The following is a 105131-nucleotide window of genomic DNA, read 5'->3' on the forward strand; positions in this document are numbered from 1 at the left end:
AGGGCCGGCCTGAGCGGCCCGAGCGGCCCAGAGCGGCCACCATCCACACATCCGGGGGGATCCACCGTGCGATCGCGCACACCACTGGCCACCGTCCTGGCGGCCAACGCCATCTCCATCAGCGGCAATTCACTCACCCTCATCGGCGTCCCCTGGTTCGCCCTGGAGACCACGGGCAGCCCCGGCAAGGCCGGTGTGGTCGCGTTCTTCGCCGCCGTCCCGGTCGTCGTCTCGGCGATCTGCGGCGGACCCGTCATCGACCGGATCGGGCGCCGCCGGGTCTCCATCGCCTCGGACCTCGTCTGCGCCCTGGCACTCGCCGCGATCCCGCTGCTCAACCGGGCCGGAATGCTGGAGTTCTGGATGCTGTGCGCCCTGATGGGCGTCACCGGCCTCTTCCACGCGCCCGGCGAGACCGCCCGCCACGTCCTCATCCCCGACCTCGCCCGCCACGCCGGCACCCCGCTGACCCGGGCGGCCAGCCTCTACGAGGCCGTCTCCCGCGGCGCCCGCATGACCGGCGCCGCCCTCGCCGGGCTGCTCGTCGCCTTCATCGGCGCGGACACCGTCCTGTACGTGGACGCCGCCACCTTCGGCCTCTCGGCCCTGCTCGTCGTCGCCGGACTCCGCGGCATACCCTCCGCCGAACCGCTCCGCGAGGCACCGCCGCTCTCCCTCGCCGCGTACCGCTCCGACCTGCGCGCGGGCTACTCGTTCCTGCTGCGCACCCCGCTGCTGCTCGGCATCAACCTGATGGTGATGGTCACCAACGGCCTGGGCCAGAGCTGGAACGCGGTCCTGCTCCCCGTCCACGCCCGCCAGGAGCTGGGCGGTTCGGCGGCCATCGGCCTGCTCGTCGCCGTCTTCGGCGGCTGCGCCCTGCTCGGCGCGCTGCTGTACGGGGCGGTGGGCCACCGCTTCCCGCGCCGCCCCGTCCTCGCCGTCGGCTTCCTGCTCGCCGGGGCCCCCTCGTACCTGGTCGCGGCCCTCACGGACACCACCCCGCCGCTGCTCGTGACGATGGCGCTCGGCGGACTCGGCGCCGGGGTGCTCAACCCGATCCTCTCCACGGTCTTCTACGAGACCGTCCCCGAGGAGCTGCGCTCCCGCGTCGGCGGCGCGAGCACGGCCGGCGTGCTGCTCACCACCCCGCTCGGCGGCCTCGCGGCCGGCTACCTGATCGAGCGGACCGGCATCACCACGGCCCTGCTCACCTTCGGCACGCTCTACTTCCTGGCCACGCTGTCGCCGCTGGTCTTCCCGTCCTGGCGGGCGATGGACCGCCCGGCCGGAAAAGCGGAGGTCAGCAGCTCGGAACCTTCGACTCCTGCCCCTGCTCAAGGGCCCGCAGGGACGACACCGCGTCGCTGAGCGCGGTCACCGGCACCAGGCGCAGGCCCTTCGGCAGCTCGGCCTTCGCCTGGGAGCACTCGTCCTTCGGCACGAGGAAGACGGTGGCCCCGTCGCGCGCGGCGGCCTGCGTCTTCAGCGAGACCCCGCCGACCGCGCCGACCTTGCCGTCAGGCGTGATCGTGCCCGTACCGGCGACGGTCCGGCCGCCGGTGAGGTCGCCGCCGTCGCCGTCGCCATCGATCTTGTCGACGATGCCGAGGGAGAACAGCAGCCCGGCGCTGGGCCCGCCGATGTCGGCGAGGTGCAGGTCGACCTTCACCTTCTTCGGGTCCAGCTTCAGGTAGCCGAGGGCGGCGAGGGAGGCCGCGTCCTGCGACTCCTTCATCTGCCCGAGGTTGCGCTCCTCGATCTCCTTGTCGGACTTGCCCGACGGGTAGACCGACTCGCGCGGCAGCACCGCCCGGTCCGTACGGAACCAGGCGTCGGCGACCTCCCCGAGGTCGATGTCCTCCGAGGGACCGGTCGCCAGGATCGTCGTCATCCGCAACTGCCCGTCGGTCGCGCGGACCGGGACACCGCTGACGGTGATCACCTCGCGCCCCTTGTCCTTGCCGAGGACATCGGCGGTCGTCCCGGGCTGCGCGATGGAGAACGGCAGCGGCGCGAGCCCGGCGACGGCGAAGAGCGCGACGACAGGAACGGCACAGAGCGCGAGCGCACGACGACGCGAGAGACTGGAGAACACGCCCCCAATCTACTGGGCCCGGTTACGGGCGGGCACGGCCCCGCGCCCCCGGCCCGTCACCGCAGCGCGTCGGCGACCTCCCGGGCCGCGTCCACGACACGCGGCCCCACCCGCTCCGGCACGGCGTCCGACAGCATCACGACGCCGACACTTCCCTCGATGCCGGTGACCCCCACGAGCGGCGCGGCAGCCCCGCTGGCCCCGGCCTCCAGCTCGCCGTGGGTGAGGGTGAAGCCCGGTTCGATGAGCTCGCCCAGCCGCGCGGCGAGGATGGCACGCCCGGCCGCCCCGCGGTCCAGCGGATGACGGAAGCCCGCCCGGTAGGCGACGTGGTAGTCGGTCCAGGTCGGTTCGACGACGGCGACGGCGAGCGCTTCGGCCCCGTCGACGAGCGTCAGGTGGGCCGTCGCGCCTATGTCCTCAGCGAGCGAGCGCAGCGCGGGCAGCGCGGCCTCCCGCACCAGCGGATGCACCTGGCGGCCGAGCCGGAGCACGCCGAGCCCGACCCGGGCGCGGCCACCCAGGTCACGGCGGACGAGGGCGTGCTGTTCGAGCGTGGCGAGCAGACGGTAGACGACGGTCCGGTTGACACCGAGTCGGTTGGACAACTCGGTGACGGTCAGGCCGTGGTCCGTGTCGGCAAGCAGTTTGAGGACTCTGAGTCCCCGGTCGAGCGTCTGGGAGGTCTCCGCGGTCACGACGCCCTCTCCTTCGGAGTGAGTGACAGCGGACTCGTACGAGAGCTGCGACACCGGTCCCACGGCGACGCACGTCAGAGGCCGCCGGCAGGACGGGGCACACCGGCTGCGCTCCGCGGCGGCGCTGCCACGGGGCGTTTGCTTGAGCCGGGACAGTAGCGACCTGCTCCGCTCAGCGGAAGACCTCGTCCAGAATCCGGGCGCGTGCGACCGGATACGGGCGGTTCGGGACCTAAGTCGGCCGAACTGGGGACTTTGGAGGACAAGGACGCCCAGGTGACGCTCGTAGCGTGGAGGTGCGCGGGGTCCGACCGTGGGGGCCGGTCCTCGCCGCCCCGTCCCGTTCCCCCGGGACGCCCGAGAGGCCCGTACACAGCCTGTGTACGGGCCTCTCGGCCTTGCGGGGCACCACGCGAAGGGCACGGCGCGCGAAGGACGGCGTCACCGCATGCGGGTGGCCCACTCCTGCACCTTCTTGATCCGCTCGCGGATCTGCCCGGCGGTGGCCTCGGCGCTCGGCGGCCCGCCGCACACCCGGCGCAGCTCGGTGTGGATCACGCCGTGCGGCTTGCCGGTCTGGTGAACGTACGCACCGACCATCGTGTTGAGCTGTTTCCTCAGCTCGAGCAGCTCCTTGTGGGAAACCACGGGCCGCCGCTCGGCGGGCAGCTCCAGCAGGTCGGCCTCGGTGTCCGGCTTCTTGCGGCTGTGCGCGATCTGCCGGGCCTGCCGCTTCTGCAGGAGCAGCTGCACCTGGTCCGGCTCGAGCAGCCCGGGGATGCCGAGGTAGTCCTGCTCCTCCTCGCTGCCCGGGTGGGCCTGCATGCCGAACTCGGCGGCGTTGTAGAGCACCCGGTCGAAGACGGCGTCGGACTCGAGCGCCTCGAACGGCAGCATGTCCTGCTCGCCGGTGTCCTCGTCCTGCTGCTTCTCGGCCTCGGCGAGCTCCTTCTCGGACTCGGCGTACGGGTCCTCCTCGCCCTCCTTCTTGGGCCGGTCGAGGACGTGGTCGCGCTCGACCTCCATCTCGGTGGCGAAGCCGAGGAGGCTGGGGATGGTGGGAAGGAACACGGACGCGGTCTCGCCGCGCCTGCGGGATCGCACGAAACGCCCGACGGCCTGCGCGAAGAACAGCGGCGTCGAGATGGTCGTCGCGTACACGCCGACGGCGAGCCGCGGCACGTCGACGCCCTCGGACACCATCCGGACGGCGACCATCCACCGGGAGGTGTTCTCGCTGTACTCGTCGATGCGGCCGGAGGCGCCGGCGTCGTCCGAGAGCACGACGGTCGCCTTGGTCCCGGTGATCTCCCGGATCAGCTTGGCGTAGGAGCGCGCCGAGTCCTGGTCGCTCGCGATGACCAGCCCACCGGCGTCCGGAATGGACTTCCGGACCTCGGTGAGCCGCTGGTCGGCGGCGCGCAGCACGTTGGGCATCCAGTCGCCGCGCGGGTCGAGGGCGGTACGCCAGGCCTGGGAGACGGCGTCCTTGGTCATCGGCTCGCCGAGCCGCGCGGCGACCTCGTCACCGGCCTTGGTGCGCCAGCGCATGTTGCCGCTGTAGCTGAGGAAGATGACCGGCCGCACGACCCCGTCGCCGAGGGCGTTCCCGTAGCCGTACGTGTAGTCGGCCGAGGACCGCCGGATCCCGTCGTTCCCCTCCTCGTACGTGACGAAGGGGATCGGGTTCGTGTCGGACCGGAAGGGCGTACCGGTCAGGGCGAGCCGCCGGGTGGCGGGCTCGAAGGCCTCCAGGCAGGCCTCGCCCCAGGACTTGGAGTCACCGGCGTGGTGGATCTCGTCGAGGATGACGAGGGTCTTGCGCTGTTCGCAGCGGTTGCGGTGCAGCATGGGCCGCACACCGACACCGGCGTAGGTGATGGCGACCCCGTCGTACTCCTTGCTGAGCGGCCCGGCACTGTAGTCCGGGTCCAGCTTGATCCCTATCCGCGCGGCGGCGGCGGCCCACTGCTTCTTCAGGTGCTCGGTGGGCGCGACGACGGTGATCTGCTGCACCACGTGGTGGTGCAGCAGCCAGGACGCGAGGGTCAGGGCGAAGGTGGTCTTGCCGGCGCCCGGCGTGGCGACCGCGAGGAAGTCACGGGGCTGCTCCTGGATGTACTTCTCCATCGCGCCCTGCTGCCAGGCTCGCAGCTTGCCGGCGGTACCCCAGGGGGCACGGCCGGGGAAGGCGGGAGAAAGGTGATGGGAGGAGGAGGCGGTAGTAGTCACGGTCTCCGGTTCGACGCTCGTCCAGATATGACAACCGGGCCACCCTACCGGTGCACCCCCCGGAGACCCACCCCGAAAAGCCCCGCGCCGCCCCCCTTGAGACAGTCCTCACAACCCCCTGGACCACTCCACAACTGCTCGACGATCAACCACCACATGGGTCAACTGCCCCCCAGCGACACCCATGACCAGGGCATACACCGAACCAAGATCACCCCCTCCGAGATCGGCACCCGACGACGGCGGGGAGGGGGCCGGATCCGGAGCGGGGGTAGGGGGTGTCCGGACGTGGCGGTGCCCGCAACGAGCGAAGCGAAGTGAAGGTCGCAGTCCGGACACCCCCTACCCCCGCGGAGGTTCCGGCCCCCGCGAACCCACGGGTTTAGGGGCGAAGCCCCGAAACTCGGCCGGCGGAGCCCAGGCACCGGCACCACCCACGGGTCTAGGGCCGAAGCCCCCGCACAGCGGCGGACCGCACCCCCAGCCGCGTAGCAACCCACGCCCCCACCGCCGCGACCACGGCCATCGGCAGGAACACCACGACGAAGGCGCCAGGATGCGACCCGCCACCCCCACCGGAAGCCGCGTGCCCCACCGCCCCACCACCGAGCGCGGCGAACGCCGCCCCGCCCGCCGCGAGCAGCAGCACGTTGGAGAGCCCGTCGGAGATCTGGAGGGCCGCGGAGTTCGCGCCGGCCTCCTCCGGGGCGGACAGCTTGAGCAGCATCACGCTGGTCAGCGCGATCACGATGCCCATGCCGAAGCACCCGAAGGCCCAGGCCACCGCGACCACCCACGCCGGCACGGCCGGAATCAGCACGCTGGGCGCCGCGGCGATGGCGAGCGCCACCAGCACCATGCCGCCGACCATGAGCCGCTCGCGGTACGGCTCCGTCCACGGCCGCGACTGGACGTAGGAGCCGAGCGCCCAGGTCAGCCCGCCGACGGCGAGCGAGAGCCCGGCGAGCGTGGGGCTCAGCCCGCGCTCGGTGACGAGCATCAGCGGCACGAAGGACTCGGCCGCGATGAACGCACCCGCGGCGATGCCGCGCAGCAGCACCACGGAGGGCAGCCCGCGGGCCGCCCGGTACGTGCCGGGCGGCAGCAGTCCGCGCACGGCGGGCACGAGCAGCGCGGCGCCGAGGACGGCGGGGATCAGGGAGAGCCAGCGCAGCTCCTGCCCGGCGTACTGGAGCAGCGCCGCGCCGAGGGAGATCCCGAGGGCGAGCCGGATCCGCCGCCGGTCGTACGGCGGGAGCGGGGCGTGCGGGTCGGCGGGCCCGGAGGCGGTCCGGCGTATCGCGGGAAGCGCGAGGGCGAGCGGGAAGACGACGAGAGCGGGTATCCCGACGAAGACCCACCGCCACCCCAGGTGCTCGGTGATCGTCCCGGAGGCGAGCGGCCCGACGACGGAGGGCACGACCCACCCTGCGGCGAAGGCGGCCATGATCGCGGGCTGGAGGTGCTCCGCGTAGGCCCGGCTGATCACGACGTACAGGGCGACGATCACGAGCCCGCCGCCGAGCCCCTGGACGGCCCGTCCGAGGATGAACAGCCACATCGTCCCGGCCGTGCCGGAGAGCAGCAGTCCGGCGGCGAAGGCGCTCATGCCGGCGGTGAGCGGCGCGAGCGGCCCGCTGCGGTCGGACCACTGCCCGGAGAGGACCATGGCGAAGAGGCTGGTGGTGAAGTACGCGGAGAAGGCGAAGGCGTACAGCGAGACCCCGCCGAGCTCGCGGGCGGCGACCGGCATCGCGGTGCCGACGGCGGTGGCCTCGAAGGCGATGAGCAGGACCACGGACACGATGCCGATGCTGAGCGCCCGGTGGTCGCGGTCGAGCACGCCGCCGCCGCCGGTGGGAGGTGCTGCGGCGGCGGGAGGCGCGGCTGTGTCGCTGGGTTCGAGGACGCTCATCCCCCCAGAGTAAGGGCCATCTCCGCAGGTGACCCCTGTCGCAAGTCGGTTACGGAGTGGTCCCTTCGCCCTAGGCCCATGAACGCTCTGTGGCCCCCGTATGGCAGTCGTGTTGCAGGCCCCACGGAACCGTTGAGCCCGCCCCGCCCCCCGCCTAACGTCGTACTCGTCGCCACCACGACCGTGTGCCCGAGTGGTTGAGGGGCTCGCCTGCAAAGCGAGTTACGTCGGTTCGATTCCGATCACGGTCTCCGAGGAAGGGGCGCCCCGTACAGGGGCGCCCCTTCTCCCCGTTCCGGCCCGCCCCGCTCCCCCGAGTAGGCTCTCCCTCGCTCAGGGGGATTTCAGGGGGGATTCGCAAGTGGAACGGCCGTACCGCCTCATCACGCGTCTGGACCCGCCCCAGGACCGCCCCGCCCCGCACCCTTCCCCGCCGCCGGTCCCGTGCCGCCGCTTCATCGCCCGCAGCGCGACGACCGACCGTACGGTGCTCCTCACGGCCCCGCTCCCCGGCGCAGACCCGGGGCTTTTCCGGGCGGAGGCGCAGGCGGCACAGCGTCTGGCGCCGCCGTGGACGTTCCCGGTGACGGAGATCGACGGAGCCGTACCCGGCCCGGACGCCTGGTTCACGACCCCGTACGTCCCGGCGCTCCCGCTCCCCGTGGCGCTGGCCGTGCACGGCGGCCCGTTGCCGGAGGAAACGGTACGGGTGATCGGCGCGGCCCTCGCGGAGACGCTGGCCGCGCTGCACGCGCAGGGGGTGGCGCACGCGGGCGTGGCCCCGGCGGCGGTGCTGCTGACGGCGGACGGCCCGCGGCTCACGTGCTTCGGCGCGGCCCGCACCACGGACCGGGTGGACCGGGCGGCGCAGGCCCCCGAGCAGGCGACGGGCGGGCTGCCGCGCCCACCGGGTGACGTGTACGGGCTGGGCGCGGTCCTCGCGTACACCGCCACCGGCCACACCGTCCCCGAGCGCGCGGAACTCCCGCCCGCGCTGGCCGGGACGGTCACCGCCTGCCTCACCCGCGACCCGGCGAACCGCCCGTCCGCCGCGGCCCTGCTGCCCGCCCTGTCCCCGCCCACCCCGCACGGCACCGTCCTCGGCTCGGCCACGACCCTGCTCACCCCCGGCTGGCTCCCGCCCCGCGTGGTGGCGGCCCTGGCCCACCAGTCCGCGACCCTGCTGACCGCCGAGCTGCCGGACGTTCCTGGGACCGGCAACGGGATCGGGAGCGGGAACAGCGACGACAACGGAACCGGGTACGGGCACGGAAACGGGATCGGAAACTGACGATGCTCTCCCCCCTGACCCACGACGACCCGTCCGCCATCGCCGCGTACCGCCTGCTGGCCCGCCTGGGCTCCGGCGGCATGGGCACGGTGTACCTGGCGCGTTCGCCGGGCGGCCGTACGGTCGCGCTGAAGACGGTGCACGCGCGCCTGGCGGCCGACCCGGCGTTCCGTACCCGGTTCCGGCTGGAGGCGGACGCGGCCCGCATCATCGGGGACCGCCACGGCGCGGCCGTCGTCGACGCGGATCCGCTCGCCGAGACGCCGTGGCTGGCCACGGAGTACGTCCTGGGACCGCCGCTGGACGACGCGGTCGCCCTGGCGGGCCCGCTGCCGGAGCCGACCGTCCGCGCCGTGGGTGCCGCTCTCGCGGGGGCGCTGCGGCAGCTGCACTCGTCGGACGTGGTGCACCGCGATCTGAAGCCGTCGAACATCCTGGTCACCGCGCACGGCCCGAAGGTGATCGACTTCGGCATCGCGCGGGCGGCCGGCGACGCCCGGCTCACGTCGACGGGCGCGGCGGCCGGCACCCCGGCGTACATGTCGCCGGAGCAGGCCTCGGGCGAGGAACACACCCCGGCGGGCGATGTGTTCGCGCTCGCGGGCGTGCTGGTCTTCGCGGCGACGGGCCAGGCGCCGTTCGGCTCGGGCGCCCCGGCGGACCTCCTCTACCGCGTCCGCTACGCCGACCCGGACCTGTCGGCCGTGCCGCCGTCCCTCCGCCCGCTCCTGGCCGTCTGCCTGGCGAAGGACCCGTCCGCCCGCCCGGCCCCGGCCACCCTGATCGCCGAACTGCACGACGGCCGGGGCGAGTTCGCGGACCACCTGCCGCCGCCGCTGCTCGCCGCGATCGCCCGCCGCGCGACGGACGTGTGGCACCCGCACCCGCCCCGCCTCCCGGCACCGGCGGAGGACCCGTACACGACGGCGGTACCGGCCCCGGCCCCGCCGCGCCGCCTCTCCCGCCGCGGGCTGCTCGCCCTGGGCGGCGGCACGGCCCTCGCGGCGGCGGGCGCGGGCGTGGGCCTCTGGGCGTGGCGCGGCAAGGAGCCGCAGCCGACGGGCGGACCGAGGACGCCGGCCGGCGGTGGCACCGGCGCGGCCCCGTCGTCGCTGTGGAGCACGGAGATGGCGACGCCGGAGAAGGACGAGCGCACGTTCCCGATGGTCGTGGGCGACCAGGTCGCCCTGGTCGCGGGGATGGGGGTGGTGTTCAGCGAGGTCGCGACCGGCAGGACCGCCGGCGTGTGCACCGCCGACACCACGCCGTGGACGGCCGTCGCCGACGAGGCGGGCGTCGTCCACGCCGTGCAGCGGAAGACGGACACCGAGCACTTCGACCTGGTGGTGCGGACGGTGGACGCGAAGAAGTACGCGCTGCGCCCGTCCGGCATCATGGTGAAGGGCCTGAACGCCAACATGGACGCGACCCAGCTGCTGTGTGCGGCGGGCGGCGTCCTGTACCTCGCGGGCGCGACGGGCGTCCCGGACGCGCTGCGCTCCCACCACCTGGTGGCGGTGAACACCCGTACGGGAAGGGAGTTGTGGCGCACGCCCCTGGGGGACGCGCCCGCGAACTCCGGCTCCGACAGCACGGACCGCCGCTACGTGATGGCGACGGCGGTAGCCGGAGACCGCCTCATCACGTTCGAGAGCTACAACGAGTTCGACGACACGACCCGGGTCGTCGCGCGCGACACCCGCACGGGCGCCGTGCGCTGGCGCAAGGACATCGACGTGCCGCGGGACACGGCGGCCCTCACCCAGCCCTGCCTGGACGGAACCCACCTCTACACGGGCGGTACGAACTTCTCGGCGCTCCGGCTGAGCGACGGCGGCACGGCCTGGCAGGAGCGGATCTCGGCGACGGTCCCGTTCTCCGGGCCCGTACGGGGGGACGGCGCCGTCTACGCGGTGGCGGAGGGCGGCGCGTACGCCGTCGACCCGGCCACGGGCACGAAGCTGTGGCAGGAGAAGGCCACCACCGACAACCCGGCCCTGCCCGACAAGGACCAGTCCCTCGCGGTGGGCGACCGCTACCTCTACTACCGCTCCGAGCGGGGCCTGGCGGCGGTGGACCTGAGGACCCGGCGCAGGGCGTGGGTGTACGCGACGGACGCGGACCATGTGGTGGCGCACCGCGAGGAGGGCCGGATGTACGCGGTGGGCGACCGCTTCATGATCGCCCTGCCCCTGAAGTAACCCCGCCGACGCACCCCCAGCTGAGCCGCCCCCTCCCCTCCCCCGCCCCTCCCCCGCCCTTCCCCCTCCCCTTCCCCCTTCCCTCCCTGGACAGGACGTGACGCCCCGATGAACCCCCTAGGCTTCGGCGACCCGCTGCGCCTCGGCCCGTACCGGCTGCTCGGTGTGCTGGGCGAGGGCGGCATGGGCAAGGTGTACCTGGCGGCGGGGGCCGACGGCCGCCCCGCCGCGGTGAAGGTGCTGCGCCCCGAACTCGCCCACGACCAGCACCTGGCCCAGCGTTTCGTCCGCGAGGCGCACACGGCGCAGGCGGTCAGGAGCGGCGGGGTGGCGCGGGTGCTCGACGCGCAGATGGACGGCGGGCGCCCGTGGATCGCGACGGAGTTCCTGGCCGGGCCGACGCTGGACGAGGCGGTGGCGCGGTACGGCCCGTTCGACGAGCCGACGGTACGGGCGCTGGCGGCGGCGCTGGGCGAGACGCTGCGGGACATCCACGCCGCCGGACTGATCCACCGCGACATCAAGCCGCCGAACATCGTGCTGACGTCCGACGGCCCTCGGGTCATCGACTTCGGCATCGCCCGCCCCGAGCACGGCCTCACGCTGACGACGACCGGCCAGATCCCGGTCACGCCCGGCTACGGGGCGCCCGAGCAGGTCCTCGGGCGGCGGGTGACCGGGGCGGCGGACGTGTTCTCGCTGGGCGCGGTGCTCGTGTACGCGGCGACGGGGCGGCGGGCGTACGACGGGCCGCATGTGGCGGCCGTGCAGTACGCGGTGGTGCACGAGCAGCCGGACCTGGGCGCCCTGCCGCCCGCGCTGCACCAGCTGATCGCGCCGTGCCTGGCCCGCGAACCCGAGCTGCGGCCGACGCCGGAGCAGGTGGCGCAGGCCTTCGTACCGGACCGGCGGAAGGTCCGAGACGTCTGGCGGCGGGGTGCGCTGCACGAGGAGGTGAAGCGCAGGGAGACCGAGGTCCGGCGCCAGTCCAAGGCGGCGGCCGCGACCGTCGTGGCGGGCAGCACGCCCGCCCCGAGCAGGCGCCGTGTGCTCGCGGCGTGGGGCGGGGGCGGCGCCGTCCTGCTGGCCGGCGGCGGAGGCACGGCGTGGTGGCTCGGCAGCCGCGGGGAGAACGCCCTGCCGCCCGAGGGCGACGCTCCGGAGGCCCCGCTCCTGGACCAGGCGAACGCGGGCATCCGCCCGACGCCCCTGTGGGGCCCGGTCGACGTGGCGGCGACGGGCCCGCTCGCCCCGCCGGTGGCCCTGCGCGACGTGGTGGTCTTCCCGGACCGGAACGGCGGCCTGACGGCGCTGAAGGTGGTGGACGGCACGACGAAATGGACACTGCCGAACATCTCAAAGACGGCCCGCCAACTCCCCCTGACCCTGACCGAGTTCGTAGCGACGAACCCCGAAGGCCACCTCCTCGTCCACAACGCGTCGACAAGCAGACAGAACTGGACCCTCCCGTCGGCGGAAGCGGCCCTCCTCCTGGCCGCGACCCCCGACACCGTCTACGTCCTCACCACGAAGGGCGCCCTGCGGGCCGTGGACGTCGCCGGCCGCACGATCCGCTGGACGATCGCGTCCACGGAACGCGCCACGGACACCAAGGGCCCGTGGGCCGCCGCCGACACCGACCACCTGGTCGTCTCCGGCTCGGACGGCACCGTCACCGCGTACGCCCAGGCGACGGGCCGCCAAGCCTGGCAGATCCGCGGCCAGTCCTCGGAGTCCCTGCGGCCCGCCGTCGACGACGGCACGGTCTACCTGGGCGGCCGCACCCTGACCGCCGTCACCCTCGCCACCGGCAAGCACCTCTGGTCCGTCGACCCGAGCCCCGGGCGCACCTGGGGCCCGCCGGCGGTCGACGCCAACGGCGTCACCGCCACCCAGGGCCGCGCCGTCCGCCGCTACGCCAAGGACGGCACCACCCCCGACTTCTGGTACGCCGACCTGAACGGCGACTTCCCCGACCCGCAGCCCCCCGTGGTCCAGGGCGACTGCGTCTGGACCGTGGAAAGCGCCAACGGCGACTCCGGCGTCTCGGGCATCTCCCTCCCGGAGGGCAAACGCGTCTGGACCTACGAACGCGACAACACGGGCCCCTGGGCCATGACGGCCAAGGCCAACCGCGTCTTCCTGATCAGCAAGGGCAAGGTGGCGGCTCTGCCTACGTTCTGAACGGGTTGGCCTTGCAGCGCTGCCCGGATCATTTCCGCACGGGTTGAGGCACCCTCGCGTCGTCGGCACAGCCCCACGCCACGGTCGCCCGGTGAGTGACGTCCTGGAGTGCCGTCACATAGGCGTCAGCGGCGTCCGATCGCGGGACGGGGGCCAGTTCGAGCGCGGCCCGCACGATGCCGATCTCCCCGCAACGGAAGTAGATGTCCGCGCCCCCCGCCGAGGACCGGGAGGCACCGAGCCCCAACGGCACGGTGTGGACCCCGGACGCCTTGCCGATGTCGTCCGGCCCCTTGGGCACGCGCTCCACGGTGAAATACCACGGTCCGCTGACTTCGCCGGCCTTGCCCACGGGCCGGATGACACAGACATCCTGGGGATGGGACCACAGCGTCGGATCACCGCTCAGCGACGCCAGGTCGACGCCACGCTCCTCCACGAACCGCTCGGCACCCGAGCCGTTCCCGAGGGCCCGTGCTCCCGCGTCCGTGAACCCGCCGCACACCTCAGCAGCCGGCCGACCGTCGTCCGCCTTGCTGGCATCGTCCGCCGGGCCGCCACATCCAGCGACCAACAAGACGCCCACGAGAAGGCCGCCTGCCCTCACACGTCGGCTCATCTACTTGATGCCATCCGTTCGGTCGCTCGAGTTGGCACCCCGGTCGTAAGCGTTGAGCACTTCCTGCATGTACGTCGTACGCCGTTCCAATGGAACGTCGTGCAGCTCCATGTAGTTCAGCAACGAGGCCTGCGACCGGCGTTTGCTCAGTTCCTCGAACCCTTCGGCATCGAGGCTTGCTTTCGCCGAGAAGTCCGCCTCGTTCTTGAGGGCGTCATCACTGAACCCGTTACCCCAGTAGGTCTCCAAGGCTGCGCTCCCCGTGTCCACGAGCATCGGCACCGCGGTCGCCGCCGCGACTCCGGCCGCTGGGCCGAGGAAAGGAGTCACCGCGACTCCGGCACCCACGCTCAGGGCCGAGCTCAGGCCGAACTCCTTCCACGCCGCGCTCTTGGCGTACTCCAGGTTGGCCTTGTCCTCGGCTTCCTTGTAGGACTCGTTGATATCGGTGAGCCGCCCCTCGGTGAGGATCCCGAACGACTGGGCGCCCGTGTTCGCCGCCATCCGCACCTTCTCCACGTCGTCCGGGTAGGCGACCATCGCACTGTCCGTGAAAACCTGCTGTGCCGTGGACAGCACCTGATAGTTCCCGTCGTACTGGCCGACGATCCGGAGGAATTTCCGCGCCTGCCACACGTCCGTCGAGGCGTGATCGGCCCCTTCGTGCTGAAAGACATCGTGGCGACTTGCCGATCCGGTGGCCAGCCCCTCCCCCGCGAGCGCCCAGTTCAGGTCGTCGATATACCCCGCCCCCATGCGGGCGAGGCTCGCCCCGACACCGGGTCGATCCTTCACGAAGTCGGTGTCCGCGGAAACGGTGTGCAGGACCTGCTCCATGACGTTGGCGCCGGACGCGTCCCTGTGCACCACGGAGGAGGGGTCGTCGTACGTCACGCCCAGGGTGGCAGCCTCCAAGGCATGTCCCAATTCGTCGTATCCCGCACCGAGATCACGGTCCTGCCCTGGGACGACATCAATGGGCCACTGACGTTCGGTGAGCAGATACTTGAGATCGGGATCCAACTGGCTTTCCGACCTGTCCCCGGCGTCCGACTCGGCCCAGACCTCGGAGTGGAAGAGGGCCTTTGCCGCCTCAGGGTTGTGCGCCAGGGCTTCCATGTAGCCGGCCACGGGATCCTGGCCGAAGTCGGCGCCTCCGTAGTTCAGTCGATACGCGGCCCCGTCAGGGCGCCAGAGATCGCCGGCCTTCCCCTTGTGGCCCTGCTCGAAGGCGAGCAGCTCCTTTCCGTAGTCGTTGAGGAATTCCGTGTCGTATTCGCCGTATCGAAGCAACGCACTCATGACCTGGAACGAGTACGGGCCCTCCGTCTGGATGCCGGCACGGTAGTCGATGTCCTTGATGCGCTCCGGTCCGATCCCCACCATGCCGCTCTTCCAGCCCTCCATCGCGGCACTGTCCACATGCGTGGCCGTGGCAAGAGTGTGGCCCAGCGTTTTCTGCAACTCGGCCAGAGCCTCGGCGGTCTTGCCGTCAGGGTTCCGCCTGTCGGCAACGGCCTGCCAGAAGTTGACGGTTCCTCTGGGTCCGAGGGCAACCGCGAATCTTTCGGAGAAGTACGGATCGCCTTCATGGGCGCCCATGAGGCGGTTGAGGTCACGGAGCTGCGCCGAGGTCAGATCTTTGCCCCCGATGGCCGCCAGGGCGAGCTCTGTGGCGGCGTCCGCGTCCTTGGCCGCCTCCCGGCGCTGCTTCATCGCCGTGTCCAGGCTGTTGGCCGTGTCCGAGTCGAACCCTCGCTCCCGCCCGTTACGGTCCTGCGAGAGAGCGAAATGAAGGGCCACGTCGGCTTCTTCCGCATCGGCCAACGCCTGCTTCACCGCATCGTTGTAGGAGTGGATCGTCTCGTTGTACGACTTCTGCAGCACCGCAGACCGATCCGCGTCTTCAGGTGGGACGACCAAATGGACGGCACCCTCGGCCGTGATCCTCAAGTAGCGGTCACCCGTCACTGCGGACTCGACATCTCGAACGCGCTTCTGCGCGGCGCTGAACCGGGCGTGCGCGTTGCTCAGCAGCGAGTGGATGTCGCGAGCCTCTTCAGTCGCGCTGTACATCTCCCGCTCCACCACGGAAAAGGTGCCAAAGGCAGCCCGGGCCGCTTCACCCGCCCAGTCCGAGTCACGCAGATGACTCGTCACTGTCGAACCGAAGGTTCGCTGGATCTCCGAGAACGCCTCAGGCAAATTCCTCCACTGAGTGACAGCCTCCGAGAGCGGCGTGAGATCGGCTCGCTTGACCTGCTCGTACGTCAGCGCCACACCATTCACCCCTCGGCCGAGGACTTGGACGACGCGTCTCCGCTGCCGGCACCCACCCGCTTCACGGCGGCCGCTCGCGCGGCTTCCTCGGTCCGGAAGTCGGAGGCGGCGCCACGCAGGGCACCAGCGACCTGTTCGCTCAGCAAGCCCCGCACGTACCGCATCTGGGACTCCCAGCGCTTCTGAAACGTGCCGAACGCGCCCGCGGACCTGAAGCCCTTCAGTCCCGCACCAACTTGACCGGTTTCCTTCGCCGCCTTGTCATCCGCTTCGACGAAGCTGCGCAGCACCTTGTCCGCTGCTTTGGCTCGGCCGTCAAGGACATCGGCATCCACATGTAGCCGCGTTCCGGGGCCGCCTCGCCCGCCGTTCCCGTCATCCACCCCGTTCAGGCGCATGGACACGTCGGCCGCTGCTTGTTGCCGCGCGGACAGCCACTCTTCGTCGAACGACATCCTTCTCCCCGAGTCCGCGAACACGCGAGACGCACGCGATTCGCACATGCGTGTGTCGGCGCAGCATTCGAAACCGTGCGACTGGCGCTCTGCAACTGCGGGAAAGCTATCGAATGCCTAGCCGGAGTACGCAACCGCAAGGGCAAACAGCACCGATTCCACGCCACTCGCGACGCACCCCAACCGAGGGAAGGAAGGGAAAGGAAGGGGAACGAGTCTGCCCTCGCTCCCACCCCTCAGCGGCGCACGCTTCACGGCGCCGCCACTGCTGGTACCCGAGAGCGGCCCAGTCAGCCGAGCTGACCAGGACCGGGCGGCTGGTGCTGCGGGTACGCGTCGCCCTGCGGGCCCCCGTACGGCGCGTACGGCGGCGCGGCGGGAGCCGTCGGCGGCATGGGCGGCACGGCGCCGCGCCGGCGGGAACGGAGGGCGACGGCCGTCACCGCTCCGCCGACCAGGACAGCCGCACCGACACCAAGCGCGATCCACAGGCCGGTGTTGCCGCCGCCCTCGGACGGGGCGGCGGCGGGCGGCGGGGTGCTGCCGGCCTTCGACGGCGCGGGAGCGGCGGAGGGGCTCGCCGAGGCGGACGGCGCCGCGGATGCTTCGGCGGCGGCGAGGTCGGGCAGCGGGTAGACGTCGGCGGGGCCGGGGTCGCCGGGGGTGGTCAGCGCTCGGAGGGGGCGGATGGTGCCGTAACCGAGGTAGTCGGTGCGCTCCTTGCCGCTCTTCGGCTTGCCAGCGGTGTTGAGCATGACGCGCAGGACCTGGTTGTTGGTCCAGTCGGGGTGCTTGGACCAGATCAGGGCGGCGGAGGCGGAGGCGAGGGCGGTGGCGCCACTGGTACCGCTGCCGGAGCAGAGCTCTGTGCCCTTGGAGCAGGCGTTCACCAGGTTCTCGGCCGGGGCGGCGAGATCGACCTGAGGGCCGGTCTGGGACTTGTCCCACCAGGCGGCCTTCTTGTCGAGGCCGCCCACGCCGACCACGCCGGGCGTCGCCGCGGGGTACTCGGCCTTGTTGTCCGCGTCGGCGCTGTTGCCGACGGCCGCGAAGATCAGCTTGTTCTTGGAGAGCGCGTACCGGACGGCCTGTTCCAGTTCGGGTCCGATGCGGTCCGTGCTGGAGCCGACGGAGATGTTGATGACCTTGGCCTCGGAGTCGGCGGCGAACCGAATGGCCTTCGCCATCCCCGCCGAGAAGGGGTCCACGCGGTCCTTCTCGTACAACCGCTCCTGGTTGTAGACGAGCCGGATCGGAAGGATCTTGGCTTTGGGTGCGAGCCCGAACGACCCTTCGACGCTGCCGCGTGCTCCGGTCGCGGCGATCAGGCTCGCCATCCCGGTGCCGTGGTTGTCGACGTCGTTGTTCTCGTCGCCCGAGAGACGGGAGTAGTCCTTGCCGGGAAGGACCTGTCCCCGGAGGTCGGCGATGGTGTCGTCGACGCCGGAGTCGATGACGGCGACGACGACGCCCTCGCCTTCGCTGACCTTCCACATCTTGTCCGCGCCCATGGCCTTCAGGTGCCATTGCTGGTCACGTACGGACTCGGCGTGGGCCGGCGTCGCACCGATGCCCAGCAGTGTCAGGGCCGTCACGGCCGCCGTCAGGGAGCCGGACCCCATGGCCCGTCCACTGCTGGTTCGCATCTGTTTCTCCGTGCCCTTCTGCCTACGGGGTCAGTCGACGACCGGGGGGACGATCGGGCGCTTGCCCTGCTGCCAGGTCTCCTCGTCCTCGACGAGGTAGTCGGGACGCTCGCCACCGCGCTCTTCGTGACGGTCGTCGCCCGTACGAGCGCCGGCACCGTGCATCCCGGCGCCGCGTCCCGTGGCCGGTCCGGTCCCGGAGCCTGCCTGACCACCGCGTACAAGCCCGGTGCCGCCAGGGGTGAACGGGCGGGAGCCGGCCTGGCCGGTCTTCTGGGCCCTGCCGCCGACCACACCGCCCTGCTCCATGGCCAGCCGGCGACCGGCCGCGGTGCCACCGCCACCGCCACCGCCACCGGCGTGCGGGCCCATGGCGCCGCCCGTTCCGCCGCGGCCGTGGACCTGCTCGTTGCCGATCACCGTGCTGCGCGGGATGCCCGTCGCGGGCCGCCCGTTCGTCGGCGTCACTTGCCGCCCACCGACGATGCCGGTCTCGCGCGGCGGGCGCGCCGAGGCCGTTCCGCCGGGGCCGAAGGGGCCCGGGCGCAGACCGGACCCGCCGCCCTTCACCGTTCCGCCGCCGGTCGGCAGCTGCCCCGGCCCACCGGGGCCGGTGATGAACGGAGGCGGGGTCGTCTGAGTGCCACCCGGGTAGGTCGGCGTCTCGGGCTTCACCAGGCCCGGACCCGGCGGCGTGGTGGGAGCGGGCCGTGTGTCGGGGGGAGTCGTCACGGAGTCGATCCCCAGGTCGACGGGAACCTCGGGCACGACGTGTGTGGGACCGGGGCGGACCGTGCCGCCGGGGTCAGTCGTTCCCCCGTCCGTGGTGTGCACGACAGCGCGTTCGGTGGAGCCTTCCGTACGGCCACTGATCTGCCGGTTCTGCGTGGTCCCGGTCGTGGAGGACGTGCTGGTCCGGGACGTGCGGCCCGGTACCTGGATGTGGCTTTCCGGCGCCTTCCACTTGTCGCCCAGATACCCCGCCGGCGGCGGGAACTCCGGCCGCGTCGCCGCGTTCACCCGCTGGCCGGTGAACGTGTACGTCTGCCCCAGCGAGCGCAGCTTCATCAGCGCCTCGATGCGGGCCTTCTCCCGTGCGCTCGCCGCCGCGTTCATGTCGTCGGTCGCCGTCTTGACCTCGGTCTTGCCGGCGCCGGGGTCGTGACGGGCCGCGTTCAGGGTGCGCTGGGCGGTCGTGTAGTCCGTCTTCGCCGAGGCGCTCGTCTTCGCCAGCTCCTCGACTCCGCTCTTGGCCTGGGCCATGGCCTGGGCGGACTCCGCCAGGCACTCGCCGGCCAGCTGGGTGTAGTTGGCGAGGTAGAACGTGGCGCTCGCCGTGGCGGCGGTCCACTCGACGAACGACTCCGCCGCCATGCCCTTCCAGCTGAGACCGCCGGTGGCGCGGGCGCGCAGGTACTCGGCGATCTTGGTGATCTCGTCCGCCGCGCCCTTGAGCTTGCCCGAGAGGGCCTCGGCGCGAGCGTGCTGGATGGGAGTCAGCATCGCCAGCAGCTGCTCGTTCGACATGCCTTCCAGCGACGTCGACTTCGCTTCCGGCGTTTTGGGCCCCTTACCCATGCGACTCTTCCCCCGTTTCCGTCCAGTGGTTCACTGATAGTCGCCCTGCGCGTCGCCGCCGCCCGCGGGCGCGTCGGTCCGCGGGGTCTCCGCGGAGGCGCCGCTCACGGTGTGCTGGGCGTTCTTCTTCTCGCCGGTGTCCTGCAGGTCGGTGATCTGCGTGTTGAGCGCCCGCATCCGCCTGCGGATGTCGTCGTCGATGTTCTCGTACCCGCTCTTGGAGAGGTCGATCGCGATCTTCATGCTCTCCATCTGGAGCCCCAGCACCTTGGAGAACTTGAGCAGTTCGGCCCGGACGACGTCGAAGCTGGAGAAGAGGAAGCCCGCCTCGTGGAAGCCGGGGCCCGCCAGGGTGGCCTCTTCCAGCCAGTCCTCGCCGATCTTTCCCGGGCCCGCGTTCGACCCCTCGAAGCCCGTGAGCAGGGCGTCCACGCGGTCCTTCAGGTGTGCCAGCTCGTTGACCTCGACGGCCAAACTGGCGGCCGCCCCGGCCACCGCACCGACGCCGCCCATCAGGGGCATCAGGGAGAGTGCCGTGTTCACGGCTCCCCCGCTGTCCGTCGCCTCCGCCATAGCGCCTCCCCGTTCGACAAGTCAGGAGTTCATGGTAGTCAAGACGACGGACAGAGCGCACCTCCGGGTTGCACAAGCAACGCGGCTCACATGGTTACGAATTGGGTACGACGACCGCCGCCTGCGGCCTGATCGGCAGGCGGTTGACGGGGCGTCCGGTGGCTGCGCGGACTGCTGAGGCCACTGCTGCCGGGGAGGTGACGACCGGGACGGCGCTGGCGGGTTTGGCGCCGAAGGGGGCTACGACGTCGCGTTCCTCGACGAGTTTCACGATGCGAATGTCGGGGGCGTCGAGCGAGGTCGGGAGGGGGTAGCCGGTCAGGTCGGGGTGGCGGACCAGGCCGCGGGAGGTGCGGAGGTTCTCGGTGAGGGCCGCGCCGACGCCCTGGGTGATGCCGGCCTCGATACGGGTGGCCAGCTGGGCGGGGTTGAGGATGCGGCCGACGTCCTGGGCGACGGCCATCTCGACCACCCGGACCGTACCGATCTCCACGTCGACGTCCACGACCGCGCGGATCGCGCAGAAGGCGAGGCCGACGAAGGCGTCGCCCTGGCCCGCCTCGTCGAGGGGTTCGGTGGGGTGGGGGCGGCACTGGGCGGTGGCCCAGAGTTCCTTGCCGTCCATGGCCTCGGTGACCGTGGTGGACAGCACGCCGTCGTACGAGGTGATCTTGCCGTCGGTGATCTGGAGCAGTTCGGTCGACATGCCGAACTTGTGCGCCAGGGGCTGGAGGAGCTGGGTGCGGACCATCTTGGCGGCGCGTTCGACCGCGCCGCCCGAGACCCAGGTGTGGCGGCCGTGGGTCGCGGGGCCCGCCGGGGGCTGGTCGGTGTCGACGGGGGCCACGTGGACCTCGTCGATGCCCAGGGTCTCCTGGACGATCTGGCGGGCCAGGGTCGTGAAGCCGGAGCCCGTGTCCACGGCCGCGCAGATGACGGTGGCCACCCCGTCGTGGACCCGGACCGTGGCCGTCGAGACCTCGTCCGTGCCCTCCGCGCCCAGCATGTGCACCATGCCGAGCGCGTAGCCGACGCCCCGCCGTACCGCGCCGGGCTCCCCCGCGCCGTCCGGGCCGCCGGGCAGCAGCCAGTCCTCCTCCGGGGAGTCCATGGGGAGGGGCGGGAGGGGGAAGTCGCGTACGGCGGAGAGGAGTTCGGCCACCGGGGCCGGGCAGGTGACGGTCTGGCCGGTGGGCAGGATGTCGCCCGTGGCCAGCACGTTGCGCATCCGGATCTCCGCGCCGTCGACGCCGACCCGCGCCGCCAGCTTGTCCATCTGCGCCTCGTACGCCGCGCACACCTGCATGGCGCCCTCGCCCCGCACATGGCCCGACGGCGGGTTGTTGGTGCGCACCGCCCAGCCCTCGACGAAGGCGTGCGGCACGACGTACGGGCCGCAGGCGAACGACACGGCCGCCGCCAGCGACTCGGACGACGAGTCGGCGTAGGCGCCCGCGTCCAGCAGGATCTGCGCCTCCACCTTCACCAGCCGGCCGTCCGCGTCCGCGTGGTGGCGGTAGCGCAGCAGGGTGGGGTGGCGGTGGGCGTGGCCGAGGAAGGACTCCTCGCGGGTCGCGGTGAGCTTGACCGGGCAGCCGGTGCGCAGGGCGAGCAGGCCCAGCGGGATCTGGAAGCCGGGGTCCTCGCGGTCGCCGGTGGCGCCCGGGACGCCCGTCACGACCAGCTTGACCTGCTCCGGCGGCAGCCCGAAGCAGGCGGCGGCCAGGTCGCGGTCGGTGTGCGGGTCGGTCGAGGCGGTGTACAGCTCGACGCCCCCGTCGGGGCGCGGCACGGCGAGCGCGGCCTCGGCGCCGATCGGCGCGGTGTCCTGCCGGCCGATCCGGTACAGGCCCTCGACGACGATCTCGCCGGTCGCCTCCTGCTCGCCGAAGCTGAGCGGGATGTGCCGGATCAGGTTGCCGTCGGGGTGCAGCGGCGGCGCCGCGAACGCCTTCTCCGGGTCCGTGACCGGCTCCAGGACCTCGTACTCGACCGCGATGGCCGCGGCCGCGAGCCGGGCCGTGTCCGGGTGGTCTGCGGCCACCGCGGCGATCGCCTCGCCGTGGTGCCGTACGAGTTCGGCGGCGAACACCGGCCGGTCGGCCACCGTGCGGCCGTACGTGACCGCGCCCGGCACGTCGGCGTGGGTCACCACCGCCCGGACCCCGGGCATCTCGGCCGCGGCCGTCGTGTCGATCGACACGATCCGGGCGTGCGGGTGCGGCGAGCGCAGGATCGCCGCCCACAGCAGGCCCTCGGCCCACAGGTCGGAGGCGTACGGGAAGGTGCCCTCGGTCTTCGCCCGCGCGTCGGCCTGCGGGAGCGAGACGCCGATGCCGATGCCGGGCCCGGGGCCCGCCGGCTCCGTGGTCGTTTCGCTGCTCACGCCGTGCCTCCGTCGAACGCGTGGGGAATCTGGTGCGGGATGCGGGCCTCCTCGCCCGCCTCCGCCTCGGCCGCCGCCTCACGGCCGCTGACGACCTCCCGTACGGCGTCGAGCACCCCGCGGTAGCCCGAGCAGCGGCACAGGTTGCCGCAGAGCGCCTGCCGGGTCTCCAGCTCGTTCGGGGCGTGGTTGCCCTCGAGCAGGTCGTGCACGGTCATCGCCATGCCCGGGATGCAGAAGCCGCACTGCACCCCGCACTTCGCGAGCGCCCGCTGCACGTCGGACGGCTCCCCGTCCACGGCCAGGCCCTCGACCGTCCGCACCTCGCACCCCGCGGCCGTGGCCGCCGGCACCAGGCAGGACGCGACCAGACGCCCGTCCACCTGCACGTTGCACGCGCCGCACTCGCCCTGCGAGCAGCCGTCCTTCGCCCCGGCGAGGCCGAGGCGCTCACGCAGCACGTACAGCAGTGACTCGCCGATCCACGAGTCCGTGACCGGGCGGTCGGCGCCGTTGACGCGGAGCGTGTACGAGGTGGTGGGGTGCTCGTCGCTGTCGGTCGACATGTCGACGGGCGGCGGGGCGGGGGCGGGGGCAGGGGCGAGGGTGTCCGGAGCCTGTTCCGGAGCATGTTCCAGGGCCTGTTCCGAGGCCTGTTCCGGGGCCTGTTCCGGTGCCGGTTCCACGACCTGCTCCGGAGCCTGCTCCAGGGGCTGCTCCGGCGCCTGCTCCCGTACCGGCTCCGATACGAGTCCCGGCTCAGCCGACACCCCAGCCGGCGCCTCAGGCGCCTCGACCGGCGCCCCGGGCTGCGCCTCGCCGGCCGCCTGCTCCTCCACCGCCCACGGCGCCGCCGCGCCGCCGGGCAGCGTGGCCGGTGCGCCGGTCGCGTACCGCGCGAGCCGTGCCGCCGTGTACTCGCCCGAGTCGTCCAGGACGTCCGGACCGTCCTCGATCGTCGGGATCGTCCACGACGCCGTCTGCTCCTGCGGGTAGTCCTGGAGCTCCCGGAACTCCCGGAAGTCCTGCGCGACCGGCGGGACCTGCGAAGCCTGCGGGGCCTGCGGGAACTGCGAGGCGTGCGGCACGTGCGGGGCCTGGGGGTACTGCGAGGCGTGCGGGGCGTGCGGGGCCCGCGGCTCCTCCCGCGCGGGCTCCTCCGGCGTCTGCGCCATCCACGTCCCCGTGGCCGCCGGGTCCGTCGCCGCCAGTGGTACCAGCGGGGTGATCATCGGCGGTACGTAGCCGTGGCCCGGCGCCTCCAGCGGGACGCCCTCCAGCATGAACTCGGGCGGCAGCTGCACGAAGGCCGTGGCGTCGCCGTCGTACCCCTCGCTCTGCGGGATCGGCTGCCAGCCGCCCGTACCGCGGTTCTCCGGTGTCTCGTCGCTCACGACAGCGCCCTCCCCAGTGCCCGTCGGGCCAGCGCGGCGACGGTGCGCCGCAGATGCAGTACGGCCGGGGGCAACTGCTCGTCGCCCTGCGGGTCCGGGATGCACGCGGCGGCCACGTAGTCGCCGAACGCCGCCAGCGCCTCCGGGGCCAGGCCCCGCTCCCCGTCCCAGTCCACCAGCGAGGCGATCCACTGCTCCGCCTCCAGCGGGCGCAGCGGCATCGGCGCGACGGCGCCGACCGCGCAGCGCACCCCGCGGCGCGCCGGGTCGAGGACGACGGCGACGGAGGCGTTGGCGCGGGCCGGGCCGGTGCGGCCGGTGGCCTTCAGGAAGACCTGGGGGGCGTGCAGCAGCGGTACGCGCACGAAGGCGACCAGCTCGCCGGGGGCCAGCAGGTCCCGGCCGGCCAGCAGGTGACTGACGGGCAGCTCGCGGCTGCCGAGCGGGCCGACGACGACCAGCTCGGCCTCCAGGGCGGCCAGCACCGGCAGCGAGTCGCCGGTGGGCGCCGCGGTCACGATGTTGCCGCCGAGCGTGCCGGCGTTACGGATCTGGGGCGGGCCCGCGACGCGCGAGGCGGCGGCCAGGGCGGGGATGAGGGCCGCGAAGTCGGGGCGGCCCATCCGGGCGTGGGTGAGGCCGGCGCCGAGCAGGGCGTGGCCGTCCTGGTACTGCCAGCCGCGGATCTCGTTGATGCGGCTGAGTCCGACCAGGCCCGCGGGGCGCAGCCGGCCGCGGTTGACGGCGGCCATCAGATCGGTGCCGCCGGCCACGGGGACGGCGGCCGGCATGGCGGTGAGCGCCGCCACGGCCTCGTCCAGCGAGACGGGCAGCGTCACGGAGCGCGCCGCCCGTGATGCCGTCTGTGGTGCGTGCGTGGTCAACCCGCTGCCCCTTCCCGGTGTCCCGGTGGTCCCCGGCCGTTCCCGGCCGTCACGCCTGTGTGGCCGTACCGTACGTGCTCACAGCCTGGACGTGGCAACTCTGGCACATCTTCCGAGCCGTACGTCGCGAGGGTCCGCGAAGGACGGTTCCGTCCAGGACGTGCGGGGACCTCCCTGAGCGACGGTAACTTCCGTTTTGCCGCTCTTGGGTGACGTCGAGGGGATAGGTGCCTCACACGTTCGGGGGTGCCCCCTCGATGGGGCGGCCCTGGACGCCGGGGCGGCGCTGCCAGGGGTGCGGTCCGGCGGGCGGGCGGTAGTCCACGCCGAGGGCGTCGAGGCGCCGGTAGTGGGCGCCCATCCGGCGCTCGAAGTCGGCGTGATCGCGCGCCTCGGGGGCGGGCAGGCGGGACCAGGCGACCTCGGCGAAGGCGGCGAGGCGCGGGTAGGTCTGGTAGTCGACGCGGGCCCGGTTCTCCATCACCTCGGTCCACACGTTGGCCTGGGTTCCCAGGATGTGGGCGGCGGCCTCGGGGGCGAGGCCCGGCGGGACGGGCTCGAAGCGGTAGACGTCCGCCAGGGTCCGTACGTACCCGATGGGCATCGGCTCGTCCTCGCCCGGCGCCTGACGGTGGTCCAGGTACACCTGCTGCTCGGGGCACATCACCACGTCGTGGCCGGTCTCGGCGGCGGTGATCCCGCCCGCGTAGCCGCGCCAGGAGGAGACGGCCGCGCCGGAGGCGAGGCCGCCCTCCAGGATCTCGTCCCAGCCGATGAGGCGGCGGCCGCGGTCGGCGAGCCAGCGGTCGAAGTGGCGGACGAACCAGGACTGGAGGCCGTCCTCGTCGCCGACGCCGAGCTCCTTGATGCGGCCCTGCGCGGTGGCCGAGGCCTTCCACTGGTCCTTGGGGCACTCGTCGCCGCCGATGTGCACGAACGGCGAGACGTCGGCCGGGAAGAGGTCGAGCAGCTCCTCGAAGACGCCCTCGTAGAAGCGCAGGACGTTGTCAGTGGGGGCGAGTACGTTCGGACTGACTCCCCAGGTGTCCCAGACGGAGAGGGTGGTGGTGTCGATGACGTCGGTGTTGCCCAGTTCCGGGTACGCGGCGATGGCGGCCTGCGAGTGGCCGGGCACGTCGATCTCGGGGACGACCGAGATATGCCGGGCGGCGGCGTAGGCGACGATCTCGCGGAGGTCGTCCTGGGTGTAGAAGCCGCCGTGCGGGGTCTCGTTCCACAGCGGCGAGGCCCGGTGGCCCCACTTGCTGCGGGCCCGCCAGGAGCCCGTCTCGGTGAGGCGCGGGTGCCGCTTGATCTCGATGCGCCAGCCCTGGTCGTCGGTGAGGTGCAGGTGGAGGACGTTCAGCTTGTGGGCGGCCATCAGGTCCAGCTGCCGCAGCACGTCGTCCTTCGGCATGAAGTGGCGGGCGACGTCGAGCATCAGGCCGCGCCAGGCGAAGCGCGGGCCGTCGGCGATGTCGGTGCCGGGCACGGTCCAGCGCCGGGTGCGGTCGAGGGGCGCCCTGCGGTGCGCGTCGGGGCCGAGGAGCTGGCGGAGCGTCTGGAGCCCCCAGAACACCCCGGCGGCCGACCCGCCGCGCACGGAGACGCCGTCCGCGTCCACCGTCAGGCGGTAGCCCTCGGGGCCCAGGTCGCCGACGGCGTCGGGGTCGATCCGGAGGCGGACGGTCCCGCCGTCACCCTCCCCTGCCCCCGCGCCGGGCGTGCCCGGAGTTCCCGGCCTGCTCGGAGTTCCCAGCGTGCCCGGCGCGAGGTCAAGGCCGGTCGCCGCCCCGACCGTGGCGCGCAGCCACCGGGCGGCGCCCTCGGTGCCGGGTCCGGCGTCCAGGACGGTCGCCGGGCCCAGGACGAAGCCACCGCCGGTGCCGGTCACCTCCCGCTCCAGCACCGTCACCGGCGCGGGAACGAGCTCGTGGGCGCGCCCCCGGCCCTCGTTCGTCAGGTTCTCGTCGGTCAGGTTCTCGTCGGTCATCGCGTCGGTCCCTAGTCCTTCACCGCCCCGCCCAGTCCCGAGACCAGGCGGCGCTGTACGAGTACGAAGAAGACGAGCACCGGGAGGGTCATCACGGTCGACCCGGCCATGATCCCTCCCCAGTCGTTCTCGTCGGGCTTGAAGAAGACGAGCAGCGCCATCGGGAGGGTCGACTGCGAGGTGTCGCTGATGAGGAAGGACTTCGCGAAGAGGAAGTCGTTCCAGGTCGAGATGAACGAGAAGACGCTCGTGGCGACGAGCCCGGGGAAGACCAGCGGGAACAGGATCTGCCACAGGAAGCGGGTGCGGCTCGCTCCGTCGATCATCGCCTGCTCCTCCAGCGCCTGGGGCACGGCCTTGACGAAGCCGCGGAGCATCCAGATCGCGAACGGCAGCGAGAAGGCGAGGTGCGGCAGGATCAGCGAGCCCAGGGTGTTGAGCTGCCCGAAGTCCCGCATGAGGAAGAACAGCGGGATCGTCAGCGCCTCGATCGGGACCATCTGCGCGACCAGGAACATGATCAGCAGGGTGGTGCGGAAGCGGAACCGGAACCGGGTGACGGCGGTCGCCGCGAGGAAGGCGATGACGGCGGAGGCGAGCACGACCGTGCCGGCGACGATCAGCGAGTTGAGGAAGTAGCGCCCGAACTCCTGTTGTTCGAAGACGCGCCGGAAGGAGTCCAGGGACGGGGAGAGCGTCCACGGCCGGGGGGCGGTGGACTGGATCTCGCCCGCCGGCTTGAAGGCGGACAGGACCATCCAGTACAGCGGGAAGGCCACGGCGGCGGCGACCAGCAGCGCGGCGGCCTCGGCGGCGAGCCGCCCGGGCCGGCGGACGCGGAACCCGGTGCGTCCACCCGTACGTACGCCCGTACGGACACCGGGACGGAAACGGATACGGAACCCGGAGGCACTCACAGTTCTTCCCCCTGTCGGCGCAGCAGGCGCAGGTAGACCAGGGTCACGGTCAGCAGGATGAGCAGCATGACCACGCCGATGGCGGAGCCCAGGCTGTACTGGGAGGAGGCGAAGGCCTTCTGGTAGGCGTACACGTTGAGGACGAGGTTCTGCCCGGCGATGCCGCCGCCGCCCGTCATCACGTAGATCTGGGTGAAGACCTTGAAGTCCCAGATGATCGACTGGATCGTGACGACGACGAGGATGGGCCGCAGCATCGGCGCCGTGACGGAGCGCCAGATGCGCCACTGCGAGGCGCCGTCGAGGGCGGCGGCCTCCAGGACCTCGGACGGGATGGCCTTGATGCCGGCGTAGACGGTGACCATCACGAAGGGGAACGAGCACCAGACGACCTCGAAGAGCACGAGGGCGAAGGCGCTGTACCGCCCGTAGGTCCAGGAGAGGTCGCCGAGTCCGAGGACCCGGTTGACGGGCCCGTAGTCGGGGTCGAAGAGGAAGACCCAGACGGTGGAGCCGGTGACGGCGGGGGTGGCCCAGGCGCCGAGCGCGGCCAGCATCAGGGCGAGCCGGGGCAGGGCGCGGATCCGGGTGAGCAGGACGGCGAGGGCGCAGCCGACGGCGAGGGTGGCGACGACGCAGGCGGCGGCGAACAGGACGGTGGCGAGCAGGACCTGCCGGAACTGGGGGTCGGAGAAGAGCGTGCCGTAGTTGCCGAGGCCCTGGAATGTGGTGGGTTCGCCGCCGCTGACCTGGGCCTGGGTGTACTCCAGGAAGGAGATCAGGCCGAGCTGGTAGATCGGGTAGACGAGCAGCCCGCCGAGGACGACGAGTGCGGGGAGCAGATAGAGCCAGGGGGTCCAGGCGGAGCCGTGGCGGCGGGGGTTCCGCCGGGGCGTGCGCGGGGCGCGGGGTCCGGGAAGCCGCACGCCGGCGCGGTCGGGCGCGGGCGCGGCTTCCTCGGTGCGGGGTGCCGTGGTCATGGTGCGGGTCCCGGCCCTCAGCCCGCCGCCGCGAAGGCCGCGTCCATCTTCTTCGCGGCGTCGTCGGAGGCGGCGTCGATGTCCTTCCGCCCGCTGACGACCTCCTGGAACAGGGTGGGGAGCACCAGGGAGGCGTCGATCTGGCCCCAGCCCGCCGAGGCGGGGACGAACTTGGCGCCGGCGCCGAGGGAGTCGATGAAGGGCTTCACGAAGGGTTCCCTGGCCGCCGCCTGCTGCCGGACGTCGGTGTACGTGGGCAGGAAGCCCATGGCGTCGAAGAGGCGGCTCTGGGTCTCCTTGCCGGTGAGCGACTTCATGAGGTCGACGGCGAGGGTGCGGTGGGAGGTGCTCTTGAGGACGCCGATGTTGTTGCCGCCGGCGAAGGCGGGGGCGATCGAGCCGGGGGTGGTGCCGGGCAGCGGGACGACGGCGTACTTGCCCTTGACGGTGCCGGCCTCGACGGCGGCGTGGCTGAAGTCGCCGCCGATGGCCATGGCGGCCTTGCCGGAGGCGAAGGCGGTGACGGTGGCGTTGCCGCCCATCTGGGCGCACTTGGCGGCGGGGCAGTTGTCGTCGCCGAAGAGGGAGGCGTAGGAGGCGATGCCCTTGCGGGCGGCCTCGCTGTTGACGGCGGACTTGTACGGGTCGCCCGAGGTGCCGGTGCCGGTGGCGAGTTCGCCGCCGTTGGCCCAGATGAAGGGCATGGCGCCGTAGGTGTAGGCGCCGCCGACGGCCATGCCGTAGAGCTCGGGCCGGGCCTTGCGGATCTTCTTGGCGGTGGCGATGAGTTCGGCCTGGGTCTTGGGGGCGCTCAGGCCGAGTCCCGTGAAGACGTCGGTCCGGTAGTAGAGCGCGCGGACGCCGACGAAGAGCGGGGCGCCGTAGACCTTTCCGCCGACGGTGACGGAGGACCTGGCGGTGGGGTCGGTGTCCTTGGCCTCGTCCCAGGCGCCGAACTCGGCGGTGATGTCGGCGAGTCCGCCGTCCTTCACGTAGCCGGCGGTGTCGGTGTTGCCGTACTCGATGAGGTCGGGCGCGGACTTGGGGTCGTTGAAGGCGGCCTTGACGCGCTGGGCGCGGCTTTCGACGGGGATGTACTCGACCTCGACCCTGGCGCCCTTGTGGCGCTTCTCGAAGGCGGCGACGGCCTGGTCGACGACCTGTTCCTTGGGCTTGTTGGCGACTTCCTGGAAGAGCCAGACGCGCAGGGTGCCGCTCTGGTCGTCGGTGCCCGCCGCGCCGCCCGAGGTCTGCGGGGCGCAGGCGGCCAGGGCCAGGAGAGCGATGGGTACGGCGATTCGGGCAGGAGTCTTCACGGTGGTCCCCTCCACACACTCGTTGCACCATATGCAACGGACGTTTCGCACTGCACAACACTGCACAACAGGCGTGAGGTTAGGGGCGGACCCAGACCACGACAAGAGGTCTCCACCACTCTGTGACCACCCGAAGCACCCTGCGCAACGCGAACGGCCCCCGGCGCGCGCACCGAGGTGCGCGCGCCGGGGGCCGTCCCCGACTGCCGGCGGTCCGGACTACTTGTCCTTGCCGCCCTTGTCCTTGTCCTTGTCCCCGCCGGAGCCCATGGACTCGTAGATCTCCTTGCACATCGGGCAGACCGGGTACTTCTTGGGGTCGCGCCCCGGTACCCAGACCTTGCCGCACAGTGCCACCACGGGAGTGCCGTCGAGGGCACTCGCCATGATCTTGTCCTTCTGGACGTAGTGCGCGTAGCGCTCGTGGTCGCCGTCACCGTGGGACACCTGCGGCGTCGGCTCCACGAGGGTTCCCGTACCTGCCCCGCGCTCGGGCTCGAGAGTGCTCATGGGATCCAAGGGTACTGAAAGAAGACCCCCGGGCCGAGCGCCCTCCGGGCGACCTCAGTTCAGCGACGGATCGTCCGGATACGTCGCCACCATCGCGAGCTCGCCGCGCTGGCGGCGCAGGACCTGGCGCCAGAGGGTCTCGGGGCGCGGCGAGGAGACGTCGCCGGGTTCGGACTCCACCACGTACCAGGCGCCGTCGCCGAGCTCGGTCTCCAGCTGGCCGGGGCCCCAGCCCGCGTAACCGGCGAAGATCCGCAGGGCGCCGATGGCCGGGCCGAGCAGCTCGGGCGGGGTCTCCAGGTCGACCAGGCCGATCGCCCCGTACACCCGCCGCCAGCCGAGCGGGCCCTCGTCGCCGGGGATCACCGCGATGCCGAGGGCCGCGTCGAGGGAGACCGGGCCGCCCTGGAAGACGACGCCCGGCTCGCCGGCCAGCGCGGCCCAGGGTGCGAGGATGTCTCCGACCGTGATCGGGGTGGGCCGGTTGAGGACCACGCCGAGGGAACCCTCGTCGTCGTGGTCGAGCAGCAGGACCACCGCGCGGTCGAAGTTCGGATCCGCCAGCGCGGGGGTGGCCACGAGCAGCCGTCCTGTGAGCGAGGACACCTCGGTCATGCGACACATGATCTCGCATCTTCGGCGTTCCGGGGGGTTGTCCGGGGCGATCCGGGGCAGGCGGGCGGCACCGCAGGTCAGCCGGGCCCGCGGGAGGCCCGACCGGGCCGCCGCCGGACCAAGCGGACGGTAACACTCCGCAAGATCACGGGGACGGAGGGTGTTGTGCCGAATTCATTACATTCGCGGGGCCCCCTCAGCCACACACCTGGGGTCCCATGGCCCCTTACCCTTTTCTCTGGCCACCCGACCGACGACCCGGAACGCGAGATTCATGACCGGCACAGACAGCCATGACGTACTGCTTGTCCATGGTGGCACCCCGCTGGAGGGCGAGATCCGCGTCCGTGGCGCGAAGAACCTCGTGCCCAAGGCGATGGTCGCCGCCCTGCTCGGCAGCGAGCCGAGCCGACTGCGCAACGTGCCCGACATCCGTGACGTCCGCGTGGTCCGCGGACTGCTCCAGCTGCACGGTGTGACGGTCCGCCCCGGCGAGGAGCCGGGTGAGCTGATCATGGACCCGACGCACGTGGAGTCCGCCAACGTGGCCGACATCGACGCGCACGCCGGTTCCTCGCGGATCCCGATCCTCTTCTGCGGCCCGCTGCTGCACCGCCTCGGCCACGCCTTCATCCCGGGCCTGGGCGGCTGCGACATCGGCGGCCGGCCGATCGACTTCCACTTCGACGTGCTCCGCAAGTTCGGCGCGACCATCGAGAAGCGGGCGGACGGCCAGTACCTGGAGGCCCCGCAGCGGCTGCGCGGCACCAAGATCGCCCTGCCCTACCCCTCGGTCGGCGCGACCGAGCAGGTGCTGCTGACCGCGGTCCTCGCGGAGGGCGTCACCGAGCTGTCCAACGCGGCCGTGGAGCCGGAGATCGAGGACCTCATCTGCGTGCTGCAGAAGATGGGCGCGATCATCGCCATGGACACCGACCGGACCATCCGGATCACCGGTGTCGACAAGCTGGGCGGCTACAACCACCACGCCCTCTCGGACCGCCTGGAGGCGGCCTCCTGGGCGTCGGCGGCGCTGGCGACCGAGGGCGACATCTACGTGCGCGGCGCGCAGCAGCGCTCGATGATGACCTTCCTCAACACGTACCGGAAGGTCGGCGGCGCCTTCGAGATCGACGACGAGGGCATCCGCTTCTGGCACCCGGGCGGCTCGCTCAACGCGATCGCCCTGGAGACCGACGTCCACCCCGGTTTCCAGACCGACTGGCAGCAGCCGCTGGTCGTCGCCCTGACCCAGGCCTCGGGCCTGTCCATCGTCCACGAGACGGTGTACGAGTCGCGGCTCGGCTTCACCTCGGCGCTGAACCAGATGGGCGCGCACATCCAGCTGTACCGCGAGTGCCTGGGCGGCTCGGACTGCCGCTTCGGCCAGCGCAACTTCCTGCACTCGGCGGTCGTCAGCGGCCCGACCAAGCTGCAGGGCGCCGACCTGGTCATCCCCGACCTGCGCGGCGGCTTCTCGTACCTGATCGCGGCCCTCGCCGCCCAGGGCACCTCGCGGGTGCACGGCATCGAGCTGATCAACCGCGGCTACGAGAACTTCATGGAGAAGCTGGTCGAGCTCGGCGCCAAGGTCGAGCTGCCGGGCAGCGCGCTCGTCTAGGTCGTTCGCGGGCGCCCGTAAGCGCCTGCAACGCCTTCTGAAGGGCAAACGAGAGGGCGGCCACCCCCTGACAGGGTGGCCGCCCTTTTCGCTGCCTCAGGCCGCTTCAGCGGCCTGGGACCAAGCTGCCCGGAGGCCGCTTGCCTTACTTGCCCTTGGCGGCTTCCTTGAGCTTCGAGCCCGCGGAGACCTTCACGCTGTAGCCGGCCGGGATGTTGATCGGGTCGCCGGTCTGCGGGTTACGAGCGGTGCGAGCGGCACGGTGGGTGCGCTCGAAGGTCAGGAAGCCGGGGATGGTGACCTTCTCGTCACCCTTGGCGACGACCTCGCCGACGGTCTCGGCGAGCGCGGCCAGAACGGCGTCGGCGTCCTTGCGGGTCACCTCGGCACGGTCGGCCAGGGCGGCCACCAGCTCACTGCGGTTCATGTTGTTACTCCCGTGTCTTTCTTGCCTGTGAGGCGTGAGATCGAAGCCGATGCTGCCAGGGCCCTCGGACAGTCCCCGGACCCGGGTCTGCTGACAGACCCTCGCGCCCAAACACGCATCCTGCCCCCACCAGCGGCGGGAACGCCAATCCGGCACCCCTCCGGCACCCTCATGGGTCACACGAAAGACGCCGGAGTTCCCTGGTGGTGACGTAACGTCGACTCCGCGCGGACCGTGCGGAGCCGAACTACCACCCTAAAGGCGGGTTTGGGGAGCGGCGACCGCGACACGCAGCGGCCGCTCCCGAGGGGCTCAGGCGCCCGCGCCCGCCGCCTTCGCCGCGTTGCGCACCGCGCCGGCCACCGCGCCGGCGACCTTGTCGTTGAAGACCGACGGGATGATGTAGTTCGGGTTCAGCTCGTCCTCGGTGACGACGTCCGCGAGGGCGCTGGCGGCGGCCAGCATCATCTCGGTGTTGACCGTCCGGGACTGGGCGTCCAGGAGACCGCGGAAGACGCCCGGGAAGACCAGCACGTTGTTGATCTGGTTGGGGAAGTCCGAGCGGCCGGTGGCCACGACGGCGGCGGTCTGACGGGCGATCGCCGGGTCCACCTCGGGGTCCGGGTTCGCGAGCGCGAACACGATCGCGTCCTCCGCCATGGCGGCCACGTCGGCCGCGCCGAGCACGTTGGGGGCCGAGACGCCGATGAAGACGTCCGCGCCGACGACGGCCTCCTTGAGGGTGCCGGTGACGCCCTCCGGGTTGGTGTTGTCGGCGATCCAGCGCAGCGGCGAGTCCGGCTCGGCGTCCACCAGGTCCTCGCGGCCCGCGTGCACGACGCCGTGGATGTCGGCGACGACCGCGTGCTTCACGCCGGCCGCGATGAGCAGCTTGAGGATGGCCGTACCGGCCGCGCCCGCACCGGACATGACGACCCGTACGTCACCGATGCCCTTGCCCACCACGCGCAGGGCGTTGGTCAGCGAGGCGAGCACGACGATCGCGGTGCCGTGCTGGTCGTCGTGGAAGACCGGGATGTCCAGGGCCTCGCGCAGCCGGGCCTCGATCTCGAAGCAGCGCGGCGCCGAGATGTCCTCCAGGTTGATGCCCGCGAAGCCGGGGGCGATGGCCTTGACGATCTCCACGATGGCGTCGGTGTCCTGGGTGTCCAGGCAGAGCGGCCAGGCGTCGATGCCCGCGAAGCGCTTGAAGAGGGCGGCCTTGCCCTCCATGACGGGCAGGGCGGCCTTGGGGCCGATGTTGCCGAGGCCGAGGACGGCGGAGCCGTCCGTCACGACTGCGACGGAGTTGCGCTTGATGGTGAGGCGGCGGGCGTCCTCGGGGTTCTCGGCGATCGCCATGCACACGCGGGCGACGCCCGGGGTGTAGATCATCGAGAGGTCGTCGCGGTTGCGGATGGGGTGCTTGGACGCCATCTCGATCTTGCCGCCGAGGTGCATCAGGAACGTACGGTCGGAGACCTTGCCGAGCACGACGCCCTCGATGCCGCGCAGCTGCTGGACGATCTCGTCGGCGTGCGCGGTGGAGGTGGCGGCGATGGTGACGTCGATCCGCAGCTTCTCGTGGCCGGAGGCGGTCACGTCGAGGCCGGTCACCGAACCGCCGTGGGTCTCGACGGCCGTCGTGAGCTGGGAGACCGCGGTGCCGCTCGCGGGCACCTCGAGCCGGACCGTCATCGAGTACGAGACGCTGGGCGCCGTTGCCATGTCCGTGTTCCTCTGCTTTCCCTGGCTTCTTTGCTACGCCGCACCGGCTGGTTCGCCCGGCGACGCCCTCCGATCGTCGCACCTACCTGCGGGTAGCAGGTAATACGGTCGTTTCGTTTTCGGAAAGTACTTTCCACCATACGAGAGACGCACCGGAAACAGAAGAGAACCGCGGAAACGGAAGAGGTCCCCGTCACCCGAAGGCGACGAGGACCTCTACAAGTAAGCGGCACCGACCCGCCATGCTCGCCTCGCGGCAAGTGGTCCCTCTGAGGGACGAAGGTTGGGCCCGGGGGCTTGGATCGAGCCGGTGCCACGACAAGGCTAACAAACCACCCTGGCAAGTGATTCCTGCGGCACGAGTTGACCGGAAATGAGCCCCGACCGGCCCTGCGGGCCCGCCCCCGGCCTCAGTCCCGCAGCAGGTCCGGCACCCCGTCCTCGTCCGGCAGGTCACGGGCGCCCGAGACCACCGTGAGCGCCTGCGTGGAGCGGGTGAGCGCCACGTAGAGCACCCGCAGGCCGGCCGGCGACTCGTCCGCGATCTCCGCGGGCGAGACCACCACCGTGGCGTCGTACTCCAGGCCCTTCGCCTCCAGGGAGCCGAGCGCCACCACCCGGTCGCCGAGCCCGGCGAGCCAGCGGGCTGCCTCCGCGCGCCGGTTCATCGCGACGACCACGCCGACCGTTCCGTCCACCTGTGCGAGGAGTCGTTCGGCCTCCGACCGTACGGTTTCGGCCAGAGCGCCCTTCTCGGGCTTCTCGGCGGCCTGGGGGACCGGTACGAAGCGGGGCTCGATGCCCGTGGAGCGCACCGCGCGCGGGGACTCCTTGCCGGGCATGGCGAGCGCGAGCACCTTCGCGGCGAGCTCGGCGATCTCCGCCGGGTTGCGGTAGTTCACGGTGAGCTCGAAACGGCGCCGCGGCCGGCTGCCGAGGGCCTCGTCGCGGGCCGCGGCCGCCTCGTCCGGGTCGGACCAGGAGGACTGCGCCGGGTCGCCGACGACCGTCCAGGTGGCGTGCCGGCCGCGGCGGCCGACCATCCGCCACTGCATGGGCGTGAGGTCCTGCGCCTCGTCGACGATGACGTGCGCGTACTCGGTCCGCTCGGCCGCGAGGCGCTCGGCCCGCTCCCGCTGGGTCTCCTCCCGTACGGGCATCAGCTCCTCCAGACCGGTGAGCTGGTCCAGCGGGTCGTACTCCCGCTTCCTGCGCGGCCGGGCCGGCGCCCCGAGGAGCGTGGACAGCTCGTCGAGCAGGGCCACGTCGTGCACCGAGAGCCCCGGGCGGCGCAGCGAGCGGGCGAGGCGGCGCACCTCGCCCGGGTTGAGGATCCGGCGGGCCCAGCGGCCGAGCCGCCGCTCGTCGCTCATGGCGTCGAGGACCCCGCGCGGGGTGAGCTCGGGCCACCAGGCGTCGAGGAAGCCGAGGAACGAGTCCTCCGTCGACACGTCCTCGTCGAAGGAGGAGCGCAGCTCGGCGGCGAGTTCGGGGTCGCTGTGCCGGCCGACCGCGCCGGACCTGGCGTACAGGGCGTCGAGCAGCAGCCGGCGGGCCCGGGGGCGCAGCAGGTTGACGGGGGCGGTGCCGCCGAGGACGTTGTGGCGGATGCGCTTGAGGTCCTCGGGGCCGAGCTCCAGGCGCCGGCCGAAGGCGACGACCCGCAGCAGGGTGGGCGTACCGGCCACGACACCGGGACCGGCCTCGTCGGCGTCGTCCTCGTCGAGGTCGGGGTCCGGGTCCCCGAAGGCGAGCTGGGCCCGCGGCGCCGGGTTCTCCAGGGCGCCGCGCGCGGCCTTGCGCAGCACGGCGAGCATCCGGGAGGAGCCCTTGATCCGGGCGACGGAGGGCTCGTCGTAGGCGTCGGCCTCGACGCCGTCGACCAGGGAGCCGAGGGCGCGGATGGCGACCTGCCCCTCCTCGCCCAGCGAGGGCAGCACGCCCTCGGTGTACGAGACGAGCAGCGGGGTCGGCGAGACGATGAGGATGCCGCCCGAGTAGCGGCGCCGGTCCTGGTAGAGCAGGTAGGCGGCGCGGTGCAGGGCCACGGCGGTCTTGCCGGTGCCGGGGCCGCCCTCGACGTACGTGACGGAGGCGGCGGGCGCGCGGATGACCAGGTCCTGCTCGGCCTGGATGGAGGCGACGATGTCCCGCATGGTGTGGCTGCGGGCCTGCCCGAGGGCGGCCATGAGCGCGCCGTCGCCGATGACGGGGAGCTCGTGCCCGTCGAGGGTGGCGGTCAGCTCGGGGCGCATGAGGTCGTCCTCGACGCCGAGGACCTGGCGGCCCTTGGAGCGGATGACCCGGCGCCGTACCACCCGGCCCGGGTCCACCGGGGTCGAGCGGTAGAACGGGGCGGCGGCGGGCGCCCGCCAGTCGATGACGAGCGGGGAGTAGTCGGCGTCGAGGACGCCGATCCGGCCGATGTGGAGGGTCTCCCCGATGTCGGCGACCTGGCGGCCGTCCTCGGTCCGTACGGCGTCCTCCGCGGGCTCGACGGAGGTGTAGGCGCCGTCGGGCCCCTTCTTCCCGTCCTTGCCGAAGAGGAGATCGATCCGGCCGAAGAGGAAGTCCTCGAACTCGTTGTTGAGCCGGTTGAGGTGGATGCCGGCCCGGAACACCTGGGCGTCGCGCTCGGCGAGCGCGCCGGGCGTACCGACCTGGCCCCGCTGGGCGGCGTCGTTCATCAGGAACTCGGCCTCGTGGATCTTCTCCTCAAGGCGGCGGTAGACCTGATCCAGATGTTCCTGTTCGACACCGATCTCACGGTCTCTGACCGTGTCGACGGCTTCCTGCGCGGCCACCGGGGCCCCCTTCTGACGTGCACTGGGCAGCCGTCGAGCGTACGCCACCGAGGGGCCATGTGTCAGGCCTGACGTCCCGGGGGCCCGGCCGAGTGCCAGACGGTCCCGAAGGGGGCCGGCCCGGGCGTACGGGGGAGCCGCCCGGGCCGGCCGGGACCGGCGCGGCGCGGGGGAAGCACCGTCCGGTCGTCCGAAGGCGTCCTCGCAGGTCAGCGCGGACGCCCCCACAGCATCAATGTTCAACTGTTTATTATCTACGGAGCGTTTTTCCTAGGAAATGAAGCACTGACCTTTTCAGGGGGCGCGTGAACAGGACCGGGCTCCGGGCCCTCCTCCGCGAACGCCGCGAGCTGATCGCGCCCGAGGCCCACGGCCTCTCCCGGCCCACCGGCCGCGGCCGGCGTGCCCGCGGCCTCTCCCAGCAGCAGGTCGACGAGCTGACCTGCCGCGCGGTCGACACGTACAACCGGCTGGAGACCGGCCGCTACCTCCACCCGCCGGCCGACTACCTGCGCCAGATCGCCCGGCTCTTCGGCCTCAACGAGCAGGAGTGGGTGTCGCTCTGCCGGTACGCGGGCATCGGCGACCCGCCCGGCCCGCTGCACCCGTCCTCCGGCCTGGAGGTCCCCGGCGTGTGGCAGGAGGCCGTGGACGGCATCGGGCACATGGCGTACATCACCGACGCCTCCTGGAACCTCCTCGCCCACAACCGGCACTTCGCCGAGATGTACCCGGGCGGCCTGGCCCCCGCCAACACGATGCGCTGGATGCTCCTGGACCGGTCGGCCCGCGACACCACCCTGCTCGACTGGCGGACCGTGTGGGCGCCGCTGATCCTGCCCCAGCTGCGGGCCGCGCTCGCCGTCCGCCCCGAGGACGCCACGCTGCGCCGGATCGAGACCGAGCTCCGCGCCGACCCCGACCTCGGCCCGCTGTGGGAGGCGGGCGGGGCCCACATCCACCCGGACGGCGACGAGCGCCCCCTCCACCACGCCCTGCTGGGCCCCGGCCACGTCACGATCTGCGCCGCCCAGCCGCTCACGGCCCCGGGCTCCCGGCTGATCATCATGCTGTTCCGCCCGGGCCGCCAGAAGGCCCACGAGCGGACGCCGATGCTGAGGGCGGCTCCGTAGGGGGTGCGGCGGGGTCTTCCGTACGAAGGCCCCCGCTCCGTGGCGGGCACGGCGGGGTCCCCCGTACGAAGGACCCCGCTACGCCTCGTACTTCGTGTCCGCCACCGGATCGAGCGCCAGCCGGTACCCGCGCTTCACCACCGTCTGGATCAGCTTCGGCGCGCCGAGGGCCGTCCGCAGCCGGGCCATCGCCGTCTCGACGGCGTGCTCGTCGCGCCCCGCCCCGGGCAGCGCCCGCAGCAGCTCCGCCCGGCCGACCACCCAGCCGGGGCGGCGGGCCAGCAGGCCGAGCAGCGCCATCCCGGCCGGCGGCACCGGCCGCAGCGCGCCGTCGACGAGGACCGCGTGCCCCCGGATCTCGATCCGGCGCCCGGCCACCGGCAGCGCCCGGGCCCGGGCCGGCAGCTCCCGGCAGAGCAGGCCGACCAGCGGGCCGAGCCGGAAGCGTTCGGGCTGGTACGTGTCGATGGCCAGCGCCTGGAGCGGGAGCGCCGTCACCGGGCCCACGCAGACCGCGAGCACGTCGTGGCGCAGCGCCGCGACCAGTTCGTCGAGCGCTCCCCGCTGCTCGGCCCGGCGCAGCAGCGAGGCGGCGGCGGGGGCGCTGGTGAAGGTCACCGCGTCCAGGGCGCGGGCGACGACGGCGTCGAGGAGGCGGTCGAGCGGCCCGGTGTCCTCGGGCGGCATCCACCGGTAGACGGGCACGACGACGACCTGCGCCCCGGCCTCCTCCAGCGCCTCCACGAACCCGGGCAGCGGCTCCCCGTGCAGCTGGAGGGCGATCCGGCGCCCCGTGACGCCCTCGTCGAGCAGCCGGTCGAGGACCTCGGCCATCGACTCGGAGGACGGCGACCAGGACTCGGTGAGCCCGGCCGCGCGGACCGCGCCCTTCACCTTGGGGCCGCGGGCCAGGAGTTCGACCCCGCCCAGCACGTCGAGGAGCCGGTCGCCGCAGCCCCAGCCGTCGGCGGCCTCGACCCAGCCGCGGAAGCCGATCGCCGTGGTGGCGACGACGACGTCCGGGGCGTGGTCGATGAGCTCCTTGGTGGCGGCGAGGAGTTCGGCGTCGTCGGCGAGGGGCACGATCCGCAGCGCGGGACCGTGGACGACGTGCGCCCCGCGGCGGCGCAGCAGCGCGATCAGCTCGTCCGCGCGCCGTGCCGCCGTGACCCCGACGGTGAATCCGGCGAGGGGCCCCTGGTCCGGCGTGCCGCGCTCTTGCTCGTCCATGCCGCCCGAGACTGCCGGGGCCGCGTGTCGGTCTCGGTTCGCGCGTATTTCCTGGTCGTTACGGGCGTGCGGGACCACGGTGACTCACACCTCGGCGTATCCGAGCCGGGCCGTCGGCTCCTCGGCGGCGCCGTCGGCGGTGTCGGGCACGGGAGCCGTCCCGGCCGGCCGGCGAAGGTATACCGCCCAGGTCACCACCATGCACGCCGCGTAGAAGGCGAGGAAGGCGACGAAGGCGCCGGTGCCGCTGCCGACCGTCAGGAAGGACTGCCGGAAGGCCAGGTTGATGCCGAGCCCGCCGAGCGCGCCGACCGCCCCGATGAGCCCCATGGCGGCCCCGGAGAGGCGCCGCCCGTACGCCTCGGCCGCCTCGCCCGCGAGGCCCTCGCGGTGCGCCTGGGCGAGGAAGATCGCGGGGATCATCTTGTACGTGGAGCCGTTGCCGAGCCCGCTGAGGGCGAAGAGCCCGATGAAGCCGACGAGGAACACGGTCAGGGACCCGTCGAGCGAGGCGTGGATCACGACGCCGGTGGCGGCGGCCATCGCGGCGAAGGTCGCGAGGGTGATGCGGGCGCCGCCGTGCCGGTCGGCGAGCGCGCCGCCGAGGGGCCGGACCAGCGAGCCGAGCAGCGGGCCGATGAAGGTGAGCGAGGCGGCCTGGAGCGGAGTGCGCCCGAACTGGGTCTGGAGCACCAGGCCGAAGGCGAAGCCGTAGCCGATGAAGGAGCCGAAGGTCCCCACGTACAGGAAGGCCATGATCCAGGTGTGCCGGGCCGTCACGGCCTCCCGCACGGCGCCGGTGTCGTTCCTGACGGGGGCGAGGTTGTCCATGAACAGGGCGGCGCACAGGGCGGCGACGACGATCAGCGGCAGGTAGACGCCGAGGACGAGACGCGGGTGCAGGGCGCCGGCGGTGCCGATGACGAGGAGTCCGACGAGCTGGACGACGGGGACGCCGATGTTGCCGCCGCCCGCGTTGAGGCCGAGCGCCCAGCCTTTCTTCCGCAGCGGGAAGAAGGCGTTGATGTTGGTCATGGAGGAGGCGAAGTTGCCGCCGCCGACGCCCGTGAGCGCGGCGACGAGCAGGAAGGTGCCGTACGAGGTGCCCGGCTCCATCACCGCGTAGGCGAGGCCCGTCGGCAGCAGCAGCAACAGGGCGCTGGCGACGGTCCAGTTGCGGCCGCCGAAGCGGGCGACGGCGAAGGTGTACGGGATGCGGACGAACGCGCCGACCAGGGTGGCGGTCGCGATCAGGAAGAACTTGCCGGCCGGGTCGACGCCGTACCCGGGGCCCATGAAGAGGACCATGACGGACCACAGGCTCCAGACCGAGAAGCCGATGTGCTCGGCGAGCACGGAGAACCACAGGTTCCTGCGGGCGATCCGCTCGCCCCCTTCGCGCCAGAAGGCCTCGTCCTCCGGCTCCCACCGTTCGATCCACCGGCCGCCCATGTCGTACCTCCACGGTGTCGTGTCCCTTTCCGGGGACGCTAGAAAAGCCGCGTTTCAGGGCGGAGGCGGGAGGTGACGGGTACGGAACCTTGCTCTCACCCGGAGCGCGGGGGTGCTGTGAGCGCCCCCAGGATCTCCCCGTCCGGCAGCCAGGACCCGGCCGGGCGCTCGTGCCAGCCCTCGGCGGCGGCGAGTTCGGCGGCGGCCCGGCGCAGGGCGTCGAGCCCGGGGTGCCGCAGCCCTTTGCGCCACACCAGGCTCACCGGCGACAGCGGTACGGGGTCGACGAGGGGCCGCAGCACACAGCCCGGCATCGGCGGGAAGTCGACCACGGCGAGCACCGGGGTCGGGGACTTGGCCATGACCCGGCGGAACTCCTCCACCCCGACGACGAGCGGCGCGGGGGGCGCGACCCGGACGCCGTGCCCGGCGAAGAGCCGCGCGGCGAGCTCGGTCCACTCGGGTGTCCGGTCGTTGCCCGCGCCCGCGTAGACGTCCCGCCCGGCGAGGGCGCCGAGCGGGACCTCGGGCAGCGCGGCGAGCGGATCGTGCTCCGGGAGCAGCACGGCCATCGGCTCGTACCGCACGAACTGCGCCTCCAGGCGCCCGCGCAGCACGGGGTCGAGCCCTCCGTACCGCCCGAAGGAGACGTCGAGCCGCCCGGCGAGGATCTCCCGCGCCGCACCCGTGAGGCCGCTCTCGTAGCGGGCCATCAGCTCCAGCTGCGGGGCGAGCGCGCGGGCGCGGCGGATCACCTGCTCATGCCCGAGACCGGCGCTGTTGAGGTCGACGAGGAGCGGGCGGGGCGCGCCGCGGAAGGCGTCGGCGAGTTCGGCGTACGCGGTGAGGACGCGGTGCGCGTACGGAACGAGCCGCTCGCCGTCCGCGGTGAGCGCGACCTGCCGGGTGGAGCGGACGAACAGCTCGGCGCCCAGCTCCCGTTCGAGCCGCCGGATGTCCCGGCTGAGGGCCTGCTGGGCGGTGTAGAGGCGGGCGGCGGCGCGGGTGAAGTGGAGTTCCTCCGCGACGGCGACGAAAGAACGCAGGAGCCGGGGGTCGAGGTCGCCGGAGGTGTTCACCCCCGCATTCAACAACAGAAGTGCGTGAATGCGGCCCGAAAGGGTGTTGGACCGCCAGGGCCATGCCAATCGAACCTTGATCCATGCCGCACCCGCATCTGATCCTGACCCCCGCGGGTCCCACCTTGATCCCCCGCTCCACCCCGCACTGGGCGGCGCCCAGCGCCTCGGCCACGCCCACCATGCCGGTCACCGCCACCGTCCCGGTGGCGCCCGCCGTCCCGGTCACCCCCGCCGCCCCGGTCACCCGGCTCCCGCCCCCCGCGCCCATCAACCCCTACCTCCGCCTCCTCACCCTCCCGGGCGCGCGCGCCTTCACCCTGGGCAACCTGCTCGCCCGGCTGCCCATGGGCATGTTCGGCGTCAGCGCCCTCGTCATGATCGCCGGGGCGTACGGCTCCTACGCCCTCGCGGGTGCGGTCGGCGCCGTCGGCATGGGCGCCGGGGCGCTCACCGCGCCCTGGATCGCCCGGCTGGTCGACCGGTACGGCCAGGCGCGGATCGCCGTGCCCGCCACCGTCCACGCGGTCCTGGGCCGGCTCGTCCTGCTGCTCTGCGCGCACGCCCAGGCACCGGCCTGGACCCTCTTCGTGACGACCGCGCTCACCGCCACCGCCCCCAACACCGGCGGCATGTCCCGGGCCCGCTGGGCGTACCTGCTCAAGGACGATCCGGACGCCCTGCACACCGCCAACGCCTTCGAGCAGGCCGCCGACGAGCTGTGCTTCATGCTCGGCCCGGTGCTCGCCGCCTTCCTCTGCTCGGCGCTCTTCCCCGAGGCGGGCACCCTGGTCGCCGCCGTCCTCTTCCTCGCCGGGGTGCTGCTCTTCGCCGCGCAGCGCGCCACCGAGCCGCCGGCCGCCCCGCGCGCCACGGGCGGCTCCCCGGTGCGCGCGCCCGGCGTGCCGGCCCTGCTCGCGGTCTTCCTGGCCACCGGTGCGGTGTTCGGCGCGATGGAGGTCGTCACCCTGGCGTACGTGGACGGCCCGGCCGCGGGCCCGGTCCTCGCCCTCCAGGCCGCGGGCTCCTGCGCGGCCGGCCTGGCCTACGGGCGCGCCCGCCGCTCGCCCCGGCTCGCGGGCTGCCTGGCGGCGCTGACGGCCCTGATGGCGCTCCCTCTGCTCGCGGCCCTCACCGGCTCGCTGCTCACGCTGGCGGGCGCGCTGCTGGTGGCGGGGATGGCGATCGCCCCGACCATGGTCACGGGCATGACCCTGGTCCAGCGGCTGACCCCGCCGGACCGCCTGAACGAGGGCATGACCCTGGCGGTGACGGCTCTGCTCGGCGGCATCGCGGCGGGCTCGGCCGCGGGCGGCTGGCTCGCCGAGCACGCCCCGGCACCCCCGTACGGCTTCCTGGCCCCGGTCACGGCGGCGGCCCTGGCCCTGCTGCTCTGCCTGGTGACCCGGGCGGACCGCCCGCGGGCCCCGGCGGCGGGGGGCCGGGCATGACGAAGGCCCGGCGGTCGTATGACACGACCACCGGGCCTTCGCCCACATGGGATGAGTGGAGATGGCGGGAATCGAACCCGCGTCCAACGGTGCAGAAACAGGGCTTCTCCGTGTGCAGTCTGGTACGAGTTTCTCAGCCCTCCGGATCACCCAGACAAGTCCGGAACGGGCTCAGTCACTGTTTGATTTCCCTCAGGCCCCCGTGACCGGGGCTAGAGGTTTAGATCCCTAAATGACGCCAGGATCCGGGTCGGGACCACCCCCGGGCTGACGCTCCTCACAGAGGCTTCTACTCGTTACCTAAAATTAGGCAGCGAGGGCGAAGCGGGAGTTATCGCTCTTGGAGTTGGCGATTATTGGTTGCGACATATGGTTTACGAGATCATTGCCGCTTCCTCGACACGCTTCCCCTGCTTCGACATCCGCTGTCGAAACCGATCATCCCCATGTTGATTTTTCAAACCGCGCACCCGCTGTGAGGTGCAGGACCCATCGTACGTGACCGGGGCCCGCGGTAGCCAGCGTATTAACCCCGGGCGACTACACCTGGCTCGCGCGCTGACGCCGCTTGGCCGCCGCGATGGCCCGGTTGGTCTCGCGCGTGTCCTGCTGCTCCCGCAGGGTCTGCCGCTTGTCGTACTCCTTCTTGCCCTTGGCGAGCGCGATCTCGCACTTCACCCGGCTGCCCAGGAAGTAGAGGGCGAGGGGCACGATCGTGTGACCCGTCTCCGACGCCTTCTGCTCCAGCTTGTCGATCTCCTCCCGGTGCATCAGCAGCTTGCGCTTCCGCTTCGCCGAGTGGTTGGTCCAGCTGCCCTGCATGTACTCGGGCACGTGGATGTTGTAGAGCCAGGCCTCGTTGCCCTCGATCTGGACGAAGCCGTCGACGAGCGACGCCCTGCCCATCCGGAGCGACTTGACCTCGGTGCCCATGAGCACCACACCGCACTCGTACGTGTCGATGATGTGGTAGTCGTGCCGCGCCTTCTTGTTCTGCGCGATGAGCTTGCGCTCCGGCCCCTTGTCCTGGCTGTTCTTCTTCGCAGGCTTGCCCTGCACGTTGACGAGTCCCTTTGCCATAGTGCGCTCATTTTCGCACTAGGAGGCCCCTCCGAGGCCACTCAATACCGTACGGGCCCGTTCCTCGGCCCGATCGCCCGCCGCGAGGTCCGGCGTGATGCCCCGGCCGTCCACCGCGTGCCCGGCGGGCGTGCGGTAGTGGCCGACGGTGAGCTCGGCGACGGAACCGTCGGGCAGCGCGCTCGGCATCTGCACCGAACCCTTGCCGAAGGTGCGGGAGCCGACCGTGACGGCCCTGCCACGGTCCTGCAGGGCCCCGGTCAGCAGCTCGGCCGCGCTCATGGTGCCGCCGTCGATCAGCGCCACCAGCGGCCGTACGGTGTCGCCGCCGCCCTCCGCGTACACCGCGCGCTGCTCGCCGTCCACGTCGTACGTGGCGACGAGCCCGCCGTCGAGGAAGGCGGAGGCGGCGACCGCGGCCTCGGCGAGCAGCCCGCCGGCGTTGCCGCGCAGGTCGAGCAGGACCCCGGCACCGGACGGCGCCGCGCGCACGGCCTTCCGGACCCGCTCCCCCGTGCCCTTGGTGAAGGCCGCCACCCTGATCAGTACGGTGCCGTCGTCGAGGCGGCGGACGGTGACGGGGTCGGTGGTGAGCCGGGCCCGGCGCAGGGGCTGCGTCCAGGAGGCGCGGCCGCGCTCCACGCCGAGGGTGACTTCGGAGCCGGAGACGCCCTCGCCGCGCAGCAGCGAGACGACCTGGGAGACGGACAGGCCGGCGACCGGGCGCCCGTCGACGGCGGTGAGCAGGTCGCCGGGGCGCAGCCCGGCCCGGTCGGCGGGGCCGCCGCCCTGGATCCGGCTGATCTCGACCCGGTCGCGGGCTGTCCTGCGGGCGGAGAGCCCGACACCCGTGTAGGCGCCGTCGAGGGCCTGCTCGAACTCGGCGTACTCGTGCTTGTCGTACACCGCGCCCCAGCGGTCGCCGCTGCGGCTGACGAACTCCTCGGCGGCCTTCTTGCCGGACTTGCCGTCGGCGACGGCCTCGGCGGCGGCACGGGCCAGCGCGGCCCGGTCGACGGTCGTACGGGTCGCCGCGGGGGCCGGCAGGAGCTCACGGACCTGCTCCCGGCGCGGCAGCGAGCCGGTGGCCGCCGCCGTACCGAGCACCCCGGCGAAGACCAACGTCAAAGCGGCCCCACGGAGAACTCCGCGGGGCCGTCGACAGAACTCGAGGCCGGCACCGGCACGCATGCGGCCCACTCTAGGACAAGCGAATGGCGCCGTACGGCTGTTGGCCGTACGACGCCATGTGGCTCACCCCGAGTGGACTGTCACACCTTCAGGTACTTGCGCAGCGCGATGAAGGCGGCAAGGGCGGGCATCAGCAGCCCCACGGCGATCACCAGCGGCAGCTTGGAGAGCACCGCGTCCCATCCGATGAAGTTGACCAGCGCCATCTTGTCGGCCAGCGCGAGGCCGTGGTCGATCAGGAAGTACCGCCCGACCAGCAGCATCACCGAGGCGACGGCGCCGCCCAGGAGACCGGCGAAGGCGGCCTCCATGATGAACGGCATCTGGATGTAGAAGTTGGTCGCGCCGACCAGCCGCATGATGCCGGTCTCACGCCGCCGGCTGAAGGCGGAGACACGCACCGTGTTGACGATCAGGATCAGAGCGATGACCAGCATCAGCGCCATCACGTAGAGCGCGACGACGTTCATGCCGTTCATCAGGTCGAACAGGTTCTGCAGGATGCCCCGCTGGTCCTGGACGGACTCGACGCCGTCCCGCCCGGCGAAGGCGGTCGCGACGACCTTGTACTTCTCCGGGTCCTTCAGCTTGACCCGGAAGGACTCCTGCATCTGGTCCGGGGTGACGACCGAGGCGATGGCCGTGTCGCCGTACTGCTCCTTGTAGTGCTTGTAGGCCTCGTCGGCGGACTCGCGGTGGACCGACTCGACGATGTCCATCTTCTTCAGATCGGCCTCGATCTGCTCCTTCTGCTGCGCGGTGACCGCGCCCTTGGCGCACTTGGGCGAGGTGGCCCCGTCGCTCTTGTTGCAGAGGAAGATGGAGACGTTGACCTTGTCGTACCAGTAGTCCTTCATCGTGCTGACCTGCTCGCGCATGAGCAGCGCACCGCCGAACAGGGCGAGCGAGAGGGCCACGGAGACGACGACGGCGAAGGTCATCGTCAGGTTACGCCGAAGACCGACCATGATCTCGGACAGAACGAACTGAGCGCGCATGTGTCTGAATCCCCTACCGGCTCAGTGCTGATATCCGTAGACGCCGCGCGCCTGGTCACGGACGAGACGGCCCTTCTCGAGCTCGATCACGCGCTTGCGCATCTGGTCGACGATGTTCTGGTCGTGGGTCGCCATGACGACGGTGGTCCCTGTCCTGTTGATCCGGTCGAGCAGCTTCATGATGCCGACGGAGGTCTGCGGGTCGAGGTTGCCGGTGGGCTCGTCCGCGATCAGCAGCATCGGCCGGTTGACGAAGGCCCGCGCGATGGCGACACGCTGCTGCTCACCACCGGACAGCTCGCCCGGCATGCGGTCCTCCTTCCCGCCCAGGCCGACCAGGTCGAGCACCTGGGGGACGGCCTTGCGGATCTCGCCGCGCGGCTTGCCGATGACCTCCTGCGCGAAGGCCACGTTCTCGGCGACGGTCTTGTTCGGCAGCAGCCGGAAGTCCTGGAAGACCGTCCCCAGCTGGCGCCGCATGTGCGGCACCTTCCAGTTGGACAGCCGGGCGAGGTCCTTGCCCAGAACATGCACCTGGCCTTGGCTGGTGCGCTCCTCGCGCAGGATCAGCCGCAGAAAGGTCGACTTTCCGGAGCCGGAGGAACCGACGAGGAAGACGAACTCCCCCTTCTCGATCTCCAGGGACACATCCCGGAGCGCGGGGCGGTTCTGCTTCGGATAGGACTTGGAGACGTTGTCGAATCGAATCACGGATGCACCACGGTCGGCCGGGAGTAGGTGTGCGTGACCATACGCGAACGGGGATGGCCCGCGCAGTCGCGGTCCGGACTTGTGTGCTTTATCCTTTTCGCCCTTCGGTACGCTCTCTCGCGGGGCGCGCCGAAAACCGCCGGAGCTGGCACAGTGGTAGGGGAACGCCCGGAACGCCCGGACCGTTCTCCTTGGTAAGGGGTCGAAGGATCGTAAAGATCACCAGGCTCGTGCGGATCACAAGGATCCCCGCGCGGGAGGAGGAGTGCGCATGACCTACGACCGACTGGTGTGCGCCAACTGCGCGGCCCCCGTCGCGGAAGGCCGCTGCCCCGTCTGCCGCGCCAACCGAGACCGCCTGCCCCAGCCGACCGGCCTGACCCCGGCGATGCTCCTGACCCTGGTGATCGCCCTGGTGGCGACGATGGCGTTGCTGGCGGCGCTGCGGGCGTAGGAACGGATCCACGCGAAGAAGGCCGGAGCGATCCGCCCCGGCCTTCCTCACAGCTCGACGCCTCGATCAGGCGACGGTCCGCCCGCCACCCACGAGACGCGGCAGCATACGGAAGCCGATACCACCGGCGATCATGGTCGCGGCGCCGATGATCAGGAACGAGGTCTCGGCGGCGCCGGTCTCGGCCAGCTCCTCCTTGGCCTTGCCCTGCTCGACGGGCTGCGAGCCGGCGTTGTTTGTGTCCGTGCCGTTGTCCACGCACTCGGCACCGTCGAGGTCGACGGTGCAGGTGCCGGCGCCGTTGTCGTTGTCGCCGTCACCCGGCGTCGACGGCTGACCGGTCGGCTTCGGAGAGTCGGTCGGACCCGGCTCCGAGGTCTTGGTCGGCTCGGGGTTCGACGTCTTGGTGGGCTCCGGGTCCGACGTCTTGGTCGGCTCCGGGTCCGTCGTCTTGGTGGGCTCCGGGTCCGTGGTCTTCGTCGGCTCGGGGTCCGTCGTCTTCGTCGGCTCCGGGTCCGTCGTCTTGGTGGGCTCCGGGTCCGTGGTCTTCGTCGGCTCGGGGTCCGTCGTCTTCGTCGGCTCCGGGCAGAGCGTCGGGTCGATCTCGCAACCCGGGTCCTCGCTGTTGACCTCGGAGCTGAAACCGATGCTGACACCCACGGCCTGCGCGGCACCGGCCGCGGTCAGCGAGGCGCCGGCGGCGATCACGGCGCTGGCCGCTATGCGCGCGACACGAACCCGCGTCTTCTTCGTCATCTGGCTGCTACCCCCAGTAGCTCAATCGTCTGTAGAGCTGCGCTCGGGGCTCGGACGGCTGGGCACGGTCGAAGCGACTCGCTGGACCTGCCCCCGTTCACACGCGCCCCAGTTACACGCATGCCGCGTGCCACCCTTCCGAGTTTCCGATGGCCAGTCAAGGTCGTTGCGCGTGCGATGCCCGAAAGATCACGAGTTGCCCTGCATGCGGCGATGCAACTGTGACGTAAACCCGGAACTTCGGCTCCCGCAACGCCAGTTCCCATGTCGACAAAGCGTCAGGATCGCCGAGGTTCCGCTTGCTCCCGCGAATCCCCCGAAGGCCTGCGCTCCTTAGACATCACCAGCCGGCCACCGCAGCCTGATGGCTGCCCCGCCCTGCCCTGCGGCATCCCGCGGACTGACCACCGTCTCCGAGAAGGCCCGGTACGCCCAGCCCTCCCCGCTGTCCCGGGCGGCACCGGTGCCGCTCACGATGCCTCTCAGAACCCATCCCGGGCCGTCGCAGCCGAGAATCCTCAGATCCTTTCGGCCTCGCGGACCAGATGACGACGTCATCGACGTGACGGCCCTGATCTCCACCCCGGCGGCGCCCGCCCACTCCCCTGCGGTGCCTCCTTGCTCCCGCAGGGTTCGAAGCATCTGCGCCCGGATCGAGTCCCATGTCTCCGGCGGTGAGGAGAAGGCCTGCAATTGGATCGCTGTCCTCCCCTTCACCAATGTGACCGCTACAACGTGATCAGCGGCGCGCATGGGGTGAATCCGCGTCCCTTCTTCCGCGAGAATTCGAAGCCCTCCCAGGTCCTTTCGCGGGCCGACGGCGCGATGCGCCTCCTCGGCGTCCCACGGGCCGCAGTCCACACCCCGGTTCGGCACAAGGGCCAGGCCACCGGAGCTCATGGCGTGATGACAAGCCTCCTCACCGAACCCAAGGATCTCCATGACCTCGTCATCGGACAGGGACTCCGCACGGGTCACGGCATGCATGAACGCGACGAGTCGCTCCAGCGTGAGCAGCTCCCGCTCCACGACCCGGCGGGCGGCCGAGAGATCGCCCAGCATTGCCTCGACCAGCTGAGTCGCTTCCTCGTCCGAGAGCCCCGAAAGCAGACCGGAAGGCTCCAGGGTCGCGTCCCGCCGTCCACCGCCCTCCCAGCGAAGCCTGAGGAGGGCCTTCAACCCGAAGAGGACGACCCATGCGGGAGTCACACGGTCCCAGACGCCCCATTGAGCGCGGGACACACTCAGCGAGGTGAGGTACCCATCCGTAGCGAACTGCTTCAGAACGGCTTGAGCATCGTCACGGACCTTGCCGTCGGACATTCCACCACCTCCTGAGACTCTGCCACCCTCGCACCCCCACGAGGGTCACCACGATGGCGGCTTCCGCGGGACCATGTGTTCCAGGCGGCCCAGCTTTGTCCAGCTGCTTCGCGACACCGGGAGCACGGCCGACCGTACTCCTGCGTGTTTCCGCCTGATCGTTCACCTCCTCCGCGGCACGCCGGGACGTGCCCTGCTCCGCCAGCGGCACACCCCGGCCCTGTGGGGTGACGTAGCCCCCGGAGTCCGGATCGAAAACGTCCGGAATCTCACTCGGGTCTTCAGAGCCCCGTCCACCGGCCTTGGGGCAGTTGTGAACAAGTACCGGGTCCGCATCGGCCAGCACGTAGTACGTGTGCATCGTCCGGACCGTCAGGTCATATGTGATCGCACGCGCGTTGTAGTTCCGCGCATGGACGACCTTCAGGGTGGTGCCGTCCGGCTGGCGCAGTTCCGTGCCGGGGGTGAGGTCCTTCGCATCTGTCCAGCGCTGCTGGGTGACGTTCCAGAAGGGGTGGTGCCAGGTCGTCGTGAGCTTCGACGGCTTCGATTTCGGAGCCTCCGAGGCGACGACCGACAGGTCGGTGAACTCGGTGTCGTCGGTCGTGACGATCTGCCGGTCGACCGGCTCGCCCGACGACACGTTCGTCTGCGGATCTGTTGCCGCGACCTCGTCACCGGGCTCGATCGCCGAGATGGGCTTCGTCGTACCGTCGGCCAGCAGGACGGGTGTCTCTCCGGTGAAGCTGTGTGTCGCGCAGGCCGGTGCCTTCGCCGCCGCCGCCTCCTCCGCCTCCGCCGCCGCGGCCTGTGCCCGTTTCTCCCTGGCCAGCACCGCCGCCGCGGCCGCCGCGTCCTCGGCCTCCTTGACCGCCTTCTCTGCCTTCCGCATGGAGCGCCACAGCTTGAAGGCCTTGTAGCCGACCTTGATCGCCTTGAAGACCTTGCCCCACGGCACCGCGTTCAGCGCGGTGTTGAGGCAGGCCATCGCGTCGCCCTTGGTGAAGCAGTTGACGGCGTCGGTGATGCCGATCAGGTCGGCGACCAGGTTGACGATCTTGTCCTTGAAGCCCTCCTGCTCCTTCTTGGCCGCGGCCGCCGTCGCGTCCGCCGTGGCCTTGGAGCGTTCCGCCGCCTCGGCCTCCGCCTTCGCGGTGCCGCTGTCGGTGTGCGTGGTGCTGCTGGTGGTGGCGGGCTTGGCGGCGTTGTTCTGCTTGTTGTAGTCGTCGATCTCCTGCTTGGTGGGCGGCTTCGAAGGTGTCTGGCCCTGGACGCCGCAGACGTCACCGTCCTTCGGGCACAGGCCGTCCGGGTCGCTCAGGGTGACCGGGCTGTTGTTGGCGTAGGAGTACGCGTTCCACTGCTCGGGATCGGCGGGGTCGAGGAGCGGGTCCGGTGAGAGGAAGCGGCCGGCCGCCGGGTCGTACTGGCGGGCGCCCAGATTGACCAGGCCGGTCGCTTCGTCCTCCTGGCCACCGACGTAGCCCCGGCTGCCCTGCCAGGTCGCCGCCGCGGTCCGCTTCTCGCCGAACGGCTTGTACTGGCGTCGGGTGACCGTCTGCGAGGCGGCGTCGATCTGGAGCTGTCCCGTGCCCTGCCGGTCGGAGACCAGGTAGGCGACCCGTTCGCCCGCGGCGTCAGCCGTGTGAACCGCGACTGTCTGGCCGCCGAGCCCGATGTACCGGGTGCCCTCGGCCTTCGTCGTTCCGCTCTTGAGCGTGAGCTCCTGGTCGCCGGTGAACAGCACGGTCTTGTCGGCGTCGCGGCGGATCAGCAGGTTGCCGACGGCGTCGTACACGTACTTGGTGGACGTGCCCGTCGCGGTGCGGGCCAGCTCCGAAAGCCTGCCCTGGTTGTCGAACGTGAAGGTGTCGGTCCCGGCCCGGTTGGTGCGGGTCCCCACGTTGCCCGACGCGTCGTAGGTGTACGAGGTGTTCAGCTCGTTCTCTGGCCCGCCCGGCGCGACCCTGCTGACCGAGGCGACCGCGTGCGCCGGGCCCTTCCCCGGCATCGGCTCCGCGTACGTGGAGACGGTGTTCTGCGTCGCGTCACCGTTCAGCGCGTGGTCGGTCTGCGTCTCCCGGTTGCCCGTGCCGTTGTACGTCCAGGTCTGCCAGTACGAGGACGCGGTCTGCGAGACCGTGCCCGCGGCACCGGAGGCCGGCGTCGACGCGCAGGCGTCGGTGCCCGTCCAGGCCGCGGTGAGCCGCTGGGCCCAGTCGTAACGGAAGCACTGTGTGTCGGTGGTGCCGTCCCCCGGCTCCGAGGTGATGCTCGTGACGTTGCCGGACGGCTGGTAGGCGTACGTCGTGCGGTCGGCGACCTTCGTGCCGGACGCGGCCACGGTGAAGGAGCTGGCGATCCGGTGCGTCTGCTCGTCGTACTGAAGGGTCTGCTGTGCGAAGTTGCCGGACGTGCCGAGGGTGAACTGCTGCGGCTCGTCGAACCGCGTCCAGTCCAGCGACGCCGCCATCGACTCGCTGCCGGCCGACTTCTGCCGCCCGAAGCGGTCGTAGTCGTAGCTCACCGTCTCCTGCGGCAGCATCCCCGCCGCGGTGTCGGTGTACGAGGCGAGCGTGCCGGTGAGGTTGTAGCGGTTCTGCGTGAGGTAGCTGCCCTGGAGATCGCCCTCCTCCGCCGGGATGATCCGGGCGGTGGCCGTGACCCGCCCGGTGGAGTCGTAGCCGAGGACCTTGTCCGTGTAGGCCCGCCCGCCGGAGTAGCTGGTGGACGAGGTGGGCAGGCCCTTCTTCAGCGAGTCGTACGTCCACGAGGCCAGCTGGTTGGCCGGCGCGGGATCGACGCCGCCGGTGGTGTCGTACTGCGCGGTCTTCCGGCCGATCTCGTCGTACGTGAAGCTGATCTGCTTCTCGCGCGCGTCCGTGACGGTCAGCACGTTCCCGGACGCGTCGTACGTCGACTGCGTCGTACCTGTGTCCGGGTCGGTCTGGGAAGTCTTACGGCCGAGCAGATCGTACGTACTGGACCAGTCGTGGCCCTGCTTGTCGTTCTGGCCGGTCTGCCGGCCCGCCGAATCGTAGGTGTAGGTGACCTCGTTGAAGGTGCCCGTCGGCGTCGGACCGTGGTAGCGCTGCAGCTTGGTGGTCTCGCCCCGCGCGTCGACGTACGTGGTGGTCGGCGTGGAGCCGGCCGGCGGCGTGACGTCAGTGCGGTCCGAGCCCGGGTACGCGTACTTCGTGCGCCAGGTCTCCGTGGCGCGGGTGTACGAGATGGCGTCCGTGACGCGGCCCGCGCCGTCGTAGACGGTTCCGGTCTGGGTGGGGACCTGGTTGTCGGGGGCGGACTCGAGGATGCCGGACGGAAGACCGGTCGCGTAGTAGGGACCGGCGGTCTTCACCGGCCAGCCGTGCGTGTCGTAGACGGTCTCGGTGATCACCCGGCCGCCGTCGACCGTCTCGGTCTGCGTCTCGCGGGCGCGCAGGAGCGCGTCATAGAGGCTGATGGAGGTGCGGTAGCTCGTGTCGTCGTTGAGCGTCTGGGTGGTGACCGTGGACACGCCAGTGCGCGACAGGTTGTACGCGAACTTGGTGTTCGCGCCGTTGCTGGTGGGGAAGCCGGGCTTCCACACCGCGGTGAGGCGGCCGAGCGGGTCGTAGGCGGTCGTGGTGGAGTATCCGGCCGCGTCCGTCACCTTGGTGACCAGGCTCCGCACGTCGAGCGTCGAGGTGGTGGAGAACCCGGCCAGCTGTCCGGTCACCTTGGGCTGAGTGACCTTGATCGTGGCCGGGGCGGTCGCCGTTGCGGCCGTATAAGCGGTCGTGGTGTTGTAGCCCCGGGCGTCGGTCTCGGTGATCTGGCGGCCGTAGCTGTCGTAGGTCGCCTTGAAGGTCGCGACAGGGTGCGTCGTTCCCGCCGCGTCGACGGAGTCGGCCTTCTGCACCATGGTCACCTCGCCCAAGGTCGGCGGGGCCAGGTTGTCCGTCTTGCCGTCGTAGAAGGTCAGGTCGTTGCTGATCAGGTCCTGCGGGTACTTCGCGGTGGCATCGCAGTTGACCGACAGGGTCTGGATGCGCCGCGGCAGGGGGAGGCTGTTGCCGGCGGCGTCCTTGGCGTACCAGGTGGTGCTGCACCTGTCGTCGGCCGTCGTGGACAGGTCGCCCTTGTCGTCGACCGCGGTGGGCAGGCCGTCCGCGTCGTAGTGCGTGACGGATTCGGTGACTCGGTCGGTGCCGTCGGCCTTGGTGGTCGTGGTGCGGGTGGACTCGTTATCGAGGGCCTGGCGGGCGACGAGCGGGTCCAGGCCTACGGCGGTACGTGCATGAGTGGCGGTCACCTTGCCCAGCGCCGGCTTGGTGACGGTGCTCGCGAGCCGCGCCCCGCCCGCTCCGTTGTAGCTGAGCGTCTCGAAGACCTGGCCGGCGAACGCGTCCTCGTCGTCGGCGGCCACTCCGCCCGTGCTGCTGGTGAGCGTGGCGGGCCAGGTGCCGGAGCCGAGCTTCTCGCCCTTCATCCCTCGGAAGTACGCGGACCGCGACAGGGTGAGCCGGTCGGGTGCCGTGCCCATCGACACGTCGACCTGCCCGTAACCGCGCCACTGGTTCCAGGTGCGGTACTTGGGCTCGGAGAGCGAGTCGTCGTTGAAGTGCCAGGCCGCACCACCGTTGTACGTGTACGAGGTCTGGACGGGCAGACCGCCGCCGAACGGGTCCTGCTGGGTCACGGTGTTGACGACGAACTTGTTGAACCAGTCGAGCTGCGGAGAGGTCTGGCCCGGCGGCGTCCAGTACGACGGATAGCACCGCAGGGTGTTGTTGTCCGGTCCCGGCGGCATCACGACCGTTCCGGCGCGGTGGCATTGAGCCGTTAGGTAGTTGACGGTGGTCACGCCGCCCGACTCGCTGACGACCTTGGTCATGCGCTGGCGGGTGATGGGCTGGTAGCCGTCGAGGCCGTCGACCCGGTTGGCGAAGCCCTGCCCTTCGAAGGTCACCTCAGGCAGTGACAGGGAGCCCCCGACCTGGCCCGTACGAGTGATGGAGCTCAGCCACAGCGACGGGGTCGTCGTGTCGCCGGTGGGAGGGAAGGTGTGGGTCAGGGCCCAGGAATCCACGTTCTGGTAGGCGGCGCCGACCAGGACCTGGGCGCGGATCCCCGTGAGGCGCTTGGTGGTCCAGTACGACGGCCCGTGGTTGTTGCACGTGCCGGTGGACGCGCAGTTCTGGTCGGCGGGTACGTCCGGCCAGCGCGTCGGCGAGGTGGTGAGTTTGGCAGCGGCGCAGTCGAAGACGTTCGGCACCGGCAGGCACCGCTCGGCCGAGTCGAAGAACACCTGGCCGGCCGCGGGTGACGCCGCGTCGTAGACCTTGTTATCGAGCTGGCCGTACTGGATCTTCGCCAGCTGACCGCCACGGGTGTACGCGGTGGGGGTGGTGGCGTTGTTCTTGCCGTAGTAACCCGTCTCGGGTGTGTACCAGAAGCTCACCGCGTTGCCGTGGTCGTCGACGGCGTAGTCGAGGTTCCAGCGGTACGCCTGCGCGCAGGACGACGCGGCGAAGGTGGACTGGTGGCAGGGCTCGTTCGCGTCGTTGCCGAAGACTGGGGTGGTCCACACCGAGTTGGTGGTGGGATTCCCGGTGGCCCAGCCGGGCAGCCGGTTGCGGCCGAAGTAGTAGTCGGTGCCGTCCGCGGTGGTGACGACCCAGTACTCGTTGTCGTTGTCGCCGTTGACCGTGTCGGTCCTGACGGTGATCTTCTCGCGGCTGTCGCTCTGCTGGTGCCAGATCTTCGCGGCATCGTCGTACACGAGCGTGTTCGAGGCGCCGTTGAGGGAGAGCGTGAGCGTCTGCGCCGCGCCGTTCCAGCACTGGTCGGAGGTCTTCGGCGTGCCTCCCGCGGCGTCGTCGGCGCAGGAGCGGAAGGAGCGCTCGATGAACCCGGGCGCGTAGTCCCAGCCGTCACCGATCCAGGAGGCCTGGGCGTTGGTGGAGGACGTGCGACCGTCCACTCCCTGGGAGTTGTAGCTCAGGGCCACGGCGGGCTTGAAGCTGCCGGGTACGTCCGGCAGACCGATCGGGTACGTGTAGGAGAACGACCCCGTGGAGCCGCCGGCGGACCACTGGCCGGAAGGCGAGAGAGAGGTGGCCGCGTACGAACCGCCGCCGCCCGTGGCCTGGCCGAGCAGGGCGAAGACGGTGGCGGTGGACGAGCCCTTCGCGAGCGGCACGTCTCCGGCGACCGTTCCCGCCTTGGCGTCGTTGACCGACGACACGGGTGTCTGCGTGCGGCACTCCGCGAGCTGCGGCGTGGTGAGGGCGCACGACGGCAGCTGCACGAGGCGCAGCCGCGAGGCCCAGTCACCGCCGTATGCCTCGGCGAACGACCGGTAGCCGACGGTCAGGCGTACGCGCCCGCCGGTACCCCCGTCGGTGCGGGCGACGGAGGTGATGAGGCCGGCGATGCCCGCCTTGGCGGCGAGCCGGCGGTCGGCGGTGCGGACCTTGACGCGACTGACCGGATCCTTGGCCCCGGCTGTCGCGGGAGCCACCCAGACGGGCAGTGCGCCGGCGCGGACGGCAGCGGCTCGCCGGCCCGCACCGGCCGGGGCGAGGGATGCCTCGGCCGTGGCCTCGGCGGGCCAGGCCACGCGGGCCTTCCTCGGGTCCCACTGCGGTGACTTGGGGAGGGCGACCGGGCGTCCCTCGACCTGTGTCACGGGAACCGGCCGGGCCTTCTCGGGGGTCACCGCGTAGTTCTGCGGCTTGTCGGCGGCGAAGGCGGTGAACGAAGGATCCGCGAGCGTCGCCACCAGGGTGAACGCGGTCGCGAGAGCCACCGAGGCGGCAGTGGCCGTCGCCCTTCCACGTCTCAGGAAAACCGCCCAACCCGATATTCGCCGTACCATTCGCGACCCCCCACAGTTCGACCGAGACAGCGCGGGCGAAACTAGCAGGGCAAGTCCTTCCCATGGGCTCACACCTGACAAGCCGAAGGTAAAGAAATCGGAAAGCGCGCCCGCTCGGCAAGTAATTAGAGGTGTCAACCGAATTAAATCGGCCACCCAAAGGAAAATCCTTGCCGTACCCGCCTGCTTGTGGCAGCGTCCCGCGCGATCATCTTTGCAACCAGACATCAGGGGGGTTCGCATGCACGATCCCAGACGCGGGCGCAATCGGTTCAGACGCCGACTGGCCGCCGTGACCTGCATTTCGCTCATGGCCGCAGCGGTTCCGAGTATGGCAATGGCCGATCCATCCACAAGCTCCGGAACAGGAAATTCCGCCATATCCCCGGGCGCGGGAACACCCGCACCGATTCCGCATAAATCGCCACCTGGTCGACTCGGCACGATGCGGGAAGTAGCGGAATCTGGCCTGACGGCCTCTCAGGAAAAGGCTCTCGATGCCGCACAGCGCGAAGCGCTGAGGACCGGGCGGGCCGTCCAGGTGGACGCGCTCACGAGCGAGACCGACCTCGTCACCGCGCACACGGGCGGCACGGTCACCTGGACCAGCAGTGTCATGCCGCAGCGCGTCCGCAGGAACGGCGCCTGGATCCCGGTGGACAGCACGCTCCACCGTGCCGCCGACGGCACGTTCCGGGCGGCCGCGGTGGTGGCGCCCCTCTCCTTCTCCGGCGGCGGCGACAGCCCCCTGGTCACCATGCGAAACGGCAAGGCCACGCTGCAGCTGAAGTGGCCCAAGTCCCTCCCCGAACCGGCCGTCTCGGGCTCCACGATCACCTACCCCGACGTGCTGACCGATGTGGACCTGACGCTGACCGCCGACACCCGCGGCGGCTTCACTCAGGTCCTCGTCGTCAAGACACCCGAGGCCGCCGCCAACCCCGAGCTGGCGTCCCTGGCGATGACCACCCGTACCAGCGGGGTCCGCGTTGACGACGACGGCCAGGGCAACCTCCAGGCCACCAGCCCCGCCGGCCAGGTGCTCTTCAGCGCCCCCGCTCCCCGGATGTGGGACTCCTCGGCCACGGCCGGCCCCTCCGGCAAGGCCGTGCCCTCCGCGGGCGCGTCGGTGTCGAGCTCACCGGACGCCCCGTCGGACAGCCGTGGCCCCGGCCGCGGTGCGCGCAGCGCCCCCGTGCGCAGCGTCGTGAACGGCTCGGCGGTGACCCTCACCCCCGACGCACGGATGCTGAAGGACCCGGCCACCCGGTTCCCGGTGTTCATCGACCCCTCATGGAGTCCGCACTACCAGACCGGCGCCAAGCAGCACTTCGTCCATGTGCAGGAAGGCTGCGCGACGGCGAAGAACTACGACTCCACGGCATACGGTAACCCGGGCGTCGGCTACAACGGCTGGTCGGGCTGCGTCGGCCGCGAGCGCAGCTACTTCCAGCTGGGCATCCCGTCCGCAGTGTGGAGCACCCACATCGTCAGCGCCACGGTGAACACCACCGAGACGTACTCGGCGAGTTGCAGCCTTTCCTCGGACATCCACCTGTACTCCTCCAACGCCATCAGCGCGAGCACGAGTTGGAGCACCCGCCCCGGCCTGGTCGCCAAGCTGGCCACCCGCGCCTACGGCCCCGCGTGCACGAGCCAGCCCTCCGGCGGCTTCGACGTGACGTCCACCATCGCCAAGGTGGCGGCGGCCAGGTCGGCTAGCTGGACCTTCGCCCTGCTCAACTCGGACGAGGGCGACAAGAACAAGTTCAAGCGCTTCGCGCCGAACCCGTCGATGAGCATCACGTACAACCACGTCCCCGACGCGCCCAGCGCCCTGTCGGTGAACATCGGCACGTCGGCCTACGGCTGCGACACGACCGCCCCGTACCCGCTCATCGGCAAGACGGTCTCTACCACCCCGCCGATCCTCACCTCGGCACTGAGCGACGGCGACAGGGACACGCTCGCCGGCACCTACTCGTACTGGATCGACGACGGGACCCCGAACAAGCTTTCGCTGACCAGCGCCAACGTGTCCAGCGGCAGCAAGGCACCGGTCCAGGTGCCGTCCACGTTCATCAACGGCCTCGCCGACGGCACGACGGTCGCCTGGCAGGCCACGGCCACGGACGGCAAGGACAGCCGCGCCAACGCCTCCGTCTGCCACTTCACCGTCGACCGGCGCGCACCTGCCCGCCCGCTGGTCGCGTCCCTCAACGGCGTCTACCCCGAGCACCAGCCCGGCGCGGCTGCCGGTACGGCCGGGACCTTCACCTTCAAGGTCGACCCGGGAAGCACGAACAACAACGCCTCCAAGTTCGTCTGGGGCCTCGACCAGAGGCCTCCCACCAGCAATCCGCCCGCCGCTCAGGTCGTGACCGCCACGAACAACGCCGGGTCGAAGTCGATCACGCCGACCACCCCCGGCACGCACATCTTCTGGGTCTACGCGATGGACGCGGCCAACAACGCCTCGGAGATGTACGGATACGAGTTCACAGCGGTCGGACACGCTCCCACGACATACCCGAACCTCGCCTCGGCCTTCAACAACACCGCGGTCTCCGACGACACGGCGCCGGCCTCCGCGGACGCCGACGGCGCCGGGTACAGCATCTCCAAGCAGGACCTGGCGGACGCCGGCTGGAAGGGCGGCGGGAACGTCACGGTGAACGGCGCCACGTTCACCCTGCCCGCCTTCGGCTCGGGGCGGGACAACGTCCTGGCCGCCAACCAGACGATCCTCATGAACGGCGCGCAGGGACGCGCACTGGTCTTCCTGGTCACCGGCACCAAGGCCGACGTCGCCTACGGCCGCAACCCCGCCGACCACTCACTTCCCGCCATCCCCGACGGCGAGGGCACGACGGCGACCGACTGCGACTACAAGACCGGCACGCCGACGGACTGCTCACCGGCCAGTGGCACCGTCAACTACGCGGACGGCACCAGCTCCCCGTACTACCTGGCCTCGCCGGACTGGGGCTCCAGCGGCGACTACTGGCTGTCCGCCGTTTCCCTCCCGCACCGGAACGGTACGAGCGGCCAGGCGGACATCCCGTCGCGGCTCTACGCGTTCGCCGTCCCGCTGAAGCCGGGCAAGGAGATCACCTCGGTGACACTGCCCGACGTCGCCGACAAGGTGGGCGCCAACGTCCCCGCGCTGCACGTCTTCGGCATGACGGTGCGCGACACGGAGAAAGCGCCGCTCACGGCGTCATGGACCGCCGGCTGGAGCGCGCCGAGCCTGGGCGCGTTCAACTACCTCTCGGGCACGACGTACTCGAACCAGACCTTCCGCGTAGCTGTGGTTCCGCAGATCAGCGGTCCCACCCTCCGTATCCGTCTCTCCAACAGCTACGGCACCACGCCGCTCGACATCGGGCGCGCCACCGTGGCCACCAGATCCGGGGGCACGGCCATCGCGACCGGCCCGCCCCTGGAGTTCACCTTCGGCGGCGGCAAGAGCGTCACGATCCCGGCCGGTGGCGAGGTCTACAGCGATCCACTGGCCTTCCCCGTGACGGCCGGGCGCAACCTGCTGGTCAGCTACCACCTGGCGAACTCCACGCAGTACCTCGTGCAGCACAGCCACTCCCCGTGGGACTTCCAGTACATGGCCCCGGTCGGCTCCGGTGACCACACACTGGACTCCGCCGGCGACACCTTCAACGCCACGGGCAACTTCCGGTGCTACTGCACCAACGTGCTCTCCGGACTCGACGTGGCCAGTGACACCGCGCAGCCGGGCATCTCCGTGCTCGGCGACGACATCGTCGACCCGGGCTGGACGGGATCGACACCCGTGATGAACACACCCACGTTCATGCACCGGCTGGCCACCCGACTGCGGGCGAACCCCCAGTCGAAGCTGCCGGCCTGGGGCATGCACAGCGCGGCCATCCGCGGGAACCGGATCACCGTCAACGACGGCAGTCCAGCGCTCCTCACCCGGCTCGACCGCGATGTCCTGTCGACGGCGGGCGTGCGCACGGCGGTCGTCTCCATGGGCGTCCAGGACATCGTCTCGGGCACGGACGACACCACGGTGAACGCCTCCCTCGGACTGCTGCGCGACGAGCTCTACGCCTGGGGGATCAAGACGGTGTTCACCACGATGACGCCTTGTTACCGCTATAGCCGGTGCACGGACGCCAACGACCTGAACGGGGTCAACGTCAACGCCTGGATCTCCGAGCAGCGGGACGTCACGGCACCGTACGTCGACCACGTCGACACCGCGGCCGCGCTGGCCGTCCCGGATGCCACCAGCACCCGTGACCCACAGCCGTGGGTCATCAGCTCGGCCGCGGACGCGGCGTACGACTCGGGCGACCACGTCAACCTCTCGCCCGCTGGCCTTCAGGCCAGGGCCGACGCGTTCGACCTGGTGACGCTCGCGCCGAGTGCGGTGCCCGGTCTGGACTGATCGCGCAGGCACAGCGCGGAGGGCCCCGCTCGGTCACGAGTGGGGCCCTCCGTGGTGAAGAAGAAAAGGCGACTAGCTCGCCTGCTCCTGCTGCTTGCGCCAGCGGATGCCCGCCTCCAGGAAGCCGTCGATCTCGCCGTCCAGGACGGACTGCGGGTTGCCGACCTCGAACTCCGTGCGGAGGTCCTTGACCATCTGGTACGGGTGGAGGACGTAGGAGCGCATCTGGTTGCCCCAGGAGCTGCCGCTGTCCTTGAGGGCGTCCATCCTGGCGCGCTCCTCCTGGCGCTGGCGCTCCAGCAGCTTGGCCTGGAGGACGTTCATGGCGCTCGCCTTGTTCTGGATCTGGGAGCGCTCGTTCTGGCAGGAGACCACGATGCCGGTCGGGAGGTGGGTGATGCGCACCGCCGAGTCGGTCGTGTTGACGCCCTGGCCTCCGGGGCCGGAGGCGCGGTAGACGTCGACGCGGAGGTCCGAGTCGTCGATCTCGACGTGGTCGGAGGACTCGACGACCGGGAGGATCTCGACGCCCGCGAAGGAGGTCTGGCGGCGGCCCTGGTTGTCGAAGGGCGAGATGCGGACCAGGCGGTGGGTGCCCTGCTCGACGGAGAGGGTGCCGTAGGCGTAGGGGGCCTTGACCACGAAGGTGGTCGACTTGATGCCGGCCTCTTCCGCGTACGAGGTCTCGTAGATCTCCGTCGAGTAGCCGTGCCGCTCGGCCCAGCGCAGGTACATGCGCTGGAGGCGCTCGGCGAAGTCGGAGGCGTCGACGCCGCCGGCCTCGGCGCGGATGTTGACCAGCGCCTCGCGCTCGTCGTACTCGCCGGAGAGGAGGGTGCGGACCTCCATCTCGTCGAGCGCCTTGCGGACGGCCGTCAGCTCGGTCTCGGCCTCGGCCCGGGTGTCCGGGTCGTCCATCTCCTCGGCGAGCTCGAAGAGCACCCCGAGGTCGTCGATGCGGCCACGCAGCGTCTCGGCCTTGCGCACCTCGGCCTGGAGGTGCGACAGCTTGCTGGTGATCTTCTGCGCCGCCTCCGGGTCGTCCCAGAGGGACGGGGCCGCGGCCTGCTCTTCGAGCACGGCGATGTCTGCCCTCAACTTATCGAGGTCCAGAACGGCCTCGATCGACCCCATGGTCGAGGAGAGGGACTTCAGCTCTTCGGATACATCGACGACTGCCACGCGTCCAGCGTAACGGCTCCCGGCCCGGAGCCGGACCTGTGGCCGCCTACGGCTGCGAGGACTGCTTCGAGTCCTGCGGCGGGGCCTCGGCGTCCCCGGACGCCGCCAGGTAGCCGCCCGCCCCCAGCGCGGCCGCCAGGACGACCGCGGCGACGGTGAGCGTGATCCGGCGTTTGCGGACCGTCTCGGCCTTGTGCCGGGCCGATCCGGGCCGTCTGGCGCTCGCCGAGCGGGGGGCGCGGGCGGTGCCCAGCGGGCCGCCGGAGAGCTCGTCGGGGCCGGGGACCCGCATGGAGGTGTGGGTGTCCCGGTTGGAGTCGGTCGAGGCGCCGGGGACGAGGGGGACGGCGGCCCGGCGCGGGGCGGGCTCGCCCGTACCGGTCGGGAACGGGTCCTCCTCGTACGCGGGTTCCGCCGCCGGGTCCGCGTCGGGCTCGTCCACGTCGAGCGGCGGGATGCCCTTGAGCAGCGGCAGCACGTCCCGCAGCCGGGTGCCCAGCTCCGAGGCGCGCAGCCGGGAGGCGGGCGCCTTCGCGAGGCACTGGACGATCAGCTGCCACAGCTCCTCGGGGATGCCGGGCAGCGGGACGACGGTCTCGGTGACGTGGCGGCGCAGTACGGCGCCGGGGTGGCCGCCGCCGAAGGGCGTGAAGCCGGCGAGCAGCTCGTACAGGACGGTCGCGAGGGCGTAGATGTCGACGGCGGCGCGCGGCGGCAGGCCTTCGACGATCTCGGGGGCGAGGTAGTCGGGGGTGCCGATGATCCGGGTGGCCTTGGTGCGGCCGGGGGTGTCGATCAGCTTGGCGACGCCGAAGTCGGTGAGGAGGGCGGGGTGGGCGCCGCCGGGGCCGAGCGGGCCCTCCATGTCGAGCAGGATGTTCTCGGGCTTGACGTCCCGGTGGACGACCCCGGCCTTGTGGGCGGCGGCCAGGCCGTCGGCGACGTCGGCGATGATCGCGACGGCGGCCTCGGGGGCGAGCCGGCGTTCCCGGTCGAGGCGGGTGCGCAGGTCGGTGCCGCGGATGAGGTCCATGACCAGCGCCAGGTCGTTGCCGTCGACGACGAGGTCGCGGACGGAGACGACGTGCGGGTGGTCGAGTCCGAGCAGGGCGGTGCGCTCCTGGACGAAGCGGCCGACGAGCTCCTGGTCGGAGGCGAGGTCCTCGCGCAGCAGCTTGATGGCGACGGGCCCCTCGGGTCCCTCGCCGAGCCACACCGTGCCCGCGCTGCCCCGCCCGAGGATCTGGTGGGCCGTGTAGCGGCTGCCGATATTCCGTGCCAAGACTGCTCCCTCAGCGGCTGCGGTTCGCGTCAAAGTTACGCGGCCGAGGGCGCCCACCGGCACTTCCGAGGGGAAATCACCCCTCGGAAGTCGACAAAGAGACAGCATGGGTGCCCGAACGGGGTCGGCCGCCCCCGTGGTGCGGCCCGTGCCTACTGGCCCGTACCGCCGGTAGTACCGCTGCCGCCGGTGGATTCGCCGATCGACGAGACCCAGTCGGAGATCGAGCTGATGCCGTCGCCGATCGCCTGCCAGTAGCCCTTGCCCTGGGCGACCCAGTCCTGGAGCGGGGTCAGCTCCCAGACGAGCCAGCCCGCGACGACGAACAGCACGATCGTGAACAGGCAGCCCTTGAGGCAGCCGAGGCCGGGGATCCGCATCGGGTTGGCGCCACGCTGACGCGGCGGGCGCGGCTCGCGCGGCGCCGGGGCGGGCGGCGCGGACTGCGGGGGCGGCTGCGGCGGCGCGTACTGCTGCTGCGGCGGCTGCGGCGCGTACTGTCCCCCTGGGCCCTGCGGCCCGGGAGGTGCCCCCCGCCGCTGGGGCGGCTGGGGCGCGTACGGCTGGGGCTGCTGCTGGTACTGCTGCGGCTGCTGATGCTGTGGCGGGCGCTGCGGCTGCTGGTACTGCTGCGGCGGCTGGTTCTGCTGATGCTGCGGGGGCCGCTGCTGGTACTGCGGCGGCTGGCCCGGGTGCTGGCCCTGCTGCTGCCCCTGCGGGCCCTGCCCCGGGTACGGCGGCTGCCGGCGCTGCGGGCGGCGCCGCAGCGGGTCCTCGCTCGGGTCCAGGTACTGCATCTGCGTCTGCTCGTTGCGGTCGCGGACCGCCCGCAGCTGGCTCTCCCACGGGTGCGGGCCGTCGCTCTGCGGCGGGGTCTGCGGCGGCTGCGACGGTACGGGGGGCAGCACGGCGGTCGGGTCGGCCGCGCCGGTCGCCGGGAGGACCGCCGTCGGGTCCGCCGCGCCGGCCGGGCCGCCGGTCGGCATCACGCCGGTCGGCGCCGCCGGGTCGTACTGCGCGGCGCCGCTCGGCAGCACCTGGGTGGCGCCGGCCGGGTCCGTGCCCGGGGTCTCCGGGACGGGCGCCGGGGCCGGGTCGGGGGCGAGCAGGGCGCCCACGCCGTCCGCGGCCTCGATCTGGGCGGGGGTGGCGTGCACGCCGATGCCGGCGGCGACGGTGCGCAGGCCGCGGGCCAGGTTCTCGGCGCTGGGGCGCCCGTCCGGGTTCTTGCTCAGGCAGCGCTCGATCACGGTCCACAGCGGACCGGGCACGGTCGAGGGGCGGCGCGGCTCCTCGCTCAGGTGCCGGTGCAGGACCTCCAGGGCCGTGCCGCCGGCGAACGGCGGGCGCCCGGTGACCAGCTCGTACAGCAGGATGCCGGCGCCGTAGACGTCGACGGCGGAGGTCTGCGGGCGGCCCTCGGCGGACTCCGGGGCGACGTACGCGGGCGTGCCGACGAACTCGTGGGTGCGGGTCAGGCCCGGGGAGTCGGCGAGCCGCGCGATGCCGAAGTCGGTCAGCATCGGGAACATGGCGCCGTCCCGCTCGTCGAGCAGCACGTTCGCGGGCTTGAGGTCGCGGTGGACGACGCCGGCGGCGTGGCTCGCGGCGAGCGCGTCGGCGACCTGCGCGGTCAGCAGCGCGGCGGCGACCGGGGTGAGCGGGCCGTTCTCGCGGATGTAGCGGTGCAGGTCGGGGCCGTCGACGAGGTCCATGACCAGGGCGAGGAGGTCGCCCTCCACGACGAGGTCGCGGGTGCGCACGATGTTGGGGTGGGTCAGCCGGAGCAGCACGGACCGCTCGCGCAGGAAGCGCATCACGATGTCCGGGTCGTTGGAGAGCTCCTCCTTGAGGACCTTGATCGCCACGGCCTCGCCGGGCCGGCCCTGCACGGCGGCGTCGGCGCCGGCCGCCTCCGTCTGGCGGGCTCGCCAGACGGTGCCCGTGGCGCCGCGGCCGAGCGGCTCCTCGAGCAGGTACTTGCTGCCGATAGGCCGCACGTCACGCGCTCCCTGCTGATCGTGGTCCCGGGACGCCCCGGGTGGGTCTGAGGAGGATCCCCGGGGTTCCTGTGTGTTCTGTGACCCGTCCGGGTGTCCGACCCACTTTAGTGCCGCCGAACGGGTCATCGACCGTGCACGGGAGGGCGTATTCCGGTGGGTCCGAAGGGGCCGGCCGGGGGATGTCGCCGGGTCCGGCCCGTGAGGGAACCGGGTCCGGCCCTTCCGGAAGGGAGACGCCCGGTACGCGGCGGAGGTTGCCGGAAGCGACGCGAGACATACGCAACCAGGCGTTTTCGCGTCGCCGTGTGATCGAACAAGATCACTTCTGGACGACCCGTGGGCGGGTTGTCAGCGGCAGGTGCGAGGATGCGTACAGCACGTCGTGTCGAGGGTCGGGAGCCCTCGCACCGTGCCGACCTGAACCGGACGACGCGTCCGTGCCGGGTGGGGGGAGTCAGCGGGCGGTTCCCCCCTCCGGGCGCGCCGCGCAGAAGGGACCGCTGACGGCGATGCAGATCCGGCTGACCGTCCTCGCGCCGCACGCCGGCCACGGCGCGGGGCGCACCTGCGACGTGCTCGTCACCGCCCCCGCGGGGACGGAGCTGGCCGCCGTGGCCTCCTCCCTCGCCGCGGCCGTCTCGGGCCCCGACACCTCCTCCTCCGGCACGACCGTGCTCTACGCGGGCGGGGAGCGGCTGGACACCCGGCGCTGCGTGCTCGGCGAGCCGCCGCTGGTCGACGGGGCGGTGCTCTCCCTCCAGGTCCCCGGCCCCGACGAGGGGATAGCCGAGGGCGCCCCGGCCCGCCTGCACGTGGTGGCCGGACCGGACGCCGGCGGCGTGCATCTGCTGCACGGCGGAGCGATCAGAATCGGCCGTTCCGTCGACGCGGACGTGCCGCTCGACGACCCGGACGTCTCGCGGGCCCACTGCACGGTGACGGTCGGCCCCGACGGCCGCGTCACGGTCACGGACCAGGGCTCCACGAACGGGACGACCCTCGACGGCGCCCCGGTCGGCCCCCAGCCCGTCCGCTTCCCGCCGGGCGCCGTGCTGCGCGTCGGCGAGTCCGCGTTGCGCCTGACCGGCGGGGGCGGGGGGAGCGGTACGGGCCGGTCCGACGGTACGAACACGAGCGGGTCCGGCCGTACGAACCGGTCCGACGGTACGGGCGGCGCGGGCGGCTCCCGGAGCACCGACCGCTCCGGCACCCGAGCCTCCGCCCGGCCCTCCACCACCTCCGACTCACCCCCCGACGACACCCTCCCGACCGCCCCGGACGGCGAGGGCCACCTGCGCGTGCGCCGCGCCGGAGCCCCCGGCCCCGACGCCACGGACGCACCCGGCGACACGGGTCAGGGGACGCGCCCCAGCGCCTACGCGCCGCCCCACGGCCCGGGCACGGTCTCCGAAGGCGCCACCTACGGCGGCTCCCGGGGCATCGGCACCGGCCTCGGCGGCGATGCCTCAGGCGACGGCCACACGCGCGCGCAGGAGCCCACCGGCTCCGAGGGCGAGCCCGGCATCGAGGCGCACAGCCGGACCCGTCAGACCCCGGCCCGCAAGCGCGGGCTCGGGGCCTGGGCCCGGCGGCTCGCGGGCGGCAAGGACGACGCGCGGACCGGCGAGACCGGCGAGTACGGCGTGGTTCCGGTGCCGGCCTTCGCCGAGACCAGACCCGGCAGCCTGCCCGGTACCGCCGCCGCGGGCCCCGCCCCCTCGCCCGACAGCTGGCCCGACCCCGCCGCCGTCCTGCTCACCGCGCTCGGCCCCGGCCGGCGCCTGTGGGAGCGGGATCTCGACCACCCCGAGGCCTTGGTGGTCCGGCTCGGCACGACGGACCGCGCCGAGCTGTCCGGGGTGCCGGTCACCGTCGGCCTGCGGGAGGCCGGTTCGCTGGGGCTCGCCGGTCCCGGCGCGCGGCTCGCGGGTCTGGCCCGCTCGGTCGTCGCGCAGCTGGCCGCCCTGCACTCCCCCGGCGACCTGGAGATCGTGCTGATCAGCGCCGACCGGAACCGCTCCCTGGAGGAGCGGCGCCGGGCCTGGGGCTGGCTCGGCTGGCTCCCGCACGTACGGCCCGGGCACGGCCAGGACTGCCGGCTGCTCCTGGCGTACGACCGGGAGCAGGCGCAGGCGCGGCTGACGGAGCTCACCCGGCGCCTGGACGACGGCCCGCTCGGCGCGGGCTGGCCCAGCGCGGACCGGGCGACGGTCTCCGAGGCCGCCGCGCACCACGAGGGGCCGGCGACGGTCGTCATCGTGGACGGCGACCCCGGCTCCGCCGCGCTGCGCGAGACGGCGGCGCGGCTCGCCGCGGCGGGCGCGGCCTCCGGCATCCATCTGCTCTGCCTCGCCGAGGCGCCCTCCGCCTCGCCCGCCTCCCCGGTGGCGGCGACGTACGAGGAGGCGTGCGCCAGTTCCTTCGCCTTCCGCGAGTGCGGGGCGGCGGCGCTGCTCAGCGGCGACGTGGCCACGGCGCTGCGGCTGCTGCGGACGGCCGGCGGCCGGGTGGCGGGGCACGGCACGGTCGGCGTGGTGGACGCGGTGTCCGTGGCGTGGGCCGAGCGGTTCGGGCGGGCGCTGGCCCCTTTGCGTACGGAGACGGGCTCGGGCGCGGGCCAGGGGCGGTCCGCCGTCCTGCCGCCCTCGGCGCGGCTCCTGGACGAGCTGGGTCTGGCCCGGGCCACCCCGGCGTCGCTGATGGCGCGCTGGGCCTCGGCCGCGGACGGTACGGCGGTGCTGGGCGCGGGCCCGCGCGGGCCGGTGGCCGTGGACCTCACGGCGGAGGGCCCGCACCTGCTGATCGAGGGCCCGGCGGGCAGTGGCCGCACGGAGCTGCTGCGGGCCATCGCCGCCTCCCTGGCGGCGGGTGGGCGCCCCGACCGGCTGGGGCTGCTCCTGGTCGACGGCGCGGGCGGGGAGCGCGGCGAGGGACTCGCGGCCTGTACGGAGCTGCCGCACGTGACGGAGCATCTGGTCGCCTCCGACCCGGTGCGGATGCGGGAGTTCGCGCAGGCGCTGGGCGGCGAGCTGAAGCGCCGCGCGCAGCTGCTGGGCGACACCCACTTCGCGGACCGCCGTTCCGGCCGGCTGATCGGCCAGCGCGCCGCGAGCCCCGCCGAGTCCGTCTCCCCGACGGCCCGCGCCACCGCCCGCATCCCCGACGCCCGCGCGGGCGCGGCGGACCTGCCCGACCGCCCGAGCGGCCGCACCCTGCGCACGAGCGGCGGCGACCTGGGCGACACCCCGAGCACCCGCCTGCCCCGCCCGGGGACGGGCAACCCCGGCGACCGCACCGGCAGCAGGACGCCGTACCCGGGCAGCGGCCCACACACTCCGCCCCCCGGCTCGGACCTTCTGGGCGACCGCACCAGCAGCCGCACCCCGTACCCGAGCACCGGCCAGCACACCCCGCCCCCCGGCTCCGACCTCCCGGGCGACCGGACCAACAGCCGCACCCCGTACCCGGGCACCGGCCACCACACTCCACCCCCCGGTTCCGACCTCCTCGGCGACCGCCCGAGCAGCCGCACCCTCCGCGCCAACGGCGGCGACCTCGGCGACACCCCCAGCAGCCGCCTGCCCCGCCCCGGGACGGGCAACCCCGGCGACCGCACCAACAGCCGCACCCCGTACCCGGGCAACAGCCCACACACTCCGCCCCCCGGCTCGGACCTCCTCGGCGACCGCCCGAGCAGCCGCACCCTCCGCACGAGCGGCGGCGACCTCGGCGACACCCCCAGCGCCCGCCTGCCCCGTCCCGCTACCGGGACCGGCGACCTGGCCGACCGTTCCGGCAGCCGCACGTCCTACCCGGGCGGCCCCCACACCCCGCCCCCCGGCTCCGATCTGCTCGGCGACTCGCCGAGCGGGCGGCTGTCCCGGTCCGGGGCGGGGGACCTGGGGGAGCGTCCGAGTGCCCGCGCCCATCGGGCGGGCGCCGACGACCTCACGTATCTGCCCAGCGGGCGTACCCCGCGCGGTGACGGCGGCGGGGCGCCGGTGCAGGTGCCGCAGCCGGCCGCCGAGGGTGCGGGTTCGTTGCCGCGGCTCGTCGTGCTCGTGGACGACTTCGACGCGCTGGTCGCGCCCGCGCTGGGCGCGCCGGGGCGGCCGGCGGCCGGGTCGGTGGTGCGGGCCCTGGAGGCCGTCGCGCGCAACGGGGCGCGGCTCGGGGTGCACCTGATCGCCGCGTCGGCGCGGCCGGACCGGACGGTGGACACGGAGCTGGCGCACGGCGCGCGGCTGCGGATCGTGCTCGATCCGCCGCCGGTGACGGCCGGTCCCGACGAGCCGCAGCCGGGCCGGGGGCGCCTCGGGCACCCGGATGGGCGGGTGACTCCTTTCCAGACGGGCCGGGTCACGGGGCGCATCCCGCGCACGGCGACGCTGCGTCCGACGGTGGTCCCGCTGGAGTGGGAGCGGATGGGCGATCCGCCGACCCGCCGACCGGTCCGCGAGCTGGGCAACGGCCCGACGGATCTGGCCCTGCTCGCGAGCGCCCTGGACCGGGCCGCGCGGTCCGTCGAGGCCACTCCCGTACCGCCGCTGACGTCGCCCACGCACGCCTGACGGCACGTCACGAGCCCATCACGATCCCCCGCTCGACCCGGAAGGCGGTATTGCGGGCCCGGGGCGCCCGGCGTAGACCTGAGCCCACGGGACCAGGAAGCGCGGGAGAGGCGGGGCTCGGATGCGGGGCAGCAGAACTCTTCGGATCGTCGCGGTGGCGGCGGTGGCCGTCCTGACGGCCACCGCCTGTGGCGGGGGCGGCGACAAGGAGCCGGGCGCGCCCGCGCCCAGCGCGAGCGGCGGCGGGCTCTCGTTACCGTCCTTGAAGGGCGAGAAGATCGAGGTCGCGGCCGTCTGGACGGGCCCCGAGCAGGAGAACTTCGTCAAGGTCCTGAAGGAGTTCGAGAAGCGCACGGGCGCGACCGTCACCTTCGTGCCCGCGCAGGACCCGATCGTGAACTTCCTCGGCACGAAGATCGCCGGCGGTTCGCCGCCGGACGTGGCGATGCTGCCGCAGGTCGGCGCGATCCGGCAGGCCGCCACGCAGAAGTGGCTCAAGCCGCTCGGCCCGGAGGCCAGGGCCCAGCTGGCGAAGAACTACTCGAAGGGCTGGCAGGACCTGGGGGCGGTCGACGGCACCCCGTACGGGGTGTACTTCAAGGCCGCCAACAAGTCCCTGGTCTGGTACAACACCGCCGTGTTCGACAACGCGGGCGCGAGCGAGCCGAAGACGTGGAAGGAGCTGCTCGCCACCGCCGAGACGATCTCGGCCTCGGGTGTCACGCCGGTCTCCGTGGGCGGCGCGGACGGCTGGACGCTGACCGACTGGTTCGAGAACGTCTATCTCTCCCAGGCGGGTCCCGAGAAGTACGACCAGCTGGCGAAGCACACCCTCAAGTGGACGGATCCGTCGGTCGGCCGCGCGCTGACGACGCTCGCCGAGCTGTTCGGCAAGCCGGCGCTGCTCGCGGGCGGCACGAACGGGGCACTGCAGACGGAGTTCCCCGTCTCGGTGACGCAGACCTTCACCGGCGGCGACCGGGCGAAGGCCGCGATGGTCTTCGAGGGCGACTTCTCGGCGGTCAACATCGCGCAGACCGGCGCCAAGGTCGGGACGGACGCGAAGGTGTTCCCGTTCCCGGCCGTCGGCGACGGCGGCACGGCGCCGGTGGTGACCGGCGGCGACGCGGCGGTGGCGCTCAAGGACGGCAAGGGGGCGCAGGCCCTGCTGACCTTCCTCGCCTCGCCCGAAGCGGCCCGGATCTGGGCGGCCGAGGGCGGCTTCCTCTCCCCCAACAAGGGCCTCGACAAGGCCGCGTACCCCAACGACGTGCAGCGGGAGATCGCGGCGGCGCTGATCGGGGCGGGCGACGCCTTCCGCTTCGACATGTCGGACCAGATGCCGCAGTCGTTCGGCGGGACGCCCGGCAAGGGCGAGTGGAAGGCGCTCCAGGACTTCCTGAAGAACCCGAAGGACGTCGCCGGGACCCAGGCCCGACTGGAGGCCGAGGCCGCCAAGGCGTACCGGGGCTGACCGATGAGCAGCGGAGGAACGCAGACCCGTCCGAACGCCGCTGACCGCGCCCGGCCCCGTACCCGTACGGGCGCCCGGCGCGGGCCCCGCGCCGGCCTCACCGCCGCCGCCTTCCTGCTGCCCGCCCTCGTCCTGCTCGGCGCGCTGGTCGTCTACCCGATCGGCTACTCGGTCCAGCGCTCCTTCTTCGACAGGGCGGGCGACTCGTTCGCGGGCCTGGACAACTACGTCACCCTGTTCACGGACGAGTCGATCCGCACCGCCGTCCGCAACAACCTGATCTGGGTGGTGGTCGCGCCCACGGTGGCGACGGCGCTCGGCCTGGTCTTCGCGGTGCTCACCGAACGGGTGCGCTGGGGAACGGCGTTCAAGCTGGTCGTCTTCATGCCGATGGCCATCTCGATGCTCGCCGCCGGGATCATCTTCCGGCTGGTGTACGAGCAGGACCCGGACCGCGGGGTCGCCAACGCGGTCTGGGTGGGCGTGCACGACACCTTCGCCGAGGCCTCGGGCTTCCCGCGGGCCCGCCCGCTGCCGGTGCACCCGCTGAAGGACGCGGGCGGCGGGGCGTACGTCACCACGTCCCCGGTCCGTACCGGGGAGCTCGCCCGGCTGCCGCTGATCGGCGTCGCGCCGGCGCGGATGCCCGAGGGCGCCCGCCCGGCCCGTACCCCCGCACCGGCCGCCGAGGGGATCTCCGGCACCGCCTGGCTGGACTTCACCCGGGGCGGCGGCGGGAAGCCCAACGTCGTCGACCCGAAGGAGCTGGGGCTCAAGGGGCTGCGGATCGAGGCGGTGAAGGACGGGAGCGTCGTCGCGCGCGCCACGGCCGCCGCCGACGGCACGTTCACCCTGCCGCCGGCCGCCGACGGGGCCGTCCTGCGGCTCCCCGCGAGCAACTTCCGCGAGCAGTACGACGGGGTGGAGTGGCTCGGTCCGTCGCTGGTGACGCCCGCGATCATCGGCAGTTACGTGTGGATGTGGGCCGGCTTCGCGATGGTGCTGATCGCCGCCGGGCTCGCGGGGCTGCCGCGCGAACTCCTCGAAGCGGCCCGGGTCGACGGGGCGAACGAGTGGCAGGTGTTCCGGCGGATCACGGTCCCGCTGCTCGCGCCGGTCCTCGCGGTCGTCCTGGTGACCCTGATGATCAACGTGCTCAAGGTCTTCGACCTGGTCTTCATCATCGCGCCGGGTTCGGCGCAGGACGACGCCAACGTGCTCGCGCTCCAGCTGTACCGCTCGTCGTTCGGGACGGACGCCGACCTCGGGGTGGGTTCCGCCATCGCCGTCCTGCTGCTGCTCCTGGTGCTGCCGGTGATGGCGCTCAACATCCGCCGGATGCGCCGTACGCGAAGGGAGACCCGCCGATGAGCCGCCGCCCGGCCCGCCCCCTGGGGTCCCGGATCGCCGCCCGTGCCGCCGGTGGCACCGTGCGGGTCTTCCTCGTGCTTGTCGCGCTGTTCTGGCTGATGCCGACTGTGGGGCTGCTCTTCTCCTCGCTGCGCTCCCCGTCCGACATCGCCTCGGGCGGCTGGTGGCAGGTCTTCGCCACGCCCGCGCAGCTGACCACAGAGAACTACCGGCAGCTCCTCGCCAACGAGACGATCACCGACTCGCTCGTCTCCACGGTCCTGATCACCGTCCCGGCGACGCTCCTGGTCATCGTGATCGGCGCGCTCGCCGGGTACGCCTTCGCCTGGCTGGACTTCCCCGGCCGGGACTGGTGGTTCCTGGTGGTCGTGGGGCTGCTCGTGGTGCCCGTGCAGGTGGCCCTGGTGCCGGTGTCGAAGCTGTTCGGCACGGTCGGGATCTTCGAGACGACCCTGGGCGTGGTGCTGTTCCACACGGCCTTCGGGCTGCCGTTCGCGATCTTCCTGCTGCGGAACTTCTTCGCGGAGATCCCGCGCGAGCTCCTGGAGGCGGCCCGGCTCGACGGGGCCGGCGAGATCCGCCTGTTCACCCGGGTGGTGCTGCCGCTGGGCGGGCCCGCGGTCGCCTCGCTGGGCATCTTCCAGTTCCTGTGGGTGTGGAACGACATGCTGGTGGCGCTGATCTTCGCGGACGCGCAGTCGCCGCCGATCACGGTCGCGCTCCAGCAGCAGGTACGCCAGTTCGGCAACAACGTCGACGTGCTGGCGCCGGGCGCGTTCGTGTCGATGGTGATCCCGCTGCTGGTCTTCTTCGCCTTCCAGCGGCAGTTCGTGTCGGGGGTGATGGCGGGGGCGGTGAAGTAGGGCCCCCGGCCCGGCCCCGTGCCCGCCCGGCCCCCGTACGCGCTGTGGGCTACGCCCCCGTACGCGCCGTGCGCTACGCCCGCAGCGCCGCCACCGCCGCCCGGGCGAGGTCGTCGAGGTAGCCCTTCGGCGTCGCGGTGCGGACCACCACGAGCCGCCAGTACAGCGGGCCGACGACCAGGTCCAGGGCCCGGTCCGGGTCGGCGCCCTCGGGCAGTTCGCCGCGGGCGACGGCCTCGCGGACGACCTGGGCGACGACGCCCTGCTGGCTGTCGAGGAGGGCCGCCTTGATGGCCTCGGCGATCTCGGGGTTCCGCACCGACTCGACCAGCAGGTCCGGGATGACCTGCGAGGCCACGGGGTGGCGCAGGGCGTGCGAGGCGACCTCCAGGAGGGCCCGCACGTCCCCGTGGAGCGAGCCGGTGGAGGGTGCGGGCAGGCCTTGGACGGCGACGGCGCCGACGAGGTCGAGGACCAGGGAGAGCTTGGACTTCCAGCGGCGGTAGACGGCGGTCTTGCCGACCCCGGCGCGGCGGGCGATGCCCTCGATGGACATCCGGGCGAAGCCGACGGTGGCCAGCTCCTCGAAGACGGCGGCGCGGATGGCCTCGGTGACGTCCTCCCGGAGCACGGCGGCTCCCGCGGGGGTGCGGCGAGGGGTTCCGGAAGGTGTCGTCATGCCCAGGATTTTAGCCAGCGATTACCTGGACGTAAACGTCACGACGACACGGTTGCGTTCCGACGTCGAAGCGCCCTACCCTCCCCGTAGCGACGATACGGACCCGTTCCATCGAAGCCGAGAGCGAAGGCGATCCCCGTGACGACCCACACCCTCGACGAACCCCCGGCACCGCCGGCCCACCCGGCCGGCCCGGCCGAGGCGCCCCCCGCGCCTCCCGCGCCCCTCACCTCCGAGGAGCTCCGCGCCCTCGCCGCGCGCCACGGCCTGACCGTGAGCGGGGCCCGCCCCTCGCTCCCCGCGTACACCCGGCAGCTCTGGGCCCGGCGGCACTTCATCACCGCGTTCGCGACGGCCAAGCTGACCGCGCAGTACAGCCAGGCCCGGCTCGGCCAGGTCTGGCAGGTGATGAACCCGCTGCTCAACGCGGCCGTCTACTACGCGATCTTCGGCGTCCTCATGGACGTCCAGCGGGGCATCCCCGACTACGTCCCGTTCCTGATCACGGGCGTCTTCGCGTGGACCTTCACCTCGCAGACGATCATGACCGGCACCCGGGCCGTCAGCGGCAACCTCGGCCTGGTCCGCGCCCTGCACTTCCCGCGCGCCAGCCTGCCCATCGCGCTCGCGCTCCAGCAGCTCCAGCAGCTGGCCTTCTCGCTGGGCGCGCTGGTCGTGATCCTGCTCTGCTTCGGCGAGTTCCCCCGCGCCGCCTGGCTCCTGGCGGTCCCCGCCCTGCTGCTCCAGACGCTCTTCAGCACCGGGCTCGCCCTGGCGATGGCCCGGCTCGCCTCCCGCACCCCGGACATCGCGCAGCTGATGCCGTTCGTGCTGCGCACCTGGATGTACGCCTCCGGGGTCATGTGGTCGATCCAGCACCTGGCGGGCAACGGACGCTTCCCGCACCTGGTGGTGCTGGCCCTGCAGTGCAATCCGGCGGCCGTGTACATCGACCTGATGCGCTTCGCGCTGGTCGAGAGCTTCACGGGCGCCCAGCTCCCGCCGCACGTCTGGGCGGTGGCGACCGGCTGGGCGCTGCTCGCCTTCGCCGGCGGGTTCGTCTACTTCTGGAAGGCGGAGGAGACCTATGGCCGTGGCTGAACACACCGGAGCAGCCCGCGAACACATCGGAGCCGCCCCCGACCGCGCCGGAGCAGCCCACGAATGCGCCGGAGCCGCCCCCGACCGCGCGAGCGCCGGAGCGGCACCCGCCGACCGCGAGCCCACCGTCATCGCGGACGGCGTCCACGTCACGTACACCGAGCGCGGCGGCGCCGGGCGCACGCCGCACACCGTCCACGCCGTGAAGGGCGTCAGCTTCGCCGCGTACCGGGGCGAGGCGATCGGCCTGATCGGTTCGAACGGCTCGGGCAAGTCGACCCTCCTGAAGGCGGTCGCGGGCCTGCTGCCGACCAGCGAGGGCCGGATCTACACCCGTGGCCACCCCGCGCTCCTCGGGGTCAACGCGGCCCTGATGGGCGACCTGACGGGCGAGCGGAACGTGATCCTCGGCGGACTCGCGATGGGCATGAGCCGCAAGGAGATCGGCGAGCGCTACGCCGCCATCGTCGAGTTCTCCGGGATCAACGACCGGGGCGATTTCGTCTCGCTGCCGATGCGCACGTACTCCTCCGGCATGGGCGCCCGGCTCCGCTTCTCCATCGCCGCCGCGCGCAGCCACGACGTGCTGCTCATCGACGAGGCCCTCGCCACCGGCGACGCGCGCTTCCGCCGCCGCAGCCAACGCCGGATCGACGAACTGCGCGCCGAGGCCGGCACCGTCTTCCTGGTCAGCCACTCGAACTCCACCATCACCGAGACCTGCGACCGGGCCCTGTGGCTGGAGGCGGGAACGCTGCGGAGGGACGGGCCGGCGGACGAGGTCGTGGCGGCGTACGAGGAGTTCACCAGTACGGACGCCAAGACAGGGAAGAACTAGGACAAACCTGGCTAAAGTACGGAGGGATGACGACCGACCCGCCGCCCCAGCCCGGTGCGCCCGGCACGGCCCGCACGGAGTCCGCGCCGCCCGCCCTCACCCGCTCCCCCTTCGAGTCGGAGACCTTCACGTCCGCGACCTTCGTGACCGTCGGCCTCGGCCCCCGCCTCGCCCTCGCCGCGCTCTGGCTGCTCACCCGCGCCGGAATGCTCTACCTGCTGCACCGCGACAACCTCGGCATCGGCGGCGTCGCCAGCGAGGTGCACATCCTCTACCGGCACTGGTACGGCCTGCTCGCCCAGGGCACCTTCCCGCCCGGCGACGTCACCTGGCAGTACCCGCCGGGCGCGGGCCTGGTCATCATGTCGCCGGGGATCCTGCCCTGGCTGAGCTACTTCCAGGGCTTCGTCCTGCTCACCCTCCTCGCCGACGCCGCCGTCACCGTGGCCCTGGCCCGCGCCGACAGCGCCCGCCTCACCCACGGCGCCTGGTACTGGGTCCTCGGCCTCCCCCTGCTCCTGCACATCCCGCTCGCCCGCTACGACGTGCAGACCACCGCCCTCGCCGTGCTCGCCCTGCTCGCCCTCGCGGGCCGCTCCCCCGCCGCCCACCGGATCGGCGGGGCGCTCGCCGGGCTCGGCGCCCTGGTCAAGGTCTGGCCCGCGCTCACCCTGATCGGCACCCCGCGCGGCCGCACCACCCGCGAGGCCTGGACCGCCGCCGCCGTCACCGCCGCGACCCTCCTGATCACCCTGACGCTGCTCTTCTCCGACGCGCTGGGCTTCCTGCGCCAGCAGGGCGACCGGGGCGTCCAGATCGAGTCCCTGGGCGGCACCGGCCTCGCCCTGGCGCGGGCGACCGGGCTCTGGCCGGGCTCCGTCCAGTTCCGCTACGGCGCCTACGAGTACGTCGGGCCCTACGTCTCCACCGTCGGGCACGTGGCGCTGCTGCTGACCGTCGCCGCCTTCGGCTGGCTGCTGCTGTGGCGGATGCGCGCCCGCGCCTGGACCGCGGCCACCCCGCTCGACGCCGCCTTCGCCGCCGTGCTGCTCTTCACCGTCACCAGCCGGGTGATCAGCCCCCAGTACATGATCTGGCTGCTCGGCCTGGCCGCCGTCTGCCTGACCTCCCGGCGCACGGTGATGCGCCCGGTCGCCCTGCTGCTGCTCCCCGCCGCCGCGCTGAGCTCCCTCGCGTACCCCGTGCTGTACGCGGACGTCGCCGCCGGCACCTGGTCGGGGATCGCCGTGATGGTGCTCCGCAACGGCCTGCTGCTCGCGGCGGCGGCCCTGGCGGCCCGGCGCCTGTGGACCGGCTCGGTCACCGTCCCGGCCTGAGGGACGGGACACGAGGAAGGGGCGCCCCCACCGGTCCGTACCGGTGGGGGCGCCCCTTCCTCGTGCTGTTTCCCGCGGACTAGCTGTGCGTCCGCAGCAGCGTGCGCATCGTCCGCATCGCGACCGAGAGGTTCGCCAGGTCGAAGCCCTCCGAGCCCTGGATCTCCTCCAGGGTGGTGCGCGCCCGGCCCAGGATCGCCGCGTTGTCGTCCTCCCAGGCCTTGAACCGCTGCTCGGGCGTGGCGGCGCCGTTCCCGGCCGCCAGGACGTCCGCCGTGAGGCCGGCGTGCGCGGCGAACAGGTCCTCGCGGATGGAGGCGCGGGCCATCGACTGCCAGCGGTCGCTGCGCGGCAGCTCGATGATGCGGTCCATCAGGTCGGTGATCCGCAGCCGGTCGGCCAGGTCGTAGTAGACCTCGGCGACCGCCAGCGGGTCCTTGGCCGTGCGGTCCGCGATCGCGACGATGTCGAGCGTCGGGAAGGCGGAGGAGAACCCGGCCACGCGCAGCGCCAGCTCCTCCGGGACGCCGACCTCGGTCAGCTCGGCCAGGATCGACTGGTACCACTCCAGGTCCGCGCCGCGCAGCAGCTGGGGCAGCTTGTCCCAGACCTGCTCGACCCGGTCGGAGAAGAACTCGATGGTCTCGCCGATCTGGAGCGGCTGCGGCCGGTTGTTGAGCAGCCAGCGCGTGCCGCGCTCGACCAGGCGGCGCGAGTGCAGGCGCATCCGGGTCTGGAACTCGGCGGGCACCTTGTTGTCGAGCGCCTCGACGGCGTCCCAGACCTCGCTCAGGCGGAAGATCACGCGGGCCGCGGTCTGCGCCCGGACGATCTCCTCGATCGACGCGCCGGACTCCTCGCGGAGGCGGTGCAGGAAGGTCGAGCCGCCGGTGTTGACGGTGTCGTTGACCAGGACCGTCGTGATGATCTCGCGGCGCAGCGCGTGGTTGTCGACGGCCTCGGTGAACTTCTCACGCAGCAGCGTCGGGAAGTACGCGTGGAGCAGTCCGCGCAGGTACGGGTCGTCCGGCAGCCCCGTACCGATCAGCTCGTCGGCCACCGTGATCTTGGTGTACGCGAGGAGGACGGCGAGCTCCGGCTGGCTGAGCCCGCGGCCGCCGTTGAGCAGCTCGCGGATCTGCCGGTCGTTGGGCAGGAACTCCAGCGAGCGGTCGAGCGCCCCGTCCCGGCCCAGGCGGCGCATGAAGCGCTGGTGGGCGTGGAGCAGGGACGGCGACTGGGCGACCGCGTTGGCCAGGGCGGTGTTCTGCGCGTAGTTGTTGCGCAGGACGAGCGCGCCGACCTCGTCGGTCATCTCGGCGAGGATCTTGTTGCGCTGCTTGACGGTCATGTCGCCTTCGGTGACCAGACCGTTGAGCAGGATCTTGATGTTGACCTCGTGGTCGGAGGTGTCGACGCCGGCGCTGTTGTCGATGGCGTCGGTGTTCACCTTGCCGCCGGTGCCCTCGGGGCCGCCGGAGCGGGCGAACTCGATGCGGCCCAGCTGGGTCGCGCCGAGGTTGCCGCCCTCGCCGATGACCTGGGCGCGGACGTCCTGGCCGTCGACGCGGATGGGGTCGTTGGCCTTGTCGCCGACCTCGGCGTTGGTCTCGGCCGAGGACTTCACGTACGTGCCGATGCCGCCGTTCCACAGCAGGTCGACCGGCGCGTGCAGGACGGCCTTCATCAGCTCGGCCGGGGTCATCTTGGTGACCTTGTCCTCGATGCCGAGGGCGGCCCGGACGTGCCCGTTGACCGGGATCGACTTGGCGGTACGGGGGTGGATGCCGCCGCCGGTGGAGAGCAGCGAGGTGTCGTAGTCGGCCCAGGACGAGCGGGGCAGCTCGAAGAGGCGGCGGCGCTCGGCGTACGAGGTGGCCGCGTCCGGGTTCGGGTCGATGAAGATGTGCCGGTGGTCGAAGGCCGCGACGAGGCGGATGTGCTCGGAGAGCAGCATGCCGTTGCCGAAGACGTCGCCGGACATGTCGCCGACGCCGACGACGGTGAAGTCCTCGGTCTGGGTGTCGTGGCCCAGCTCGCGGAAGTGGCGCTTGACCGACTCCCAGGCACCGCGGGCGGTGATGCCCATGCCCTTGTGGTCGTAGCCGGCCGAACCGCCGGAGGCGAAGGCGTCGCCCAGCCAGAAGCCGTACGACTCGGCGACACCGTTGGCGATGTCGGAGAAGGTCGCGGTGCCCTTGTCGGCGGCGACGACCAGGTAGGTGTCGTCCTCGTCGTGGCGGACCACGTCGACCGGGGGCACGACCTCGCCGGCGACCAGGTTGTCGGTGATGTCGAGCAGCGCCGAGATGAAGGTCTTGTACGAGGCGATGCCCTCGGCCAGCCAGGCGTCCCGGTCCACGGACGGGTCCGGGAGCTGCTTGGCGACGAAGCCGCCCTTGGCGCCGACCGGCACGATGACGGTGTTCTTCACCATCTGCGCCTTGACCAGGCCGAGGATCTCGGTACGGAAGTCCTCACGCCGGTCGGACCAGCGCAGGCCGCCTCGGGCGACCTTGCCGAAGCGCAGGTGGACGCCCTCGACCCGCGGCGAGTACACCCAGATCTCGAAGGCCGGGCGGGGCGCCGGCAGGTCGGGGATGGCCTGCGGGTCGAACTTCATCGACACGTAGGAGTGCGGCCGGCCCTCGGCGTTCTTCTGGAAGAAGTTGGTCCGCAGGGTGGCCTTGATGACGGTGAGGAAGGAACGCAGGATGCGGTCCTCGTCGAGGGAGGCGACCTGGTCCAGGGCGCCGTCCAGCTCCTCCAGGAGGCCGTCGATCAGCTCGGTGCCGGCGCGCTGGCGCTCCGGGGCCATCCGGGCCTCGAAGAGGTTGACCAGCAGCCGGGTGGTGTGGACGTTGTTGCGGAGGGTGTCCTCCATGTAGTCCTGGCTGAAGGTCGAACCAGCCTGGCGCAGGTACTTCGCGTAGGCGCGCAGCACCATCGCCTCGCGCCAGTTGAGCCCGGCGGACAGGACGAGCGAGTTGAAGTTGTCGTTCTCGGCCTCGCCGGTCCAGGTGGCCGCGAAGGCCTCCTGGAAGCGCTCGCGGGCGTCCTCGCCGATGTAGTCGCCGCCGTTGCCGGTGGGCGTGGGCATCCGCAGACCGAAGTCGTAGATCCAGGCGTGCGAGCGGTCGTCGCAGCGCAGCTCGTACGGACGCTCGTCGGTCACCTCGACGCCGAGCCGGTTGAGGACCGGCAGGACGGCGGAGAGGGAGATCGGGTCGCCGGTCTTGTAGATCTTGAAGCGGCGCTCGCCGACGCCGGAGGCGACGGGCTCGTACAGGGAGAGCGCGAAGTCCTTGTCGCTGTCGGCCAGGGCCTCCAGGTGGACCAGGTCGGCCACGGCGGCGCGCGGCGAGTGGTCGGCCTTGTAGCCCTCGGGGAAGGCGTTGCCGTAGCGGCGGAGCAGCTCGGCGGCGCGCTCCTCGCCCAGCTCGGCGTTGAGCGCCTCGCCGAAGCCGTCGGCCCAGGAGCGGGCGGCCTCGGCGAGCCGGGCCTCGATGCGGTCGACGTCGGCCTCGGTGAGCTTGGCCAGCTCGGTGCCGGGCTCGACGCGGATGACGAAGTGCAGGCGGGACAGGATCGACTCGGTGTTCCAGGCCGTGAAGTCGACGCTGGCGCCCTGCAGCTCCTCCTTCAGGATGTCGATGATCCGCAGCCGGACGCGGGTGGTGTAGCGGTCCCGCGGCAGGTAGACGAGGGCCGAGTAGTAGCGGCCGTACTCGTCCTGGCGCAGGTAGAGCCGCAGCCGGCGCCGCTCCTGCAGGTACAGGACGCTGGTGACGATGGAGCGCAGCTCGTCGGCCGGGGTCTGGAAGAGCTCGTCGCGCGGGTAGGTCTCCAGGATCTGGAGGAGGTCGCGCCCGTCGTGGCTGCTCGGCGAGAAGCCGGCGCCCTCCAGGACCTCCTGGACCTTGCGCTTGACGACCGGCACGCGGCGCACGGACTCGGTGTACGCGGCCGAGGAGAAGAGGCCCAGGAAGCGCCGCTCGCCGACGACGTTGCCGTCGGCGTCGAACTTCTTCACGCCGACGTAGTCGAGGTACGAGGGGCGGTGCACGGTCGAGCGGCTGTTGGCCTTCGTCAGGACCAGCAGCTTGTGCTCGCGCGCCTTGGCGCGGGCGTCGGCGGGCAGCCGGCTGAACGACGGCGAGACGGGGTGGGCGTGCGGGTCGTCGTCGCTGTGGTGCGGGTCGGCGCGCAGGATGCCGAGGCCGGTGCCGGGCACGGCGGACAGGGCGTCACCGTTGACCAGCTCGTACTCGCGGTAGCCCAGGAAGGTGAAGTGGTCGTCCGAGAGCCAGCGCAGCAGCTCGCGGGCCTCTTCGACCTCGGTGGGCCGCAGGTCGGCGGGGGTGGGCTCGGCGGGCAGGGAGTCGGCGATGCGCAGCGCGGCCTCGCGCATCTTCTCCCAGTCCTCGACGGTCTCGCGGACGTCGGACAGGACGCGCAGCAGGTCGGCGGTGATCTGCTTGAGGTCGGCCTTGTCGGTCTCGCGGTCGATCTCGACGTGGATCCAGGACTCGACGAGCGCGTCGTGCGGCAGGGCGCCCTTCGGCTGCTCGGTGAGCACCTCGATCAGCTTGCCGGCCACGTCGCGGCGGACGAGGACCAGCGGGTGGACGACGACGTGGATGCCGCGCCCCTGGCGGGACAGCTCGTTGGTCACGGAGTCCACGAGGAACGGCATGTCGTCGGTGACCACCTCGACGACGGAGTGGCTGCAGGTCCAGCCGTTCTCCTCCACCGTCGGCGTGTGGACGCGGACGCTCGCGGTGCCCTGGGGGCGGTTCTCCGCGAGGCGGTAGTGCGAGAGTGCGGCACCGAAGACGTCGACGGGGTCGCGGTCCGTCAGGTCTTCCGGCGCCGTGTGCAGGTAGTAGCGCTGGAGGTAGTCGAGCAGGGTGTCACGGTCCGGACGCTCCCCGTTCTCCGGCCCTGTCGGAAGTCGCCCCCCGACCGGGCTGTTCTCAGCTACCCGGGCGGCCCGATCGAGCAGCTCGGCCTTGGCTTCGTCCAGCTTGGTCTGCATGTCCTCTGACTCCTGTCGCGCGCCATTGCGTGACGTCGGTGGAAGAAAGGACACAACGCCACGACGCGGTGGTACCGGTCGGAGTCGACGTTATGCCGCGATGAGAGATGTCCGGGCGCATATCGGCCACTGGGGCCTGCGCGCCGGGACGGAAGGGATCGGCGAACGCGCCATCGGCCCGGTCGCCGTGGCGAACCGGGCGGAAGCCGGGGGCTGCACTGCCCCCTCGGCGTATCGCGCTGATCACGGGAAAAGCCTATCGCTGTTGCCCCCCGCCCCGTCATGGTCCTTATGTGTACAAAACCAGGGGGGGAAGTTTGACACTGTGGACAGCGACGAATGGTTACCCGGGGCGTACCGACGAGAGCTCTTGGGGAGACACAGTGGCGAAGATCTTGATCGTGACCGGAGACGCGGCGGAGTCGCTGGAGGTCATGTACCCGTACCAGCGCCTGCTGGAGGAGGGGTACGAGGTCGACATCGCCGCCCCCGCCCGCAAGCAGCTCCGCTTCGTGGTCCACGACTTCGAGCCGGGCTACGACACGTACACCGAGAAGCCGGGCTACACCTGGCCCGCCGACCTGGCCTTCTCGGAGGTCGACCCGGGGGCGTACGTGGCCGTGGTGATCCCGGGCGGCCGGGCGCCGGAGTACCTGCGCAACGACCCGGAGCTGCGCAAGATCCTCAAGTCCTTCTTCGACGCGGACAAGCCGGTGGCCCAGATCTGCCATGGCCCCCTCCTGACCGCCGCGATCGGCAGCCTGGAGGGCCGCCAGGTGACCGCGTACCCGGCCCTCGAACTCGACATGCAGGCCGCGGGCGCCACCTTCCAGGACACGGCCGCCGTAGTGGACGGCACCCTCGTCTCCTCCCGAGCCTGGCCGGACCACCCGACCTGGATGCGGGAGTTCCTGAAGGTACTGCGGGAGGCGAAGGCGTAGCGCCGGAGCACCGCTGCCGGGGTTGTGGGCAATCGTTCCGCAGGGCGGAACGGGTGGGCACAACCCCCCACCGGCCGGCACCCGGCCCGCTCCCCGCACCGCCCACCACGCGGCGCCGCGACCCCGGCCATGATCCGCCGGACAGGCCCTAGACCAGCTCCTCCGCCACGGCAACCGCCTCCGCGAGCGAGTCGACCACCGGCACCCCCACCCGCTCCAGCGAAGCCCGACTGTGCGACCCGCCGGTGTAGAGCACGGCCCGTGCCCCCACATGCAACGCCGCCACGGCGTCGTCCGCCGCGTCCCCGATGACGACGACCCGCTCCGCCGGCACCCCCTCCAGCGCCGCGAGATGCCGCACCATGTGCCCGGACTTGCCGTCCTTGGAGGACGGGTCCGGCCGCCCGTCGACCCGCAGGAACCGCTCCGCGATCCCGTGCCGCCGCACCAGCGGTATCAGCTCCTCGTGCGGCGCGAGCGACAGCAGCGACTGGGTGAACCCGGACGCCTGCCGCTGCGCCAGCAGCTCCGCGGCCCCGGCGGTGAGCCCGCAGTTCTCGGCCCGCTGCCAGTAGTGCCGGTGGAAGGCGCCGTCCATGACGACCCACTCGTCATCGGTGGGCAGCCGCCCCATCAGCCGCTCGTAGAACTTCGGCACCGGCACCGTGTACAGCTCGCGGTACTGCTCCAGAGTGATCTGGTCGAGCCCCAGCTCGGCGAAGGCCGCGTTGGTCGCGCCGATCACCGCCCCGATGTCGTCGAGCAGCGTGCCGTTCCAGTCCCAGACCAGGTGTTTTCCGTGCTTCTCGTGCTTCCCCATGGGGGCACACGGTACCGGTCGCGGGCTCAGCCGAGCAGGCCGGGAATCTCCTGCACCCCGTACCAGAGCAGCTCGTGGTCCTCGGCGCCGTCCACGACGAACTGGGCGTCGTCGTCGCCCTGGTCCGCCGCCCCGAGCGCGTCCGCGGCGGCCGAGACGTCCGCCCGGGCGTCGTCGGCGTCGGCGTGCACGGCCGCGGCCTTGGCGAGCCGTACGGCTCCGGCGATCCGCACCTCGCCGAGCGCGCCCGCGTCGAGCCCCCGGTCGGGGTCGACGGCCGCGTCCTTGTCGGCGACGTCGACGGCGACGACGATCCGGCGCCGCGCGGCCCCGGGGTCACCGGCGAGCAGCCGCAGCGAGGCGGCGGCGGCGCGGTTGAGGGCCGCGTACTCCAGCTCCTCGATGTCGTCGGAGACGTACCACTCGCGGAGCGCGGGGGTGACGGCGTAGGCGGTGAGGGGCCCGGGGCCGAGCTCGCCCGTCTTGTGCGCCTGTGCGAGACCGGGAAGGGTCAGGGGGACGTAGACGCGCATGGCTGGCCGCTTTCGTAGTCGGAGACGCCCTCAGGATACGTGCGGAGTCCCCCTTCGGGGCCCCCGGCCCGACCCCTCACCCCGTCACCCCCGGGAGCCGCCTCCTGGGGCCCCGCAGGCCCCAGGGGCCCCCGCGTCACCCTGATAGGTGAACCTCCACGCACGCCCGCACACGGGTGTGCGCCCCTTGCCCGAGCGGGCGCCGTCCCCGTACAAGATCCCCAAGTAGTTACCGACTGGTAAGCACCGGTGACTCAGCGCGATGAACGGGGACCGAGATGACCACGCACACCTACGCCTACAGCCCCAGCCCCAGTCACACCCCCAGCCCCACCCGCCCGCCCCGCGGCGGCGCGGGCCCCTCCGGACCGTCCGGACCCGCCGGCACCGGCCCCCGCGGCCGTGCGGGCTCCGGCCCGCGCCGGATGCCGCCGCCGCACGTCCTCTTCGCCGAGAAGCTGCTCGCCGTGCTCAGTGGGGAGCGCCCGGTGCACTGGATGCTCGGTCACACCGTCGGCGAGGCGTACGAGCAGCTCGTCCGGCTCGCCCCGGAGACCCCGCTGCGCTCCTGCGGCCCGCGCCCCGTCCTGCGTCACTGCTCGGCCCGCCCGCCGGGTCCGGACGCCGTCGAGGCCTGCGCGACGATCGCGACCGGGGAGCGGGTCCGGGCCATGGCGTTCCGCCTGGAGCGCGGCCGGGACCGCCGCTGGCGCTGCGCCGCGGTGGAACTGGACGGCCTGCCGGCGTAGCCGTGGACGACGCGGAGGGGCCGGCCACCGCACCCGGTGACCGGCCCCTCCGTCCTGCTCTGCCGCTTACTTCTTGCGGCGACGCCCGCCCGTGTTCTTCTGCGCCTTGCGGCGCTCCGCGCGGGTCAGCCCGTCACCGGAGGCCTCGCTGTCCTCGGAGGCGAAGTCGCCCTCGACGACCGAGCCGTCACCGTCGACCTTCGGCGCGGAGAAGTGCAGCCGGTCCGGGCGCTGCGGGGCGTCCAGGCCCTTGGCGCGGATCTCCGGGCGGCCGGCACCGGCGGCGACGGCGTCCTTCTTCTCCAGGGACGGCGCGTCCTGCACCGGGAGCTCCTCGACCTGCTGCTCGACCTGGACCTCCAGGTTGAACAGGTAGCCGACGGACTCCTCCTTGATGCCCTCCATCATCGCGGAGAACATGTCGAAGCCCTCGCGCTGGTACTCGACCAGCGGGTCCTTCTGGGCCATCGCGCGCAGGCCGATGCCCTCCTGCAGGTAATCCATCTCGTAGAGGTGCTCGCGCCACTTGCGGTCGAGCACCGACAGGACCACGCGCCGCTCCAGCTCGCGCATGATTTCCGAGCCGAGCTGGGCCTCACGGGCGTTGTACTGCTCGTGGATGTCGTCCTTGACGGACTCGGCGATGAACTCGGCGGTGATGCCCGCCCGGTCCCCGGCCGCCTCCTCCAGCTCCTCGACCGTGACCTTGGCCGGGTAGAGCTGCTTGAACGCGTTCCACAGGCGGTCCAGGTCCCACTCCTCGGCGAAGCCGTCGGCGGTCTCCTGGCGGATGTAGTCGTCGATCGTGTCGTCCATGAAGTGGCCGACCTGCTCCTGCAGGTCCTCGCCCTCCAGGACGCGGCGGCGCTCGCCGTAGATGACCTCGCGCTGGCGGTTGAGCACCTCGTCGTACTTCAGGACGTTCTTGCGCGTCTCGAAGTTCTGGCTCTCGACCTGGCCCTGCGCGGAGGCGATGGCACGGGTGACCATCTTGTTCTCGATCGGCACGTCGTCCGGCACGTTCGCCATCGCCATGACGCGCTCGACCATGGCGGCCTTGAACAGGCGCATCAGGTCGTCGCCGAGCGACAGGTAGAAGCGGGACTCGCCCGGGTCGCCCTGACGGCCGGAACGGCCGCGGAGCTGGTTGTCGATACGGCGGGACTCGTGGCGCTCGGTGCCCAGGACGTACAGCCCGCCGAGCGCCTTGACCTCCTCGAACTCCGCCTTCACGGCCTTCTCGGCACGCTCCAGGGCGCCCGGCAGGGCCGCCGCCCACTCCTCGACGTGCTCGACCGGGTCCAGGCCGGACTGGCGCAGCTCGGCCTCGGCGAGGTCGTCCGGGTTGCCGCCCAGCTTGATGTCGGTACCACGGCCGGCCATGTTGGTGGCGACGGTGACGGCGCCCTTGCGGCCGGCCTGCGCGACGATCGCGGCCTCGCGCTCGTGGTGCTTGGCGTTCAGCACCTCGTGCTGGATGCCGCGCTTGCTGAGCTGCTGCGACAGGTACTCGGACTTCTCGACCGAGGTGGTGCCGACGAGGACCGGCTGGCCCTTCTCGTACTTGTCCGCGATGTCGTCGACGACGGCGGCGAACTTGGCGACCTCGGTCCGGTAGATCAGGTCCGGCTGGTCCTTGCGCTGCATGGGCTTGTTCGTCGGGATCGGCACGACGCCCAGCTTGTAGATCTGGTGGAACTCGGCCGCCTCGGTCATGGCCGTACCGGTCATGCCGGAGAGCTTGTCGTAGAGGCGGAAGAAGTTCTGGAGGGTGATCGTGGCGAGCGTCTGGTTCTCGTCCTTGATCTGCACCCCCTCCTTGGCCTCGATCGCCTGGTGCATGCCCTCGTTGTAGCGGCGGCCGGCGAGGATACGGCCGGTGTGCTCGTCGACGATCATGACTTCGCCGTCGATGACGACGTAGTCCTTGTCCTTCTTGAACAGTTCCTTCGCCTTGATGGCGTTGTTCAGGTAACCCACGAGCGGGGTGTTCACCGACTCGTAGAGGTTGTCGATGCCCAGCCAGTCCTCGACCTTGGCGACGCCGGACTCGTGGATGGCGACGGTGCGCTTCTTCTCGTCGACCTCGTAGTCGCCGGTCTCCTCGATGCCCTTCAGCGGGTTGCCGGGCTCGCCCTTGGCGAGGCGGGTGACCAGCTTGGCGAAGTCGCCGTACCACTTGGTGGCCTGGTCGGCCGGGCCGGAGATGATCAGCGGCGTACGGGCCTCGTCGACGAGGATCGAGTCGACCTCGTCGACGCAGGCGTAGTTGTGGCCGCGCTGGACGAGCTCGTCCTGGGACCACGCCATGTTGTCGCGCAGGTAGTCGAAACCGAACTCGTTGTTCGTGCCGTACGTGATGTCGGCGGCGTACTGCTCGCGGCGCTGGGCCGGGGTCATGTTGGCCAGGATGCAGCCGACCTCCAGGCCCAGGAAGCGGTGCACCCGGCCCATCATCTCGGAGTCGCGCTCGGCCAGGTAGTCGTTCACCGTGATCAGGTGGACGCCCTTGCCGGACAGCGCGTTCAGATACGCCGGCAGGGTACCGACGAGGGTCTTGCCCTCACCGGTCTTCATCTCGGCGACGTAGCCGAGGTGGAGGGCGGCGCCGCCCATGATCTGGACGTCGTAGTGGCGCTGGCCGAGGACGCGCTTGGCGGCCTCGCGGACGGTGGCGAAGGCCTCCGGAAGGAGGTCGTCGAGGCTCTCGCCGTCGGCGAAGCGCTGCTTGTACTCGTCCGTGAGCGCCCGCAACTCGGCGTCGGAGAGGTTCTGGAAGTCCTCTTCGATGGAGCTGACCTGGTCCGCGATGCGGTGCAGTTTGCGCAGGATCTTGCCTTCGCCTGCACGCATGAGCTTGTTGAAGACGGACACTGAGGCTGGTCTCCTTGCCGGTCGGGCCTGGCACTGGGTCTTGTCATGACTCGGGCGCGGGCACGGCAGGTGGTCCCCACCGCAACGGCCATCGTAAGCGAGACCGCCCTCGCGGAGGGAGGCCCGCTGTGCCGAAGCCCCGCTCGCGCCCGTGAGGCCTCCCGCGAAGAGAACGCACGAGGCCGCCGGAAGGTGCCGCCCCTTACCGAAAAGTGTTCGCATCGGGCCGGGCGGGTCACCACAATTCCGTCATGGAGCCCATCACCCTGACCACGGAACGACTGCGTCTGCGCATTCCCACCCCCGACGACGCCGAAGCGGTCCACGCCGCCTGCCAGAACCCCGCCATCCAGCGCTGGACCACGGTTCCCTCGCCGTACACCCGCCACGACGCCGAGTTCTTCGTCACCCGTCTGGTGCCGGAGGGCTGGAGCAACGACCGGGAGTACGCCTTCGCCGTAGAGCCGGTCCAGGGCGGGCCGCTGCTGGCCGCGGCCAGTCTGATGACCCGCGCGGAGGGCGTCATGGAGGTCGGCTTCTGGCTGGCCGAGGAGCACCGCGGCCACGGCTACATGACCGAGACCGTCCGCGCCCTCGCCCACTGGGCCTTCACCGCGCTCGGCTGTCACCGTCTGCTGTGGCGCGCCGAGGTCGGCAACACCCCCTCGCGCGCGGTGGCCGAACGGGCCGGCTTCACCGTGGAGGGCGTCGAGCGGGCGGGCCTGGTCAACAAGGGCACGGTCCGCGACGCCTGGCTCGGCTCGCTGCTCCCCTCCGACCTGGGGCTTCCGGCGCAGCTGCCGTACCTCCCGCACGGCGGCTGACGGCGGCCGGGTCCTGCCCGGGACCGAGGCTCCGGACCGCTGCCCCGGTTCTTGTCAGTGCCGCCCTCTAGGGTGCGGCTCATGACGACCGCCCCGCGCCCCACCGCCGAACTGTCCGCCGACGACGCCCGCCGGATCGCCCTGCGGGCCCAGGGGTTCCTCGGCTCCCCCGACCGCCGGGCCGGGGTGCGCGGCGTGCTGCGCCACCTGGGGCAGGTCCAGCTGGACACCATCTCCGTGCTGGCCCGCTCGCACGAGCTCATCCCGTACGCGCGGCTGGGCGCCGTCGGCCGCACCACGGTCGAGTCGGCGTACTGGACCGAGGGCCACGCCTTCGAGTACTGGTCGCACGCCGCCTGCATCCTGCCGATCGAGGAGTGGCCGCTCTTCGCCTTCCGCCGCCGCGCCTACCGCGACCGCCCGCACTGGGGCCACGAGCTGTCCCAGGGGGCGTACGAGGCCGTGATCCGGCAGCTGCGGGACGAGGGCCCGCGGACGGCTACCGAGCTCGGCGGGGCGAAGAACAAGGGCGAGTGGTGGGACTGGTCCGACGCGAAGATCGCCGTCGAGCGGGCGCTGATGTACGGCGAGGTGGTGGTCACCGAGCGGCGCGGCTGGAAGCGGGTCTACGACCTGGCCGAGCGCGCGGTCCCCGAGGCGCTGCTCCACGACGACCTGGACGACACGGAGTGCCTGCGGCGGCTGGTGCGGCAGGCGGGCGAGGCGCTGGGCGTCGGCACCCGCGCGGACATCGCCGACTACCACCGGATCAAGGGCGAGGCCTTCGACGCGGTGGTGGCGGACTCGGGGCTCGTCCCGGTGACGGTGGCGGGCTGGGGGAAGCCGGCCTGGGCGGATCCGGCGGCGCTGGCGAGCGAGCCGCGCGGCCGGCACCGGACGACGCTGCTGTCGCCGTTCGACTCGCTGATCTGGGAGCGGGCCCGCACCGAGCGCGTCTTCGGCTTCACGCACCGCCTGGAGGCGTATGTGCCGAAGCCGAAGCGGGTGTACGGCTACTTCGCGATGCCGGTGCTGTCCGGCGGCCGGCTGGTCGGCCGGGTGGACCCGGCGCGGGAGGGCCGGACGCTGGTCGCCCGGCAGGTGTCGCTGGAGGGCCCGAAGGCGGTGCCCGCGGTGGCGCGGGCGCTGCGCGAGGCGGCCGAGTGGGTGGGCTGCGACGCGGTGGCCGTGGAGCGCGTGGACGCTCCGGAACTCGCGGCAGAGCTCGTCAAGTCGCTCGGCTGAGGAGGGCCGCCGGGGGCAGGTCCGTCGGCGCCTGGTCCGTCGGCAGCGGGTCCGCCGGCGGCGTCGGGGGCCGGTGCGTCAGCGGATCTCGAGGATCTTCTCCCGCATCGCGTAGACCACGGCCTCCATCCGGGAGTGCAGCTGGAGCTTCTCCAGGATGTTCCGCACGTGGTTCTTCACGGTGTTCTCGGAGATGAACAACTGCTTGGCGATGTCCCGGTTGTTCATCCCGGTCGCGACCAGCTTGAGGACCTCCAGCTCGCGGTCGGTCAGCCGGGGCGCGGGCACCAGCCGGCGCTCGTCGGTGCGCTGGATCATCGACTTGAACTCGGTGAGCAGCTTCGATGCCATCGACGGGCTGATCTGCGACTGGCCGTCGGCGACGGCCCGGATCGCGGTGGCGACCTCGTCGGTGGAGATCTCCTTGAGGAGGTAGCCGGTCGCACCCGCCTTGATCGCGTCGTAGAGGTCGGCCTCCTCGTCGCTGATCGTCAGCATGATGATCTTCGCGCTGGGGGCGACCTCCTTGATGGAGGTGCAGGCCTCGATCCCGCCGCGCTTGGGCATCCGCACGTCCATCAGCACGATGTCGGGCAGCAGATCGGCCGCCTTGTCGACGGCCTCCGCCCCGTCACCGGCCTCGCCGACGACCTGGATGTCCTCCTCCTGCGCGAGGACGATCTCCAGACCACGACGGAAAAGGGCGTGATCGTCAACGACGAGAACCCGGATCGGCTCGTCGCGTGACGCGCCGATGGCCGAATCCGATCCCTCCGGGTTCACCGTGCCCGCCGACTCTCGCCCGCTGTGCACCGGCCCGAAGCTGTCCGCCATCGTTCCTCCCCCTGAAGGCCGTGGCCTGAAGTCGTGTACTGCATCGCATTCGGTCCTCCAACCACTGCTCGGGGAGCACCGGTTGGCGTGCGCACCATGCTTTCATGCCTCGGCGCCCTCGCGGTGAACGCGTGGTCGCACGCGGTCGCATTCCGTCACTTCCGGTCGCACAGGGGTGCCCCTGGGAGCGCGGGGGGCGCTCCAGGGGCACCGGGTCGGAACCGCGACCGCGGGGGCGGCCGACGAGCGGGCTCGGGCGGGCCGGATCAGCCGCCGAGCGCACCGCCCGCACCGCCGAGGTCCTCACCCGCGAGGGGGTCGCTCTCCAGGTGGATGACGCCGTAGTCGTAGGCGTGCCGCCGGTAGACGACACTGGGCTGCTTCGTGTCGGAGTCGACGAAGAGGTAGAAGTCGTGCCCGACCAGCTCCATCTCGTAGAGCGCCTGGTCGAGCGTCATGGGGGCGGCCTTGTGGGTCTTCTCGCGGACCACCAGCGGTCCTTCGCCCTGGACCTCGATCGAACCCATCATCGTGGTGGGGACGGTGCCGGTCTCCTCCGGCACCACCTGTCCGTTGCCGTTCAGCGACGCGACACCCGGCACCACGTCGGCGACCTCCGCCGCCGAAAGCCTGCCGTTGCCACGGCGGGTGAACCTCTTGTCGTGCTGCTTGCGCAGTCGGGCCTCCAGCTTGTCGCTGGCGAGGTCGAGCGCTGCGTACGGGTCGCCTGCCGCCGCCTCGGCCCGGATCACCGGGCCTCGGGAGTGGAGGGTGATCTCCACGCGGTCGGACCGGTCGGCCTGCCGCGGGTTGTGCTCCTTGGACACCTCGACGTCGAGGCTGATCACCTTGCCGTCGAGCTTCTGGATCTTCTCCAGCTTCAGCTTCTCGGCCACGTGCTTACGGAACCGCTCGGGCACCTCGGTCTTGCGGCCCTTGACGACGATGTCCACGCAGAACTCCGTTCCCGGATCGCTCACTACGGCTCCTTGGCCGTCGAGCATCCCTTTGCACCAGACTCCGGCGATTGCCGAGGTCTCGGACTTGGCGACTTCCCCTCTCCTCCCCAGTCGAAAAGCGCCCCACCCCATCGACAAGAGGTTAATTCGCCCTGAACTCCTGTCCTGTAGGCGCACCCGTGCATTAAGTGAGGCGTGACCTTCGCCATTCCTCACAACCGAACATAGCTCGTTCGGACGGGTGTCGTCACCCGCTGACGGGACTTACCTCCATTCGGGTGTTCTCACCTCTCACCACCTGCAACGATGCAAGTTCCCCGTGAGTTCCGGTTTATTTCGAACGAAGCCGGAGAGGATGCGACTACCGCTGCCGCCGGCTGTTCGAAAAGGTCTTCCGTCCCTCGCCTCTTCGGGCTGTCCGGTAATCCAGGAATGAACAGTGGGTGTACGAGGGTGAGGGCGGCACCCAGTGCCCTCGCCGCCTCCGCGAGCGACGCCCCCGTGGTCATCAGGTCGTCCACGAGAACCACCCTCCCGGCCTCCCGCGCGGCCGCGTCCAGGAGCCGTACACCGGCCGGGGCGACCTCCAACGCCCCCGCCAGGTTGGCGAACCGCCCGCGCGCCCCGAGCCCCGCCTGGTCGGCGACCGCCCTGCCTTGCCGCAGCACCGGCAGGACCCGCGCGGCCCGTCCCGAACGGCGCAGCCGGGCCGCCGCGGCCAGCGCGATCCGCCGGGTCGGATCGTGGCCACGCGCGCGCACGGAGCGCCGCGAGGACGGCACCGGCACCAGGAGCAGCGGTCCGCCCCCGGACGCCTCACAGGGCCCCGTGGCGGCCGTCACGGCACCCGCGAGCGCGGCGCCCAGGGCTCCGGCGAGCGGCAGCGCCCCGCGTTCCTTGTGGGCGAGGAGCAGCGCGCGCACGGCACCCTCGTACGGCGCGGCGGCGTGGACGACCGGCAGCCCCGGGGGCTCGGGCGACGGGCGCACCCTGCGGGGACCGGTGCCGGCCAGCCCGGCCTCGCAGCGCGGGCACAGTGCCGTACGGGGTCTCCCGCAGCCTCCGCAGGCGACCGGCAGCACCAGCCCGGCGATCTCGCGCCACCACCCCCGCATGGCTCCACTGTCCTCCCGTGGAGCCCGTGCGGCCACTCCTGTGGATAACCCTCCGTCAGCCCGGATAGACCGGGTGGCGCCCCTCCTTGACGAGGGGCTGCCAGTTCGCCCCGGGCACGAGCCGCACGATGCCGTCGTTGTTGGAGTCGGCGACCACCGGCGACTGTTCGCCGTGCGGCGCGGCGACCGCCGTGACCCCGTTCAGGCCCGGCAGGACCGAGGTCGTCGACGTCGACCCGTCCGTCTGCACGTACCGCACCTGCTGCACCCCGCCGGCCTCCGTGCCGACCACGACCAGGCGGCTCGGGCCGGCCCAGGACACGGCGGTGACGGACTCCAGGCGCGGCGCGGCGCGCTGCGGGGACTCGACGGAGACGCTCTCGCGCCCCTCGCTGCGGGTGCGCTCGACCCGGCCGATCTGGAGGGTCGTGCGGTCGTCCTTGGTCACGAGCAGCGCGATCCGCACCCCGTCGGCGGAGACCCGCAGCGACTCGATCCGCGCGCCGTCCTTCAGCCACGGCGTGCTGACCTCGACCGGCTCACCCCGGCCGCCGGGCACCATCCACAGGCGCGGCTTCGCCCGGTTGCGGTCGGCGACCCACAGGTCGCCGTGGCCGTCCCAGCTCGGCGCCGACAGCCGGTCCTCACGCCGCAGCCCGGCGCTGGTCACGATCGGCACCTCCGGCTCCTCGTCGTCGGAGGTGATCGACGCGACCCGCAGCGCGCGGCCCTCCTGCACGATCCCGGCCGCCCGGTTCTCCTCGCGGTCCACCGCCACGTACGTCAGCGGCAGCGTGCCCCGGCCGAACGGCCCGGGCACCTCGACCGGCTTGTCCAGCTGCTTCGAGGCGACCGACAGCATCATCAGCCGGCCGTGCTCGTCGACGAAGAACGGGTTCTCGCCCCGGCCGGGGTCGCGCACCGCCGAGTACTCCTCGATGGCCTGCCCCTTGCCGAGCACGCAGAGCCGGTTGCCGTCGCTGCCCTGGAGCTCCACCTGCTCCACCCGTGCCGACGTCAGGTCGCCGAGGGTGAACAGCAGTTGCGCCGCCATGCCCTTGCACACCAGGGCGCTGACGTGGTCGGCCTTGGCGTTGAGCGGGACCTTCAGCGTCGACTGGTCGTCGGTGGTGAGGGTCGTGACGCCCCTCTTCAGCTCCGTACCGGAGGGGAAGCGCGAGTCGACGGCCGGTCCGAGCCACCCCGTCGGGCCCTCCAGGAGCGCCTTCACCGTCTGCGTCACCGGGTCCATGCGGGTGACCGGGTCCTGCCGCTGGCGGATGTAGACCGGGTCGGCGACGACCCAGTTCTCCCCGGAGGCGAAGTAGTACTTGTTGACGGAGCGGTAGTTGCGCAGGAAGTCCGCCTCGCCGAGCACCAGGCCCGACGGCAGGCTGTCGATGCGCCACTCCTTGCCCTTGCCGTCCGCCGAGGGCTGCTGCACGACGTGGATCGACTCGTTGAACTCGGCCGGGACCTCCGGCCGGTACGCGTGCCGGGCGTCGACCTTCGCGATCCGCCGCCCGGAGATCGGGTACGACCGCCCCTGGTTCTCCGTGTCGGCCATCCGGTCGGCCTGGTCACGGTCGGGCGCGTTGGTGAGCACCGTGATGCTCGCCTCCGGCCGCCACGTCCGCGCGGCCTGCCGGGTCAGATACTTCCGCGCCGTCGAGAACCCGGGGTCGTCACTCGTCATGGCCTCCAGGAAGCCGTCGACGATCTCCTCCGGATCGGCGTTGTCCCGGGGCGCGACCGCGTACACCCGCACCTGCGAGTCGCCCGCGTTGGACGCCTTCACGGCCCGTACGTCCCCGCTGTCGGGCATGCTCGCGCAGCCGGCCACCAGCAGCGAGCCACAGGCCAGCAGCAGCACCCCGCGCACCGACCGTCCCCGCCCCAGGGCCTCCCGCGTCCCTCGAAGGTCAGCGCCCACGTGTCCCGCCCTCCCGCTCGGCGCGCGTCGACGCCACCGTCTCGCCCCCGGCACCCGCTTCCTCGTCTCCACCCACCGCGGGCCGCGGAACCACCCGCGCGCCACTGCCCGGCAGCGCCGTCGGATCCACCGTCGCCCGCGGCGCGGCCGGCATGCGCGGCGGTACGGACAGCGCCGGGTGCTCCCCGGCGGGCTGCGCCGGCACCGCCGTCAGGCGCGCCCCGGCCGCGGCGGCCGCCTGCTCGCGGTTGCGCCGCGAGTCCTCCGGCTCCAGCGGGATCGGCGAACCGCGCAGCGGCTCGTCCGCCGTGCGCGGCAGAGTCAGCCGGAACTGTGAGCCGCCGCCGGGCTCGCCCCAGGCCTGGAGCCAGCCGCCGTGCAGCCGCGCGTCCTCGACGGCGATCGACAGGCCGAGGCCCGTGCCGCCGGTGGTGCGCGCCCGGGACGGGTCGGCCCGCCAGAAGCGGTTGAAGACCCGGGTCGCCTCGCCGGGCTTGAGCCCGATGCCGTAGTCGCGGACGGCGATCGCGACGGCCCCGCCGGCGGCGGCCAGCCTCACGGTCACGTCCCGGCCCTCGCCGTGCTCTACGGCGTTCACGACCAGATTGCGCAGCACCCGCTCGACCCGGCGGGCGTCCGCCTCGGCCACCACGGGCTGCTCGTCGCCGACCACGACGATCCGGCTGCCCTTGCGCTCGGCCAGCGGCTCGGCGCCGCCGATGACCCGGCGTACGACCTGGCGCAGGTCTATCGGCTCGGCCTCCAGAGCCGCGGCGCCCGCGTCGAAACGGCTGATCTCCAGCAGGTCCGACAGCAGCGACTCGAACCGGTCGAGCTGGTCACCGAGGAGCTCGGCGGAGCGCGCGGTGATCGGGTCGAAGTCGACCCGGGCCTCGTGGATGACGTCGGCCGCCATCCGGACCGTCGTCAGCGGGGTGCGCAGCTCGTGCGAGACGTCCGAGACGAAACGCCGCTGCATCCGCGACAGGTCCTCCAGCTGCTGGATCTTCAGCTGGATGGTCTGCGCCATCTTGTTGAAGGCCTCGCCGAGGCGCGCGATGTCGTCCTCGCCGGTGACCTTCATGCGTTCCTGGAGCCCGCTGGCCGACAGCCGCTCGGCGACCGCCGCGGCCATCCGTACGGGGGTGACGACCTGGCGCACCACCAGCCAGGCGATCGCGCCGAGCAAGACCACGACGAACAGTCCGGCGGTCGCCAGGGTGGTCTTGACCAGGGAGAGGGAGTCCTCCTCCTGGGTCAGCGGGAAGAGGTAGTACAGCTCGTACGGGGTGCCGTCGGCGTCGTTGAGCCGCTTGCCGATCACCAGGCCGGGCTCGGACGCCTTGCCGCTGGTGTAGTGGATCCGCGCGGGCTGCTGGAAGGTGCTGGTGCCCTGCGCGACGTTGTGCCGCAGCTCGGCGGGGATGCTGGTGGTCGGGTCGACCTCACCGGAGGCGCGGGCGCCCCGGCTGGCCGTGTTCCCGGTCTCCAGGGACAGCGCGACCACGTTGAACGCGCTCTGACCGCCGCTCGCCAGCTGCTCGACCAGCGTCGAGCGCCAGTTCACCGACGCTCCGGCGCGGCCGCCGTCCTGCCCGCCCGGCGCGGACGGCGTGGTCGCCGCCTTGTCCTGGGCGGCCGAGAAACCCCCGGCGGCCTGGCTCTGGGCGGCCTTCTCCTTGGCGTCGAGCAGCCCGTTGCGCACCTGGCCGATGACGACCAGGCCGAGCAGCAGCACGACGCCGATCGACATGAGCAGGGTGCCCGCGACCACCCTCACCTGGAGGTTGCGCCGCCACAGCCGTACGGCGGGCAGCAGCGGCCGGCGCACCCAGCGCGCGACGAGCCGGAACACGGGCCCGCCCGGCGCACCGTCCTGGAGCAGACGGCCGAAACGCGAGCCCCCCCGCCCCGGTCCGGCAGCCCGCCCCGTACGGACTCCCGGATCCCCGGGCTTCGGAGCAGTACTGCCTGCGCTCATGTCAGCTCGGCCCTGCCTTGTAACCGACGCCACGAACGGTCACGACGATCTCCGGGCGCTCCGGGTCCTTCTCGACCTTCGAGCGCAGCCGCTGCACATGGACGTTCACCAGCCGGGTGTCGGCCGCGTGCCGGTAGCCCCAGACCTGCTCCAGCAGGACCTCACGGGTGAACACCTGCCACGGCTTACGGGCCAGCGCCACCAGCAGATCGAACTCGAGCGGCGTCAGCGCGATCGCCTGCCCGTCCCGCTTCACCGAATGCCCGGCCACGTCGATGACCAGGTCACCGATGGCCAGCTGCTCCGGCGCGGGCTCCTCCGACCTCCGCAGCCGCGCCCGGATCCGGGCGACGAGCTCCTTCGGCTTGAACGGCTTGACGATGTAGTCGTCGGCCCCGGACTCCAGACCCACCACGACATCGACCGTGTCGCTCTTGGCCGTGAGCATGACGATCGGCACACCGGACTCGGCCCGGATCAACCGGCAGACCTCGATACCGTCCCGACCGGGCAGCATCAGATCGAGCAGCACGAGATCCGGCTTGGCCTCCCGAAAAGCAGCGAGTGCCCTGTCACCGTCCGCAACGAACGACGGCTCGAAACCCTCACCACGCAGCACGATCCCGAGCATCTCGGCCAGTGCGGTGTCGTCATCGACGACAAGAACGCGTCCCTTCATATCGACATCATCCCATTTCCGTATCAGTCTCAAGGCGGCTGGTGAGATACCTCACCGACCTGCGGCGACGTCCGGGTTTGCCCGCCGTGAACCGCCGGTGTCTGTGGGTGTCGATGTCAGACATGGATGTCAGCCCCGTGACCCCCGTGGTCGCCCCGAACCGTACCTTGCGGGGCCTGCCACATCCCAGAGCCAAGGAACTCGAAGACCGCCGGCCCGACCGTCACGCCTCATGCCGGAGCTGACACCGGTCGCCGAGAGCACCTTGCTCGTCGGGCGCGTTCCAGCTCGTCACGCTGTCCGGGAACTCGTAGATCGCGATGTCCACGTGTGAGCCCCGCCCGCGGAGCACCCATCGCGCCTCGGGTGGTTCCAGCGAACACGCGGGCGGAGACGACGGTCATCGCGCTACCGACCGGCTGGCACCTCGTAAACGATCTCGCCCCTCGGCCGCCCGCCTTCCAGGGGTCAGGAGAAGGCACCAGGCGGGACAGCGCCCGTCCGTTGGCGGGTCCCGCGTGGCACGATGGCTCCCGGCCCGTCGCCTTGCCAGGCGGGAGGCCGCAGTGACCGAGCCGGTTCGCCGATCCGGCCCCGCGACCATTCCTCGAGGTGGACGACCGTGAACGACACTCCGGGCTGGACCTCGCCCGGATCTGCTCCCTCCGACGGCCAGGACGGTTCCGGTGTTCCCCGGCCCGCCTCGCCCGGCGACGCGAACGGCTCCGCCCCTCAGTGGTCCAAGGACCAGCCGCCCGCCGGCCAGTGGCAGCCGCCGACCGCCCCGGCCCCCGGCGCCCCCGCGCCGGCCCGGGCGCAGTCCAGCCCGGGCTGGGGCGGCCAGCAGCCCCCGTACAACCAGTGGGGCCGGCCGCCGGCCGCGAAGCCGGGAGTGATCCCGCTGCGCCCGCTCGCCATGGGCGAGATCCTCGACGGCGCCGTGACGACGATGCGCCGTTACTGGCAGACGGTGCTGACCATCTCGGTCACGGTCGCCGTGATCGGCCAGGTCGCCGACATCCTCGCGCAGCGCTATCTCGTGCCGGCCGCTCCGGCCGTGAACCCGGACGCGAGCCCGTCGGAGCAGCTTCAGCAGTCCGCCGACGCGATGCAGAGCAGCCTGATCGGCATGGGCCCGGCCTACCTGATCATGCTGGTCGCCACCCTGGTGTGCGCCGCCCTGCTCACCGTGGTGATCAGCCGTGCCGTCCTGGGCCGGCCCGTCACCCTCGGCACCGCCTGGCAGGAGGCGCGGCCACGGCTGCTGCCGCTGCTCGGGCTGACCCTGCTGGTGGCCCTGATGAGCGCCGGCCTCATGTTCGTCGGCCTGCTGCCGGGGATGCTCCTCGGCGGGGCGGGCGGCGTGGGTCTCTCCGTCCTCGGCGGAGTCGCCGCCTTCGTGACGGTCATCTGGCTGACGATCCGCTTCAGCCTCGCCTCCCCGGCGCTGATGCTGGAGCGTCAGGGCGTGTTCACGTCGCTGAAGCGCTCGGCCAAGCTGGTCCAGGGCTCCTGGTGGCGCATCTTCGGCATCACGATCCTCACCCAGCTGCTGATCTTCCTCGTCGCGATGATCATCACGATCCCCTTCGCGGCCATCGCCATAGGCGCCAGCGACGGCGGCTTCAGCGGGCTCCTCTCGGGCACCACGCCCGAGAACAGCTGGTCGTTCCTGATCATCACCGGCATCGGCGGAGTGATCGTCAACGCGATCACCTACCCGATCTCCGCGGGCGTGACCGCGCTCCTCTACGTCGACCAGCGCATCCGCCGGGAAGCCCTGGACCTGGAGCTCGCCCGGGCCGCCGGTCTGCCCGGCTACGGGGGCTGATGGCGTGACGGTCACGGGGGGCACGGCCGGCGACGTACCGGTGGACATCCCCCGCATCCCCGCCCAGGAGGCGGCGGAGCGGGAACTGTCCAAACCGATGTACCACGAGAACGATCCCAACCTGCTCCAGCGCGGCCTCGACCGCTTCTGGGACTGGGTCGGGCGCCTCTTCGACTCGGCCTCCGGGGTCACCCCCGGGGGCGTGGTCGGCGTCGTGGCCATCGTCGTCGTCGTGCTCGCCGTGATCGGCGCCCTGTGGTGGCGCCTCGGCACGCCCCACCGGTCGCCCGCCTCCACCGGCGGCGACTCCCTCTTCGACGACGGCCCCCGGACCGCCGCCGAACACCGCGCGGCCGCCACCCGGCACGCCGCCGCCGGCCAGTGGAACCAGGCCGTCCAGGAGCGGATGCGGGCGATCGTCCGCTCCCTCGAAGAGCGCGCCCTGCTCGACCCGCGCCCCGGCCGCACCGCCGACGAGGCCGCCGCGGAGGCCGGCCGGTCGCTGCCCGCGCACGCCGACGGTCTGCGCTCCGCCGCCCGCGCCTTCGACGACGTCACGTACGGTGGCCGCACCGCCGACGAGCCCGCGTACCGGCGCGTCGAGCAGCTGGACACCGCCGTGGAGCGGACCAAGCCGTCCCTCGAACCGGCCACCGGCGCCACCGCCTTCACAGAGGCCCCCCGATGAGCCGGCCGGCCACCAGCGCCACCTCGACCTCGCTCACCCCCCGCCAGATATGGGCCCGCGCACGCGGCGCCCTCCTCCTGGGCGCCCTGATCCTGATCGGCGGCATCGTCCTCGCCACGATGCACTCGTCCGAGCACCACGGCCGCCTCGACCCGCGCTCGGCCGACCCGTACGGCAGCCGGGCCCTCGCGGAACTCCTCAAGGCCCAGGGCGTCTCCGTCGAGGTGACCACCACCCTCGCCGGGGCCACCGCCGCCACCGGCGCGGACACCACGCTCCTCGTCACCGCACCGGACCTGCTCTCCGACGCCCAGCAGTCCACCCTGTACGGGGCGATGAAGGGCTCGGCGGCCCGCACCGTCCTGCTCGGCGCCGGCACCCCGTCCCTCGGCACCCTGGTCCCCGGCCTCACCACCAGCGACGACGCCCCGGTGGCGGCCCTGGAACCCGCCTGCACGCTGACCGCCGCGACCCGCGCCGGCAGCGTCGACCTCGGCGGCGAGCGCTACGTCACCGACCACACCACCGCCGACAGCTGCTACTACGCCGACGGCCTGCCGACCCTGGTCCGCGTCCCCGGCCAGGGCACCGCCGACACCGTGCTGCTCGGCTCCCCCGAACTCCTCTCCAACAAGCGCCTCGACCAACAGGGCAACGCGTCCCTCGCGATGCAACTCCTCGGCTCCCGGCCCCATCTCGTCTGGTACCTCCCCTCGCTGACCGATGTCCCGGCCGACGCCGAGTCCGAGGACACCGGCACCGGTTTTCTCGACCTGATCCCGTCCGGCTGGCTGTGGGGCACGCTGCAGCTCGCCGTCGCGGCCCTGCTCGCCGCCGTCTGGCGCGCCCGCCGCCTCGGCCCCCTCGTGGCCGAACGCCTCCCCGTCGCCGTCCGCGCCTCCGAAGCGACCGAGGGCCGCGCCCGCCTCTACCGCAAGGCCGACGCCCGCGACCGCGCCGCCACCGTGCTGCGCACCGCGACCCGCACCCGCCTCGCCCCGCTCCTCGGCGTCCCCGTCCAGGACGCCCACGCGGCCGAGCTCCTCCTTCCCGCACTCTCCGCCCGGGTCCCCGCGACCGCCGTGGACCGCCGGGATCTTCTCTTCGGCGCGGCTCCCGCCGACGACGCCGCCCTCATCCGCCTGGCGGACCAACTCGACGCCCTCGAAAGAGAGGTACGCACTTCATGAGCGCCCCGACCCCCGAGACCGTCACGACCCCCGAGACCGTCACGACCTCGGAGAGCGCACGCGACTCCCTGGAGGCCCTGCGCACCGAGATCGGTAAGGCCGTGGTCGGCCAGGACCCCGCCGTCACCGGTCTCGTCGTCGCCCTGCTCTGCCGGGGGCACGTCCTCCTCGAAGGCGTCCCCGGCGTCGCGAAGACCCTCCTCGTCCGGGCGCTCGCCTCCGCTCTCGAACTCGACACGAAGCGCGTCCAGTTCACCCCTGACCTGATGCCGGCCGACATCACCGGTTCCCTCGTCTACGACAGCAGGACCGCCGAGTTCTCCTTCCAGCCCGGCCCGGTCTTCACCCACCTGCTGATCGCAGACGAGATCAACCGCACCCCTCCGAAGACCCAGTCCTCCCTCCTGGAGGCCATGGAGGAGCGTCAGGTCACCGTGGACGGCCAACCCCGGCCGCTGCCCGAGCCGTTCCTGGTCGCCGCGACCCAGAACCCGGTCGAGTACGAGGGCACCTATCCCCTGCCCGAGGCCCAACTCGACCGGTTCCTGCTCAAGCTGACGGTCCCGCTGCCTTCACGCGAGGACGAGATCAGCGTCCTGACCCGTCACGCCGAGGGCTTCGACCCGCGCGACCTGAAGGCCGCCGGGGTCCGTCCGGTCGCCGGCCCCGCCGAACTCGAGGCCGCCCGCCAGGCCGTGGCCAAGGTGGCGGTCTCCCCCGAGATCGCCGGCTATGTCGTCGATATCTGCCGCGCCACGCGTGATTCCCCCTCGCTCACTCTCGGCGTCTCCCCCCGAGGAGCCACCGCCCTGCTCTCCACGGCCCGCGCCTGGGCCTGGCTCACCGGCCGGGACTACGTCACCCCGGACGATGTGAAGGCCCTGGCCCTGCCGACCCTCCGTCACCGCGTCCAACTGCGGCCCGAGGCCGAGATGGAGGGAGTCACCTCCGACTCCGTCATCAACTCGATCCTCGCCCACGTCCCCGTACCCCGCTGAGAACGGCGCCCCATGGCCCTCACCGGACAAACCGCGCTGCTCGCCGCCCTCGGATCGCTCCCCGTCGGCATCCTCGCCCCCAGTTGGGCAGGGATGCTCGCGGTGAACGCGCCCCTCTCGCTAGCAATTCTGTGCGACTACGCGCTGGCCGCGCCAGTGAGAACGCTCCAGTTCACTCGAAGTGGTGATACAAGCGTTCGACTAGGTGACGGCGCGGACGTCCAGCTCACGGTGACCAACCGGTCCCGCCGCCGCCTGCGCGCCCAACTCCGCGACGCCTGGCCCCCGAGCAGCACCCAGACCCCCGCACGGCAGCAGCTGACGGTCCCGGCCGGTGAACGCCGCCGCTTCGCCACGACCCTGCGCCCCAGCCGCCGCGGCGACCACCGCGCCGAGCGCGTCACCGTCCGCTCGTTCGGCCCGCTGGGCCTGGCCGCCCGCCAGGGCAACCACGAGGTGCCCTGGACGGTCCGGGTCCTGCCACCGTTCGCCAGCCGCAAGCACCTGCCGTCGCGCCTGGCCCGCCTGCGTGAACTGGACGGCCGCACCAGTGTTCTGACGCGCGGTGAGGGCACCGAGTTCGACAGCCTCCGCGAGTACGTCCCCGGGGACGACGTCCGTTCGATCGACTGGCGGGCCACCGCCCGCCGGACCACCGTCGCCGTCCGCACCTGGCGGCCCGAGCGGGACCGGCACATCCTCGTCGTCCTCGACACCGGCCGCACTGCGGCCGGCCGCGTCGGCGACATCCCCCGCCTCGACGCCTCGATGGACGCCGCGCTCCTTCTGACCGCCCTGGCCTCCCGCGCCGGCGACCGGGTGGATCTCCTGGCCTACGACCGCCGGCTCCGTGCCCAGGTCCAGGGCCGTTCGGCGAGCGACGTGCTGCCCGCCGTGGTCGACGCCCTGGCGCCGCTCGAAGCCGAGCTCGTCGAGACCGACGCCCGCGGCCTGGCGGCCACCGCTCTCGCGCGCGCTCCCCGCCGGTCGCTGATCGTCCTGCTCACGGGTCTGGAGGCGGCTCCGGTCGAGGAGGGCCTCCTCCCCGTCCTGCCGCAGCTCACCCAGCGCCACACGGTGCTGGTGGCCTCCGTCGCCGATCCGCACATCGCCCGCATGGCGGCCGCCCGTGGCACGCTCGACGGCGTCTACGAGGCCGCGGCCGCCACGCAGGCCCAGTCCCAGCGTCTCCGCACCGCGGAGCAGCTTCAGCGTCACGGAGTGACCGTCGTGGACGCGACGCCGGACAACCTGGCCCCCGCCCTCGCGGACGCCTATCTGGCCCTGAAGGCCGCCGGCCGCCTCTGATCCAGCTGTGGGGCTCTCGGCCGGGGAGCCCCACAGGGGTACGTGGACAGGGTCGCCGCCCCGCCCGGAACTGCCCGTAAACGCAGAAAAGCCCCGCACCATAAGGTGCGGGGCTTTCCCACAATGATTGTTCGGCGGCGTCCTACTCTCCCACAGGGTCCCCCCTGCAGTACCATCGGCGCTGAAAGGCTTAGCTTCCGGGTTCGGAATGTAACCGGGCGTTTCCCTAACGCTATGACCACCGAAACACTATGAAGTTGAACTCAAGCCGCACCCCCACAGGGGGGCGAGTTCGTTACTTCAGAACTAACACAGTGGACGCGAGCAACTGAGGACAAGCCCTCGGCCTATTAGTACCGGTCAGCTCCACCCATTACTGGGCTTCCACATCCG

General features: G+C 72.0%; 71 protein-coding genes, 1 tRNA gene, 1 rRNA gene and 1 other RNA gene. 26 read left to right on the forward strand and 48 right to left on the reverse strand.

Features of this window, described 5'->3' with window-relative positions:
* Positions 1–66 precede the first annotated feature (66 nt).
* Positions 67–1371: an MFS transporter gene (locus tag ACZ3ZE_RS05420; protein WP_361622214.1), complete on the forward strand. Its 1305-nt coding sequence runs from the start codon at positions 67–69 to the stop codon at positions 1369–1371.
* On the opposite strand, the gene ACZ3ZE_RS05425 is transcribed toward ACZ3ZE_RS05420, so the two are convergent.
* The 4 genes from ACZ3ZE_RS05425 to ACZ3ZE_RS05440 all read right to left on the reverse strand — a co-directional run bounded on the left by ACZ3ZE_RS05425 (position 1304) and on the right by ACZ3ZE_RS05440 (position 6943).
* A complete protein-coding gene (locus ACZ3ZE_RS05425; RefSeq protein ID WP_361162703.1) occupies positions 1304–2098 on the reverse strand; it encodes a S16 family serine protease in 795 nt (264 codons plus the stop codon). The two genes, ACZ3ZE_RS05420 and ACZ3ZE_RS05425, sit on opposite strands and share 68 nt — an antisense overlap.
* A 56-nt stretch (positions 2099–2154) precedes the next feature.
* Positions 2155–2796 carry an IclR family transcriptional regulator gene (locus ACZ3ZE_RS05430; RefSeq protein WP_046912351.1) on the reverse strand — a complete coding sequence of 214 codons (642 nt, stop codon included), beginning with the start codon at positions 2794–2796 and terminating at the stop codon, positions 2155–2157.
* A gap of 441 nt (positions 2797–3237) precedes the next feature.
* Complete coding sequence (locus tag ACZ3ZE_RS05435; RefSeq protein WP_361162701.1) at positions 3238–5028, reverse strand: DEAD/DEAH box helicase; 1791 nt, start codon at positions 5026–5028, stop codon at positions 3238–3240.
* A gap of 442 nt (positions 5029–5470) precedes the next feature.
* Entirely contained in the window at positions 5471–6943 is a 1473-nt protein-coding gene (locus ACZ3ZE_RS05440; protein WP_361162699.1) for an MFS transporter, read from the reverse strand.
* Positions 6944–7122: 179 nt separating this feature from the next.
* Between ACZ3ZE_RS05440 and ACZ3ZE_RS05445 the strand changes: the two genes are divergently transcribed.
* From ACZ3ZE_RS05445 to ACZ3ZE_RS05460, 4 genes are all read left to right on the forward strand, one after another.
* A tRNA-Cys gene (locus tag ACZ3ZE_RS05445) sits at positions 7123–7194 on the forward strand.
* 110 nt (positions 7195–7304) lie between these two features.
* On the forward strand, positions 7305–8234 hold the full coding sequence (locus ACZ3ZE_RS05450; RefSeq protein ID WP_467257439.1) for a protein kinase family protein: 930 nt from the start codon (positions 7305–7307) through the stop codon (positions 8232–8234).
* Between the two features lie 2 nt (positions 8235–8236).
* A complete protein-coding gene (locus ACZ3ZE_RS05455) occupies positions 8237–10435 on the forward strand; it encodes a protein kinase domain-containing protein (RefSeq protein ID WP_467257442.1) in 2199 nt (732 codons plus the stop codon).
* Between the two features lie 108 nt (positions 10436–10543).
* Positions 10544–12619, forward strand: coding sequence for a protein kinase domain-containing protein (locus tag ACZ3ZE_RS05460; RefSeq protein WP_467257445.1), 2076 nt, complete (start codon positions 10544–10546; stop codon positions 12617–12619).
* Between the two features lie 28 nt (positions 12620–12647).
* Here ACZ3ZE_RS05460 and ACZ3ZE_RS05465 read toward each other — a convergent pair whose 3' ends face one another.
* The 15 genes from ACZ3ZE_RS05465 to ACZ3ZE_RS05535 all read right to left on the reverse strand — a co-directional run bounded on the left by ACZ3ZE_RS05465 (position 12648) and on the right by ACZ3ZE_RS05535 (position 30765).
* Positions 12648–13238, reverse strand: a complete 591-nt coding sequence (locus tag ACZ3ZE_RS05465; protein ID WP_361162693.1) for a hypothetical protein — start codon at positions 13236–13238, stop codon at positions 12648–12650.
* Entirely contained in the window at positions 13239–15518 is a 2280-nt protein-coding gene (locus ACZ3ZE_RS05470) for a hypothetical protein (protein WP_361162691.1), read from the reverse strand.
* A 5-nt stretch (positions 15519–15523) separates the two neighbouring features.
* On the reverse strand, positions 15524–15973 hold the full coding sequence (locus tag ACZ3ZE_RS05475; RefSeq protein ID WP_361162689.1) for a hypothetical protein: 450 nt from the start codon (positions 15971–15973) through the stop codon (positions 15524–15526).
* 290 nt (positions 15974–16263) lie between these two features.
* On the reverse strand, positions 16264–17619 hold the full coding sequence (gene mycP / locus ACZ3ZE_RS05480; protein WP_467257448.1) for a type VII secretion-associated serine protease mycosin: 1356 nt from the start codon (positions 17617–17619) through the stop codon (positions 16264–16266).
* 30 nt (positions 17620–17649) lie between these two features.
* Positions 17650–19146 (reverse strand): hypothetical protein, encoded by a 1497-nt coding sequence (locus tag ACZ3ZE_RS05485; RefSeq protein ID WP_361162686.1) that lies wholly within the window; start codon positions 19144–19146, stop codon positions 17650–17652.
* Between the two features lie 81 nt (positions 19147–19227).
* Entirely contained in the window at positions 19228–19770 is a 543-nt protein-coding gene (locus ACZ3ZE_RS05490) for a hypothetical protein (RefSeq protein ID WP_361162684.1), read from the reverse strand.
* A gap of 94 nt (positions 19771–19864) precedes the next feature.
* Positions 19865–22156: a xanthine dehydrogenase family protein molybdopterin-binding subunit gene (locus tag ACZ3ZE_RS05495; protein ID WP_361162682.1), complete on the reverse strand. Its 2292-nt coding sequence runs from the start codon at positions 22154–22156 to the stop codon at positions 19865–19867.
* Complete coding sequence (locus ACZ3ZE_RS05500; protein WP_467257451.1) at positions 22153–23550, reverse strand: (2Fe-2S)-binding protein; 1398 nt, start codon at positions 23548–23550, stop codon at positions 22153–22155. The genes ACZ3ZE_RS05495 and ACZ3ZE_RS05500 overlap by 4 nt, the downstream gene beginning before the upstream one ends.
* Entirely contained in the window at positions 23547–24434 is an 888-nt protein-coding gene (locus ACZ3ZE_RS05505; protein WP_361162678.1) for an FAD binding domain-containing protein, read from the reverse strand. The genes ACZ3ZE_RS05500 and ACZ3ZE_RS05505 overlap by 4 nt, the downstream gene beginning before the upstream one ends.
* A 232-nt stretch (positions 24435–24666) precedes the next feature.
* The gene (locus tag ACZ3ZE_RS05510) at positions 24667–26427 is read right to left on the reverse strand and encodes a beta-N-acetylhexosaminidase (protein ID WP_467257454.1); all 1761 of its coding nucleotides are present in this window, start codon (positions 26425–26427) and stop codon (positions 24667–24669) included.
* Between the two features lie 11 nt (positions 26428–26438).
* The gene (locus ACZ3ZE_RS05515; RefSeq protein WP_363293378.1) at positions 26439–27323 is read right to left on the reverse strand and encodes a carbohydrate ABC transporter permease; all 885 of its coding nucleotides are present in this window, start codon (positions 27321–27323) and stop codon (positions 26439–26441) included.
* Positions 27324–27340: 17 nt separating this feature from the next.
* Entirely contained in the window at positions 27341–28324 is a 984-nt protein-coding gene (locus tag ACZ3ZE_RS05520; protein ID WP_467257457.1) for a carbohydrate ABC transporter permease, read from the reverse strand.
* 17 nt (positions 28325–28341) lie between these two features.
* Complete coding sequence (locus tag ACZ3ZE_RS05525; protein WP_361162676.1) at positions 28342–29640, reverse strand: extracellular solute-binding protein; 1299 nt, start codon at positions 29638–29640, stop codon at positions 28342–28344.
* A gap of 219 nt (positions 29641–29859) precedes the next feature.
* Positions 29860–30150 carry a DUF3039 domain-containing protein gene (locus ACZ3ZE_RS05530; RefSeq protein ID WP_361179587.1) on the reverse strand — a complete coding sequence of 97 codons (291 nt, stop codon included), beginning with the start codon at positions 30148–30150 and terminating at the stop codon, positions 29860–29862.
* A 54-nt stretch (positions 30151–30204) separates the two neighbouring features.
* Positions 30205–30765 (reverse strand): YqgE/AlgH family protein, encoded by a 561-nt coding sequence (locus ACZ3ZE_RS05535; protein ID WP_361179585.1) that lies wholly within the window; start codon positions 30763–30765, stop codon positions 30205–30207.
* 274 nt (positions 30766–31039) lie between these two features.
* On the opposite strand from ACZ3ZE_RS05535, the gene murA reads away from it, so the two are divergent.
* The gene (gene murA / locus ACZ3ZE_RS05540) at positions 31040–32386 is read left to right on the forward strand and encodes a UDP-N-acetylglucosamine 1-carboxyvinyltransferase (protein WP_046911450.1); all 1347 of its coding nucleotides are present in this window, start codon (positions 31040–31042) and stop codon (positions 32384–32386) included.
* A 145-nt stretch (positions 32387–32531) separates the two neighbouring features.
* Here the strand turns inward: murA and ACZ3ZE_RS05545 are convergent, their stop codons facing one another.
* The 3 genes from ACZ3ZE_RS05545 to ACZ3ZE_RS05555 form a co-directional block, all read right to left on the reverse strand.
* On the reverse strand, positions 32532–32813 hold the full coding sequence (locus tag ACZ3ZE_RS05545; RefSeq protein WP_017237029.1) for an HU family DNA-binding protein: 282 nt from the start codon (positions 32811–32813) through the stop codon (positions 32532–32534).
* 312 nt (positions 32814–33125) lie between these two features.
* The gene (locus ACZ3ZE_RS05550) at positions 33126–34541 is read right to left on the reverse strand and encodes an NAD-dependent malic enzyme (protein WP_361629938.1); all 1416 of its coding nucleotides are present in this window, start codon (positions 34539–34541) and stop codon (positions 33126–33128) included.
* Between the two features lie 410 nt (positions 34542–34951).
* Positions 34952–37345: a HelD family protein gene (locus tag ACZ3ZE_RS05555; RefSeq protein WP_361179581.1), complete on the reverse strand. Its 2394-nt coding sequence runs from the start codon at positions 37343–37345 to the stop codon at positions 34952–34954.
* A gap of 305 nt (positions 37346–37650) precedes the next feature.
* On the opposite strand from ACZ3ZE_RS05555, the gene ACZ3ZE_RS05560 reads away from it, so the two are divergent.
* Entirely contained in the window at positions 37651–38478 is an 828-nt protein-coding gene (locus ACZ3ZE_RS05560) for an MmyB family transcriptional regulator (protein ID WP_361179579.1), read from the forward strand.
* 78 nt (positions 38479–38556) lie between these two features.
* Here the strand turns inward: ACZ3ZE_RS05560 and ACZ3ZE_RS05565 are convergent, their stop codons facing one another.
* The 3 genes from ACZ3ZE_RS05565 to ACZ3ZE_RS05575 form a co-directional block, all read right to left on the reverse strand.
* On the reverse strand, positions 38557–39708 hold the full coding sequence (locus ACZ3ZE_RS05565; RefSeq protein ID WP_361179577.1) for a uroporphyrinogen-III synthase: 1152 nt from the start codon (positions 39706–39708) through the stop codon (positions 38557–38559).
* Positions 39709–39792: 84 nt separating this feature from the next.
* On the reverse strand, positions 39793–41160 hold the full coding sequence (locus tag ACZ3ZE_RS05570) for a nitrate/nitrite transporter (RefSeq protein ID WP_361179575.1): 1368 nt from the start codon (positions 41158–41160) through the stop codon (positions 39793–39795).
* A 95-nt stretch (positions 41161–41255) separates the two neighbouring features.
* Complete coding sequence (locus ACZ3ZE_RS05575) at positions 41256–42239, reverse strand: LysR family transcriptional regulator (RefSeq protein WP_361179572.1); 984 nt, start codon at positions 42237–42239, stop codon at positions 41256–41258.
* A gap of 83 nt (positions 42240–42322) precedes the next feature.
* Here ACZ3ZE_RS05575 and ACZ3ZE_RS05580 point away from each other — a divergent pair, with 83 nt between their 5' ends.
* Complete coding sequence (locus tag ACZ3ZE_RS05580; RefSeq protein ID WP_467257460.1) at positions 42323–43690, forward strand: MFS transporter; 1368 nt, start codon at positions 42323–42325, stop codon at positions 43688–43690.
* Between the two features lie 53 nt (positions 43691–43743).
* Here ACZ3ZE_RS05580 and ssrA read toward each other — a convergent pair.
* The 5 genes from ssrA to ftsE all read right to left on the reverse strand — a co-directional run bounded on the left by ssrA (position 43744) and on the right by ftsE (position 47670).
* Positions 43744–44136: a transfer-messenger RNA gene (ssrA, locus tag ACZ3ZE_RS05585) on the reverse strand.
* Positions 44137–44230: 94 nt separating this feature from the next.
* Positions 44231–44770, reverse strand: a complete 540-nt coding sequence (smpB, locus tag ACZ3ZE_RS05590) for an SsrA-binding protein SmpB (protein ID WP_361179568.1) — start codon at positions 44768–44770, stop codon at positions 44231–44233.
* 18 nt (positions 44771–44788) lie between these two features.
* Positions 44789–45961 (reverse strand): S41 family peptidase, encoded by a 1173-nt coding sequence (locus ACZ3ZE_RS05595; protein ID WP_361179566.1) that lies wholly within the window; start codon positions 45959–45961, stop codon positions 44789–44791.
* Between the two features lie 80 nt (positions 45962–46041).
* Positions 46042–46959: a permease-like cell division protein FtsX gene (ftsX, locus tag ACZ3ZE_RS05600; RefSeq protein ID WP_361179564.1), complete on the reverse strand. Its 918-nt coding sequence runs from the start codon at positions 46957–46959 to the stop codon at positions 46042–46044.
* Positions 46960–46980: 21 nt separating this feature from the next.
* Complete coding sequence (gene ftsE, locus ACZ3ZE_RS05605) at positions 46981–47670, reverse strand: cell division ATP-binding protein FtsE (protein WP_046910798.1); 690 nt, start codon at positions 47668–47670, stop codon at positions 46981–46983.
* 271 nt (positions 47671–47941) lie between these two features.
* Here ftsE and ACZ3ZE_RS05610 point away from each other — a divergent pair, with 271 nt between their 5' ends.
* Complete coding sequence (locus ACZ3ZE_RS05610) at positions 47942–48124, forward strand: hypothetical protein (protein WP_361179561.1); 183 nt, start codon at positions 47942–47944, stop codon at positions 48122–48124.
* Positions 48125–48190: 66 nt separating this feature from the next.
* Here the strand turns inward: ACZ3ZE_RS05610 and ACZ3ZE_RS05615 are convergent, their stop codons facing one another.
* The 3 genes from ACZ3ZE_RS05615 to ACZ3ZE_RS05625 all read right to left on the reverse strand — a co-directional run bounded on the left by ACZ3ZE_RS05615 (position 48191) and on the right by ACZ3ZE_RS05625 (position 56996).
* The gene (locus ACZ3ZE_RS05615) at positions 48191–48880 is read right to left on the reverse strand and encodes a hypothetical protein (RefSeq protein ID WP_361629932.1); all 690 of its coding nucleotides are present in this window, start codon (positions 48878–48880) and stop codon (positions 48191–48193) included.
* A 333-nt stretch (positions 48881–49213) separates the two neighbouring features.
* Entirely contained in the window at positions 49214–50203 is a 990-nt protein-coding gene (locus ACZ3ZE_RS05620; protein WP_442304385.1) for a DUF3710 domain-containing protein, read from the reverse strand.
* Positions 50181–56996, reverse strand: coding sequence for an RHS repeat-associated core domain-containing protein (locus ACZ3ZE_RS05625; protein ID WP_467257462.1), 6816 nt, complete (start codon positions 56994–56996; stop codon positions 50181–50183). The genes ACZ3ZE_RS05620 and ACZ3ZE_RS05625 overlap by 23 nt, the downstream gene beginning before the upstream one ends.
* Before the next feature lie 610 nt (positions 56997–57606).
* Between ACZ3ZE_RS05625 and ACZ3ZE_RS05630 the strand changes: the two genes are divergently transcribed.
* The gene (locus ACZ3ZE_RS05630) at positions 57607–61497 is read left to right on the forward strand and encodes a hypothetical protein (RefSeq protein ID WP_467257465.1); all 3891 of its coding nucleotides are present in this window, start codon (positions 57607–57609) and stop codon (positions 61495–61497) included.
* A gap of 72 nt (positions 61498–61569) precedes the next feature.
* Here ACZ3ZE_RS05630 and prfB read toward each other — a convergent pair whose 3' ends face one another.
* From prfB to ACZ3ZE_RS05645, 3 genes are all read right to left on the reverse strand, one after another.
* Complete coding sequence (prfB, locus tag ACZ3ZE_RS05635) at positions 61570–62679, reverse strand: peptide chain release factor 2 (protein ID WP_361179555.1); 1110 nt, start codon at positions 62677–62679, stop codon at positions 61570–61572.
* A gap of 46 nt (positions 62680–62725) precedes the next feature.
* A complete protein-coding gene (locus ACZ3ZE_RS05640) occupies positions 62726–63961 on the reverse strand; it encodes a serine/threonine-protein kinase (RefSeq protein ID WP_361179553.1) in 1236 nt (411 codons plus the stop codon).
* A 152-nt stretch (positions 63962–64113) separates the two neighbouring features.
* On the reverse strand, positions 64114–65961 hold the full coding sequence (locus tag ACZ3ZE_RS05645; RefSeq protein ID WP_361179550.1) for a serine/threonine-protein kinase: 1848 nt from the start codon (positions 65959–65961) through the stop codon (positions 64114–64116).
* A gap of 512 nt (positions 65962–66473) precedes the next feature.
* Here ACZ3ZE_RS05645 and ACZ3ZE_RS05650 point away from each other — a divergent pair.
* From ACZ3ZE_RS05650 to ACZ3ZE_RS05665, 4 genes are all read left to right on the forward strand, one after another.
* Positions 66474–70535: an FtsK/SpoIIIE domain-containing protein gene (locus ACZ3ZE_RS05650; RefSeq protein WP_467257468.1), complete on the forward strand. Its 4062-nt coding sequence runs from the start codon at positions 66474–66476 to the stop codon at positions 70533–70535.
* A 121-nt stretch (positions 70536–70656) separates the two neighbouring features.
* On the forward strand, positions 70657–72009 hold the full coding sequence (locus tag ACZ3ZE_RS05655; RefSeq protein ID WP_361179546.1) for an ABC transporter substrate-binding protein: 1353 nt from the start codon (positions 70657–70659) through the stop codon (positions 72007–72009).
* A 3-nt stretch (positions 72010–72012) separates the two neighbouring features.
* Positions 72013–73380: a carbohydrate ABC transporter permease gene (locus ACZ3ZE_RS05660; protein ID WP_361179543.1), complete on the forward strand. Its 1368-nt coding sequence runs from the start codon at positions 72013–72015 to the stop codon at positions 73378–73380.
* Positions 73377–74243, forward strand: a complete 867-nt coding sequence (locus tag ACZ3ZE_RS05665) for a carbohydrate ABC transporter permease (RefSeq protein ID WP_361179541.1) — start codon at positions 73377–73379, stop codon at positions 74241–74243. The genes ACZ3ZE_RS05660 and ACZ3ZE_RS05665 overlap by 4 nt, the downstream gene beginning before the upstream one ends.
* 73 nt (positions 74244–74316) lie before the next feature.
* Here ACZ3ZE_RS05665 and ACZ3ZE_RS05670 read toward each other — a convergent pair whose 3' ends face one another.
* Positions 74317–74922 carry a TetR/AcrR family transcriptional regulator gene (locus ACZ3ZE_RS05670; protein WP_361179538.1) on the reverse strand — a complete coding sequence of 202 codons (606 nt, stop codon included), beginning with the start codon at positions 74920–74922 and terminating at the stop codon, positions 74317–74319.
* Positions 74923–75060: 138 nt separating this feature from the next.
* Between ACZ3ZE_RS05670 and ACZ3ZE_RS05675 the strand changes: the two genes are divergently transcribed.
* From ACZ3ZE_RS05675 to ACZ3ZE_RS05685, 3 genes are read left to right on the forward strand one after another with little or no spacing between them, the layout of a single operon-like run.
* Positions 75061–76023 (forward strand): ABC transporter permease, encoded by a 963-nt coding sequence (locus ACZ3ZE_RS05675; protein ID WP_361629923.1) that lies wholly within the window; start codon positions 75061–75063, stop codon positions 76021–76023.
* On the forward strand, positions 76010–76861 hold the full coding sequence (locus tag ACZ3ZE_RS05680) for an ABC transporter ATP-binding protein (RefSeq protein ID WP_467257470.1): 852 nt from the start codon (positions 76010–76012) through the stop codon (positions 76859–76861). Before ACZ3ZE_RS05675 ends, ACZ3ZE_RS05680 begins: the two co-directional genes overlap by 14 nt.
* Before the next feature lie 26 nt (positions 76862–76887).
* Positions 76888–78198: a glycosyltransferase 87 family protein gene (locus tag ACZ3ZE_RS05685; RefSeq protein WP_467257473.1), complete on the forward strand. Its 1311-nt coding sequence runs from the start codon at positions 76888–76890 to the stop codon at positions 78196–78198.
* A 79-nt stretch (positions 78199–78277) separates the two neighbouring features.
* On the opposite strand, the gene ACZ3ZE_RS05690 is transcribed toward ACZ3ZE_RS05685, so the two are convergent.
* On the reverse strand, positions 78278–83236 hold the full coding sequence (locus ACZ3ZE_RS05690) for an NAD-glutamate dehydrogenase (protein WP_361179532.1): 4959 nt from the start codon (positions 83234–83236) through the stop codon (positions 78278–78280).
* 383 nt (positions 83237–83619) lie between these two features.
* Between ACZ3ZE_RS05690 and ACZ3ZE_RS05695 the strand changes: the two genes are divergently transcribed.
* The gene (locus tag ACZ3ZE_RS05695; RefSeq protein WP_361179530.1) at positions 83620–84177 is read left to right on the forward strand and encodes a DJ-1/PfpI family protein; all 558 of its coding nucleotides are present in this window, start codon (positions 83620–83622) and stop codon (positions 84175–84177) included.
* A gap of 148 nt (positions 84178–84325) precedes the next feature.
* Here the strand turns inward: ACZ3ZE_RS05695 and ACZ3ZE_RS05700 are convergent, their stop codons facing one another.
* Complete coding sequence (locus ACZ3ZE_RS05700; protein ID WP_467257476.1) at positions 84326–84997, reverse strand: HAD family hydrolase; 672 nt, start codon at positions 84995–84997, stop codon at positions 84326–84328.
* Between the two features lie 26 nt (positions 84998–85023).
* Positions 85024–85530 (reverse strand): DUF6912 family protein, encoded by a 507-nt coding sequence (locus ACZ3ZE_RS05705; protein ID WP_361179524.1) that lies wholly within the window; start codon positions 85528–85530, stop codon positions 85024–85026.
* Positions 85531–85808: 278 nt separating this feature from the next.
* On the opposite strand from ACZ3ZE_RS05705, the gene ACZ3ZE_RS05710 reads away from it, so the two are divergent.
* Complete coding sequence (locus ACZ3ZE_RS05710; protein ID WP_363293361.1) at positions 85809–86279, forward strand: Rv3235 family protein; 471 nt, start codon at positions 85809–85811, stop codon at positions 86277–86279.
* A gap of 66 nt (positions 86280–86345) precedes the next feature.
* Here the strand turns inward: ACZ3ZE_RS05710 and secA are convergent, their stop codons facing one another.
* Positions 86346–89153: a preprotein translocase subunit SecA gene (gene secA / locus ACZ3ZE_RS05715; RefSeq protein WP_361179520.1), complete on the reverse strand. Its 2808-nt coding sequence runs from the start codon at positions 89151–89153 to the stop codon at positions 86346–86348.
* A gap of 251 nt (positions 89154–89404) precedes the next feature.
* Here secA and ACZ3ZE_RS05720 point away from each other — a divergent pair, with 251 nt between their 5' ends.
* Positions 89405–89977 carry a GNAT family N-acetyltransferase gene (locus tag ACZ3ZE_RS05720; RefSeq protein ID WP_361179517.1) on the forward strand — a complete coding sequence of 191 codons (573 nt, stop codon included), beginning with the start codon at positions 89405–89407 and terminating at the stop codon, positions 89975–89977.
* Positions 89978–90058: 81 nt separating this feature from the next.
* A complete protein-coding gene (locus ACZ3ZE_RS05725; protein ID WP_361179515.1) occupies positions 90059–91222 on the forward strand; it encodes a winged helix-turn-helix domain-containing protein in 1164 nt (387 codons plus the stop codon).
* Between the two features lie 78 nt (positions 91223–91300).
* Here the strand turns inward: ACZ3ZE_RS05725 and ACZ3ZE_RS05730 are convergent, their stop codons facing one another.
* The 6 genes from ACZ3ZE_RS05730 to mtrA form a co-directional block, all read right to left on the reverse strand.
* Positions 91301–92056 (reverse strand): response regulator transcription factor, encoded by a 756-nt coding sequence (locus ACZ3ZE_RS05730; RefSeq protein WP_361179513.1) that lies wholly within the window; start codon positions 92054–92056, stop codon positions 91301–91303.
* Positions 92057–92322: 266 nt separating this feature from the next.
* Complete coding sequence (gene hpf / locus ACZ3ZE_RS05735) at positions 92323–93009, reverse strand: ribosome hibernation-promoting factor, HPF/YfiA family (RefSeq protein ID WP_442304399.1); 687 nt, start codon at positions 93007–93009, stop codon at positions 92323–92325.
* A gap of 290 nt (positions 93010–93299) precedes the next feature.
* Positions 93300–94130, reverse strand: a complete 831-nt coding sequence (locus ACZ3ZE_RS05740; RefSeq protein WP_467257478.1) for a ComF family protein — start codon at positions 94128–94130, stop codon at positions 93300–93302.
* A gap of 55 nt (positions 94131–94185) precedes the next feature.
* Entirely contained in the window at positions 94186–96063 is a 1878-nt protein-coding gene (locus tag ACZ3ZE_RS05745; RefSeq protein ID WP_442304392.1) for an LpqB family beta-propeller domain-containing protein, read from the reverse strand.
* Positions 96053–98044, reverse strand: a complete 1992-nt coding sequence (gene mtrB, locus ACZ3ZE_RS05750; RefSeq protein WP_361179506.1) for an MtrAB system histidine kinase MtrB — start codon at positions 98042–98044, stop codon at positions 96053–96055. Before mtrB ends, ACZ3ZE_RS05745 begins: the two co-directional genes overlap by 11 nt.
* 1 nt (position 98045) lies before the next feature.
* Positions 98046–98723, reverse strand: a complete 678-nt coding sequence (gene mtrA, locus ACZ3ZE_RS05755; protein WP_361179504.1) for a two-component system response regulator MtrA — start codon at positions 98721–98723, stop codon at positions 98046–98048.
* A gap of 622 nt (positions 98724–99345) precedes the next feature.
* Between mtrA and ACZ3ZE_RS05760 the strand changes: the two genes are divergently transcribed.
* Genes ACZ3ZE_RS05760 through ACZ3ZE_RS05780 form a run of 5 tightly spaced genes read left to right on the forward strand, consistent with a single transcriptional unit; the run spans position 99346 to position 104738 of the window.
* Positions 99346–100554 (forward strand): DUF7847 domain-containing protein, encoded by a 1209-nt coding sequence (locus ACZ3ZE_RS05760; RefSeq protein WP_467257481.1) that lies wholly within the window; start codon positions 99346–99348, stop codon positions 100552–100554.
* Between the two features lie 4 nt (positions 100555–100558).
* Positions 100559–101242, forward strand: coding sequence for a DUF4129 domain-containing protein (locus ACZ3ZE_RS05765; RefSeq protein ID WP_467257484.1), 684 nt, complete (start codon positions 100559–100561; stop codon positions 101240–101242).
* A complete protein-coding gene (locus ACZ3ZE_RS05770) occupies positions 101239–102432 on the forward strand; it encodes a DUF4350 domain-containing protein (RefSeq protein WP_363293366.1) in 1194 nt (397 codons plus the stop codon). The genes ACZ3ZE_RS05765 and ACZ3ZE_RS05770 overlap by 4 nt, the downstream gene beginning before the upstream one ends.
* Positions 102429–103430 carry an AAA family ATPase gene (locus ACZ3ZE_RS05775; protein WP_467257487.1) on the forward strand — a complete coding sequence of 334 codons (1002 nt, stop codon included), beginning with the start codon at positions 102429–102431 and terminating at the stop codon, positions 103428–103430. The genes ACZ3ZE_RS05770 and ACZ3ZE_RS05775 overlap by 4 nt, the downstream gene beginning before the upstream one ends.
* A 12-nt stretch (positions 103431–103442) precedes the next feature.
* Complete coding sequence (locus ACZ3ZE_RS05780) at positions 103443–104738, forward strand: DUF58 domain-containing protein (protein ID WP_467257489.1); 1296 nt, start codon at positions 103443–103445, stop codon at positions 104736–104738.
* 129 nt (positions 104739–104867) lie between these two features.
* Here ACZ3ZE_RS05780 and rrf read toward each other — a convergent pair.
* Positions 104868–104984 (reverse strand): 5S ribosomal RNA (gene rrf / locus ACZ3ZE_RS05785).
* Between the last annotated feature and the right edge of the window lie 147 nt (positions 104985–105131).

It is taken from the genome of Streptomyces sp. NPDC023157, assembly GCF_055560575.1.

Bases quoted from the DNA above. Each gene is read 5' to 3' on its own strand.
- ACZ3ZE_RS05440 (WP_361162699.1), bottom strand. From the start codon at position 6,943: ATGAGCGTCCTCGAACCCAGCGACACAGCCGCGCCTCCCGCCGCCGCA.
- ACZ3ZE_RS05455 (WP_467257442.1), top strand. From the start codon at position 8,237: ATGCTCTCCCCCCTGACCCACGACGACCCGTCCGCCATCGCCGCGTAC.
- ACZ3ZE_RS05460 (WP_467257445.1), top strand. From the start codon at position 10,544: ATGAACCCCCTAGGCTTCGGCGACCCGCTGCGCCTCGGCCCGTACCGG.
- ACZ3ZE_RS05465 (WP_361162693.1), bottom strand. From the start codon at position 13,238: ATGAGCCGACGTGTGAGGGCAGGCGGCCTTCTCGTGGGCGTCTTGTTG.
- ACZ3ZE_RS05475 (WP_361162689.1), bottom strand. From the start codon at position 15,973: ATGTCGTTCGACGAAGAGTGGCTGTCCGCGCGGCAACAAGCAGCGGCC.
- mycP (WP_467257448.1), bottom strand. From the start codon at position 17,619: ATGCGAACCAGCAGTGGACGGGCCATGGGGTCCGGCTCCCTGACGGCG.
- ACZ3ZE_RS05485 (WP_361162686.1), bottom strand. From the start codon at position 19,146: ATGTCGAACGAGCAGCTGCTGGCGATGCTGACTCCCATCCAGCACGCT.
- ACZ3ZE_RS05490 (WP_361162684.1), bottom strand. From the start codon at position 19,770: ATGGCGGAGGCGACGGACAGCGGGGGAGCCGTGAACACGGCACTCTCC.
- ACZ3ZE_RS05510 (WP_467257454.1), bottom strand. From the start codon at position 26,427: ATGACCGACGAGAACCTGACCGACGAGAACCTGACGAACGAGGGCCGG.
- ACZ3ZE_RS05520 (WP_467257457.1), bottom strand. From the start codon at position 28,324: ATGACCACGGCACCCCGCACCGAGGAAGCCGCGCCCGCGCCCGACCGC.
- ACZ3ZE_RS05530 (WP_361179587.1), bottom strand. From the start codon at position 30,150: ATGAGCACTCTCGAGCCCGAGCGCGGGGCAGGTACGGGAACCCTCGTG.
- ACZ3ZE_RS05535 (WP_361179585.1), bottom strand. From the start codon at position 30,765: ATGACCGAGGTGTCCTCGCTCACAGGACGGCTGCTCGTGGCCACCCCC.
- murA (WP_046911450.1), top strand. From the start codon at position 31,040: ATGACCGGCACAGACAGCCATGACGTACTGCTTGTCCATGGTGGCACC.
- ACZ3ZE_RS05545 (WP_017237029.1), bottom strand. From the start codon at position 32,813: ATGAACCGCAGTGAGCTGGTGGCCGCCCTGGCCGACCGTGCCGAGGTG.
- ACZ3ZE_RS05550 (WP_361629938.1), bottom strand. From the start codon at position 34,541: ATGGCAACGGCGCCCAGCGTCTCGTACTCGATGACGGTCCGGCTCGAG.
- ACZ3ZE_RS05565 (WP_361179577.1), bottom strand. From the start codon at position 39,708: ATGGACGAGCAAGAGCGCGGCACGCCGGACCAGGGGCCCCTCGCCGGA.
- ACZ3ZE_RS05570 (WP_361179575.1), bottom strand. From the start codon at position 41,160: ATGGGCGGCCGGTGGATCGAACGGTGGGAGCCGGAGGACGAGGCCTTC.
- ACZ3ZE_RS05580 (WP_467257460.1), top strand. From the start codon at position 42,323: ATGCCGCACCCGCATCTGATCCTGACCCCCGCGGGTCCCACCTTGATC.
- smpB (WP_361179568.1), bottom strand. From the start codon at position 44,770: ATGGCAAAGGGACTCGTCAACGTGCAGGGCAAGCCTGCGAAGAAGAAC.
- ACZ3ZE_RS05595 (WP_361179566.1), bottom strand. From the start codon at position 45,961: ATGCGTGCCGGTGCCGGCCTCGAGTTCTGTCGACGGCCCCGCGGAGTT.
- ftsX (WP_361179564.1), bottom strand. From the start codon at position 46,959: ATGCGCGCTCAGTTCGTTCTGTCCGAGATCATGGTCGGTCTTCGGCGT.
- ACZ3ZE_RS05610 (WP_361179561.1), top strand. From the start codon at position 47,942: ATGACCTACGACCGACTGGTGTGCGCCAACTGCGCGGCCCCCGTCGCG.
- ACZ3ZE_RS05615 (WP_361629932.1), bottom strand. From the start codon at position 48,880: ATGACGAAGAAGACGCGGGTTCGTGTCGCGCGCATAGCGGCCAGCGCC.
- ACZ3ZE_RS05620 (WP_442304385.1), bottom strand. From the start codon at position 50,203: ATGTCCGACGGCAAGGTCCGTGACGATGCTCAAGCCGTTCTGAAGCAG.
- ACZ3ZE_RS05650 (WP_467257468.1), top strand. From the start codon at position 66,474: ATGCAGATCCGGCTGACCGTCCTCGCGCCGCACGCCGGCCACGGCGCG.
- ACZ3ZE_RS05655 (WP_361179546.1), top strand. From the start codon at position 70,657: ATGCGGGGCAGCAGAACTCTTCGGATCGTCGCGGTGGCGGCGGTGGCC.
- ACZ3ZE_RS05660 (WP_361179543.1), top strand. From the start codon at position 72,013: ATGAGCAGCGGAGGAACGCAGACCCGTCCGAACGCCGCTGACCGCGCC.
- ACZ3ZE_RS05665 (WP_361179541.1), top strand. From the start codon at position 73,377: ATGAGCCGCCGCCCGGCCCGCCCCCTGGGGTCCCGGATCGCCGCCCGT.
- ACZ3ZE_RS05670 (WP_361179538.1), bottom strand. From the start codon at position 74,922: ATGACGACACCTTCCGGAACCCCTCGCCGCACCCCCGCGGGAGCCGCC.
- ACZ3ZE_RS05680 (WP_467257470.1), top strand. From the start codon at position 76,010: ATGGCCGTGGCTGAACACACCGGAGCAGCCCGCGAACACATCGGAGCC.
- ACZ3ZE_RS05685 (WP_467257473.1), top strand. From the start codon at position 76,888: ATGACGACCGACCCGCCGCCCCAGCCCGGTGCGCCCGGCACGGCCCGC.
- ACZ3ZE_RS05690 (WP_361179532.1), bottom strand. From the start codon at position 83,236: ATGCAGACCAAGCTGGACGAAGCCAAGGCCGAGCTGCTCGATCGGGCC.
- ACZ3ZE_RS05700 (WP_467257476.1), bottom strand. From the start codon at position 84,997: ATGGGGAAGCACGAGAAGCACGGAAAACACCTGGTCTGGGACTGGAAC.
- ACZ3ZE_RS05705 (WP_361179524.1), bottom strand. From the start codon at position 85,530: ATGCGCGTCTACGTCCCCCTGACCCTTCCCGGTCTCGCACAGGCGCAC.
- ACZ3ZE_RS05710 (WP_363293361.1), top strand. From the start codon at position 85,809: ATGACCACGCACACCTACGCCTACAGCCCCAGCCCCAGTCACACCCCC.
- ACZ3ZE_RS05720 (WP_361179517.1), top strand. From the start codon at position 89,405: ATGGAGCCCATCACCCTGACCACGGAACGACTGCGTCTGCGCATTCCC.
- ACZ3ZE_RS05725 (WP_361179515.1), top strand. From the start codon at position 90,059: ATGACGACCGCCCCGCGCCCCACCGCCGAACTGTCCGCCGACGACGCC.
- ACZ3ZE_RS05730 (WP_361179513.1), bottom strand. From the start codon at position 92,056: ATGGCGGACAGCTTCGGGCCGGTGCACAGCGGGCGAGAGTCGGCGGGC.
- ACZ3ZE_RS05740 (WP_467257478.1), bottom strand. From the start codon at position 94,130: ATGCGGGGGTGGTGGCGCGAGATCGCCGGGCTGGTGCTGCCGGTCGCC.
- mtrB (WP_361179506.1), bottom strand. From the start codon at position 98,044: ATGAGCGCAGGCAGTACTGCTCCGAAGCCCGGGGATCCGGGAGTCCGT.
- mtrA (WP_361179504.1), bottom strand. From the start codon at position 98,723: ATGAAGGGACGCGTTCTTGTCGTCGATGACGACACCGCACTGGCCGAG.
- ACZ3ZE_RS05770 (WP_363293366.1), top strand. From the start codon at position 101,239: ATGAGCCGGCCGGCCACCAGCGCCACCTCGACCTCGCTCACCCCCCGC.
- ACZ3ZE_RS05775 (WP_467257487.1), top strand. From the start codon at position 102,429: ATGAGCGCCCCGACCCCCGAGACCGTCACGACCCCCGAGACCGTCACG.
- ACZ3ZE_RS05780 (WP_467257489.1), top strand. From the start codon at position 103,443: ATGGCCCTCACCGGACAAACCGCGCTGCTCGCCGCCCTCGGATCGCTC.